Below are 95235 nucleotides of genomic sequence, written 5' to 3'. Positions count from 1 at the left end.
CTCCAGATGCTCCAGATGCTCCAGATGCTCCAGATGCTCCAGATGCTCCAGATGCTCCAGATGCTCCAGATGCTCCAGATGCTCCAGATGCTCCAGATGCAGCCTGCTTTTTCTGATTATTAGCTTTCAACTCTTTTTCAATGGTTTTTGTATCTGTTCTAGATATACCTTCAACTTGATAGGTCCGCCCCTTTAATACCATTGCTCGAGAGCTTAGTCTAAGAATTTTTTTACCTTGAGGCAGTACCTTATGGTGCGCTATAATTTCAAACTTATTTTTTATCGTATATAAACTTATTTGTATTCCTTTCAAAGCATCTTCAATTTGAATATCTTTAACAACTCCTGCCGCGTCACTTGTTACTAAATGGCACTGCCCATCATATTCAAGTAACAATTTAGCCTGAGAAATTGATTCCCATTTTAAATCTTTAACTTCTATTGTTAAAAATGTATCAACATTTTTATTATTATTCTTTTGCAAATAAATTTTTTGTCCAATTTTCAATAAATTTTTCTTTTTACCATATAAGCTATTTATTTCTATTAAATCATTAAGATTAATATGGTATTTGTTTGAAATACCCCAAAGTGTATCTCCTCTTTTAACCACATGTACATTATTCATCTTAGTTTCCTGATTATTTATCATATGGGTTATGATGTTCACCTAAATCTATTTCTTCTTGTAATTCCTCTTCTTCATCGTCGAACCAAGAAACCCAATCATCGAATCCAACCAACGCTTTATATTCAATATTTTTTTCATCATTCTCTAATTTAAAAATTGATTTATCAATTTTGGAATCTACTTTAAAAATATAGTTTTCATTTATCTTTTCATAAATTTGTATCACTGCATTTTCTATTTTTTCGCCTTCCAGTGACACAAAATGAAATGCTTTAGTAAATGGACCACTACTAGATAATTCAGGTACTGAATATTCCACTTTCATTCCACTCTCAAATACATGTTGACCACTTTTAACTTTAAAATAGCCCCCCGTACTAATGAATACACCACTCTTATTTATTTTGAGCTGAGAACCGCCCGCTGTTAGTACAATCTCTTTAGGGCTAGTAATTTCAATCTTATCTTCTGTAGAAATTAACTTAATGACCCTCTTGGCAATCGCTTCAATCGCATCATCCTGCGCCTGCAACTCCAATTTCCCTTTTGCTGCATACGCTCTAAAGCCCTTTTGTGCAGCAAACAAGCTGATCTTGTCCTGCGCATGCCCAATAATACTCTTCTGTGCGCTCAAGTTAATTGAGCCACTTGCACTCTCGGCAATATCCTGAGAGGCCTGCAAAATAATATTTTCAGGCGTGGTTAATGCAATCCCATTCGGTGATGCCAACAACATCAGCGCCTGTCTAAAAATCTTGCCTTGTTCTTGTTGCTTGGCATTCGAACTGCTTTCCAAACCTTGGGTATAACCTTCCATAAACCCCTGTAAGGAGCTCAATGCTTTGGACGGAGTGATGTCTAACTTGCTGCCTTTACTAAAGGTGCCACAGGTACTCATCAGCTCAAAATCTTTAATATCGACATTGGCCAAAACCTTTCCGACTTCTTTAATACTTTCAAAAGGGTTTTGCTGAATTCGATCTTTAATGCTGGCAAGCTTGCCTTTGACAATATCAGCGCCATGCTCTTCAACGTTTTCAATGAACTGTTTCAGATTTTCAACCGCATCTTTGGCATCACTAAAGAACGCATTAAACTCATCTACCGCACCTTTGGCATTGCCGCCAAGGGCACCAATATCCTCAATAAAACCACCACAATCCTTCAAAGCATGGATCGGATCATTACTCATCCCTTCTTTAAATAAATTTAAAGTGCTATCCAGTGCTTGACCTGTGGTTTTAAGTTCCAATGACTGAATAAACTTCGGTAGACGATTAATCACATTTAGCGCATCAGTCTGTTGCTTCGCAGCCACTTCACTGAGCATTTTCATGCTGTCATAACCCTGTGACAGCAAAGATTGTGCCTGGGTAGCTTCCAAATGATCAGCAATCGCCTGTTCTTGCGCATAGGTACTGATCAGCATGCCTTTGCCTGCCCGTACAGCACCCCAAGCATCCGTTCTAAGCTCGAAGCCCTCACCACGACCGTTGCTGCTTTCCTGCACTTTAGGATGACTTAAATTACCTAAATTCAGCTGTGTTGCCGCATGGCTACTTTGTAATTGGGTACTGATTTGCCCTGTCGTATCATCAAAACGTAACTGGTTAAAACCATTGCCATTGACTTCCTGACTGCGGATACCACTGAGTTTTTTAGTGTCTGGAAGCTGCCCTTTGACATCAAACTTGGTCGGAGAACGCTGTGCTTCATGGATTCGTCCTGTCACAAAAGGACGGTCAATATTGCCATCAAAGAAGTCGATGACCACCACCTCACCAATCCGTGGCAAGAAGCGTGCACCATAGCCTTCTCCTGCCCAAGGGGTGAGGACATCGACCCATGCCGAATCGGTGTCATTGTCATTGCTGCCCGCACCGCCATCATGTCCATGATCCTCACTGCGGGTAAACATAAAACGTACTTTAATTCGTCCCCACTCATCCACATAAATAGTTTCCCCTTCGGGCCCCACTACTTTGGCGCGTTGCGGATAGGCAATCGGACGATGTAACTCTGGATCATATTCAGGGGTGATCTTGATCTGACGGCGAATCAAGGTCAGTTCATTACCCTGACGCTCTGCCTCGTCATAGTCGTGTTGATCCCAGCGGCTCTGGCTGAGCAGTTGACTGACCTGTTGCTGTAAATCTTTCGGTAAATTATTTTGATTGTAGAAATGCTTGGAGATAATCAGGAACTCCTGATCGGCCCCTTCATGCTGATCAATTTCGGGATGTTCCCTAAGATTAAACCAATAACCGACTTGGCTATCGCGCACGGTACTATAAGCCTTAAAATATTTGGCTTGACTGGCGTACATGTCATTGAATTGCTGATTCAGTTTTTCTAGCTGACTGCCACCTGAAGCCGTGGCTTGGTCTTCACCTTTTAAGTCCTGCATCCAAGCTGGACTGATATGCCATGCCTGTTCAAGGCTTAAACTGGCAGAATCAAAACTTTCCGAATGGTTATGGCTGGTAACCACTGAACCTGCACCTTCTTCTTGTGCCAAGGCATCAGGCTGCCAACGTTGCAGATGCACCGCAGTCGGCTGCAAGCTACGCACCGCCACAAAACCGGTTATGCTGTCCTGAAATTCTGTGGCACTGCTACGGTGATAACGAATACTCCGTCGAGCCAAAGCTTGATATTGACTATTATCATCAATCAATCTCAGCTTCTGTGCTTTGACAGGGGTACTTGAATGCGGTACAAAAAGCTCAGCTTCATCAATCAGCCAGTTTATGCCTTCACTGCGCCATAAGCGTGTAAGAAAAGAATAGTCGGATTCATTATGGCCCATCACAAATGGGCGTATATCATAATTCTGGCTTAAGCCACTCAGATCCAGACTCAAACTTGCTGCAAATAATGGACTTCTTTGCTGCCACTCTTTGAACAAAACTTCAGTGATTTCCACAATAGTTTTATTCATAAAAACACGGCTATTACGGCGCTTATGCCATAAATGGGTCGCATCGTGTACAGTCAGCTTATACAGCGTTAATGCGCCATCACTTTGTCCATAACAGGCCTCGGTCACAATCCCCGTGGTGCGAAACAGTTGCCCTGAATCGGTAACCTGATCAACTGCAACCTGAACCCCAATAAATTGTTTGAGGGGAATCTGGGCATTGGTCGAAAGACAAATCAGCTCGGCTGACAAGCCCTCATTAAGTTGATGCTGGCCTTGTATACGTTGTAAAAAAACTTGGTTATTCAGTAATTTATTAGAAAATTGTACGTGAATGGCACGTTTCTGTGCATTTAGCCCTATTTTTTCTAATACATTAAATATATTAAAAAGCATTTTTTATAATCAGATCGTACGGGGAATCGGCTGAACTTTACAAAAAACAGACCTATCTGTCCACAAAAAAAGCTTTTAAGCAACAAAATGGCACAACTTGTTTAGTTTTTGAGAAAATAAAACCCGAAATAGACATTCATATTTCGGGTGTTTAAATGATTTAGAACAACGATTCGCTTATTTTTGTGTAACGCTATAGTTTCTAAATAATTGCCATAAGCAAATCAGTAAAATCAAACTAAAATAAACCAGAGACCAAACGGGCAGCGATTGACCGAGGAAAGTCCAATCTATCGCGGCGCATTCCCCTGAACCCGAAAGTACTTCTTGTAATACGGTTTTCATTGGCAAGGCATCCACCAGATAGTTTAAGCCAGGCCCACAACTTGGAACCTGATCAGGTGGTAAACTTTGCAGCCAGACATGACGTGCCGCAACACCAACTGACCAGCCAATTGATAAGGTTGCTAAAAATGCATAAAAGCGTTTGAAACCACTTGAAACTGGATTATGGATAAAGGCGACTAGCGCGATTACGCCCATCCCAATTAAGCCAAGGCGTTGGAAAATACAGAGTGGACAAGGATCCAAGCCCTGCACATGTTCTAAATACAACGCAAATGAGATACCAATAATGCTGGTCAGTACCAGTACTGCACTGACTAAGCGATAATTCCATCGCATGGGAAGTCCTCTAAAATATTAGCGATATTGTGCAAGATATTGTTCAAAACTCATGTCGTTATCTTGTTCAAGTTGCGCCTGTTTTTGCAACGAAGTTTGCGCCAATTGTTCAAAATAGTGTTTGCGTTCTTCACTGAGTGGATGTTGGTCATAATGATCGACATGTTGCTGCGCCATGAAACTACCAAAATTCCATGTGCCACCATGTTGCAAGGTATCTGCAATGACGTGGGCTGAAGGTGTGTTTTCAACATGGTCTAGGCGTTGTTGCATCACTTGAATGGCATCTTGATATAGCTGGGTGCCATCCATTTGGTCTAGTATCTTGGCACAGGCTTGAATCGCATTTAAGTGAGTTTGTGCCCAGTCTTTTAATGAGATCGAACGATCTCCTTCTTCGATCTTGGCATCTGCCGCACGACCACGATTCACCACTTCAGTTTGGTTACGATCAATCTGTTCTTGTTCTTCAGCAAAGAGATCCGGACTGTCTTTGAGCAAGCAATACAAAGCTAAACTTTCAAGGAAGCCTGCCGAAATTTCATCAATTCCAATCGCGCTATACGGATTCACATCCACCGCACGTAATTCGACATAGCCAACGCCACGATTTTTTAAGGCTTGTGAAGGTGTTTCACCTGCTTGCGGCACCTGTTTAGGACGCACCAGACTGTAGTATTCATTTTCAATCTGTAGTACATGATCGTTGATCTGAATCGGCTCGCCCTGTTCATCATTTAAACCGAGCTGGGTAAATTCTGGATAAGGGGTATGCACGGCTTTTTGTAAGCCATCTAAGTAATCGTGCAGATCGTTATAATGAATCCCAAGTTCTTTTTGTGCTGAGTTTTGATAACCCAAACGCCCCATCCGCAATGCAGTCGCTTCAGGCAGATATAAGGTACCTTTAACCAAAGGTTGTAAATGGTGCTGACGACCGGTCAGGAAGCAACGACACACCGATGGGCTCGCACCCAACATATACATCACCAAAGGAATCAAACGAATAAAGTTGCGGATCAAACCGAAATAGCGATGACTACGATAATCTTGCAGACTGAGCTGTTTTAATTGTGGATTGCTTTCATGCTGCTGCAAAAGCGCAAATAATTGTTCTGGAAAAGATAAATTATAATGCACCCCGGAAATGGTCTGCATACGGCGACCATAACGCACGCCTAAACCACGACGATATAAGGTTTTAAAGCGACCAATATTGGAACTGCCATATTGTGCCAGTTTAATATTTTCTTCGTTATCATCCAGCATACAAGGCATCGACAGAGGCCATAAGCGTTCGCCATCTTCCAGTTGCTCATGGACGATACTATGAATATCACTCAGTTCATTGAGTGCCGCCGCAATCGTTGTTTGTGGCGTGGTGATAAACTCCATCAATGCTTCTGAATAATCCGTCGTAATATATGGATGTGTCAGAGCTGAACCGAGCGCTTCTGGATGATTTTTTTGTGATAAAAATCCATTACTTTGCATCCGCAGGCTTTCACGCTCAATGCCACGTAACATCCCCTTTAATAGCGAGGCATCTACCCAAGTTGGTATCACAGAGGAAGTAAGGCTGGGTTGATTCATATTCTATTGCTCGCTTATTCAGGATCAGCCGACCACATGCATGGTAACGACATCGTCGATTCTACAGGCATGATCTGCATGCCAATCCCTTCGACTCAGCCAATTATAACGACAATTACAATCTAGTCATCTGATTTAGTTTGGCAATTTTTATCACAATCTTGTTACATAAGACACGCTGAAATTGTGATTTTATTAAAAAATAAATCTTCCAGTGGATACTCCCCCATGCAAGCGCAAGACATTCTTAATTTTTGGTTTGATCCGGAGCATCGTTCACTTTGGTTTGCTAAAAGTGATGATTTTGATGCAAAAATTCGCGCGTCCTTTGCAGAGATCCATCAACAAGCTGCTCAGGCGGAGCTGTGGTCATGGCGCCAGACACCTGAAGGTCGTTTGGCGGAAATTATTATACTCGACCAATTCTCCCGAAATTTATATCGGGATCAAGCCCAAGCTTTTGCTTATGACAGCCTTGCACTCGCATTGGCACAAGAAGCGATTAGCTTACAGCTGGACGCACAACTCAGCCCAGAGCAACGTTCCTTCCTGTATATGCCGTTTATGCATAGTGAATCCAAACGCATGCATGAATTTGCCCTGAAATTATTTCAACGCTTAGGCAATGAAATAAATCTAAGCTTTGAGAAAAAGCACAAAGCGATCATTGATCGTTTTGGGCGTTATCCGCATCGCAATGCACTATTAGGACGTCACTCAAGCGCTGAAGAATTGGAGTTTTTAACTCAACCGAATAGCAGTTTTTAAGTCGATTGCCCTCGACACTGTACATAGGAATAGCATATGAAAAGCGTATTAATATGCACCCCGCTGCTTGTCGTACTGACATTTGCAGGATGTGCAACGGTTCCGTCCAAACCCAGAACCTTTGACCAACTGGGCCAATTCACCACTTATCCGTTAAATAACAAAACTTACCGTGTCGGTTTCCAAGCAGACAATAACTTGAGTTATGGTACAGCTGAGGAAATTACCTTGCTCAAAGCCGCACAAACCACGGTTAAAAATGGTTTCCGTTATTTTAGTGTGGTGGATGATCCAAGTAATGCCCGCCATAAGACACCGCGCCAAGCCGTGATTTATCCGACGCCATCGTATTACCCTTATGGTTATTATCGTCGTCATCCTGCCTTTTGGCCTGATCCATTCTACGATACCCCACAAGTGGTCAATCTTGATCCAATTCAAGTGTCGTATACTATCGAGTGCTTTAAGACACAGCAGCAATCTCCTGATGCCTTTGATGCTCAAATGATTTTGCAGTCTTTAGGGCCAAAATATGGCTTGAGCCCGACAGGAGACGTGTTGCAGCCCCCTGCACCGCCTCAAAACAAAAAATAAATTAAAAGGATGACTCCATGAGTTCAGTCGAAGAAATCCACGTCCCGAGCTTACAACGAAGTAAATACTTCGCTACCATAGCACTGATCATTGCAGTGGTGTCATGGATTGCTTTCATGGTCGCGGCGCATTTTCTGCCTGAATATAAATGGCTCATCCATATTTTCATGCTTGGCGCGGAAGCAGGTGTGGTCGGTGGCTTGGCGGACTGGTATGCAGTGACTGTGTTATTCCGTAATCCTTTTGGCAGAATGCCGCTCCCCAAACTATTGCGTGACCACACCGAAATTATCCCACGCAATAAGGCCCGTATTGCCGAGTCAATGGGTCGCTTTGTACAGGAAAATTTTCTTTCCCCACAGATCGTGCAACGCAGTCTACAAAATGCTGATATCAGTTTGGCTGTAGGCCAATGGTTAGCCAGTCCCAAAAACAATCAGCAAGTGGTGCAGATGATTCAGCACACCGTGCCGAGAATCTTTGAATTTGTCAGCCAAGAGCAAATTGCACACTTCGTCCAGAACAACAGTGTGCAGTGGGTCAGAAGTACCAAGGTCAATAAACTGGCCAGTGAAATGCTGCGTGCGGTACTGGAAAATGATTTCCACCAAGATGTGTTACAGCGTGGTCTCGATCTGGCACATGAATGGATGGTGTCACATCCGGAAGAAGCACGTGATTTATCACGTAAATTATTCCAAGAATTAGGGGTCTGGAAGCTGGCCAAAGGCGCAAGCTGGATCGGCATTGATGTACAGCAACGCACCATTGATTCTCTGATTGAAAAAGTTGAATCGATGCTGGCCAATCCCGACCATCCATGGCGTCAGGATATTGAAGCCACCACCCATAAGCTGATGCTGGAACTGGCCGAACCCGACAGTGAAGCTAGCCAGCGTTTAAATCGTGGTAAAGATGCACTGCTTGATAGCCCACAGGTCCTGAATTTTATCAGTGGTGCGGTGGCGATTTTATGTGATGCGATTAAAACCGATTTAATGCAGCAAGATTCAGGCATTGCCACTAACCTACAGGCGGCGATCCAGCAACTCGGTGAAAGTCTGATTCAAAATGAAAAAGTACGTCAGGTGCTGAATGAAAAAATGGTCGGCTTGGCCATTAATTTCAGTGAGCAATATAGCGACAAGATCATTCGTTATATCAGTGAACGGATTCATGAGTGGGATTCGCGAGAAATGATTGCCAAAATCGAAAGCGAGGTGGGCGGTGATCTGCATATGATCCGCGTCAATGGTGTGATTGTCGGTGCCTTTATTGGTTTAGCACTTGGTGTGATCCGTGCCATTGTTGAAAATGTTTTGTAATATAGCGTCAATATTGACTACAAAAACCTGTCATCAATAAGATACGCGAGAAAGGTCATTCGCAACCTGCGTGATTTCAATTAAGTGCTGTTTCTGCGATGTAATAAAACCAATGCAAGAAGTGAACAGGTTTTGCGAATGACAATGCTTTTGGTTACTTTGGACGAAACCAAAGTAACTCCAGCTGAAGGCTTATCCTGAAATTAGATAAGCTCTCGGTAAGACACCGTCAAAATACATAATCCATTAAAATTCTATAGGTCATTTCAATCATGTTGCAACTTCAGTCAAAACTCCCAAGCCAAGGCGTTACCATCTTTAGTGTCATGACTGAACTCGCACAACGACTCAATGCCCTGAACTTATCCCAAGGCTTCCCAGATTTCCCTGCGCCACCTGCATTACTCGAAGCCCTCAGCCAAGCGACACTTTCAGGCTATAATCAATACCCTGCGGGTGACGGTGTATTGGCCTTAAGACAACAACTGGCAACACAATTCTTGGCACGCGATCAGTTGCAACTCGACCCAGTCACTGAAATCACCATCACCCCTGGTGCAACCATTGCGATTTTCTGTGCCATTCAAGCCTGTATCCATGCAGGCGATGAAGTAATTATTTTCGATCCAAGCTATGACAGCTATGCCCCTGCGGTTCAGTTGGCAGGTGGAAAATCAGTGCATATCCATTTAGATGCACCAAGTTTTCAGGTGAATTGGCAAAAGGTCAAAGACAGTATCAATGCCCACACCCGCATGATCATTGTCAATACCCCACACAATCCAACAGGGGCAATTTGGTCAGAACAGGATTGGCGTCAGTTAATTGAGCTGATTCAACATAAAAATATCGTGGTGCTCTCCGATGAAGTCTATGAACATCTGATTTTTGATGGGCAGAAACACCATAGTGCACTGCAATTTCCAGAATTGCGTGAACGCAGCTTCGTAATTGGTTCTTTCGGTAAAACCTATCATGTCACAGGCTGGAAAACCGGCTATTGTGTTGCTGCGCCACAACTCATGCGTCTATTCCGCCAGATTTATCAATTTGCCAATTTCTGTGGCACCACTCCATGCCAGATTGCACTGGCCAACTATATGCAACAACACCCTGAACATATTCAGGAATTGCCAAGTTTTTATCAGGCGAAACGTGATCTGTTCAATGCCCAAATTCAAAATTCACGTTTCGACTTCATCCCATCTCAAGGCACCTATTTCCAAAATCTGGATTACAGCAATATTCGCCCTGATCTTAATGATATCGAAATGTGCCAATTTCTTGCGGAGCAACATAAAATTGTGGCCATTCCAATTTCGGTGTTCTATCAACAAGCACCAGCATCATTACGTCTGATTCGTTTCTGTTTTGCCAAAACCGATCAAACACTACAACGCGCAGGTCAAATCCTCGTACAATGTTGATCAACAAAAACAAACTGAACCCTCATCTTCAACACAACTGAGAATGTTATGTTGACAAAAATACAATCGTTTCAGGATGAAGCGTGAAGGAAATTGAATGACACCACGCCAACCCTTGGTCATGCAACCGAATCTCTGGAAAACCTTTTTTGTGTTTCTGGTGCCGTTGATTGCCACCAATATTTTACAAAACCTGTCTGGAACCATTAATACCATCTTCGTCGGTCAAATGATGGGGGTGAATGCAATTGCCGCAGTCTCGGTATTCTTCCCCATCCTGTTCTTTTTACTGGCTTTTGTGATCGGGATTTCCGCAGGCTCCACGGTGCTGATTGGGCAGGCATGGGGTGCACAGAATCTGGAAAAAGTCCGTGCTGTGATTGGTTCCACCATATTTATGACCTTGATCGGCGGCAGTATTATTGCAGTCTTGGGTCTGATCTTCGCCAAACATATTCTGGAGTTACTGGGCACCGATCCCACAGTGATGCACCTGTCCTTACCTTATGTGCAATGGATGCTGGTGGGCAGTCCCTTACTGTTCGTCTATATTATCTATACTTCGATCTTGCGTGGTGTCGGTGATAGTGTGACGCCACTGATTGCACTGAGCCTCACCAGCTTGATTGGTTTGGGTGTAACCCCCGTTTTGCTGAAAGGTTATTTTGGTTTTCCGGCGTTAGGTATTGTTGCTCCTGCAATTGCAACCATTATCGGTTATGCCGCTGTGCTGATTTTCTTAGCAATTTATCTAAACTATAAAAACCATCCACTGAAAATTGATGGTCTATTGCTGCAACATATTCGCCACGATGCTGAACTGAGTAAATTAATTTTAAAACTCGGTATTCCAACAGGGATTCAGATGGTCACCACCTCCTTAGCGGGTTTGGTGATTATTGGCTTGATTAACCATTATGGTGCACATGCCACCGCAGCTTATGGTGCAGTCAATCAAGTACTGAACTACATTCAATTTCCAGCCTTGTCGATTTCGATTGCCGCTTCGATTTTTGCTGCACAAGCGATTGGTGCAGGTAAACCTGATTTATTGGCCAAAGTCACCCGTACCGCTTTGGGTATGAATTTCTTATTTACCGGTAGTTTGATTGCTCTGGCTTATTTGTTCTCAAAATATCTAATGGCACTGTTTATTACCGATCACAGCGTAATTGAGCTGGGTCAACAACTGTTATTTATTGTGCTGTGGTCGATTCTATTCTTTGGTGCCAGTGCAATTTTTGCATCGATTATGCGTGCCAGTGGTGCGGTCAATATCCCAATGCTCATCAATATTTTCACGATTGTTCTGATCGAAGTGCCTTGTGCGTATTGGTTTAGCTCATTGTGGGGCTTAACAGGCATTTGGATTGCCTATGCGCTATCCTTTGTTTGTTTATGTCTGTTCCAAGCTTTTTATTATCAATTCTTTTGGAAGAAGACCAAGATTAAGGTGCTGATCTAAAAACCACCTTCTGACGGATTTAAAAAAGCCATTCACAGAGAATGGCTTTTTTAAATGATAACAACTTACATCATCTTGGTTGCAAGCGCTGCAATACGTTGATAACCCGTTGGGAATAAACGTTGGAACGAATCCACAATACGCGCATCTGTACCAATCAATAAACGGCGTTTATCTTTCAATACCGCATTTAAAATTTGACGTGCAGCTTCTTCTGGTGGGGTGCGTAGGAACTTATCAAACTGCTTGATTGATTTGTTCGGGTCCATGCCCAAACTCTTCAAGCTGTCATTCATTTTCGCTGCTTTGGCGATATTGGTACGAATCCCGCCCGGATGTACACAGAGTGAGCTGACACCGCCCTTCTCAATATCCAATTCCTGACGTAATGATTCGGTAAAACCACGTACGGCAAATTTAGTTGCGTTATATGCAGATTGTGTTGGTTGCGAGGTTAAACCAAAGATACTGGAGATATTGATGATATGACCATCTTTGGTTTGTTTGATGAATGGCAGGAATTCTTTGGTGCCATAAACCACACCCCAGAAATTGATTCCAACAATCCATTCTAAATCTTCATAGCTCGCACCTTCGACGGTTGACCCAAGTGCTACGCCTGCGTTATTGAAGATCAAATTGACTGAGCCATGATCCTGTACAGTCTCTTGTGCCCACTGTTTCACCGCATCACGGTTTGAAACATCAAGCACTTTGGTGGTCACTGTTACAGGATACTGCTTCACTAATTCAACAGTCTGGGTCAGGCCTTTTTCATTGATATCACTCAATGACAAATGACAGCCTTGTTTCGCTAATAAAACTGCCAGTTGTTGTCCAATCCCAGAACCTGCACCGGTGATCGCTGCGACTTTATTTTTAAAATTTTTCATTGCCTATCCTTTGTACTACGAATGATACGCACATATTCGCTCAGACCATGTGCTGTTTAACCTGTAATCAATATAATTTTGACAATACGTGTTGTCAATATAGTACACTCTAGCTTTAAGACAAATGGCAATAACCAACATCCTACATGTCATAATAGGCCTATTTACATTTCATGACTGATGATGTTTAAAAGAGACAAGGCATATTTTCAAAATTTAGTTATGCTAGTCAGCATAACAGGGTTGAAATGCAACTATTAGACACACGATTTAAAGACTTTTTAGGGAACGGTTTTCTCAATGGCAACTCAAGATCAAGCGACACGCAAGAAAAACAATACCGAAGCGAAAGAACGGCAATTCAAAGGTCTGTCTTTAACTGAGCGCAAAGAAGCACGTCGTGAAAAATTGATTGAAGCAGGTATTGCAACCTACGGTACACAAGGCTTTTTCTCGGTCACAGTTAAAGATGTCTGTAATGAGGCCAAGCTGACTGAACGCTATTTTTATGAATCATTTAAGAAAAGCGAAGAGCTGTTTCAAACTGTATTCTTAAAAATGATTGAGAAAATGCAAACTTGTTTAACCCAAGCCGTTTTAATGGCTGCGCCTGAACCCAAGAATATGGTGACCGCAGGTTTGTCGGCTTTATTGGGTGCGATTAAAGATGATCCACGTATGGCACGGATTATTTATATTGATGCGATGTTGGTGCAGGATTTACATAATCAAGCCACCATTCAAGAAACGCTGACCCAGTTCGATCGCATTATTCAGGGCTTCGTGATGATCACTATGCCCAATGCCCCACATAGCACTGAAGAAGTCTCGTTGATGGCAACTGGCTTAAATGGTTATGTTACCCATATTATTATTCGTTGGGTCTCGGAAGGCTTCAAACAGCCTCTGGAAGATGTTCTGTCCGCCTGTTGTGCTGTCTTTTTGTCTTTTATCGAAACCACCTCGCAAAAAAATTAAAATCGTTTTACAGTTTTGTGACACCCAAAGCTGTTAAACTACAGTTAAGTTAAGCAGATGAATTCATTTGCTTTCTTGCGAGGTAAATTGTCATCAATCCGTCATGACTCTGCCCCATGCTTGTCACAATTTATTGCTAAATTCGACTTTATTAATTCTTTTGCAATGATATTGTCATAATTAATCTTTGTAATAAGCCTGTCATAACAACAAAACGGTTAAACCGTTACAGATTTTAAGGGTATTGCGCTGTGAAAGATGACTATATTTTAATTGTCGATGATGAGCTACCGATCCGCGAAATGATCCATACCTCTTTAGACATGGCAGGCTTCCAATGTTTACAAGCTGAGGATGCCAAACAAGCGCATCAGATTATCGTTGATCAGCGTCCTGCGCTTATTTTGCTGGATTGGATGCTACCAGGTGGCGTGAGCGGCGTAGACTTATGTCGCCGGCTCAAACGCGATGAAAACTTGGCCGAAATTCCTGTAATCATGCTGACTGCACGTGGCGAAGAAGACCATAAAGTACAAGGTCTGGACGCAGGTGCCGATGATTACATGACCAAGCCATTTTCAACCCGTGAACTGGTGTCTCGTATCAAAGCGGTGTTACGTCGTGCCAATGCATTGAGCGGTGAAAAAGTCATTGATGCCAATGGCTTATTACTAGATCCTGTCAGCCAGCGCGTCAGTTTTGGCAACAGTATTTTAGATATGGGTCCAACCGAATATCGTTTATTGGCCTTCTTCATGACCCATCCTGAGCGCGCCTACACCCGTGCTCAACTCCTAGATCAAGTCTGGGGTGGTAATGTCTATATCGAAGACCGTACCATTGATGTGCATATCCGTCGTTTACGCAAAGTGTTAGAGCCTTTTGGTGTTGATCGTTTTGTGCAAACTGTTCGTGGCACAGGTTACCGTTTCTCGACACGAGCAGATTTAGCAGTAGGTTAAAAATCCTTTATGTATGAGCCTTACCCCGTCCCTGAACTGGCACGTGAACACCAACGTTTTCGTTACAGCAGTTTATGGACATTTGCAAAACAAGATTTAAGACTGTTACTTTTTTTCTTATTGATTGCAAGCTTAGTCGGATTCGGGGTGGGTTACTTCTGGAGCTGTATTTTTATTGCCTTTGTGCTGTTTTTCATGCTACAGCTCCGCTCGCTTTATCTGGTCAATGAATGGATTTCCAATCGTCCTTATGATGTCCCACCCAATCTAAACGGGATTTGGGGTGCATTACTGTTTAATGTTTATCGTGCACAACGTCAAGAACGCATTGTTCAAGCTGAAATGGTCGGTTTGATTGATCGGGCGCAATCCTCTTTAGTGGCCTTGGCCGAAGCCGTGGTTTTAATTGATGATCAACACCAAATTGAATGGTGGAATCCTGCCGCTGAAAAACTGTTAGGGATTAGTCCTTTAGATCGTGGCCGTAATTTATTGTCGATATTGCGCCAACCCAGTTTTATTGAATATTTTAACCACAGTGATCAATCTCCTGATGGCATCCGCCTGCAAGCGCAGATGGATGAAGATCGTTATGTGCAAGTCAAACTGACCCGCTTCGGTGGCGAAAGTCGTCTATTGGTCGCTTACGACACCACACGAGTACATAATCTGGAGCAGATGCGTAAAGACTTTGTCGATAATATTTCACATGAATTACGTACACCGCTTACCGTACTCAGTGGCTATATCGAAACCTTTATTGATCAAGATGATATTACCCCACGTTGGAAACGTGCTTTTACCCAGATGCAGTCTCAAACCAAACGCATGAATGCGTTGGTCAATGACTTGCTACTATTATCTAACTTAGAAAATAATAAAAAAGTTGCTAAGAATCAGATCATTGATATGGCTAATCTGATGAACCAAATCTTTGATGATGCACGTGCCTACAATCTCGATTACGGTCATACCTTAAATCTGGATATTGATAGTCATTGTGACCTGATTGGTTCCGATATCGAAATTGCCAGCGCCTTTAGCAATTTAATTACCAATGCGATTAAATATACCCCTGCTGGCGGTATTATCACCATTGGTTGGCATGAAGATGGTGATCATGCTTACTTTACCGTACAGGATAATGGGATCGGGATTAACCCAAAACATTTGCCGCGTTTAACTGAACGTTTCTATCGTGTTGATAGCGCACGTAGCCGTCAAACAGGTGGAACTGGACTTGGATTGGCAATTGTGAAACACGTGTTGATGCAACACGGCGCATACTTAGAAATTAGCTCTAAAGAAAATGAAGGTTCGACCTTTACTGCGGTGTTCCCTAAAGAACGCTTATACCGCATGATTTAAACCTGTCAGGGAACTGCCAAGTTCCCTGAAACAGGATGTGATCATTCCACTAAAATAATATAATAAACTGTTGTTTCATTTCATCATTTCTATTTTTCAGATGTATTCCTCATGCTAAATACACCTTTTCTTCGTGCTTGTATTCTCTTACTTGGACTCAATATGCCTTTGGCAATTCATGCTGCACCGACTGACCCACTGATTGGGACGTGGAAAGTAGTGGATGAACGTACGGGTTCGTACCTGTCTGATATCGTGATTCGCAGGCATTCTGCAACCGAACAATACAGTGCCGTGATTGTCAAAATGTATCCTTCAGCCAAGGAAGCAGCACCTACCTTATGTACAGCCTGTACGGGCACCTTAAAGAATCAGCAAATCATCGGCATGGAAGTATTAACAGGGCTGAAAATGCTGAACCAAAATGAAGAATTTGGACAAGGTGTTTGGCTCAATCCTTATGATGGTCAAAAATACAGCCTGAGTGGCCGTTTAAGTAAAACAGGTAAAATGTTGAGTATCAATGCGAAAAACCCAAGCAATAATAGTTTCCGCAATATGACCTGGATTCGACTTTAATGATTTAAATTCAGCCACACTAATGATTTATATTTCACATAAAAAAGGGTGCATTTTATGCACCCTTTTTTATGAATTTAAGCATAAAACTGTCAATTAAGAACTGGTTTTGGCACTCAGCGCTGCTGGGTCAAGCAAATGGCTGGGTAAACCAAAAATATGATCAAAAAAGTAATTATAAACAAAGGTATAACAGGGGATCAGCACCATCAAACTAAAATCGAGCAAGAAGGCTTTAACTAAACTGATCTGCATCCACCAGGCAATCAACGGAATCAAAATCATCACCAAGACAATTTGAAAACCAATGGCATGTGCCACACGTCTGAGTACTGTCCTTTTTTTTGAGATCTGCTTCTTTTCCCACATCTCAAATACAGCGTTATAAACGAAATTCACCGTCACTGCGATCATCGCAATCAAGATCGACAAAGGCCCTGTATGACTGATGGTGGTGCCCGAAAGCACTGCCAATACCATCGCACAGATAAAAAAGCTAAAAACTTCATAGAAAAATACGTAAGTGACTCTTCTCTTGGTTCCTTGCATGACCACACCTTAAAATCAATAATGGGTGGATTTTACGCTTTAAATTTGATAAAAAAAGTCAATCGTCATCAGATTTACTGACAAAGGAATTGCCATGAAACTCAGTCGTGAGCAGCTTGAACTGATTCTGGAAATTATGGATCGTGGTAATTTTTCCGCAGCGGCACGTGCTTTAAATCGAGTGCCGTCCGCAGTTAGCATGGCGATTGCCAATCTCGAAGCAGAGTTGAATTTAAAACTATTTGAACGTAGTAAAAATCATCTTGCCCCCACCGAAGTCGCGCTTTCAATCGAACCGCACGCCCGACTGATTGTGACCAAATTAGGTCAGCTCGACCTGCATCTGACCGAACTTTCAACTGGACTCGAGACCAATCTCTGCATTGGCATCGCCGCAGATGTGAATCAAAAATTTTTATTGGCAGGAATTGAACAGCTGATTCAACACTATCCATTACTCAATATTGAATTGGTTAGTGCACCCCAACAGGAGCTCAAAACACGGCTACACAATAACGAAATTGATCTGTATATCGCCTATAGCTCATCACAACTCGATAACAATGAACGCTTCCGTTTGCTGGGTATGGAACAATTTGTTGCAGCCGTTTCACCCAAAGATGCGCAACAGCTGAAAGCGCATAATAAAAATGAACTGATCATGTTGTCTGAACTCAGACAGATTATTGTGGCGAGCAAGCATTATCCATTACCTGATAGTCGGGTATTGGTCTCAGATTCTTATTGGTATAGCGATAATTTATCTATGGCCATTGATATGGTGGAACAAGGTCTCGGTTGGGGTAATTTCCCCCTTTCCGTAGTGCAAACGCATTTTGCCAAACACAGTCTGGTTCGCTTAGCTTTTCTCGATACCACCAATGGGCTAGATATGCCGATTCATGCGATTTGGCCTGCGTATAAGCCACTGAGCAAATCCATGCAATTGTTGATTGAGCTGTGGCAAAAACAAATCCATCACGCATAAAAAAGCCCGACATCCTAGTCGGGCTTTTCCGTATTCCTTTCACTAGATACAACTCCTGTCATATCTCACATCCTGATGCGCAAACTTATCATTCTTGTTTTATGTTTTGGAACATCCTGTTCCTGATGAGTTCATATTAGGCAATTCAACTGAGTCGGAAAATGGGACATTGCCTCTAATTCGTGTAAGAAAAAGCGTACACTGCTGAGCTTTCTCACCCTTTAAACAGTGAGGGATTATATGGAACTAGGTACGGAAAACTTATCAATCTCCCAATAAATCAATCGGCTGCTCTGTCGTCATCACCCCCATATACTGATCATAGCTGTGTGCCAGTAGACAAATCACTACAGCAGCAATCAAGGTCAAAATCTTATTTCTCATTGTCATCGTCAGCGACCTGAATCAAGGATCTATAAAAAAGGTATAAGATTTCTTCCATCTAATCTAATATAGAAAAAACAAGCACTGATCTAATTTTGAGATATGTGGACATTCAAACAATTTAATTATCTAATCACGATTGTAGAAACTGGGGGCTTTATTGCTGCCTCGGAGAAGTTGTTTATTGCTCAATCTGCCCTGAGCAGACAAATTAAAAATTTAGAAGAAGAAATCGGTTTTGAAATTTTTGATCGATCTGAAAAGAAAATTAGACTCACACCTGCAGGTGAAGCACTGTATAAAAGTTTAAAAAGCAATATTGATCATTTAAAAAGTTCAATTGTCAGCGCCCAAAGTATCAGTCGGGGTGAAGGTCGAATCATTAAAATTGCCCATTCCAGCAGTATTGTGTTGGACCAAAGCAAGCTGGAAATTTTTGAGCAGCTTTGTGATCGTCATAACATTGATATCGAAATGAATACCCTATCCTCTGAATTACAATTGGAATATTTGTTGAATGGCACTATTGATCTGGGCTTTATTCGACCGCCGATTTATCACAATTTAAATGATGTAAATACCATCAGTTTATATACCGCACCTTTATATGTCGCTGCCCATGTCTCAGACCCATTGTTAAGTGAAAAAGAAAGTATCTCGATCCGTGAATTGGCGTCCTTAAATTTTGTCTCTGTCCCGCATAAAGCACGTGGTGGTTTAAGTTATTTGGCAGCCAATTTATGTTTAGTTAACGGCTTTAGTCCAAAAAGAACCCGAATTTATTCAAGAAAAAGGTCTCAATTGGAACTGGTCGCCAATGGCTTTGGCATTTGTATTGTGCCTGAAGAATTTAAAGTAATTTTGCCGAGCGATGTCAGACTGATTCCCCTTCAAGATAAAAACACACTTAGCGAAGTAAAACTCATCTGGAAAAAAGATGAAGACCCGATCATTAATAGCTGTGCAGACGCGATTCATGCCTATTACAGTTCCAAGCAGATGAACTTAAAAACTTACTGAGTTTTAGCTCAAATGAAAAAAGCCCGACATCCTGTCGGGCTTTTTCGTATTCCTTTCACTAGATACAACTCCTGTCATATCTCACATCCTGATGCGCAAACTTATCATTCTTGTTTTATGTTCTGGAACTTCCTGTTCCTGATGAGTTGATCTTAGGCAATTCAGCTTAGGTTGAAAATGGGACATTGCCCTGAATTGCTGTAAGCAAAAACGTACATGGTTTGGATCATGTTGCGCAAAACATGCCCAAATAACTTATACAAAATATGATTTATTTCAAATTAACCCTTTTGACCAATATGAAGATTATTTAAGAAATAAATTAAAAAAATTTATTATGTTAAGTCGAAAGTTGTTGAATGGAAAATCCTTATTTTCTTGTATTCCGGATAGGAGATTTTTTTAGATTGCAAAATGAATGAAGATTTAGACGTTTTTATGTACTATCCCGCACGCTTGTTATCTTTAAACCGTTAATAGGACAGAGCCTAAATTTAAAGAGGGACATAACTTACTTTTCTTTTCTTGACCGAAAATCAAATTGGGTTATGTCCTTTTTGTTTCAATAGCTTAAAAAATTAAGATTCGCATGAGCCTATTGATATAAGCTTTTTATGGCAACTTACAGAAAGTTATATAATGATCAGATGTATAGTATCTTTCTGAAAAATTATTTCCCCCGTCTACCTTCACAACGAGCCTAAATTTATTATATTTATCAAATTGACCTTGTTCAAAATATTTTCCTTCTACGTAACTAAAAGGACTTTTTAATTTTGGAAGTTTACCTTCATTATTTGAGAATACCTGTGTTACGATTTTGTCCTTACCTGTACCACACATATTTGCATTTTTGACACAGACTCTCATACTACGATCAAACTCTCTAACGTAGTCTGGTAGCTTGCCACAATCTGGAATTGCAGCAAAAACAGAGGATGTAAAAAATACTGAAATTATTAATATGGGATAAGATCTTATATTCATTTTCATAATTCATTCCTTATAAAATTAATACAGATAAATCGGCAGCCTTTAAAAGCTTAGCTCCTAAGACAAAGCGCAACAGAGATAAATCTGCGTGCCCCTAGACCGATATATCTATTTTGGTAGTCTAGTGCCTTAAAATGACACTAGACTAGTTTGTTGAATGGAAGCCTAACACTGCTGTCTTTTCATAAACTTTACTGGTTAAAGCATTCCAACCTTTCATTTTTGACCATTTGGATTGTTTGGGTAAATAAGAGATCCCTTTTATGAATGACTGGACTCAATCTGGGTGACTTATCATCCCAACAACGGCAATGGCATAGCTAACCAATGTACAAAGCTGAAGCGCTTAGGAAGCATCCTGAACCGTTACGCCCCAAATTTGGAATAATCCTTTATCCAGTTTGAATGTGGTTACTAATTTACCAAAGCTAGAAAGTTGTACGTCAGTGGTGTGTGTTGCTGAAGCACTCGCAGAGAAAAATGGCCAAATACCAAATGTCGCTGAGGTCTTAATCTGTTGATATTCCTGATCACTATATGTCGCATTGCTGGTAACAGTGAATTCGTAATCGCTGACTAGGACGATTTGACTGACCCGACGGGCAAGACTCCCATCAGGCTGATTGAAAAATGAACCCCAATTTCCGGCATTGCTTTGTGGATCCCAGACACTCATATCATTTTTGGCATTAATGGCGCGTTTGTACTCATTATCTGAGTACCAATTACCACGCGTAACGCTAAGTGTAGCTATCTTGTTAATTTGACCTTGGATGGTAAAACCAGAACTAGCAGCTTTTGCATTGAGCTTATCAAAGTTTGCTGTCGCACCACCATCAAATATATTCCAGAATCCACTTGCGGCTCCGTCAATTTGGGTTTGAGTCAGCGTTTTCTCTGTTTCAGTCGAGTCGAAGTCGATCGTGAACGGACCAGCCCCCGCATTGAGCTGAGTCTTGGCATTGTCTAGGGTTGGGGCATAGATTGGTAACGTTGTAATTTGACCTGATGTGCTGGTGAATTGCTGGTAGTTTGAGGTTTTTCGGACCGCATCCAAGGCTAAATTCAGTGGTGCCTGAGCCTGCTTCTGGAATGCAGAAAGAGCTCCAGGGATACTCTGAGGATCCAAGCGTTGGTTAGCAAACTTCTTGAAGACCGCCTCTTGAGAATCTTCGCTCATCGGGTTCGCGTTAAAGTAGGCATTCCTGTAATTGATCCAATTGATATAATTGTCGCCGAGATAGGTGGCGAGATCTGTACCTTGCTCAGCTAAAAGTGCTTGCAAGAGCATCTTGTAACCACCAGAAAACGTTGCCACGCTGCCTGCATCGTAAAGATCTGTGTTGGGTGGAATAGCATCAGCCATACTAAATAGGCCACTACTGTCGCTGGTTTGAAGACCTAAACTGCCCTGAGCTAGTTTAAACGAACTATCCAGACCGAGGGCTTTCGTTACGACCTCTTTCCATGCAGCATTAAGTTTTTGTACATTTGTTTGAGTATCAGAGTTCATGGTATTACCTCATATAAAGATCCTAATGATCTTTTTTAATAAAATTATTATATTTAAGCTTATTTAATATTTATTTTTAGTGTTTCTAGATTTTCTTCACAAGTAGCTTTTTAATAAAACAATAATATTCAACCATTATAAATATCAAATAGCAACTCATAAAAACTCCCCACACCATATAAAAATATCCCCAGTTCTTAAATATATTTTCCTGGAAATCAAAACTTATAATAGTTCTCTAACAAATAGAATTAAAAAAAAATAGACCTAGACTAGTTCACCGCAATATTGGCATGTATCTAATTGAAAAATAGGTTATTAAGTTAGCACTTTCCTTTATAAAAAGAGTTTTTTAAAATGAGACTAAGTCCTCAAAAATTAAAAATATTGATAAGTATGTTTTGCCAAGATAATACAGCATCTGAAACAGCAGAACTAACAAAAATAAATAGAAATACTGTGAATTATTGGTATAAAAAATTTAGAAATTTGATTTATTTAAAGAGAACAAAAATGAGATCTAATTTGGGATATACAAAAGACAATAAACATTTAAATCTCCATAAATTAGTACTATCTATTTATGAAAAAGAGAAGAATGTTTTTATAGATTTCACCCCTGTCGATGAATACCATAGGTTAATTTTTTTTTAGAAAAAACACCGATAAAAATACTAACCAAAATATGAATTACACTTTTTTAATTTCTTTAGAATATTCAAAGTTCATTTCATTTTCATCTAACAATCGGGAACTTAAATTATTTTGGATTTTTTGTGAATGCCGACTATCTAAATTTAATGGGGTTTCCAAATATTTTGATTTACATTTAAAAGAATGTGAGTGGCGATGGAGGAATGATCATTTAGAGGAAGACTTACTATCTATGGTTAAAGAGGCAAATTTAATAAAATAATACTGATTCATAAATATCATATGAAAATTTTCTAATTCATTTAATACAGTTTATACAAAAGATAAAAGCCCTTTAAACGTTTTAAAGGGCTTTTAAAATGATTTTGTAAGCTTAAATCGAATGACCTAAACGCTCACCCATCACCACTGTCGAATTGGCTTTAAACTGTTCTTCCCAAACCATTTTATCTTGTTCAAATAAAACTACTGCGGTTGAGCCTAGGTAGAAGCGCCCTAACTCGGCACCTTTCTCCAATTTCATTTGGTGATGCTGCAATTCAACTTTGCCCGACGGTTTTACCTTGCCCGTTGCAACCGTTTCAATCCCAGCCACAATCATTGCACCCACTAAAACCACCGCCATACGACCCAGTTCGGTATCAAATAAACACACCATACGTTCATTACGTGCAAACAAACCTGGTACATTTTCAGCCGTGGTTTGGTTGACCGAGAACAACTCACCCGGAATATATAAAGTTTCGGTCAAAGTACCTGCCAATGGCATATGCACACGATGGTAATCTTTTGGCGATAAATACACGGTTGCAAATTGACCATCAATAAATGGTTTCGCCAACTGCGGATCACCAATCAATTTTTCAGCAGAAAAGCTTTGGCCTTTGGCTTGGAAAATATCACCCGCTTCAATTTTACCGAGCTGCGAAATCGCACCATCAGCTGGACAAACAATGCTATCCGCTTGTTCATCGATGCCACGGACACCTTCTTTTAACGCACGGGTGAAAAATTCATTAAATGATTTGTATTGCAGTGCATTGCTTTGCGCTGCAATGCTCATATCAATGCCGTATTTTGCTTTGAATGCCTGAATCACAGCAGTTTTTACCAAGACATTTTCACTTGCGGCAACTTTACCGACCACACGGCTCAGTTGGTGTTGCGGCACAAGATTCTGTGCTTTGATAAAGAGTTGCTTTTTTAAATCTGCTGCAAAACTCAAGACGGTGACTCCCCTGAAATAATAGGACTATCGAGGCGATTGCCCCATTCACTCCACGCACCGTCATAGGCTCTAACTTGCCAGTTGAGCAATCTGGCCAAAATATACGCCAAACCTGAACGATGATGAGACTGACAGTACACCACCACAGGTTGTTGTAAATTAAAGCCTAATTGTTCTAAACGTTGTTGTGTGCGTTCAAGCGGGTGTAATTTTAGATGATTTTCACGGTTTAGGGCAGTACTCCATTCAAAATGCAGTGCATTTGGGATGTGACCGCCGCGTCGCGCAGCCAAGCGCAAGCCTGTATATTCCTCGTTGGTACGGCAATCCCAGAGCTGAATATTGTCCTGTTCGACCTGTTGTAACAATTCGTGATATTCAATGCGATGCTGCTGTACCGTGTCTAAATCGATCTGGAACAGATCTGCAACAGGTTTTACGGGGTCGACTTCAGCCGTAGTCGGCAAACCTGCCCCCAACCAGCCATGAATCCCACCATTAATCAAACTGGTTCGATTAAAACCAAGGCAATGTAAGTTCCAGATTAAACGCCCTGCCCATGCGCCACCTTCATCGTCATAAACCACGACATGATGCTGAGGTGAAATATTCAGCTTCTCGATTAAAGCCTGTAAACCTGCTAAATCAGGCAATACCCCACTGGCTTGTTCTTGTTGTGCAACCAGAAATTTAGGTTGTAAATGCATTGCATGAGGGATATGCAGTTGTTCATACACCGATGCTCGGCTTAAATCGACAATTCGAATCAATTCGCTGCCTAAATAAGGCACCAATTGTTCAGGCTCAATCAGTAAACCCAGTTTAAAATCTACGTCAGTCATTGTTATGCTGTTTTATCATCCGCATTGGGGGTGATTTTAGCATAGCCGACTTTTTATCTTTGTCTGATTTTTTGCATTCGTTTAGCAGAAAAGAAGATATACCGTCTGATGAATATCCATAATGCTTTTCAGATTTAATATAATCTATCACATGAAATTGGATACTCGAAAACGTCATCCACAACCTGAGAGATATCTACAAGGTATTGTTTCTGCGAAATATAAAATAGAAGAAGAAAATGAGCAGGTTTTGTGGATGACAATGGTTTTGCCTACTTTTCCCGAAAGAAAAGTAGGTCGAACCGAAGGTTGAACCTAATATTTAAAAATGCCCAGTAAGATACCGCCATCACCATCCTCTAAACTTGTTTGCTTAGACACTAACTTCGTTCTCTTCAATCTCAAACACCTGACGCAAATACGCCAAGAAAGTATCATTATCGGTCATGGTCTTCCCAGGACTATCCGAAATTTTCGCCACCGACTGACGATTACACTCCACCAGTTTCAACACAATATTCAAAGGCTTCTGCCCCATATCATTGGTCAAATTGGTGCCTATCCCAAAACTTACCTGGAAACGATCTTTAAAATATTGATGCAATAACCATGCTTTTTCCAAATTCAGACCATCACTAAAGGTCAACATCTTGGTCTTGGTATCAATCTTGAGTTTGCGATAATGCGCATACGCCTTATCACCCCATTCATACGGATCACCACTGTCGTGGCGCAGACCATCAAATAACTTGGCAAAATACAAATCAAAATCACGCAGGAAGGCATCCATACCGACCACATCGGTCAGGGCAATGCCCAAATCACCGCGATATTCTTGTACCCATGCTTCCAAAGCAGCTTTTTGGAAATTACGCAAACGCACATCAAGTGCCTGAAAAGCCTGTAGGAATTCATGCGCCATGGTACCAATCGGGCTAATCCCCAATTGCTTGGCCAGTAATACATTACTGGTGCCGCGAAAGACTTTCGGTGCAACAGCCTGAAAGGCTTGGACCACATGTTTCTGCCATGCAAAACTATAACGACGGCGTGTGCCAAAGTCAGACACTAAAAAGGGTGGCTCTTTATCTTGTTGTTCTTGGGCATAATGTTGTAACTGCAACAGTTTTTGTTGCAGACGGCGTTCACCCTCGGCCAAAACCTCATCGCTACGGATACGACGGAAATATAATTCATTGACGATGGCCAAGACAAAGATTTCAAACATCATCGCCTGAACCATAGGGCCTTCAATTCGGATATCCAAGCGTCCAGCCTCATCAATACTGGCCTGAATAAAACGACGTTTTAACTGGAATAATTCGAGGTAATCAACAAAATCACTTTTAATAAAACGCAATGAACGCAGGTATTGTAATTCATCTTCTGCAAAGCGCAGTTCACAGAGCAAATCCAGTTGCTGATTCAAGTCATCTAAAATATCAACTAAGGGATAAACCGTGTCTTCTAAATTGCGGCAACGAAATAAATAAACACTATGTGTTTGCGGAAACTGATGCAACACCACCTGTAACATGGTGAATTTATATAAGTCGGTATCCAGCAAAGATTGAATAATGGGTGTAGACATGACTGACTTAGGATCTATTCTATTTCAAGCATTAAAGCATACTTTTAGCCAGAAATGAGGCTGTCTACGACGATGGTTATTGTTCTTGTCATAATCTTGCCTGGAGTCTTTTTAAATTCAAATAGTTAAGCAATATCCTAGCTCACTCCGAACCAGCAGGCTGGATTTCCTGCAACTGTTTCAGTTGCCCAAACTCAATCGCAAACTGCTCAGCGGTCAGTTGACCTGTTTTCGCAGCATGGGGATCACAATCCACCCGACGCAATTGCTTGGCAATGCTCCACTCAGCTTTGACAATGGCTCCCATCAATGCCGTATGTCCTCGCTTATCCCGAAGACAGCGATTGGCATTTTGATCCAGCAACAGCTGAACCGCCTCTTTCTGTCCATAATAACTCGCCATCATCAATGCGGTGTAACCTGAGTGATCTTGGATATCAATTGGAAAGCCATGCTTTAAAAATTCTTGTAAAACTTCAGTATTGCCCACTTTTGCTGCTGAAAAGAACAGCTCAATCACCTCTTCTGAGCCGTTTACCGTAGTCGATGCTGGGTTCGCATAACTCGAGATGGATAAACTACTGCACACGATACAAATTGCACAGACTGTCGCTCTTAAACCAATCATCACAACATCCTCTGAATTTAAAAAGGAGTGCCTGTAACACTCACCCTAGGTGCAGGAAAGGCGATTGAGGTTACAGGACTTGCTGGGGGTAACAATAACGGCACCTGTTACCACATACTCAACGTATTATTGGTCTTGCAATTGTGCTGCTTTGGCCTGCACATTTTTAAGGTTAACATTGAGCGACTTGGCTAAACGCGTTCCATAGTCGGCGTCTGCCTTATAGAAGTAAGACAGCATGATGGTCTTGGTTTCCATATCTTTGACTTGGCCTAAATCCGCAGTCAGGTTACGAATCAAGTCATTCTTTTCCGTTGCCGAATAACTCCGATATAACTCGCCCGCCTGTTTAAATGGCTGCTGTTTTTGAATCGCATGCTGCATCACTGTTCCTTGTAAAGGTGTAGCAACCGCACGTGCACTCTCAGTTGAAGGCTTTGGTTCAATCGTACTTGGCTCATAATTGACATGCGACTCAGTCTGTCCCATGTTCATCGCCCCTTCCTGATTATTGTTATTCACCGCGACACGAGGGCGATTTACAGGAATTTGCTGATGATTGGCGCCTAGGCGATATAACTGTGTATCCGAGTAAGAGAAGACACGACCTTGCAGTAAACGATCTTCCGATGGCTCAATACCCGGGATCAAATTGCCTGGAGCAAACGCAGATTGCTCAGTTTCCTGAAAGAAGTTCTTTGGCATACGATTCAGGGTTAAGGTTCCGACTTTGACTTCAGGCACCAGATCATTCGGCCAGATTTTGGTTGCATCTAATGGGTTGAAATCAAATTTATCGAGGTCTTTGGGATCAAGTACCTGAATATATAGATCCCATTTTGGATAGTTACCCGCATAAATGGTTTTGTACATATCATTGGTCAAATGACTCCAGTCACGACCTTGTACTTCTTTGACCTGATCTAAGTTTAGCCCTTTCACGCCTTGTTTAGAACGCCAGTTGAACTTCACGTACTTATATTCACCTTTGTCGTTATAGAATTTAAAAGCATGCACGCCAAAGCCATCTAGCGTGCGGTAGCTTTCTGGTGTGCCTAAATTTGAATAGACATAGGTCAACATATTGATTGACCAAGGCTGGCTTTTTAAGAAATCAAAAATACGATTCGGATCTTGGACATTGGTGACTGGATCAGGCTTCATCGCATGAACAAAATCAGGGAACTTGATTGCATCACGGATAAAGAATACAGGTAGATTATTGCCGACCAAATCCCAATTCCCCTGTTGAGTATAGAATTTCACGGCAAAACCATGCGGGTCACGCGCGGTTTCTGGCGAACCTTTAGGATGAATCACGGTCGAGAACCGAACAAATACGGGAGTGGTTGTTCCTGCTTTAAACATAGAAGCAACGGTCAGATCAGAAAGATCTTTGGTCGCCACAAAATCACCATAAACCCCTGTACCACGGGCATGTACCACACGCTCTGGGATACGTTCACGGCCGAAACGTTGCAACTTCTGAATCAGCTGAACATCTTGCAACAAGGTTGCACCATTGGCACCCGCTGTCATTGAGTTTTGATTGTCACCCACAGGTGCACCATTGTCTTTTGTTAAAGGAGCTGCATACGCTGTGCCGAGCATTGCCGCCATTATTGTGAATAAAAATGTTCGCTTAAACATACTGTTAAATCCAAAAATCTAAATACCTTTCCTGCACGGCAACTATACAAAGATTTTAACAATAGATAAAAAAGATAATTTTAATAAAATAAATCGAAAAATAAGATCATGGCAAATCCCCACATTTTTCAAGCTCGATGTAAAGCCGCTGAATCTGCTAGACTGCGACATCTCTACCAGACAAATTTTCACTTTTCTATGCGTGCATTAATTCAACGTGTCCTCGAAGCCAAAGTTGTCGTTGAGGGCCAAACTACAGGTGAGATCCAACACGGCCTCTTGGTGTTTTTAGGCTTAGGTAAAGAAGATAACCTTGAAAAAGGCCAAAAACTGATTGATAAGATTCTGAAATATCGGATTTTTGATGATGAGCAAGGCAAAATGGGCTGGAACCTCAGCCAAGCCAATGGTGGCCTGCTACTGGTCTCACAATTTACCCTAATGGCTCAAACCCAGAAAGGCTTGCGACCAGACTTTGGCCCCGCAATGCCACCTGCCGAGGCGCAAGCCTTATATGAGCAACTGGTTGACTATGCCCGTCAACAGTTCAATCAGGTACAAACAGGTATTTTTGCGGCCGATATGAAAGTTCATTTAATCAATGATGGCCCGGTGACGTTTAATCTGGAAGTTGAATAATCACAAAACATAAAAAAACTCCCGAGAGGGAGTTTTTTGATTACAGCTCTTTTATTATTTGCCAGTTTTTTCTTTAATAAATGCACGTGCTTGACGAATTTTCTCTTTTACCGGTTTTGGCACTTTGGGTGGAATCAATTTTGCCGCTTGGTTAAACCAAACCAATAAGCTAAAGTCGCCTTCCATTTTGATACTGCCATCTTGCATCCCCGTCATAAATGCAGTGGGGTCACCCTTAATGAGAGTCTTGACACCTTGCTCACTTGAAGCAAATTGCAAAATGAAATCTGCTTGTTGAGGGCTGCCTGCAACGGTATCAATTTTGCCATGATTCACAATAATCTGACGTGCAAAACCTAAATCTGTACCAATTTGAATACGAAATTCACGATCATGCACCAATTCAATAAACTTCGGACTCGTACGTGCCAATTGCTTCATCCGTAGCGCCAAACCTGCCACCAACAAATCAAGTGGATCAGTGCTGACATCAACGATAGGTAACTTAACCACAGGTAAAGAAGAAAGCTTCATGACAATTATGCCTACAGTATAATGATGAAAATTAAGACAACAGTATCCTAGCACAATTGTAGAGTTGTCTGTAAAAGCTTTGTTGCAGAAAATTAATACAAAAAAGGCATGCTGAGCATGCCTTTTTTGCTGTTCAAATTATTATGATTTATCGGCTAGAACATTGTTGCTGATCATCCTTATATACAGGTGTATGTTCAATATACTGGCGATTTGCCAATTGCTTTTGTGCTTGTTTATCTTCACGTAAAAGAATAAATGTAACCGTCATCATCGCGAGGCTCAAGGCAGTCAGATAACTATAGGCCACGGACATATCGAATATGGTTTGCGCACCAAAGCGTACCACCTCTAACAGTCCCCAGCACAGCATACCCGCCAACATAAAACCTAACCAACGACGATAAGGAGAAAAGAAAACAGCAATAATTGCGACAGCGATTAAGCCAAATCCAACCAACATGGTGAAATTCGCTGCTTCCATAGAAACCTCCGTCTAAAAAAGGGTGGTCTGCAATTGTGTTCAGACCTCTATTTTGTTCTGTAATCTCAAACAGTACTTGGTGTTGCATTAACGTCTTTATGCATTATGGAGGGTTTTTTTTAGAAAAGAAGAGCCTGAAATTAACCTTACGACATAAGCTGTCGCAATATGCTTTTGTCATTACATTTTTTAAAATTACAAAAGTCCTCAATCTCCATATAGCATCAATTGCGGCGTGTCATTACAAAAAAATATCGTTGTTTTATACCCTAAAAAAACTTTTTTCAGATTTTTTTTATTGTTGTTTTTCTATACATTTAGACATAAATATGACGGAATAGTGACGTCCTGAAAATCAATAAGGCCGCTTTAAAAAGCGGCCTTATTTAATACATGAATCATGGTTTTAAGCGCGATTTAAATCTTTGTCATGCATACCCAACAAATACAAAACACCATCTAAACCCACACTTGAAATCGCTTGATTGGCATTTTGACGAACCAGCGGTTTGGCACGGAACGCAACGCCTAAACCTGCAATTGAGAGCATTGGCAAATCATTGGCACCATCACCGACGGCCATGGCCTGCTCAAGTGAAATGCCCATCTTCTCGGCCAATTGACGCAGGAGTTCAGCCTTACGTGCACCATCTACAATTGCACCTTTGACCTTACCTGTCACCACACCATTTTCGACATCCAGAATGTTGGCATGGACTTCATCAATTCCCAATTTGGCTTGTAAATACTCCGCAAAATACTGGAAACCACCGGACAGGATCGCGGTTTTATAACCCAATGCTTTCAGCGTTGAAATCAGACGCTCCGCCCCTTCAGTCACCGTTAGACGTTCTGCAATTTTAGGTAAAACCGATGCATCTAGACCCTTGAGCAACGCAACACGGGCACGGAAACTTTGCTGAAAATCAAGCTCACCCAACATCGCACGTTCAGTGATTTCAGCGACCTGAGCCCCCACGCCTGCTTCTAATGCCAGCTCATCAATCACTTCTTGCTCAATCAAGGTCGAATCCATATCAAAGCAAACTAAACGACGATTGCGGCGATAGGCATTATCTTCTTGTACCGCCACATCAATATTGAGTTCACCCGATAAACTGAGGCAGGCCGCTCGCATGGCTTGTGCGTCGAACATCTGTCCACTCAGACCAAATTGTACGCAGGCACGGCGTGGGAATGCAGTTTCAACATCAAGCTCTAAACGACCCGATAATCGCGTAACCGTTTCAATATTGAATCCTTGACCTGAAACAATTTGAGTGACGGCTTGCAAATGTGCAGCCGTCAGTTCAGGCGCCAGTGCGGTGACGATATAGCGTGTTCGTCCACCTTCACTCACCCATTGATCATATTCTGCGTTGGAGATTGGTTTAAATCGCACAGTTAAGCCAATATCATGTGCTAAAATCAGAATCTCTTTCATTGCTAATGCAGTTGCAGTCTCATTATCCGAAGCCACAACAATCCCAAGGGTAAGTTGATTATGGATAACAGCCTGACCTACATCGAGTATTTGCAAAGAATGTACGGATAGTACTTGCATTAATCGAGTAAACTGATTCGGTTGATCTGGTCCTAGAAAGGATATAAGAATGATTTCTCGCATGAATTGACTCGTGGTTGAGCGACAACTATTGTAAGAATCATAACATAACCCATGAATCTATTTGCCTTGGAAGTTTAACTTGAATGCGCCTCGCCAAGGGCTATTTGCTAGCCTACTGATCGTAAGTTTTGCATTGCATACCTTTTTATTGGTGATTGCAACGACACATCAACTCAATGAAAATCGCGCCAGCCAAGGCCAGCTGATGACCAGTCAGTTAGTGGCAGATACGCTTTCCGAATTGGAACCAGCCAATACCGTTTCATTGGCATTGGTGGCCAATCGCTATGCAACCAACCCAAGTGTTGCATCCATTCGCATTTTGGATGCCAATAAACAAGTACTGGCAACCAGCGGTATGGCCAAAACCCGCCAAGGTGAAGTGTTTGTGCGCGATGCACTGCAAAATGAAAAAAAAGTAGGTACAGTTGAAATCACCTTAATCCAACCGAGCATCGGTGAAATCCTACGGACTCAATGGCTGGCTATTTTAGTTTCTTTATTTATTCATGGTCTGATTTGGTTGGCTTATCGTGCTATTGCGCGCCCAACCCGCAGTGAATACCTTGCAAAAATCAATCAGGAAAATCATCTCAAACATGAGATTCAACGCCTCACTCAAGCACTCGCACTTGAAAAACAGAATGCAGTGACTTTAGTTGCCCAAGCGCAACAACAGGCAAAAGCCCAAGCCAAACCCCGCATTGAAAAAAATCCAGTTGAGCCAATCACGCTGGACGATCAGGCTTTGGCACTTAATATCCAGTTTTATGACCCTAAGCAGTTGCTCAACAGTGTCAACCAATCTGTTTCTGTGCCTTATTTCAAACTGTGCCAACTGTTCTTGGACAAAAGTATTGATCTATGTGCCAAGCATTATCAAATTGATGCTGCCCAAATTCAGGTGGTACAAGAATTTAATGCCGACGGTGCAAGCTTGGCCACTACTTCGGAAAAAGCCCATGCACTTGAGTGTCTAATGATGGTCGGTGCTGTTTTCCAACTCTTGGCCGATGTACTGTATAAACGTTATCGTGAAGATAAACGTTTTGCCTTGCAAACCCGCGGGGCTGTTGCCAGTGCTGTCGATGCCATGCAATTAGATGCACTTGAAGCCGCAAAACGTTTGGCACAGCATTTACATGCCAAAGAAGCTGCTTTGCATTTAAACCATGAGCAACTGAAAACGATTCAGAACAACTATGAATTGGTGGCAATGCCAAACCCGAGCAATATTATGACCCGTCATGCGTTCATGATTAACGGCATGAATGAAGAATGTGCAACGCTGGCTCAAACTTTACGCACTGAAATTTTAATGGGCAAAAAAACCAGAGCTTCCACAGAGTTTGAATAAGCCTCGGCTTGACTTCTTCTAGCTCCACAGTTGAGTGATTAAAAATACAAGGCTTTGTCTCAATACAAAGCCTTGTATTTTTTCTCAGCACCCAAATATTAATGCTCTACTGGGGTAATCACCATCTGCACAACACGAAATGCCTTTGCAGGCTAAAGTGTTGCTTTGAAATTTGGCGCCCCTGTCTTTTTTATTGCTAAAGAAGCACAGGCGAAATTTTTTAAAATGCGGTAAACTATGCCAGATTTATCGAATACTAGTGCCTGAAAAGGCAACATCAAAGGTGAAAGCGAATGCCGCTGAGTCGTGTTGAAGAGCTTGTCGCAGATATTCGTGCAGGCAAAATGGTCATCCTCATGGATGATGAAGATCGTGAAAATGAAGGTGATTTAGTCATCGCTGCAACGCATGTTCGTCCAGAAGATATTAACTTCATGATCACCCATGCACGTGGACTGGTCTGCCTAACACTGAGTCGTGACCGTTGCAAACAGCTCAACTTGCCATTGATGGTTGATCAAAATGGCGCACAACACGCGACCAACTTTACGCTCTCCATTGAAGCTGCGGAAGGAATCAGCACAGGGATTTCAGCAGCTGAACGTGCGCATACCATTCGCACTGCGGTTGCTGCACATGCCAAACCAAGTGATATCGTGCAACCAGGTCATATCTTTCCTTTGATGGCACAACCTGGCGGTGTATTGCATCGTGCAGGTCATACCGAAGCAGGCTGTGACTTAACCCGCCTAGCGGGTCTAGAACCTGCCTCTGTGATCTGTGAAATTATTAACGATGACGGCACCATGGCGCGTCGTCCTGATTTAGAAGTATTTGCAGAAAAACATGGCTTAAAAATTGGCACTATTGCGGATCTGATTCATTACCGCATGACCAATGAACAAACCGTTGAACGTCTGTCTCAAGAAAGCATTGAAACCGAATACGGCGCATTTGAACTGTATAAATACCGTGAAATCGGTAATCCAGACATTCATGTGGCGTTGGTGAAAGGTGACCCAAAGCAAGGGGTGACCACGGTACGTGTTCATGGTTTCAGCCCAATTCGTGACTTATTAAAACTCAACAAAGCCGATGGTTCATCTGCCTGGAATTTAGATCATGCAATGAAAACCATTGCAGCAAGTGATCGTGGTGTGTTGGTGTGGATTGGTCAGGATCATCTGGAAGATTTAGGGCCTGCACTGAATAGCTTAAATCAGCCAAAACCGCTGAAATCCAATGCAGCATTATCCCATCAATACCAAACGATTGGTGTCGGTGCACAGATTCTACGTGATTTAGGTGTTGAGAAGATGAAGCTGCTCAGCTCGCCGCTTCGCTTCAATGCCTTATCCGGATTTAATTTAGAGGTAGTGGAATACATCACTGCCGATCAAATCACAGCAAAATAATCGAGGTTGCTATGGCAATTCGCCGAATTGAAGGTTTATTACATCTCGCAAGCGAAGGTCGTTATGCGATCTTAGTCGGTCGTTTCAACAGCTTCGTGGTTGAACATTTACTCGAAGGTGCAATCGACACCTTAAAACGTCATGGTGTTGCAGAAGACGCGATTACCGTGATTCATGCACCTGGTGCATGGGAACTGCCAATCGTTGCAAAAAAACTTGCTGCATCAAATAAATTTGATGCCATCATTGCTTTAGGTGCAGTGATTCGTGGTAGCACACCACATTTTGATTTTGTTGCAGGCGAATGTGCAAAAGGTTTAGGTGTGGTTGCACTTGAAAGCACAATGCCGGTGATCAATGGTGTCTTAACCACAGACAGTATTGAACAAGCAATTGAACGTTCTGGTACGAAAGCAGGTAACAAAGGTAGCGAAGCTGCATTGACTGCAATCGAAATGGTTAACTTATTAAAGGCAATTTAAAGCATGTCGCAAACACTTCAGGCCGCTTATGCAGCGAAACGCAAAGCACGTCGTTTTGCTGTACAAGGGATTTATGAATGGCAAATGAGTCATAACCCAGTCCATGAAATTGAAGCACGTACCCGTGTTGAAAATGCCATGCACAAAGTTGACCTTAACTATTACCATGAATTGCTCACTCAAGTGGTTGCTCAACATGAAGCTTTAGATGAGTTACTCATCCCTGTACTTGACCGTGAGTTAAATGCCCTGGATGGCGTAGAACTTGCCACTTTACGATTAGGTGCCTATGAACTCCGAGATCACCTCGAAGTTCCGTACCGCGTTGTACTTGATGAAGCGATTGAGCTAGCTAAACACTTTGGTGGTGCAGATAGTCATAAATACATCAATGGTGTATTAGACCGTCTTTCATCGAAGCTTCGTGAAGCTGAAAAACAACAAGCAAAATAATAGGCTTGTGTTACATGGCTGAGTTTTCAATTATCGAGCGTTACTTTCAGCGAGCATCCAATTCCGATGTGAGCTTGGGTATCGGCGATGACTCAGCCATCGTTACTCCCCCGCCCTTACAACAATTGGTGATCTGTGCAGATACGCTGGTTGCTGGACGACATTTCCCCCTAGATACCGCTGCCCATGCAATTGGCTGGAAAAGTGTGGCTGTCAATTTATCTGACTTGGCGGCAATGGGAGCAAAACCCCACAGTATTTTACTGGCGCTTAGCCTGCCCAGTATTGATCATGACTGGTTGGCTGGCTTTAGTCAGGGTTTATTTGATTGCTGCGATCAATTTACTGTGAGTCTGATTGGCGGAGATACCACTCAAAGCACTCAACTCAGCATTAGTGTGACCGCTTTAGGCTGGATTGAACAAGGTCAGGCCATTACCCGTGCAGGCGCTCAGGTGGGTGACTATATCTGTGTCAGTGGACAAATTGGTGATGCCGCCTTTGGATTGCAGCATTTGGGGCATGCCTTACAACAACGCTTAGATTACCCAACACCACGTTGCCAGCTCGGCCAACAGCTAAAGGGATTGGCATCAAGTATGATTGATGTATCAGATGGACTTGCCCAAGATCTCGGACATATTTTAAAAGCCTCTCATGTCGGTGCCAAACTACAGCTTGATCAACTTCCCCTCGATCCCTCGCTCAAACAACTGGATCTGCAACAGGCTTGGCATTATGCACTCGCAGGTGGTGACGATTACGAATTATGCTTTACAATATCACCGCAAAACTTTAAACAACTGTCGCGACAACAATTAGATGTTCCGCTTACAATAATCGGCGAAATTACCCCAAAAACAGGATTGTTATTTGAGTATATGGGTGAAATTACCCCATTACATGTTCATGGATACCAACACTTTGCATAAGCCTCCCATTCAATTTAGCCAAATGAGCTGGCTAGACCGTTTCATCGTTTTCTGTGGTGTCGGGTTTGGCTCGGGTTTAGCTCCTAAAGCCCCTGGAACCTTTGGTTCAGCCTTTGCATTGCTGTTTATTCCCGTCTGGTTATATCTTGGTTTATCCGCCAGCTTGGTGGTGGTCATTTTAATGTCTGTGATTGGCATTTATATTTGTGGCCATACCGCAAAAGTCATCAATGTGCATGATGACGGACGTATTGTGTGGGATGAATTTGCGGGACAATCAATTACCCTCCTTCCTTTGCTTTACTTAGGGCAGATGAACTGGCCATGGGTCATTGCGGGCTTCGTTTTATTCCGTATATTTGATGTCTGGAAGCCATTTCCAATCAGCTGGGCAGACCAAAAAGTCTCTGGCGGCTTAGGAATTATGCTTGATGACATCATCGCTGGCCTCTGGGCAGCGCTGTGTATTTTTATTCTCCACTCTTACCTTTGACTTAAGCCATTTAGAGTTAGTTATGTCAACAACTGTTATTATTCTTGCAGCAGGGAAAGGAACGCGAATGCGTTCACAACTACCAAAAGTATTACAACCCCTCGCAGGCCGTCCGTTGCTTGGACATGTCATTCAAACAGCAAAAAAACTACATGCCCAAAACATCATTACCATTTATGGACATGGTGGCGATTTGGTCAAGCAAAGCTTTGCAGCGGAACAAATTGAATGGGTTAAACAAGCTGAACAACTTGGCACAGGCCATGCTGTGCAGATGACCTTGCCTGTATTACCGCAGGATGGCATCTCATTGATTCTGTATGGTGATGTCCCCTTGGTTCGTCAAAGCACGCTGGAACAACTGCTCGAGGCATCAAGCCAATCAGGGATTGGTATGATTACCCTGAATGTCGAAAATCCAACAGGTTATGGTCGTATCGTTCGTCAAGCGGGCAAAATCCAAGCCATTGTTGAACATAAAGATGCCAATGAAGAACAACGTCAGATTCAAGAAATTAATACGGGAATCTATTGTGTCAGCAATGCCAAATTGCATCAATGGCTACCCAAACTCTCGAACAATAACGTTCAAGGTGAATATTACCTGACTGATATTGTGGCAATGGCGGTTGCCGATGGCTTGGAAATTGCCTCTATTCAACCAGAGCTTGAATTCGAAGTTGAAGGCGTTAATGATCGTTTACAACTTGCAACCTTAGAGCGTCAATTCCAGCAGCAGCAAGCCAAAGAGTTGATGCAACAAGGTGTCCACTTAATTGATCCAAATCGTTTTGATTTACGTGGCAGCCTGCAATGTGGTCAGGATGTGCAAATCGATGTCAATGTCATTATTGAAGGTGACTGTGAGCTTGGTGATAATGTCCATCTTGGCGCAGGCTGTATTTTAAAGAATACCCGTATTGCTGCGGGTACCAAAGTTCAGGCCTATAGCATTTTTGAAAATGCTATAGTCGGTGAAAACGCCCAGATCGGCCCTTTCGCCCGTCTACGTCCAGGTGCCAACCTTGCCAATGATGTCCATATCGGCAATTTTGTTGAAATCAAAAACTCAACAATTGGTCTAGGATCTAAAGCCAATCACTTCACTTATTTAGGTGATGCCGAGATTGGTGTAGGCTGTAATATTGGTGCAGGTACCATTACCTGTAACTATGATGGTGCCAATAAACACCGTACGATTATTGAAGACAATGTGTTTATCGGAACCAATAACTCACTGGTTGCACCCATCAAGATTGGTCAAGGTGCGACCACAGGTGCGGGGTCAACCTTAACCCGAGATGTGGCTGACCATAGTTTAGCTGTCGAACGATCAAAACAGTTTGAAAAAGCAAATTATCAACGTCCCCAAAAACTGAAAAAATAAGAGGATAAAATTATGTGTGGTATTGTTGGTGGCGTTGCTGAACGTTGTGTAACCGATATTCTCATTGAAGGCCTAAAACGCCTCGAATATCGTGGCTATGACTCTGCAGGATTAGCCTTACTGAATAATCAGAATATTTTACGTGAACGTCGTGTTGGCAAAGTCGCTAATTTGGCTGAAGCGGTATCAGAACAAAATTTAACGGGAAATGTCGGTATTGCACATACCCGTTGGGCGACACATGGTAAACCAACCGAAAATAATGCGCATCCGCATGTTTCTGGCAATGTCGCCGTGGTTCATAACGGGATCATTGAAAACTACCAAGAACTGAAAGATGAATTACAAGCACTGGGCTATGTATTTACATCGCAAACCGATACCGAAGTGGTTGCACATCTTGTTCATCATGCATTGCAGCAAACCGATAGCCTACTCGAAGCGGTGCAAAACATCCCCCCTCGCCTTAGAGGGGCTTATGCGCTTGGTATTATTCATACGGCCCATCCTGATGAGCTGATTACCGTTCGTGAAGGTTCGCCACTCGTCATTGGCGTAGGGATAGGTGAAAACTTTATCAGTTCAGACCAATTGGCCTTATTGCCAGTGACCAATCGCTTTGTGTACTTGGAAGAAGGCGATATTGCACGCTTAACTCGTACTAGCATTGAAGTTTTTGTCAATGGTGAAGCTGTTGAACGTCCAGTGAAAGAATTGGATGCAACGGTGAGCAATGCCTCTAAAGGTGAATATAAGCACTTTATGCTCAAAGAAATTTATGAGCAGCCTGAAGCCATTCAGCAAACAATTTCCCAAGCGCTCAACGGCAATAGCTTACGTGATGATTTTCTCAGTCATGCCAATGCTGATTTTGCAAAAATTCAACAAGTGCAAATCATAGCCTGCGGAACCAGCTACCATGCTGGAATGATTGCCAAATACTGGTTTGAAGCATTGATTGGCGTGCCTTGCCAAGTTGAAATTGCAAGCGAGTTCCGCTACCGCAATCCAGTAATCGTCGCCAATACCCTATATATCTGTATTTCACAATCAGGTGAAACCGCGGATACTTTAGCGGCATTACGTGAAACACAAAAACGTGCGAAAGCCAACAACCTTGATATCAGCACCATGACGATTTGCAACGTTGCAACTTCATCTATGGTTCGTGAAACAAATCATCACTTGCTGACACTGGCAGGGCCGGAAATTGGCGTGGCATCAACCAAAGCCTTTACTACCCAACTTGCCGCATTGATGTTATTGGTACTAAAAGTGGGTCAAGTGAAACAACGTTTGTCTGCGGACAAGCTTACAGAAATTGCAACTGCGTTATGGCACTGCCCGAAAATTATTTTAGATACCTTACAAGGTGATACTGAAATTCTTCGCCTGTCTGCATTATTTGTTGAAAAAAATCATTGCTTGTTCTTGGGCCGTGGTACGAATTTCCCGATTGCACTTGAAGGTGCATTGAAACTAAAAGAAATTTCGTACATTCATGCTGAAGGCTATGCCGCAGGTGAGCTCAAACATGGCCCATTGGCATTAGTCGACAATGACATGCCTGTGGTGATCTTGGCACCTCATGACGATATGCTGGATAAACTTAAATCCAACATGGAAGAAGTACAAGCACGTGGTGGTGAGTTATTTATCTTTGCAGATGAAAACAGCGGCATTCACGGCAAAGATCGCCAACATGTCGTACACGTCCCAGCAGTTAATGAATGGTTAGCACCTATTGTCTACAGTATTCCTGTGCAGTTGCTTTCTTATCATGTTGCTGTATTACGTGGAACAGATGTGGATCAGCCTCGAAACCTTGCCAAGAGTGTGACCGTAGAATAAACCATGAGATAGAAGAAGGGTTTGCCCTTCTTCTATCTTTTTATTTATTAGAATAACAACACAATGGTTTTATGCCACATAGCGCGTGGTTTTATGATTCAGTAGAATAATCGAATTCAAAATGATCACACCCAAAATCGAAATCAAAATCAATTTCCAGTCCACAAATAATAATGACGTGGACAAGATTGCCATATCCAGCCCCAACTGAACTTTACCTGCTGGAATATTAAAACGTTCCTGTAAATACAAGGCCAGCAAATTAATGCCCCCTAAACTTGAACGATGTCTAAATAAAATCAGAAAGCTCACCCCCATCAATACATTGGCAAAAATGGTGGCATAAATTGGATTGACATCTGAAAGATGGAAAAACTGCGGAATAAGCTCACTAAATCCCGCTAGCAATGTCACGGCAATAAAGGTTTTCACCACCAGTGCGATCCCCATCTTTTTATAGGCAAAATAATAGAATGGAATATTGATTAGGAAAAATAGCGTACCAAATTTGATGTCTGTAACGTAATGGAGTAACAAAGATAGACCAGCCGTTCCTCCACTCATAATGCCAGCTTGTTTTAATAAGATCATGGCAAAAGAAAGGATAAATGTCCCTGTCAACATGGCCAATGCATCTTCAATCTTGGAATGTTGGTCGATGACAGACACGACTGGACTTACCAGAGATACATTTTGCTCGGTATTCATAAGGCATAACTCAAAAACAGAACAGCAGAAGGGAGAGACGTCTTCAAGCAAAGACATGCCATATTTGATCATTTTTATTTAAATTTCGCAATTTATTCTTATATTTTTGGCATAAATGCAATTTATATTCAAAATAATCCATTTCGAATAATCTATATGCTTTGACCTGTGTTGCTTTGGCTTGGTACGAGATAATCTGACAACGAGATCCGTTTTTTATTTAATTGCAATCCCGTTTTCTTTCAACTTTTCCAGCACAATCGAAGTATTGAGATTACTGACACCAAAGTTCTTGGAGGATAAAATCCCGATCAGCTTGACCATTTCATCGAGATTTTTAACTGCAACTTTCAATGCAAAATCATAGCTGCCTGTCAGTTTATGAATATCTTTGACTGCCGGCTCATGCATTAAAAATTCAACAAAGCGATCATGGGTTGCATCACTATAATTTTGCAATTTTACCTCAATAATCCCCATAATCGGTGCCGGATCAGCACTCAATGCGATTTGTGCATAATAACCCGTAATAATCTTCTTCTGCTCAAGCTGCACACGGCGGCGTGAACATTGAGAGGTCGATAACCCGACCAATTCAGCGAGTTCCTGATTGGCCAAGCGTCCATTCATCTGTAAATGATGGATAATTTTTTGATCAAAATCATCAAGTTCAACAGTCATAAAACGCTCAATTCAGGTTTAAGGCATAATTTAACAGATGCTGATGCACCCGCTTTCGCAGTTTAGCGCCTTTAGATCAGATAGCTCAAGCTTATGCCAAAATTACAGTCGATTGAATCCGCTGAACCCCTTGCTCTAACATCTGTTGCCACGCCTGTTGCAGTGAACCATTCAAATCAATCGCTTTACAGGCATCTTCAATCACATAGGTTGTGAATCCCATCTGTGCAGCATCCAGTGCCGTCCATGCGACACAAAAATCAGTGGCAATCCCGACAAGGTAGACCGTATCGATTTGATGTTCTTTTAAATAGCCCTGGAGACCCGTCGGAGTTTTGCGGTCCGCTTCCATAAAGGCAGAGTAGCTATCAATCTCCACATGGAAGCCTTTACGGATAATCAGCTGTGCGGTGGGAATATCCAGCTTGGGATGAAATTCAGCATCCTGTGTGCCCTGTACACAATGCTTTGGCCACAAGACCTGAGTCCCGTAAGGCAACTCAATGGTCTCAAAAGCTCGTTTATCTAGATGATTATCAGCAAAGGAGACATGCTGATCAGGATGCCAGTCCTGCGTCAGGATTACCGTATCAAACTGTTGTGCCAGTTGGTTAATCACAGGGATTATCTGATCCGCATCCGTGACTGCCAAGTTTCCACCTGGGGTAAATCCATTTTGCACATCGACCACAATTAAGGCGCTGTGTTTTGAATCAGTTTGCATCTCATTATTCAATCTAGATTACTCCCGAGTACAATACCTTGCCTCATCTCATCTGGCTAGCCAACCCGATATAAACTTTTCTTAAGATGAAAATCATTCAGCTTAAAGATGAAGGAAAGTTTTCAGCTGTTTGACTAAAGCATATTGTTCTTATGCCGCTGATCAGTCATAATTTGCATAATTGTCATTCAATCGAATTCATTATTGAACGGCGAATCAAAATACTGCAACCATCCAATATTTCGTTTCAACTAATTCAATCTCGGATGGGAAAATAGGATAGTTTTTTAAAATGACTCAGCTAGCACAGAATATTCAAGGTTCAATTGTCGCACTCGTCACCCCTATGTTTGAAGATGGTCGCGTAGATTGGAAGAGCCTTGAGAAGCTCGTTGAGTGGCACATCCAACAAGGTACACATAGTATTGTTGCTGTTGGCACAACGGGCGAAGCCTCTACGTTAAACATGGAAGAACACACACAAGTCATCAAAGAAGTGATTCGTGTAGCCAATAAACGCATTCCAATTATCGCGGGTACAGGTGCAAACTCGACTCACGAAGCAATCGAACTCACCAAAGCAGCCAAAGAACTCGGTGCCGATGCCGCATTGCTCGTTACACCATATTATAATAAACCCACACAAGAAGGCTTATATCAACACTATAAAGCGATTGCTGAAGCCGTTGATATTCCACAAATTCTTTATAATGTTCCAGGCCGTACCGGCGTTGACATGCAAAATGAAACCGTGATTCGTCTTGCTGATGTTAAAAACATTGTTGGGATTAAAGATGCAACAGGTGATGTACCTCGTGGTCAAGCGCTCATCGAAGGTTTAAAAGGTAAAATTGCAGTGTACTCAGGCGATGATGAAACTGCTTGGGAACTGATTTTACTGGGTGCGAAAGGAAACATCTCGGTTACGGCCAATGTTGCACCAAAACAAATGAGCGAAGTTTGTGAAGCCGCCTTGGCTGGCGATCAAGCCAAAGCACAGCATTTGAATCAACAAATTGCAAATCTACACAATATTTTGTTTTGCGAATCAAACCCAATTCCTGTGAAATGGGCGTTGCATGAGATGGGATACATTAGTACAGGTTTACGCCTGCCTTTAACCGCTCTCGCAGAACAATATCGTGAACCGCTCCGCACAGATTTAAAAACTGCGGGCATTATTTAATACGAGCAATTTATGATGCAATTACGTCTTGGTGTTGTCCTTGTCATTTCAGCTTTAAGTTTGGCTGGTTGTGGTCGTTTTGCCCTCAATAATCATTCTTTAGATTATAAAAAAGCGCAAGCGCTTGAACCTCTCAAATTCCCTGAGAATGCAACGGTAAGACCATTCACGCCATTGTATCCAGCACCAACGGTTGACCCACTTGCGATTCAACATGCGCCAACATTTGAGAATAAAACTGGCAACCGTTATGCATTACCTCGTCCAGAGTCAATGCAAACCGCAAGCAATAGCACTGAAGCGACAGTAACCCGCTTAGGGCGTCCACAACTGGTGATGGATGGCAATAAAAATCCATTATTGAAGGTGGAAGGCCCAACGGCGACTGCGTGGCAATATGCCTTTGCTACCGTGAGCAGCCTCAACTATAAAGTCATCTCGCAAGCAGATCATGGCTATGAAGCAACGATTAAGGTGAATGATCAGAACTACGTGTTAAAGCTGTCTGCGGTAGGCTCAAACAATACTATTGCCCTCTTCAAACCTGACACCACGTTCGCAGACCCAGCGGTTGCGACTGAAGTGTTAACCCAGATTTACCAAAATTGGCCAGCCTAGTCGTTTACTAGGCATTTTTTTTCAAAAGGTTCCTCCATGTTAAAACAAACCTTGCTCTATACTGGTAAAGCTAAATCTGTATACGAGACAGATAGCGCTGATCACCTGATTTTGGTCTTTCGTGATGATGCTTCAGCATTCAATGGCGAAAAAATTGAGCAACTCGATCGTAAGGGCAAGGTCAACAACCGTTTTAACGCCTTCATCATGGACAAATTGGCTGCAGCCGGTATCGAAACGCATTTTGAAAAACTGCTTTCTCCAACTGAAGTATTGGTGAAAAAGTTGCACATGATCCCGGTTGAATGCGTAATTCGTAACTACGCAGCAGGTTCACTGTGCCGTCGTTTAGGCGTTGAAGAAGGTAAAGAATTAACGCCTCCAACCTTTGAATTGTTCTTTAAAGATGACGCGCTTGGCGATCCAATGGTAAACGAATCTCAAGCGATTGCTTTGGGTTGGGCAACCGCTGAACAACTTGAAAAAATGAAAGAACTCACTTACCAAGTGAATAATGTACTCAAAGCATTATTCGATGCAGGTAATATGATTCTGGTTGATTTCAAACTTGAATTTGGCGTGTTCCATGACCGTATCGTGTTGGGTGATGAGTTCTCTCCAGACGGTTGCCGTTTATGGGATAAAGACACCAAGAAGAAACTTGATAAAGATCGTTTCCGCCAAGGTTTAGGTGGTGTGGTTGAAGCTTATGAAGAAGTCGCTGCCCGTTTAGGCATTAACTTAGACGATATCTAAGTTAGATTAGGCCGTTACTGCTTCTGAAAAACCAGTCCGCTCGGGCTGGTTTTTTATTTTCGTTTCAAAAAACAACTTCATTTTAAATATCAATATTCTATAAATCATTTACTTAAAAAACATCATTTTCAGCTTTGCAAATTTTGTTCTAATCTTATGTTTTTATATTGTTTTTGAAAATATTTTGATGCTCCTACCATGTTCACAAATGTTTACAGAACTTGAGTTAGAACATCAACATGAATACTCCCCAGACCAAAACCTTTCCCTTTCGTCTCAGTACGAGTCTGATTCTACTGGCCCTGTATAGCAATCTACATGCAGCAGAAAACAATCCTATCGAACCCGAACAGGTCAAAACACTCGCGACGATTGTGGTGACAGGAACCCGTGCCAACAATCGCTCACAAACCGAATCCTTACAGCCGATTGATGTGATTAGTGCCAAAGAGCTAACTGAACGCACTGGTTCCAACGAACTGGGCACAGCCTTATCACGGATTATCCCTTCAATTAATTTTCCCCGCCCTACCGTCGTCGATGGCACTGAACTGGTTCGGCCTGCACAACTGAAAGGACTCGCACCTGATCAGGTACTGGTTTTGGTCAATGGTAAACGTCGCCATACAGGGGCTTTTATCAATCTCGGCGGGACCATTGGCCGAGGTTCTGCGCCCACTGATTTAAATGCCATTCCCATCTCGGCGATTAGCCGTGTCGAAGTGTTGCGTGAAGGTGCATCGGCTCGCTATGGTTCTGATGCGATTGCAGGCGTGATTAATATTATTTTGAAATCCAATCCAAAACATGGCGAAGCAGGGATTAAATACGGCATTTATAACAAGGGCGATGGTGAGCAAAAACAATCTTTTGTGTCAGGTGGCACCCAACTGAATCATTATGGCTATGCGATTTTTTCAGGAGAATGGCAGGATAGCCAAGCCACCAACCGTGCAGGACCTGACTTGCGTGATCCGAAATCAAGCACCTATGGGCAACGCACTTTCCGCTTTGGTGATCCAGATTCCGATGAAGTCAAAGCAGCCATCAATCTGGGCTACGATCTCAGTGATAACACGGAACTGTATTCCTTTGCCACCTATAGCCACCGTAATGCCGAGACTGCGGGATTCTATCGTTTAAGCAATGCCTCCAATAATATTCCTGCCCTCTATCCAAATGGCTATCTGCCAATCATACAAGGACAACTGGATGATTTTGGCGCGGTGGCAGGGATCAAAGGTGATTGGTCAGCATGGCATTATGATGCTTCGGTCAATTATGGCTTAAATCGTTATGATGTCGATACCAAAACGATTAATGTCGATCTCTATAAAGACACCGCTGCCACCCCTTTTGGCTTCCAAAATGGTACGCTGAAAAATGCTCAAACCGTGGTGAATTTCGATCTTTCTCGAGCGTTTAATCTCGCAGCACTCGCCAGCCCACTGAATGTTGCCTTTGGAACGCAATATCTGAATCAGAAATATCAGATTCAAGCAGGTGATCCTGCTTCTTATTATAAAAGTGGCTCTTCTGGTTTAGCCGGTTTTCGTGCTGCTGATGCAGGAGAATGGTCACGCGACAGTTATGCGGCTTATCTGGATTTAGAAGCCAATTTAACTGAAAAATTGTCTGCATCTACAGCCTATCGCCATGAATATTACAATGATTTTGGTCACACCGATAATGCATCCCTGTCTTTACGCTATGCCATTCATCCTACGCTTGCAGTCCGTGGCAGTGCCTCTACAGGTTTTCGTGCACCAAGCTTAGCGCAACAATATTTTGCTCAGACCTCCTCCCAACTGGTCAATGGTCAGTTGGTTGAAGCTGGCACTTTTCCAACCAGCTCACAAGTGGCGCTATTACTCGGTGCCGAACAGCTGAAACCAGAAAAATCAAAAAACTATAGTGTGGGTCTGGTACTGACGCCGACAGATCAGTTGTATGTGACCCTGGATGCGTATCAAATCGACATTGATCACCGCATTAGCCTGTCTTCCAATATCAATGCCAGTAGCAATACAGTACGTCAATATCTGAATTCAAATGGCATCAGCAACACCAACTTCAGCACCATCCGTTATTTCAACAATGCCAGCGATACCCGGACCCGCGGTGTTGATTTAGTCGCGACCTATAAGTGGACGGACTTGCCTTATGGGGAACTGAATAGCTCTTTGGCTTATAACTACAATAAAAATAAAGTCACTCATGTAGATGGCAATCCTGCGATCTTAGATGCATTGGGAATCAATCTGACCCGATTGGACCGTCGAGAGCAATATGGTCTACTTGCCGCGAGTACCCCTGAACATAAATTCAGTTTAGCGAATGACTATAAGCTTGGAAATTTCAGTGTGAATACCAATCTCACCCGCTACGGCAGTTTTAAGACCTTTAATAATTCAGGCGCAGCCAAAGACCAAAAATTCTCAGCCAAATGGTTACTGGACTTAGCCCTGTCTTACCAATATCAAAACTGGAACTTTACCGTGGGTGGCGACAATATTACCGATGTTTATCCTGATAAGGATGTATATGACATCAACCAACCGACTGGGGGAAGCTTACCGTATAGCCAGTTCTCGCCTTTTGGCTTTAATGGTGCGTTCTATTACGGCAAGATCAATTACCGTTGGTAGAAATAAAAACCGAGCGTTTTAGCTCGGTTTTTTTATGCTTTTAATGGCTTGAATCCTGATAAATCAGCTTGCCTTCCTTATAGGTGGCCCACACTTTAATGTTTTTAATCTCACGACTCGGTACGGTCAGCGGATTCTGATCCAAGATCACCAAGTCAGCCAACTTGCCTTGAGTTAATGTGCCCTTGGTCTGGTCTTCAAAATATTGATACGCCGCCCAAGCTGTCATCGATTTTAATGCCAGATAAGGACTGATTCTTTCATCTGCGCCCAGTACATAATCCGTACGTGTCACTCGATTTACCGTGGCGTCCAGCATCATCATGCTACTCGGTGGTACCACCGGGGCATCATGGTGCTCGGTAAAGATCAGATGCTTGTTGAATGCCGTTGCCGTTGGCGAAATACGGGCAGCTCTGGTCTCTCCAAGCGTTTGTTGGCGATGCCAATCCCCCCAATAAAAAGTATGTAAAGAGAAAAATGACGGAATAATATCAAGTGCTTTGAGCTGATCCAGCTGATCATCCCGAATGGTTTGCGAATGGATCAGTACACTGCGGCGATCTGCTTTGCCTTGTTTTGCAGTGGCATCTTTTACCGCGCCAATAAACTGATCAATGGCTGCGTCACCATTGGCATGGGCCAGTACTTGCCAGCCTTGCTTAAAGGCTAAATTGATATAGTCCTTGACCTGTTGATCATTACTGATCGCAGGATAGCCTCTATAAGTCTTATCTTTACCTTCAGGTGGAACTAAATAGGGCTGTGTCAGCCAAGCGGTCTTCCCCTGAGGTGAGCCATCTAAGCTAATTTTGACTCCGCCAATACGAAAATGATGATCATACTGATGGCTACTGCCTTGCTTAAGCATATAGTCTTGACTGGTGGTGATATCAGGGTAAGACACCACATCAATCGGCAACCGATTTTGCTGAGCCAAAGCATGCCACATTTCCGTGGTGCCCTGATCAGCCCGCCCTTCCTGAACCGTGGTGAAGCCATTTTTCACATAGGCAGCAATGCCTTTTTCTGCAATCTGAAACATCACTGCAGGGGGTACATCTTTAAAAATTGAGCCGATCGCAGTAAATAAAGCCGATTCTTCCAATACACCATTTGGTACGTTTGAACCTGCTTCACGGCGAATCACTCCACCCGCTGGATTTGGGGTATGTAGATCGATCTTCAGTAATTCCAGTGCTTTATGATTGACCGAAGCCAAATGCCCCGATTGATGCAAGATCATCACTGGCTGATCTTTGGAGACCCGGTCTAGATCGGTTGCCGTCGGATGGCGTTGCTCAGTCAGTTGCGCATCATCATAACCATTACCCAGAATCCAGCCGCCCATGGTTTTAATTACAGCAGGATTCTGAGCTTCCCATTGCGTCAATACATTCACCAGAGAATTGATATTTGAAACCTGCCCATCAGGCATCGGGTAAAGATTGGCGACCATTTGATGGAAACCGACCATATTCACATGACTATGCGCATCAATAAAGCTCGGTAATAAGGTTTTATTTTTTAGATCAATCGACTGAACTTTTCGATCCGCCAAGCGTACTGCCTGCTGCTTAGACCCGACAAAACGAATCTTTCCATCTTTGACCAGGATGGCTTCTGCATATTCAGGTGCATCGCCCGACATAGTGAGAATTGGACCACCATAAAACAGCTGTTCTGTTGCTGTGACGGGTACTGCTGTGCTTGCGCAGCCTGCCATCGCCACCGAAATCGAAGTGAATAGGCTAAAGTGTTTGAGATGAGTACGGTTCATGTATTAAAACCCATATTTTTATTATGTCTTTTTTGATTAAAACTGATTCTGGCGACAATAGAAAGCTTTGCCTGATGATTTTTGTAATGTTTGTTCAATTTTTCAATATGCCGCAAGCCAACGGATAGCGACGGCATAACTTAGCAGTTAAAACATTTTTGCCAGCTTATTCGAGATTTTAATCGCAGCATCATCGACATAACGACTATAGGGTTGTGCCAAAAGAATACTCAGCAACATAATCACTACACTCGCCAGTAATCCCGCATTGAGATAAGACAAGCCGCCTTGTACGTAGAAGAAATTAAACAATGGAATGCCCAAAGCATACAGTACCGCTAAGTGGATCAGATAAATCGAAAATGAAATCTTACCTAAAAACACCCAAACGGTTCGATCAAAACATTGGGCGAGCCATTGACCTTTAAGCACCGCATAGACAATACAAAAACCACCGACAAAGTTGAGGTAGTCGTACGTTTGTTCACCTAAAAAGCGGGTGAAAAACTGATAGCTGGCACTACTGTTATGCGCACCACACAAATATAAGCCCAATATAAACAGCACAACCGAAACGACGGTATTCAGCTCTACGGCATACAGAAACAGTCCCATCCCCAAAATAAAACTCAGGATGCCAAGTAATACCGTTTGTGAAATCAGATAAGCAGTAATCACACTCAAGATCAAAAACAGACCACAGAGAATAGGCAACTTGCCATAAAAATAACAGGCAAGATAAATGACCAGTGACCCAAGTAACTCAATTTGCATGGTCCACAGTACCCAGTTATAGCTGGAATCCCCAAATAAGAATGCACCGATACTGCCTTCATAAAGTGCTGTACTCAGTTGTGGATGTGGATTGGCCAACGCTGCGCCCCATTCTGAAACATGAGACACATCGACAGGGATAAAACACACCAGATAGGCAATCACACAAGACACAAAGGTCGGAATGGCCAAACGTGGATAGCGCTTAATTAAGGATGTTTTCAACTGTGCTGCACTATTTTGCTTCTTAAAACTGGATAAACTCAGTACAAATCCACTTAGCACAAAAAAAACAAAAACCGCCCCTGTACCCGAATAAAAGAATGCCAGAGGAGAATGATGGAGCTGCGCAAAAAACTCATATTGCGGCACCCTACTGGCATCAAAATTATGCAGCTGTGGGAAGAAAGTCAGTGAGATATGTGACAACACAACGGCGAGACATGCCAAGCCTCGGATACTTTCCGCGGCATTAATTTTGTTTGTGGTCATGGTGAAACTTAATCATCCTTGATAAGCGGATGATGATGCGACCTTTTATCGGCAGTGTCTAGAGGGCACTTACAAAAATACAGTGACTGTAGCGACGCATCTCAAATACAGCATCAAGCCACCTAGCCTTTAGTGCTGTGTCCGTGTCGAAATCCAGCATAAAATAGAGCCTAAACAGACCATCAAGGCTCCAAACCAGAATGAAAATGTCAATGGGGTACTCAGTAAAATTGCTGAGCAAAGAGCTGAAAAAACCGGAATAAAATAAGAAGCTCCAGCCAACAAAGTCACATTGCCATGCAGAATCCCAACATTCCATGCGGCATAGCCAAAACCCATCGCAGCCGCAGCAAACAACAAAGAAAGCGAAGATGACCAATCGAAATCAAAGCTTCCGCCCCCCATCAACAGATATTTAATCCAAAGTACGATGGCAACCAGCATAAAAAATAAAGTGATGCCATTTACACCCTTCGCAATTCTCGCTGTGAGCGTACAATACGCTGCCCATAGCAAGGTTCCAATAAAGGCAAGACCATAGCTCAGCGGATTCTGCTGTATGTTTTGCAACATGCCTGCCAAGTCAAAGCCCTGCTCGCCTCCCAACACCCAGCCAATCCCCAGCAAAGAAATGGCAAAACCAGGAATGATCAGAAAATTGGCTTTCTGTTGGTTAAACAAAATCGCAGCGACCATGGTAAAGGTGGGCCATAAATAATTGACCATGCCCACCTCAATAGCTTGCCGATTATTACTGCTATAACCAATCGACAGTGACAGACAAAGCTCATAGGCAACAAATAAAATGCTGCCCCAAATTAAATAAGCTTTGGGAAAGCTTTTCAGGCGGGTCCAACCCACTGAGCACAACAGAAAAATTGAAGCCAATGTATAGACTAAGGCCGCGCCACCGACTGCACCAAAATGACTGCTGACATCCTTGATCAAGGCAACGATCAAGCTCCATAAAAAGATGGCCACCAGTCCAATCAGTGTTGCTTTTCTTGCGTTCATTTTTATACAAATAGACGTTTAAACCAAAGCAAAATTCCGCTTTCACTCAAAAACTTGCTTTGGAAAGTTGTAAATGACCCGTAAGGATTCGAGTTGAATCCTTACTGCTGTTGCTGTTCCTGCTGCCAGCGTCGTTGTTGCAAACGCTCACCTTCAACTTCACGTTTGTTTAAGGCGCGTTCATACAACTTGGTACCACGTAATTCAGGTGGCAAATATTCTTGCAGAACAAAATGCTCTGGATAGTTATGCGGATACAGATAATCGACCCCATAGCCTTGTTGCTTCATCAACTTGGTCGGGGCATTGCGTAAGTGTAATGGCACAGGCAGATTTGCCGTTTTCTCAGCCAGCTCCAGCGCTTTATTAATCGCGAGGTAGGTGCTATTACTTTTCGGACTAGTAGCCAGATATACGGCACATTGACCCAAAATAATCCGTGCCTCAGGCATCCCCACAGCTTGTACTGAACGGAAGCATTCTCCCGCCAGCAATAAGGCATTCGGGTTGGAATTGCCAATATCTTCTGAGGCGGCAATCAACATCCGACGTGCAATAAAGACCGGATCTTCACCACCTTTTAACATGCGTGCCATCCAGTATAGCGTTGCATCTGGATCACTGCCGCGAATCGATTTGATAAAGGCCGAAACCAGATCATAATGCTGCTCACCCGATTTGTCATAGCGTGCAATATTTTGCTGCGCCACTTTGACCACAATCGCATTGGTCACGATATTTTCGACATCAGGCTCAAAAGTACTGGCAATCAGATCAATCAGATTAAGTGCCTTACGTGCATCACCCGCAGCGAATTGCACCAACGCATCGTATTCTTCGATCTGAATAAAACGCTCTTTTAAAAACTTATCGTTTTGAATCGCCTTATTCAGTAGCATTTGAATTGCTTCAGCACTTAGATTGTTTAAGGTATAAACCTGACAGCGCGACAACAGCGCGCTGTTGACTTCAAAGGATGGATTCTCGGTGGTTGCGCCAATCAGCGTAATTTTGCCTTTCTCTACCGCATTCAGCAGCGCATCTTGCTGCGATTTATTGAAGCGATGGATTTCATCAATAAAGACCACGGGGGTTAACAGATCACCACTCTCCGCAATCACCTCTCGCAGCTCTTTTACCCCTGTATTCAACGCAGACAAGCTAATAAAAGGACGATCCACCGCTTGAGCCAATAACAATGCAATCGTGGTCTTGCCTACCCCTGGTGGGCCCCAGAAGATGATTGAAGGCAAATGCCCCTGATCAATCATCTGGCGTAAAGGAGCATGCTCACCCAGCAAATGATCTTGTCCGATAATTTCGGACAAGTCACGTGGACGTAAACGTTCAGGTAAAGGAATATGCGTATCTGACATCATCACTGGCTTTATGATCTTTTACCCTAGTCTATTGTGTCTGACCCAAATCTACAATTTGAATCTGCAATCGCTGCGACATTCTATTGCGCAGTATTGGCTTGAAGCAGCTGTTGTACAACCGTATAACTGGCCTGAATCCGTGCTTCATTCGGAAAGTTGGTATTGGCCAACATCACAATTCCAATTTTTTGTTCTGGAATAAATGCAGCATAGGCGCCAAAACCGTTACTTGAACCTGTTTTATTAAAATAGGTGGCGGCTGGGGCAATCTTTGGCCGTTTAATTGCAATTGCTGGATGGCTTTCTAACGCCATTTTGCTTGAATTACCCTGCAATAACGTCTCTAGCTTAACAGGATAAGCATATTGCTCCCAACCCAAACCTTGCGTCATGGCACCCACTTTAAAATAACCGACATGTGTATTTTCAATCGCTTTGCGTAACGGCTGTTTCAAGTGTTGTGGATTGATTTGTACATCCAGAAATCTCAGCATATCGGCACTGCTACTTTTCACACCATACGCTTCCGCATCCAACATTCCCGGTGAAACACGCAGGGCTTGATCGGCTTTATATCCCCATGCATATTGTGGCATCTGTTGTTCAGGCACCTGTATAAAACTTTGGGTCAAACCGAGCTGCGGAAACAGTGTTTTTTCAAGCAGCTCTGCATAGGGTTTTTTCATTGCCCGCGCCGTGACATACCCCATCAAACCAATACTTGGATTGGAATATTGGCGAGCAGCGCCTATGCCGGTTTTTGGTTTCCAGCTTTGGAAATACTGAATCATATCCTGCTGTTGAACCACCTGATCGGGAAACTGCAATGGAAAACCACCTGCAGTATAGGTCCCAAGATTCAGCAGAGTGGCACGATCCACGGCAGTATTTTTCAGTTCAGGAAAATACTTGGCCGGGTGATCAGACAAGGACAACTGCCCTTGTACTTGGGCATAACTTGCCAAAGTTGCATTAAAGGTCTTACTCACTGAACCCAGTTCAAATAAGGTATTGTTGCTGACAGCTTGCTGGCTTTGTTTAGAGGCCAGCCCATAATTGATGAAATAATGTTGTCCATTCAGGGTCACAGCAACCGCCATACCAGGGATTTTATACTGTGCCAACAAAGGCTTAAATTGCTGATCCACGATGGCTTTTACCTGCGGCTCATTTAACGGTTGCGCCCATAACATTGGGCTAGCACACACCAAGCCCGTCATGAATAACAGCTGTTTCGAAGTCCTAGAGATATTATTCAATTTCATCATTTTCCATTCACTATCCATTCACTTTTATTTTGCACTCAACTTGAGTAGTCTGGCTTCAGGGCCATCCTCAATTACCCAGATCGAACCATCCTGTGCCTGTTGTAATCCTCGAATACGCTGTTGCATCTCAAGTCGTTGTACCTCTTGCACAGGTCGAGATTTTAGATCGACAACCACAATTGCCTTGGAGGAGAGGCCTCCAATGAGTGCCTTATGTTGCCATAAAGGCAACTGCTGACCTGAATAAATGATCAAACTGGAAGGTGAAATCACTGGCGTCCAATCAATTTCAGGGGCTTTAAACTCAGGACGGGTATGATGATCAGGAATCGGTAAACCCGAATAATGATCACCATTCGAAACTTTTGGATAGCCATAATTGGCCCCTTTCAGAATCAGATTCAGCTCGTCACCGCCTTTGGGGCCCATTTCAACCACCCACAGCTGTCCTTGTTCATCAAATGCCATACCCAGTGGATTACGATGACCCAATGACCAGATTTCCGCAGTGACCCCACCTTGCGCAGCAAAAGGATTACCCTCAGCAGCTGTTCCATCCTCATTTAAACGTAGAATTTTGCCCAAATTACTTTTTAAATCTTGGGCGGGATCAAATTTTTGCCGCTCGCCCGAACTGACCCACAGTTTGCCATCAGCACCAAATAACATGCGATGTCCATAATGTCCCTGACCAGAAACCTTCGGTACTTGTTGCCAGATTGCTTTTAAATCCGTAAGTTTCGGTTGTTGAGGATTGGATAAGTCCAATTTTGCAGTTGAGATCATCGCCCCATACCCGCCTTGTCCTTGTGTGGCATAACTCAGATAAAGCCGATGATTGTTGCGAAAATCAGGATGCAGGACCACATCCCCCAAGCCCCCTTGGCCACCGTAGCTAACCTTAGGTACACCTGAAACATTCAGACTGGTTTTGGTTTTTGGATCAAAGAGTTTTAATTGTCCCTTACGCTCTGTAATGAGTAAACGCTGATCGGGCAAAATTGCAATTGCCCAAGGCTCATTCAAGCCAGTGACGGATTCAAGTTGATAGGTCTGCTTGAGTGTCTGGATTGAACTTTGCTGAGCGGTATTATTTTCAGGCGGTTTTGAATTGGTATGGTTTGGACCACAGGCCAACAAAAATAAAAAGCTACTACAGAGCAAAGGTGTCATTAACAGTTTATTCATTGCTTCTCTCCCTCTTTATAAAATTTATCTTAGGGAGTTTAATCAATAAAAATACTGTAAAAGTGTTGTGTTTATGATCAGCACGACTTATCCATTGCCTGCAAAAATCAACGGATCCAGCGGACGATGTAGTCTTCAATCTGCTCCTCATCAACCTCCACTTCTGAAATACAACGCCCAGCTGCAGATTTTTTGGCCTTAATCACACTTTGACGCGAGCCCGTATTGAGATAATGCCATGAAGGTAGATTCTTACCTTCGCTTAAACGGCGATAAGCACAACTCGGCGGTAACCATGAGATGGTTGCAAGACGCGCTGGGGTCAACTGGATACAATCAGGAACCTGTTGCTGGCGATTGGCATAATCCGAGCAACGCGCCGTTTTACAGTCGAGTAACTTGCAAGATACTTTGGTATAAGCCACCTCTGCCGTTTCTTCATCCTCAAGCTTGACCAAACAACATAGACCACAGCCATCGCACAATGCTTCCCATTCAGCATTACTCAGCTGATCAAGGGGATAGTGTTTCCAGAAATTAGGGCGTAGTTCGATGGACATACCAGCTGTTTCAATCTTAAATGACTTTTTGATTATAGCACTCATCGAGGATCTGCTTGACCGAATCTGTTTTAATTGCTTGAACATCTCTTTAAGAATTGAACATTTAAACCACATAAACACCACATTTTGTGCAAAAAACACGCGTTATAGTAAAAAAATAACGAAAAAATAGGAGGACACATCATGTTTCGCTGGGCCATTATTTTTGCTGTAATCGCACTCATTGCCAGCTTATTGGGCTTTGGTGGCGTGGCAGGTTTATCTAAAGATTTTGCCGTTATTTTACTGGTGGTTGCCGTGATTTTAGCAATCGTCGGTTTCTTATCCAGAGGCAAAGTCTAAAGGCTAAATAGCATTGAACAAGAAAAAGAAGAATCTTGGTATTCTTCTTTTTTTATGTCTCAACCCTCTCAATGACAGCCGCATTTTTGTGGTGATGATGTCATCAATTTTTCTTTTTTATGCTTTAATCAATACATTTTTAAAAATACAGATCAGGATTATAGAATGAGCTTCCCGATTAATACACGTGAAATTGAATATACCGCGCCAGATGGTCAACGCCTGATTGGTTATTTCGCTGCACCTGCAATTGATATGCCTGTTGCAGGTGTCATTGTTGCACCGGAATGGTGGGGCCGTAATGCATACACAGAACAACGTGCCCGTGAACTTGCAGAACATGGCTTTGCCGCTTTGGCCATTGATATGTATGGTGATAAGAAAGTTACAACCAATGTTCCACAAGCCTCTGAATGGATGAACCAGACTTTTGAGCATGCAGATACCATCGTTGACCGTGCTCAAGCAGGTTTAAATGCTTTAGCGGCTCAAGCAGAAGTGAATCCCGACAAATTGGCAGCAGTTGGGTTTTGCTACGGCGGTAAAGTAGTACTCGATTTGGCACGTTCAGGCGCAGATATCAAAGCCGTTGCCACCTTCCATGCGATATTAAGTCCGAAAGCGCCTGCTGAGAAAGGCAAAGTCAAAGCCGAGATTTTAGTGCTGCATGGTGAACTCGACAGCATGGTCACCTTGGACAATGTCGCGAGCTTCCGTCAGGAAATGCATGATGCAGCCGTAGATCATGAAGTCATTATTTTTGAAGATGCCAAACATGGTTTTAGCAATCCACTCGCAGATGAACGCGCCAAGGCCAATAATGTTGACTTAGGCTATAACGCCGAAGCAGAGCGTCAAAGTCTTGAAGCGATGTATGAACTGTTAGATAAACATTTAAAGTGATGTGAAAGGTTATCCAAGGGCATCTAAACAAACGTCTAAATTAAATAATTACATCCATTAAGCTCTTGATTACATCTGCTTAGGCAAATCCCAAATTTAGACGCTCGTAAACGTTTGCTGGAGTAGAGGCGACATGGATGTTGCCTGTTTGGTTGCCTTGCGCTGCTTTCAAAGCCTTGCTTTGAAATTGCGCAGAATATGCCGTCAGCCGAACAAAGAGGTTTTGTTACTTTTGCCCTGTCAAAAGTAAGACATCGCCTGCACGTAAATATATAAACTTTCAAAAAATTGGGCAGTGCAAACTTAACGGAGTCTTGCCAAGTTCTCAGCGAATTTCACATTATGTCTTTGACGGCCTGCATCTCGTTGATGTTCCAATAGAATTTTAACGCCTAAAAAAACCTATTTCGGCTATACTATGCCTCTGCTTTTTACTGTTCTGATTCATGCCTGATTTCTCATTTTCTGATGCACTGCTTACCTGGTTCGACCAACATGGTCGTCACGACCTCCCGTGGCAAGTGGCCGATGATCCCTACAAAGTATGGGTCTCAGAAATCATGCTGCAACAGACGCAAGTCAAAACCGTATTACAATATTTTGATCGTTTTATTGAACGCTTCCCAAGCGTCGAAACCTTAGGTCAAGCCAGTTGGGATGATGTCGCACCCTATTGGGCAGGTCTCGGTTACTACGCCCGTGCACGCAATCTGCACAAAGCAGCAGGCATTGTTAGCCAACAAGGTCACTTCCCTGAAACGCTAGAGCAATGGATCGAATTACCGGGCATTGGACGTTCCACGGCTGGGGCGCTCATGTCACTGGGCTTACGTCAGTATGGCGTGATTATGGATGGTAACGTGAAACGTGTATTGGCTCGTTTTTTTGCCATCGAGGATGATCTATCCAAGCCCCAACATGAACGGGCACTCTGGCAAATTGCGGAAGATCTCTGCCCAAAAGAGCGCAATCATGATTATACCCAAGCGATTATGGATTTAGGGGCAACCGTGTGTACCCCGAAAAAACCACTGTGTTTATACTGTCCCATGCAGCAACACTGTCAGGCCTATCAACAAGGCTTAGAAAATGAACTGCCATTTAAAAAAGCCAAGAAACCTGTTCCCGTGAAAACGGCGAATGTCCTCCTGATTCAGTCAGGTGATGAATGGTTGTGGCAGCAACGTGAAGCACATGGACTTTGGGGTGGGCTGTATTGCCTACCCATTATTGAGCAAGCAACCGAATTACAACAGATCGAACAGCACTTTAAACTCCAAGCTCAAGTATCATCTTTGCAGATTAGCCATAGCTTTACTCACTTTACTTGGTTGTTATACGAACAGCTGTTCCACGTGGAACACGATCAAAAAGAACAACTCAGTATCGAATTAAATGGCATATGGCTGAGCCCAGAAACCGCGATTGCCAAAGGCATTCCCACAGCCATGAAAAAATTGATTACAGCAAAACAAAAGGCTGAGTCCTGTTAATGCTGTAGCTCAAAACGCAAGGAGTTTGTGTGCGTCATTCGATTTCCTATACGGTTCTAGGTATGTTGATGATTCTACTATCAGCATGTGCAACTGCGCCAAAGAAACCTACCCCATTACCCGATGCTCAGGTGAATAAACTTAAAACGATGCGTTTAGACAGCCGTTTACCCGTGCCAGTCAAAGGGGTGAGTCGAAACCAATTAAGTGATACTTGGGGTGCCGCACGTAGTCAGGGTCGTAGTCATGAAGGCATTGATATCATGGCAGAGCGAGGCACGAAAGTGTATAGTGCAACCGAGGGCTTAGTTGCTGATTTACGTAATAATAATTTAGGTGGCAAAGTCATCTGGATCATGGGGCCAGCAGGCTCTTGGCACTATTATGCGCATCTGGATGGACACAAACGTGGTCTCAATGTAGGAGATTATGTGCGCAAAGGTGATCTGATCGGCTATGTAGGCAATACTGGAAATGCCCGCTATACCGCTCCGCATTTACACTACGGAATTTATTTGAATGGCAAGGGCCGTGGCGCAGTCAACCCATACCCATATTTACGTTAGGAACACACAATGTCAGAAGCATTGATTAAACGTCTGGTTGAATTTGCAGAGTCTGGAAATCAGCAAAAAATCATCCTGAATGGCGCCAGCTATCAGGGTTGGATCATGGAAATTACTGAAGATGCCTTACTCATCAGTACCGGCTTTGCCGATAAATCAGGTAAAGACTTTTGGCTTAAATTTGCTGATTTAAGCGATGCAGAATTGTATTATTGGGATACTCGCCCAAATGAATGGGTGATATTCAAACTCTAATTCATTCTGTTCTAATAACAACAAGGAGCATCAAATATGACAACTCAACGCTGTGGCTGGTGCTCCGATGATCCTCTCTATATGGCTTACCATGATCAAGAATGGGGCAAGCCACAACATGAGGAAGCACATCTATTCGAAATGCTCTGTCTGGAAGGACAACAAGCGGGTTTATCATGGATCACGGTGTTAAAAAAACGTGAACACTACCGTAAACATTTCTTTCAACATCCGATTGCCGAAGTCGCAGCGCTCAGTGATGATCAACTCGAACTCAAACTCAGCGATGCCGGTTTAATCCGTCATCTCGGTAAACTCAAAGCCATTCGGGATAATGCGATTGCTTGGCTAGAACTTAAGGATGACGTTGAAGATGTGCCTGCTTGGCTATGGAGTTTTGTCGATCATCAAACATCAAATAATGATGTCGTTCATTATCGTGATGCGCCCGCCCAGACCGAGATCAGCCAAAAGCTGTCCAAGTCACTTAAAAAACTCGGTTTTAAATTTGTAGGTCCCACCACATGCTATGCCTTTATGCAAGCGGTCGGCATGGTCAATGACCATGAAAATAATTGTCAGTTTAAATAACCAATCTTCATCGATTTTCCTTGAATGGGAGTTGTCATGAGTCAAAATCAAGTACGAGCTTATGCTGCAATGCAAGCAGGTCAGCCACTGGTGCCCTACCAATTTGATGCGGGTGAGTTAGCAGCCCATCAGGTTGAAATCAAAGTCGAATATTGCGGACTGTGTCATTCTGACCTTTCCGTCATCAACAATGAATGGCAATCCTCGGTTTATCCTGCTGTTGCAGGTCATGAGATCATTGGTACCATTATTGCACTAGGGTCGGAAGCCAAGGGGCTTAAGCTTGGTCAACGCGTCGGTATTGGCTGGACCGCAGAAAGCTGCCAAGCTTGCGATCCGTGTATCGGTGGCAATCAGGTGCTCTGTACGGGCGGAAAGATCTCGACCATTGTGGGTCATGCTGGTGGTTTTGCCGATAAAGTCCGTGCAGGCTGGCAGTGGGTTATTCCTCTACCTGAGGACTTAGATCCTGAAAGTGCAGGTCCACTGCTGTGTGGTGGCATTACAGTCTTTGATCCTTTACTCAAACATAAAATTCAAGCCACGCATCATGTCGGCGTGATTGGTATTGGTGGTCTCGGTCATATTGCGATTAAATTGCTGAAAGCATGGGGCTGTGAAATTACCGCCTTTAGTTCGAGTCCAGACAAAACTGAAGAACTCAAAGCCATGGGCGCTGACCATGTGGTGAATAGTCGTGATGCACAAGCCATCAAGGCACAACGCGGCAAATTTGATTTATTACTTAGCACTGTCAATGTGACCTTGAACTGGCAAGCCTATCTGAATACCCTTGCACCCAAAGGTCGTCTCCATTTCCTCGGCGTGACTTTAGAACCGATCCCTGTTTCCGTGGGTGCAATCATGGGCGGTGCCAAATCAGTCACCTCCTCACCCACAGGTTCTCCTTTGGCACTCCGCCAGTTGTTACAGTTTGCGGCACGAAAAAACATTGCACCACAAATTGAGTTGTTCCCAATGTCACAACTGAATGCAGCCATTGAACGACTCCATTCAGGGCAAGCCCGTTATCGTATCGTGCTCAAAGCCGATTTCGATTAATTCAGCTGATTTCGTTATGGTCCGTCAATGCGCCAATCGCTTGGCGGCTATTAGCCCAATCTTTTATTCAGTTCCGCCCCAGAGATATTCTCTGCAAAACAGTTAAAACGGCCTGTTTCCGCAATCGAGCTGGCTGCCTGAATAAAACTGTTCCATGCCGTCCGCGCCAATGCACTCCCGACACTGATTCGTCGAACGCCTAAGGATGCCAGTGTTTGTACGCTCAGTTCACTGTCCCAAGCGACCAGAACATTGACGGGCTTGGGGGCCACAGCTTGCACCACCGCAACAATCTGTTCAGCTGTTTTGATACCAGGCGCATAAAGACAATCTGCACCCGCAGCAGCATAGGCTTTCAGTCGCGTAAGGGTATCCTCTAGATCAGGAACACCAACAAAGAAGTTTTCAGCACGCCCAATCAGCAGCACATCTTCACCACTTGCATCAATCGCTTGACGTGCGGCAGCTATCCGCGCAACCGCATCTTCAAGCTCTCGTAAGGGTTGTTCCATATTGCCGGTCGAGTCTTCAATCGAAATACCCGCAACACCCGTTGCGATTGCCATACTGACGCTTTCAAACACGCCCTCAATGGTCTCGGCAAAACCACTTTCAAAATCTGCATTTACCGGCAGGTCGGTTGATTGAACCAGAGTGTGCAGATGAGTCAGGACCTCTGCGCGTGACAACTGCCCATCGGTCTTGCCACACGACCAAGCATAACCCGCACTGCTTGTTGCCAAGGCATGATAACCAAGTTGCTGCAACATTCTGGCACTGCCTGCATCCCATGGATTAGGCAACACAAAACAGCCTGTCTGATGCAGGTCACGAAATATTTTTCTTTTCTCAGCAATTGTAGGTTGCATTGTTTTTATCCCTCTTTTCATTCTGATGGTCGACTGGACCTTAATGCTCTAATGAACTCAAACTGGCCCGTGTCCACTGCGCTAACTTTTGAATGGCATGACGGATTTCAGCCGTTAATGCATGCCCTGCATTTAATCGAATAAAATGCTGATAACGACGGTCTTCGCCAAACACCTCGCCAGGTACAATATTGATTCCCTGTGCTTGTGCCAGATAATAGAGCTCCAAACCCGTAATACTTTCTGGTAGTTGCATCCATAAGGCATAACCGCCTTGCGATTGACTCAGCGCAATCGGAATACCGTGGAAGCACTCTAGAATATAGGCTCGATACTGTTCCACCTGCTGCATTAACTTAGGCCTTAAGCGATCAAGATGCTCCCGATAACCACGACTGTAAATAAAATCTGCCAAGCCCAACTGTAGCGGTGTATTCACACCGACATTATTGGCCAACAACTGAGGGCGTAAATGCTGTAACTGTCGCCCTAAACAAAACCATCCTACTCGGTAGGCGGTGGATAAGGATTTAGACACAGAACCACACCAGATGACATAGCCTTCCTGATCCCAATAACGAACGGGCAAAGGGCGTTCTTTTTGGAAGCTACATTCACCATAAATATCATCCTCCAAAATAAAGCATTGATACTTCTGTGCCAGTCGCGCGATCTGCTGTTTCTGTTCATTGTTGAGGCAGTAGCCCAATGGATTCTGGAAATTGGCGGTAAGCAGACACAGCTTGGCACTGCCCTGCTGCATAAAAAACTCTAAACGTTCCAAATCAATACCACGATGATCAGCCGGAATTTCGATAATGTTGCGCTTCAGGCTGGCCAACATTTGCAACTGACCATTAAAGGTCGGAGTTGGAAGCAAAATGCTGTCGCCTTCTTGACTGATCTGTTGAATCAACAGCGATAAAGCGGGCATACAGCCATTGCTAATAAAAATATCTTCTGTCGCCACATAAATCCCATCTTCCCGCCAATGATCGGACAAAGCTTGGCGCAGATGTTGATGTCCCTGTTTATTACAGTATAAAAAATCTTCAGGTTGGCAGTGTTTGAGGGCACGTTGCAGAGAACGACGTAGACCATCCACAGGAATCAAATGAGGAGACAATTGAATTGCCCCCAAAGGGGTTAAATTGTTTTGAATCGATGCGGTTTGAATTTGGTTTTGCAAATCTAAATTTGAAACCCGCCGAGCTTTGGATTCAAACTGCGGGCTATCAGGAACAGCACTTTGATAGTGTCTCGAATTAACGAAATAGCCTGATTTGGCTTTTACATAGATCAGTCCCTTGGCTTCTAGCAGTTCATAGCATTGCTGGGCAGTACTCAAACTAATGCTTTGCTGACGTGCAAATTCCCTTAAAGAACTTAACTTTTGTTGGGGCTGTAACTCATGCTGGTAAATTTTACGCGCCAGCTGTTCTGCTAAACGTTGATATTGGAAAGTCATTTCTGTACTGCTTTTTTATAAATTTCTGTATCTGTATTGGTTTATACAACACCGTTAAGCTATAAAAATCAACAGCCAAAGGATAAGATTATGAAAAATAATATTTTATTTATATTAAGTGCCATTTTATTTACAGGCTGCCATTTCACCGAACAAGCCACCTATCAGCAACAACAAGTGTGTAAATCACTCTCACAGGGCTATCTGCAAATTCAGAACCAACCGACCTATGAATTATGGAAAATGGAACAAGCTACAGCCCCAGCACACGCTCAGATCATCAAACTCACCTATAAAAAGCCCAATGAAAATGGCGTAATGCTCTCAAGCACATTTCTGCCAACGGTCGAACTTGAATGTAAGCTACAGCAGCAACAGATTGTGGTGTCAGTGATCCAAAAAGCAGGACCATCAATTCCGGTGCTGAATGTACAACTGCAAAATGAAGCTATTGGCAAACCGAGAAGCCCTGACTTAGTTGCTCAGTCAAAAACTCAATAAATAAACGGACCCGTTTCGGCAAGTGCTCTTGCTGATAATACACCGCATGGATGCTTTGATAAGAATGTTCAATCTGGTCCTCAAACAATGCCTCAAGGCGCCCTTGTTTAATGTCCTGCCAAATCTCAAATTCAGACAGTCGGGCAATCCCCTGCCCACGTAAACAGAGTTGTCGCACAGTTTCACCACTTGAGGCTCTGACTCTGGGTTGTGCCTGAAAATATTCACCCTCAATTTTAATCGGCCAAGTGTTGATATAGGTCGGACGGGTAAAACCAATCACATCATGTTCAGGCAATGCTTGAGGCTGTAAAGGCCTCCCCTTACGCTTTAGATATTCAGGACTGGCAACGATATAAATCCGGCTTTTACACACCAATTTGGCATGCAGACTGGAATCATGTAATTCACCAAAACGAAACGCCACATCGGTTTTATGTTCCAGCAGATCAATCACCAAATCATTGCTATTCAGCTCGACCTCAATATTGGGATAGCACTGCCGAAACTGGTGTACTAACGGCGTAATCACATGCAGAATAAACGGTGTGGCCGAGTCAATTCGAATTACCCCCGAAGTATCTTGATCTGATTTCTGTAATGCTTCTTCGGCGGCATTCAGATCACTGAGAATTTTACGGGCCTGTTGCAGGAATTGCAGCCCTTCCTGTGTCAGTTTTAATTTGCGTGTGGTGCGCTCCAGCAAGGTCACTTCGAGCTTGGATTCTAAACGACTGAGTGAACGACTCAGCCCCGATGCAGTCTGCCCTAGTCGTTCGGCAGCGGCAATAAATGAACCTGTATCGACGATGGTCATAAAAGCAAGCAGTTCTTCTACCGTAGACTTCATTGCCACCCTCTCAATTATTGATATTTAGTCAACTGTATTTTGCAAATTCCTCTATTTTTTAGCAACAATAATCATCGCAAAATAGCAGCCATCCACAGAAAACGCTCCATTGAGCAATACAAGATTAGGTGAATAAGATGCATATCCCAAAATTCGGTTTAGGTACTTTCCGTCTTAAAGATCAAGTAGTGATTGATTCAGTTAAAACTGCCCTAGAAGTAGGCTATCGTGCCATTGATACTGCTCAAATTTATGCAAACGAAGCTGCGGTTGGCCAAGCCATTGCTGAAAGTGGCGTCGCTCGTCAAGATCTGTTCCTCACCACAAAAATCTGGGTCGATAACTTTGCTGAAGACAAATTCATTCCCAGCTTAAAAGACAGCTTACAAAAACTTCGTACCGATGCTGTTGATCTGACCCTAATCCACTGGCCTGCGCCACAACTCGGTGTGTCCATCCCCAGTGTGATGCAATTGCTGTTAGAAGCGAAACAACAAGGTTTGACCAAACAAATTGGTATCTCGAATTTCAATATTGCTTTGACTCAGCAAGCGATTGACAGCATTGGTGTAGAACACATTGCCACCAACCAAATTGAGTTAAGCCCGTATCTACAAAACCGCACCTTGGTCAATTTTTTAGGTGAACAAAATATTGATGTGACCTCATATATGACACTGGCCTATGGCAAAGTACTACATGATCCAATCTTATCGGAGATTGCAGCACAACATCAGGCAACCACCGCACAAGTGGCATTGGCTTGGGCCTTACAAAACGGTTTTGCTGTGATTCCATCATCCACAAAACGCGAAAACCTGATCAGCAACTTAAAAGCACAAGACTTAATTTTAAGTGCAGAGGAAATGCAGCTGATCGCTCAACTGGAACGTAATGGTCGAGAAGTGAGCCCTGACCCTTTTGCGCCTGAATGGGACCAATAACATGAGCAGCCGCCTCAACCTTCCGTTGCTGGCACTGGCTATTGGTGCATTTGCCATTGGCACTACAGAGTTCTCTCCCATGGGTCTGTTGCCCAATATTGCCAATGATCTTGGGGTCTCGATCCCAAGTGCGGGCATGCTGATTACGGGTTATGCACTGGGTGTGATGCTCGGTGCACCGATCATGACCTTATGGTTTGGTGGCTTTGCCCGTCGGAATGCCCTGATTCTGCTCATGGCAATCTTCACCCTTGGTAACCTGATCGCAGCCTTTGCACCCAACTATATGAGTTTGATGGGCGCTCGCCTGATTACCAGTCTGAATCACGGTGCCTTCTTCGGGATTGGTTCTGTGGTGGCTGCTAGTGTTGTTCCAGCAAATAAACAGGCCAGTGCGGTGGCCAGCATGTTTATGGGACTGACCATCGCCAATATTGGTGGCGTACCACTAGCAACATGGGTGGGACAAAATATTGGCTGGCGCATGTCTTTCCTTGCCATTTCTGTGCTCGGGGTCATTACCATGCTAGCACTCTGGAAAGCCCTACCCGTCGGTGCTGTGGGTCAAAAACCGAATGTGAAAATGGAACTCAAAGTTCTGACTCGCCTGCCTGTCGTTTTGGCATTACTGACCACGGTGTTTGGTGCCTCAGCCATGTTTACCTTGTACACCTATATCGCGCCAAGTCTGGTGGAGTTCATTCATGCTTCACCGACCTTTATCACCCTGATGTTGGTCTTGATCGGGATTGGTTTCTCAATCGGTAACCATTTCGGTGGCAAGTTTGCGGATGTATCCGTGAACAAAACCCTGATTGGCTTCCTGCTGTTGCTAATGAGCTTAATGCTGATCTTCCCAATCCTTGCTCAAACACAATTGGGGGCAGCGTTTGCTTTAGTGATCTGGGGAGCTGCAGCCTTCGCCATCGTTCCGCCATTACAAATGCGGGTGATGTCAGTTGCGCATGAGGCCTCTGGTCTTGCTTCTTCAGTCAATATCGGCGCCTTTAACCTCGGCAATGCCATTGGTGCAGCTGCAGGCGGTGCGGTGTTAAGTCTCGGCTTGAACTACGCAGCAGTCTCGATGATCGGCGCTGTGTTGGCAGGTATCGGTCTGATCTTGGTTCTGATTCAAATCAAACTGGCGGCCAAATCCAGTGCGCAATTACAGCAATGCCCACAAGCTTAATCTCCCCAAATAAAACAAAGCCTGATTAAATCAGGCTTTGTTTTATTTTAATACATCCGGTAATTTCGGTTGCGTATAGATCGGATTATTGACTTCTTTTTTCATCTTCATCAGCATTTGATAGGGCTGCTGCTGCACAAACATATTCACAAAGCTCAATGGAATTGAACCCGCAGGATCGGCATAACCATTGGTGGTGACTTTCACTTTATTATTGGCCAGTTTCTGGAAAGTCCAATCGCCCGCATACTTGGTTAAACGCACCACATCAGGCTGCTCAGGGTAGTTATTCTGAATGGCATTATTTTTAATACTGATGCTGCCATCTGCATTTTTGCTCATTTTTCCTTTAATCACCACATCGCGGTCTTTTAAAGGAAAAGGGAAATCCAGCACCATGTACAAGGTAAACTCACCCTTTTTATCATCTCGAGACAGCATCTGCACTTTACCGACATAAGGTACCCATTGTGGGGTACGCTCAACATCCAAGACCACGGCAACAGCGCGTTCTAAAGGCACATCAAAGGTGGTTTCAGCTTTATATTGAATAATCGGATTATTTTCGGCCTGATACGTCCAGACTTTAATATTATTACGGTTTAAACTCAGTTTGGCAGTGTCTGTCGCAGCACTTGCAGCCCAGCTGGTCACGCTTAGCAGTGTAGCAAGAACAATATGTTTTTTATTCATGTCATGCTCAATTGTTTTAATGAGGGTAAGCGCCTGTCTCACTCTAACTGGAAACCAAGCTCAACAAGCGCTTTTATAGTAGCAAATCGTAGCGTTTTATACTTCAATCTCGTTAAAGCCTAAAACATCTTTCATATCATATTTACCTGCTTCACGGCCAACCACCCACGCCGCGGCACGGACTGCGCCTGAAGCGAAGTTCATACGGTTGGTGGCTTTGTGTGTCACTTCAACCCGCTCGCCTTCACCAATAAACATCACCGTATGTTCACCGACGATATCACCACCACGGATGGTTTCAAAACCAATGGTCTGACGATCACGCGGGCCGGTATAGCCTTCACGGCCATACACTGCCACGTCTTTCAAGTTGCGGCCTAAGGTATCCGCAATCGCCTCACCCATCATAAATGCAGTACCTGATGGTGCATCGACTTTATGACGGTGGTGCGCTTCAATGATTTCAATATCCACCGTATCGCCAAACACTTTTGCAGCCAGTTCCAATAATTTAATCGACACATTGACACCGACTGAATAGTTGGCAGCATACACCACAGGGGTCTGGGTCGCGGTTTCGTCCAAGAATGCCTTTTGTTCATCCGACATGCCCGTGGTTCCAATCACCATAGCCACGCCCGCTTCACGGCATAACTTCAAGTGCTGTTCAGTGGCCACAGGTGCCGTGAAATCAATCACCACATCACAATCTTTTAGAACCTCACTCAAACTTCCCACGATCTTGACACCGATGTTACCGATCCCTGCAAGCTCACCTGCATCCGCACCCACCAAGCTGCTTTCAGGACGCTCAACAGCTGCGGCAAGTTGATAGCCTGCTTGTTGTACCGCTTGAATCAGAATGCGTCCCATGCGTCCGCCTGCACCCAAGATTCCAATGCGTGGAGAAGTTGACATAATTTTTCCCAGTCTTTTATTTAAACAATTGAGCTACTATAGCAAAACTCTTTGGCTGCGCTAAAAATTTCCCATAAAAAAACCTGCCGCAGCAGGTTTTTTTATGAATGCCAATTAATCAAATAGGCGATCAAAGAATGATTTTTTCTTTGGCGATGCAGCATGGCCATCACCATCAAAAGACGCTTGCAGTTCTTTTAACAATTCACGTTGGCGACTGTTTAAGTTCACTGGGGTTTCCACCACGATACGGCAGAGTAAATCCCCAACCATGCTGCTACGTACAGGACGAACACCTTTACCACGTAAGCGGAATAATTTACCGGTTTGCGTTCCTTCTGGAATTTTTAAGCTGACACGACCATCAAGGGTCGGAATTTCAATTTCTTTCCCTAAAGCTGCATCTGCAATGCTGACAGGTACATCCATATACAGATCTGCACCATCACGTTGGAAGACTTCGTGTTCACGAACCACCACTTCAACATATAAGTCACCCGCTTGACCATCACGAATCGCTTCACCTTTGCCAGTTAAGCGTACGCGGTCACCATTGTCTACGCCTGCAGGAATGGTGACTTCAAGGGTTTGCTGACGGTCTGCAACGCCTGAACCATGACAGCTCGTGCATGGGTTCTTGATGATTTTACCTTGACCACGACAGGTGCTACAGGTCTGCTGAACCGAGAAGAAACCTTGTTGCATGCGCACTTGACCCGCACCATGACAGGTACGACAGGTTTCAACATCATTTGGATTTTTAGATCCCTTACCATCACAGGTTTCACATGGTGCTGGTGCAGTAAAGGTAATGGTTTTTTTCACCCCTTTGACCGCTTCTTCAAGCGTCAGTTCCATCACATAACGGAGGTCTGAACCACGGCGTTGACGTTGTTGCTGACGGCCACCGCCACCAAATGCACCACCGAAGATATCGCCAAACTGACTAAAGATGTCTTCTGCGCTAAAACCGCCGAAGCCGCCACCTGCGCCGCCAAAGCCGCCTTCAAAGGCACTATGTCCAGCACGGTCATACATGCTGCGCTTTTCTTCATCAGACAGCACTTCATACGCTTCTGCCGCTTCTTTGAATTTTTCTTCTGCTTCTGCGTTGTCTGGGTTACGGTCTGGATGATACTTCATCGCCAACTTACGATAGGCTTTTTTGATCTCATCATCACTTGCGGTTTTCGAAACGCCTAAAACCTCATAATAATCACGTTTAGCCATGGTTGGCGATGCTCCTCACGGAATTTATTTAAATCTAAAAAACAAATAGGCTCTGCCGACTTAACAAATAAAAAGTCAACAGAGCCTTAATAGGGACTGTACGATAAATTTACAAGGTCTATTGCAATAAAAAAGCAGAAAATTAAAAAACTGCTTTATTTTTAAAGTATTTGGCAATACCTTTTAACCATGCATTCAATAAAAACAACCATGCAATCGAACTAAACACCACACCGGCAACCGTCATTGCGGTAACCCAGAGAATGCTGTTCCATGCGAAAAAGAACAGTGGAATAAACCATAGAGCTGCAAAGAACGCCATCACCAGAAATAACAGCACATTACGCATAATCCAGAGTGCATGCGCATGTATCCATACTTCAGCATTATCCACAATTGCAACTTTTCGTGCTAACAGGTATGCAAACGCTGCAAACACGATTGTAAATAATGCAAGAAACATGAACACGTAAGAAATCGCCACATAGCGGCGATGCTGCTCAATATTGTCTTGCCCCATGCTCTATATCACCTCGATTCACTGCATCTTGCAGAATTTATCATGCAATGAAATTCAATTATTTTTTGGTCTTAAAATATAGATGCTACTATATTGAAATTTTCAATGTTTCGCACCTTTATTCACAAAATAATTACGATAGTTGTGTTGTTTTTTTGACCTTAAACCATGCCGCGTAGAGCGCAGGCAGGAAAAATAAGGTCAATAAGGTGGCAACAATCAATCCGCCCATAATCGCAACGGCCATCGGACCAAAGAAAATACTGCGTGATAACGGGATCATGGCCAATACCGCAGCCAGTGCAGTCAACACAATGGGACGGAAACGACGCATGGTCGCATCAATCACCGCGTCCCACGGCTCATGCCCTGCCTGAATATCCTGCTCGATCTGATCAATCAAGATCAGCGAGTTGCGCATAATCATGCCTGACAGTGCAATCGTGCCTAGCATTGCCACAAAACCAAAGGGCTTATTCAACAATAACAGGAACGCCACCACACCGATCAATCCCAAAGGGGCTGTCAGTAACACAATGGTCGCCCGTGACATACTGCGCAATTGAATCATCAATAAGGTCATCACCACCGCCAAGAATAAGGGCATACCCGCATTGACCGAGTTTTGTCCTTTGGCTGACTCTTCGACCGTGCCCCCCACTTCAAGCAGATAACCGCTTGGTAAATCAGCACGTAAACGCTGCATCTGATCAGCCAGCTGCTGTACCACCGTGGCGGGTTGTAAATGGGTCCGAATATCAGCACGAACAGTAATGGTCGGCAAACGATTGCGGTGCCAGATCAAGCCTTCTTCAAAACGGGGTTCGATTGTGGCAATTTGAGCCAAAGGTACGGTGGTGCCCTTGCTGGTCGGGACGGCCAAACTGGCTAAAGAAGCCACTTCAACCCGTTCTGATTTATCACCACGCAAACGGATTTCAATCAATTCACGCTTTTCACGATATTGATTCATCACCGCACCCGTGACCGAAGCATTGAGAAAATTGGCCAAATCAACACTGGAAACGCCCATTTGACGCGCACGATCCTGATCAATTTCAATGGCAATAATTTTGCTCGGCTCACCCCAATCCAGATGTACATTGGTGGTATTCGGGTCTTGACTCAGCACTTTAGCCACTTTCTGCGCCCATTGACGCACCGTCCCCAAATCTTCACCAGAGACACGATACTGCAATGGATAACCGACTGGGGGGCCATTTTCCAATAAAGACACGCGAGTCCGTACTTGAGGCAACAACTGCTTAATCTGTTGGTCCAGAGAGCGGCGAATTTCATCACGATCGTCCAACGACGAAGCCAATACCACAAACTGGGCAAAACTGGCTTGCGGCAATTGCTGATCTAAAGGCAAATAGAAACGCGGTGACCCAGTACCGACATAGGCCACATAGTTATCAATGCCTTTTTGTTTAGACAGGAACTGTTCCACCTTATGCACGGCCTGTTCTGTAGCAGTCAGTGATGCACCTTCTTCCAGTTTTAAATCCACCAAAATTTCAGCCCGATTCGATGGCGGGAAGAACTGTTGTGGCACCAATTTAAACATCGCGACCGACAGCACAAAGAGCCCGACTGTCACGGCAATCACGGTTTTACGATAGCTAATACAGATTTCCACCACACGGCGGAAAGATTGATAAAATCTGGACTGATACGGGTCATGATGCTGACCATGTGCTTCCACGATAGGTGCAGGTTGCTTGCGCAATCTTGCCCACAAGCGTAAGTACCATGCTGCTTGTTGCTTCTGTTTGCTGAAGTCGGGTAATAATTTTTCACCCAAATACGGTACAAATAACACGGCCGCGATCCATGACACCATCAGCGCAATGGTCACCACTTGGAAAATAGAACGGGTATATTCCCCCGTCCCAGATTGTGCCGTGGCAATCGGCAAAAATCCGGCGGCTGTAATTAATGTCCCCGTTAGCATTGGAAAGGCTGTGGTTTGCCAAGCAAAACCCGCAGCTTTCAGCCGGCTGTAGCCTTGTTCCATTTTAATCGCCATCATTTCCACGGCGATAATCGCATCATCAACCAGCAGCCCCAGTGCCAGAATCAATGCTCCCAGTGAAATCTTATGCAGCCCGACATCAAACAGATTCATGCCTGCAAAGGTCATGGCCAGTACCAGTGGAATAGACAGTGCCACCACCAAACCGGTACGGAAACCGAGTGAGAAGAAACTCACCAATAAAACAATGATTACTGCTTCAGCCAGAACTTTTAAGAACTCGTGAATACTGCGTTGTACTGCGACTGGCTGATCCGAAACTTTTTGCAGCTTCATGCCCAAAGGCAAGCTTTTTTGCAGGCGGTTGAATTCGGTTTCCAGATTTTTACCGAGCGCAATAATGTCTCCCCCTTTGCGCATCGAGACTGCAATTCCGATACCGTTTTCGCCCATAAAACGCATGCGCGGTTGCGCAGGTTCACTAAAACCACGATAAACCTCTGCCACATCCCCCAGCTGAATGGTTTTATCTCCCACCAGCAACGGCATTTTTTTCAGATCATCAATACTGTGTAAATGCCCGCTGACCCGAATTTGAATCCGATCTGTGCCGGTTTCAAAAAAACCTGCACCTGCCATATCATTTTGTTTTTGAATCGCTTCCTGAATGGCGCTAACAGGCACACCTAACTGCACCGCCTTGGTATTTGATAGCTCAACCCAGATTTTCTGATCTTGCAGACCCACCAGATTAACCTTGCTGACATCTTTAACCCGTTGCAATTGCAGCTGCAAACGGTCGGCATATTCTTTCATCACCGCATAGTCAAAGTCGTGCCCTGTCAGCACATAGATGTTACCGAAGGTATCGCCAAACTCATCATTAAAGAACGGCCCTTGTACACCACTCGGCAATTGTGAGCGAATATCATTGACCTTTTTACGCACGTTATACCAGACATCAGGAATAGCGCTCGAAGGCAAACTGTCTTTGGCAACAAAGGTCACCAACGATTCACCTGGCCGCGAATAGGCCATGATGCGGTCATATTGCCCGGTGGTCATTAATTCTTTTTCAATGCGGTCGGTCACCAGCGTCGAGACTTCCTTGGCCGTTGCTCCCGGCCAATAGGTCTGTACCACCATGACTTTAAAGGTAAACGGTGGATCTTCACTTTGTGACAACTTGGAATAGGACATAATGCCCACGATGCCAAGCAACAGCATAAAATAAAGGATGATGCCTTTATTCTTAAGCGCCCATTCTGAAAGGTTAAATTTCATCTTTAACCTCCCGTTTTGACACTAACATCGCGATTATCACGATCAACCGGATGAATCTTTTGTTGCTCACGCAATAAGTGTACTCCGCCAACCACCACCCAATCCGTGGCTTTTAAGCCCGAGAGCACAGGGACACTGTCACGTGCATAGTTGCCCAAGGTCACAGGCACTTTACGAATGGTTTGATTGGCATTGACCACCCAGACATAGGCTTGCTGATCATTGGCGGTAACACTGGATAACGGCACGCTCAAAACATTGTTGTCATGTGCAACAAAAAATACCCGTGCACTTTGACCTAGTTGAATGCTGGACTGCCCTTCAAGCAAAGACACCTTAACGGTGAAAGTTCGTGACTGATCGGCAGCGGGTGATACTTCCCGCACTTTGGCCGCAAAACGGGCGTCGGGTTGCGACCACAAGGTCACCCATACCGGTTGCCCGACTTTGATGGTACTGACGGCTTGTTCAGGTACTCCGAAAACCACCTCACGCTCCCCATCAATCGCCAATTGATAGGCCGCCTGCCCTGCGGCAAGCACTTGTCCAATCTCAATTTGGCGTTGGGTAATCACCCCATTCTTATTCGAAATCAGCTGGTTATAGCCCGTCTGGTTTGAGGACACTTGATAATTCGAACGGGCCTGCTGCAAACTGGCTTGTGCCGATTCATATTGATTCTTGACCGCATCAAATTGTGAGCGACTCACGGCATTGACAGGTAGAAGTTGCTGATAACGCTGATATTCTTCAGCGGCAATTTTGGCCGCTGCTTCGGCGCTCTGTAACTGTGCCTTGGCTGCATTCATTTGCAGTTGTGCATCTTTGACATCCAGCTTGGCCAGCACCTGCCCGACTTTCACCCGATCACCGACATCGACATAACGTTCGGTAATCTGTCCCCCGACACGGAAAGCCAAAGCCGTTTGCTGCCGTGCCTGTACATTCCCCGCATAGCTCTTTTGCTCGATATGATTGCTATTCGGCTGGGTCACCATGACATAAGGGATTTCTTCAGTCTTGGGTGTTTCTTTTTGGCAAGCACTGAGGACTACACTACTGACAACCAGTAAGCCCAATATGATACGATTGATCTGATTCATCTAATGGCGCTCTTATTCAAATTGATTTTTAAGGCGTGATATGAGCATTATCATAGATTGTTTATTTTTTAATTAATATACTCATGGGTACATTAATTAAAAAATAAAGCTAGAATTTTGATTTTTAAAATTGATTAACAGAGAACGATAACGTGCAAATCAGCAGTGGCCGTCCTAAAGATTTAGAGAAAAGAGCCAAAATTTTACAAGCCGCAAAATCTATTTTCTTAAAAATGGGCTATCACGCCACCAATATGAATCAGATTGCCAAAGAAGCGGGCGTCACCAAACTCACGGTGTACAATCACTTTCAGGACAAAAGTAATCTGTTTATGTGTGCGATTGAAGAAAGCTGTGAAGAATCGATTCGTGCCAAACAGTTTGAACTCACTGCGGATTCCGACTTTGAGCAGGCCTTGGTGCTGATGTGCCACCGGGCTTTAAGTATTATTTATCTGCCAGAAGCCTTGAAACTGGACTGCTTGCTGTTTGAATTGGCGGCCGAACAAAGTCCGTTAGCCAAACAATTCTTTGATGCCTCGCATAGCCGCATGTGCCATGTCTGGTGTGATTTTTTCGAGCAAGCCATCGCCTTTAAATTTATTCAAGCCGATGAACCGATAAAACAAACTGAGCTGATCATCTCGCTAATGTTGGGCATCCGTCATCAACAAGTGTTACTGGGTCTAGCCCCTGTGCCAACAGCAACTGAAATTGACCAGATGATTCAGCACGCGATTGAGATTTTTTTGCTTAAATATCAACCGACAAATTAGAGAATATTCACATTTTTTACGTTCTGCTCTTGGAATGTCTCGCAATCGCGCTATAGTCGAGTGAGAACAACAGGAGAATTAGAATGATTCAGCAAATCACTGCTCCACTACGTGAAGATGTCCGTTTACTCGGCAATTTACTTGGAGAGACCTTAAAGCAACATGCTGGGCAAGATTTGTTTAATCAGATTGAGCAAATTCGGGCATTAGCCAAAGGCGCACGTGACGGCCAGATCGAAGCGGAAAAACAGCTCGAACAATTGTTTCTCGGTTTAAAAGATGAAGAGATTTTGCCACTGACTCGCGCATTCTCACATTTTCTTAACTTCGCCAATATTGCTGAACAGTATCATGTGGTACGTAGCCGTCGTCAGGCCGAGTTTGATGAACATGCACCCAGTCCAAATCCGCTCCCGCATCTATTTGAAAAATTCAAAACCCAACAGATCAACGCAAAGCAACTGTTTCAACAGATCTGTGATTTAAAAATTGAACTGGTGCTAACGGCTCATCCAACTGAAGTCAGCCGCCGTACTCTTATTCAAAAATATGATGATATTACCGATTGCCTATCACAACTCGATCAGCAAAAGCTGACACCCAAAGAACGTCAACAGACCATCGCCACCCTGAAACAACTGGTTAGCTCCGCATGGCAAACCGATGAAATCCGCCAGCATCGTCCAACCCCTGTCGATGAAGCCAAATGGGGCTTTGCTACGATAGAACAATCGCTCTGGAATGCCGTACCTAAATTTGTACGCGAACTGAATGAGCTGACCCAGCAACATTGTGCGCAAGCCTTACCCCTGCACATCGCACCGATTCGTTTTGCCTCCTGGATGGGCGGTGACCGTGATGGCAACCCGAATGTCACCCATCAGGTGACCCAAGAAGTATTGTGGTTATCACGTTGGCAAGCAGCCGACCTATACCTGCGTGATATTGAAAATCTACGTTGGGAATTGTCCATTCAGAGCTGTTCTGAAGAACTGACTCAAGCATTGGGCTATGAACACCCTGAGCCCTATCGTGAATATTTACGTGACACCCGTGAGCGTTTAAAAGCCACCCGTTCGTGGTTGGCACACCGCCTTCAAGGCACTGAAGCCGATGACAGCAATATCATCAAAGATAAAGATGAATTGTTGGCACCATTGCTCCTCTGCTACCGCTCTTTGATTGACAGTAATCTGGCTGAGATCGCCAATGGACAATTGCTAGATTTTATTTATCGGGTCAATTGCTTTGGCATTGAACTGCTCAAACTGGATATCCGTCAGGAGTCAGGTCGCCATCGCCAAGCCATTTCAGCCATTACCGAATATCTAGGTCTGGGCAATTTTGAATCATGGACCGAACAGGCCCGTCAAAACTTTCTGATTCAAGAATTACAGAGCAAGCGCCCATTATTACCGAAATTCTTCAATGAACCTGAAGGTAGCCTGATTCAACATCCTGATGTTCTGGAAGTGTTTGCCACCATGCGCACTTTGGCAGAACAGCCGACCGAGAGCTTGGGTGCCTATATTATTTCCATGGCAGAATATCCAAGTGATGTGCTGGCCGTGTTGCTGCTGCAAAAAGAGGCTGGGATTCAACATCCACTGCGTGTGGTGCCTTTATTTGAAACCTTAAAGGATCTGGACGGCGCGGCCAAAACCATGAATATCTTGTTCAATATGCATTGGTACAAACAGCATATTCAAGGCAAACATGAAGTGATGATTGGTTACTCAGATTCAGCCAAAGATGCTGGCTTTATGTCGGCCAACTGGGCGCAATATCGTGCTCAGGAAGAGCTGACCGCCATCGCCAAACAGCATGGTGTGCAATTGACCCTGTTCCATGGTCGTGGTGGTTCTATTAGCCGTGGCGGTGCGCCAACGCAGCAAGCCCTGTTTTCACAGCCACCAGGTTCAATTTCAGGTGCCATCCGTGTGACCGAACAAGGTGAGATGATTCGCTTCAAATTCGGCTTGGAAGGTATCGCGCTACAAAATCTAGAAATTTATACCGCAGCGACTTTAGAGGCGACCTTGTTGCCGCCACCGGAACCGAAACAGGAATGGCGTGAGCTAATGAACCACATGACGGATTTATCGGTCAAAGTGTATCGTCAAACCGTGCGTGAAAATCCTAACTTTGTCAGCTACCTGCGTACCGTCACACCTGAGCTGGAATTACAAATGCTACCACTCGGTTCACGTCCGGCTAAGCGTAAAGTCAGTGGTGGTATTGAATCGCTGCGCGCCATTCCTTGGGTATTTGCATGGACTCAAATCCGCTTGATGCTACCGGCTTGGCTGGGGACAGGTACCGCGATTAATCAGGTGCACGAGCAACATAAAAGCACCTTAAACGAGATGCTGGAACAATGGCCATATTTCCAGACTTTGATTGATATGCTGGAAATGGTGTTGTCAAAATCGGATGCTGATATTGCCCTGTATTATGAATCTCATCTGACCCAAGATCAGGATTTAAAAGTGCTTGGTGTGGAATTACGGCAACGCTTACAAAATGCAGTGGACACCCTGCTCAGCCTGAAAGGGGAATCGAAACTGCTGAGTAATAATGATGTGCTGGATCAGTCCATGCAGGTGCGTAAACCGTATTTATTGCCGTTACATTTACTCCAAGCCGAGTTGATGAAACGTCGTCGCCTGTATCTGGCCGAACACCAGACCGAACACAGCCCTGTCGATCATGCCCTCATGGTCAGTATTGCAGGGATTGCCGCAGGTCTGCGTAACACAGGTTAAGTCGCACCTCAGCCTTGCCATCAATAGAAAGGCCCCTGTTGATGGCAAGGCTGGCAAAATATGCCATTTCAATAAAAAAATGAGAAAAATTCAAAAAATTATTTTGAAAATAAGATATTTAACTTTTCAAATAATCTCGACAAAATCAATAATAAATCCACACGCTTATTTTGAAATAAATTTTACCAAAAGGTAAAAATACAAACACTAAAAGGCTGATCTGGCAATCCCCTCAATGACTTATAGGTGAAAGCGCGTTTTAAGACAGGGTATCATACGCGCTGATATCACATAATGAGTCTAATTTATGTCAAGTTGGTTTCCAAAATGGCAGCCGTATCAGGGACAGGTTGATCATCGCCCTGTTGCAACAAATGAATATTTACCGCCCTTACAAAGTGCGGTGCTCGGGGTCCAACATGCATTTGCAATGTTCGGTTCAACCGTCCTTGCACCTTTATTGATGGGCTTTAGTCCCAATCTGGCCATCTTAATGTCAGGAATCTGTACCATCCTGTTCTTCTTTATGACAGGTGGTCGTGTTCCGAGTTATTTAGGTTCAAGTTTTGCTTTTATCGGGGTGGTTGCGGCAGCAACAGGTCATATTACCGGCTCGGGTGCCAATCCAAACCTGTCAGTCGCTTTGGGCGGGATCGTGGTCTGCGGGATTGTTTATGCCCTCATCGGTTTTGCAGTGATGCTGACTGGTACACGCTGGATTGAGAAACTGATGCCCCCTGTGGTGACAGGTGCGATCGTCATGATTATTGGCCTTAATCTGGCTCCCGTGACCATCAAAGCGGTTGCAGGTCAGCCGTTTGAAATGTGGATGGCGCTGATTACGGTACTCAGCATGGGCATCATCGCTGTCTTTACCAAAGGGCTATTACAACGTCTATTACTGCTAATTGGCCTTTTAATTGCCTATGCGATTTATGCAATCGCCAGTAATGGTTTAGGTTATGGCAAACCGATTGATTTCTCCCAAATCTCGGCCGCGCCTTGGTTCGGTATTCCGAGCTTGTCACACCCAACTTTTGATTTAAATGCGATTCTGATCATTGCACCCGTAGCACTAATTTTGGTGGCAGAAAATCTGGGCCATATCAAAGCCGTTGGCGCAATGACAGGTGAAAACCTCACACCGCAACTGGGTAAAGCTTTTGTTGCCGATGGCGTTGCAACCACCTTATCAGGCGGTGTCGGAGCACCCGGAATGACCACCTATGGCGAGAACATTGGGGTGATGGCTGTCACTCGCGTTTACTCGACGCTGGTCTTTGTGATTGCTGGTGTGTTTGCTATTTTCTTGGGCCTTTCACCTAAATTTGGTGCCGTCATCAGCACCATTCCAAATGCGGTACTCACTGGCGCATCGATTGTGGTGTTTGGTCTGATTACCATTGCAGGTGCGAAAATCTGGATCGAAAACAAAGTCGATTTCTCAAACAATAAAAACCTGATCATCGCTTCTGTTACGATTATCCTCGGCGCAGGTAACTTTGAATTGTTATTTGGTAGCTTCAATTTAGGTGGGATCGGCACTGCAACTTTTGCTGCGATTTTCCTAAACTTGCTATTTAATTTAAAAGACAAAAACTAAAATATTCAAGGCAGCACAAGCTGCCTTTTTTTATGTTGAGAAGGATACATGACTAGATAATGCCTCCATTGGCTCTAATCACCTGTGCATTAATCCAGTTACTCGCATCACTCACAGCAAAATCAAGCACCGCAGCAATATCTTCCACTGTGCCTAAACGCTCTAAAGGGGCTGCTTTGGCCAACTGTTCAATTAATGCCTCACTCTTCCCTTCAAAGAATAGTTCAGTTGCTGTAGGTCCTGGTGCAATCGCATTAACGCTAATGTTTCTGCCTCTTAATTCTTTGGCAAGGATAGCCGTCAAAGCTTCTATGGCTGCTTTAGAGGCACTATAAATACCATACCCTTCCAGCTTCATACCAATCACACTACTAGAGAGATTGATAATTTTCCCACCCTGCTCAAGTCGTTTCGCCGCTTCTCGCATGGTATATAAACTACCTTTTAAATTAATCGCCAGAACCTTCTCAATAGTTTCATCATCTAAAGTTTCAATTTTTTGAAAGCACATAATGCCTGCATTATTAATCAGAATATCCATTCGCCCGTAGTTTTGAATGACATAGTCAAATAGCCGCTCAACCTGATGCGACTGGCTGATATCTGCTTTAAATGCACTTGCTGTACCACCCGCAGCTGTAATTTTTTCAACGACCTGATTTGCTTCTAAATCATTGCGTGCATAATTAATCACGATTTGATGGCCTTGCTGTGCCAATAAGGTTGCGGTAAAAGCACCAATTCCTCGGGATGCTCCTGTAATCAAAATTACTTTCTTATGATTTGATGGCATATTCATGTTTAACCTCACTCAAGTCAACTTATCACGGAATACGATCTATGATACTGTTCAGTGAGAACAAGATAATCCATCAAATTTCGGCTTCTTTATCCGAATAGAGCGAACAAAACAATCAAGCCTATGGACAAGTTAAATGCAATGTCAGCATTTGTGCATGTGGTTGAGCAGCGCAGTTTTACCAAAGCAGCTCACATTCTGAGTCTGCCACGCTCGACCCTGACAGATGCGATTAAACAATTGGAATCGCAGCTAAATACCCGCTTACTGTTTCGGACCACACGACAGGTCAATCTGACTGACGAAGGCCATTTGTACTATCAGCGCTGTAAATATATTCTGACTTATATTAATGAATCAGATCATGATTTTTTACATGCCAAACCGCAAGGCTCGTTAAAGGTGGAAGTTCACGGTCTCTTTGCTGCGCATTTTATTCTGCCCAAACTACATCAGTTTCTCGGTGAATATCCTCAAATACAATTACAGCTGACTGAAAGTGATCGCTATGTTGATCTGATTAAAGAAGGCATAGACTGTGTGATTCGGATTGGTCATTTAAATAATAGTGAACTAGTGGTCAGATCCTTGGGCCAGATCCCGCAAATCACGCTTGCGAGTCCTGAATACCTCAACAAATACGGCACAACGAAGCTACTCAGCGATTTAAAACAGCATTTTATGGTGGGTTTTTACTCCAGCGCACGCCAAAAACAGCTTCCCCTAGAATTCATCATCAATCATCAGCTTGCGTTTTATGACCTCAGTTCCTTAATTCAAGTCAATGGAGCACATACCTATTCGGCTGCAGCAGAACAAGGCTTTGGTATTATTCAGGTGCCACGTTATGCTCATTTACAACAAATCGAAAATGGTCAGCTTTGCCCTGTATTACCCCAATACACAGTTCCCTCTTTACCCGTTTCTTTGCTTTACCCTTCAAAAACATGGGTTTCACCTCGACAACGCGTATTTATAGAATGGATCATACAGTTGTTTAAAGATCATCCTTTGGATCAAAGTTAAAATCGCCTTACCAAAAACAGTTTGTGCCACACTTCAGTCCACTATCTTTCCTGAAGCGATATTTAGTATGATGAATTTTTACATTTCAATACGTTGCCATCATGCGTTTTGATTTTTTTGATTTACAGCTTGTTCTACATATCATCAGTACCGGCAGTCTGACCAAAGGCGCGGAACGCTCTGCAATTTCTTTGCAGGCCGCCAGCGAACGCATAAAAAAACTTGAACTCTATTTCGATACCCCCTTATTTATTCGTCATAGCAATGGCCTTGAACTGACCACTGCGGGTCATGCCTTGGCAGAACATGCCCGCCGTTTAATGAAACAAAAAGCGGTGCTTGAACATGACATGCAACGCTTTCGGCAACAGCAACCTGAAGCTCTGACGCTCTGGTGTAACTCTTCTGCTCAAAGTGAGTATTTACCCCCACTCTTGCCGCAATATCTGATGTTACATCCAACCATTAATCTTGATCTACACGAAGCGGAAAGCTCTGAAATTGTTGAAGCCCTGACCCAAGGCATTGCACGCTTGGGATTGGTATCCAGCTTTTTTGATACCCAGCATTTACACACCCAAGAATTTGCCAGCGACCCGCTGGTGCTGATTTGTCCAGCAGAACATGCCTTAGCCCAACAGGCAGCCCTGAACCTGATCGAGGCCTTAAATTACGGCTTTATTGGCTTGATGCCGCATCATTCATTACAGCAATCGATTGAAACCCAAGCTAAATTACTGGGCTTTAATATCCAATACCGTTTGCGCTTACCCAATTTTGCTGCAATTGCAGAAGTGGTGGCGAAAGGGGTCGGCATTGCCATTATGCCTGCCCGTGCGGCACAGCGCTTACAGGCAGATTACGCTTTCCATACCGTGCAGTTACTGGGTGCATGGGCCAATCGCAAGCTGCTTTTGGCCGCACAGGACTTTTCCCAACTGCCGCTTGGCTATCAACAATTTGCTGAATTTTTACTACAGCATCAACCCACCAACTGATCCATGCTAATGCGCAATCATATACATCCCTAAAGCCATTAACCCAATAAAAAACAGGCGACGAAAGCGTTGCTCATTGAGTTGGTAACGGATCTTTTTACCGAGCCACATCCCAACCAATGCCGCCACTAAAGCTACGGCAGAGAGTCGATAATCCAGGTGCATGCCAGCCATCGGGTTATGCTGTAGAAATACCGCCAGACAAATCGTAGATACGGTAAAGGTCAATCCTAAGGCTTGTACCAGTTCATCTCGTTTTAAATGCAAAGACTGCAAATACGGCACAACGGGAATAATCACCACGCCCGTTGCGACTGTGACTGCACCACCAATATAGCCCACGACAGGAGATAGCCAACGCTCATATTTGGCCAGATGGGGCAGCTTTTTGACACAGAGGCCATAACATCCGTATAAGGCCAGCATGCATCCCAATAAAATTTCGCTGCTATGCCCATGACTCTGGTTTAAGGTCGGTAAAAAGCTCCAGATCGAACCCACAATAATGCCTGCAAGTAAGGTCCAGAAACGCCGGATAAACATCCAGACCCGCCCCTCAGCAAACAGTTGCCAAATATTGGTCACCATGGAAGGAACAATCAACAGGGATGCAGCCTGAAAGGGACTCATGGCAATGGTCAGTAGCCCCATGGATACCGCAGGCAAGCCTAGACCAATCATACCTTTGATCATGCCGGCAAAGGCAAATACCACAATAATGATTGCTAAAAAAGTCATGTGCGCTCTCCGATGTTGCACCGGAGTTATGCTACGAAAAAACGGGGGCTCCCCCTATTCTTATTTTTGGGAGCTGGCCTCAGGCAGAGCTTGAGGCTATTCGGTATTTATCTTCCAACACATTGCTAATAATACTTTCAATCATCCAGACCCGGTATAAGCTATTAAATACATAGCTCTGTCCATCAATGCGCAATTCCAGAACTGGAAAATCAGGCTGATGCTTTTGCTGGCACAGTTCATCATTCTGTTGCAATAGAGCCTCCACATCCTGTTCAGTTATCTGATCGATCTCCAAGCGTCTCTGCATACGCTGAAAATGGGCTTTAAATGACAGGTCTCTACCGCGTGTCCACACGCCTTCTAATATCTGATGAATACAGTCCACTTGCTGTTCTTCAGGCACACTATAAAACAGCCGTGCCATCTCGTAGGTTGCGTCTTTGGTTGGGCGACAGAATGGTGTAAATGCGACTTGTGTCCGCTTGGAGACGCGAGTGGCCAGACTCCAGTCAAACCAGTCTCGCCCATGATAACTCAATGGGTAAACTTTCAACTGAATATTATAATAATCCGCCAGTTCTTCTTTGATATATGCCAATAATAACCAGCTCATTGGATCTTCAAGCGCAATATACAGATCCAACTCAGAATGCATGGCTTGAACTTCGCTCAGCGCTTCACCATCATTAATCAAATGCTCACGCCATTCGATATGGTTGATCAGGAAAATTGGATTTCCTGTCAGCAATTTCTGTTGTTTTAGCCGACGGGTCAAGCGGAGTAAGTCATCAACGGCTTGATATTTACGCTCGCCAAACTCGAAATAACTGGCGGCTACAGGCACATCTTTAAAAATGCGTTCAGGATAATCTTGAGGGCTTTGATGCTGGCTAGCCATGGCATGCAAGGTACGCAATTTGCCATATTGTTGTTGCCACAACATATGAAAGACGTCTTCGAGCAAATGTAAGAAGTTCTGCTCACGCAATGGCGTGTTTCTAAGAATGGTTTCAGCTTGTTGTAAGGCTTCTGCGCTGGGGATTTCTGGGGTGTCATCAAAACCAAAACGATGTTGCTTGGCGAGAATTTTGGCATCATTTAAACAATAAGTTTGCCAGTCTTGCTTCGACATCTCATTGGGAGGTTCAGCGTCTTGCCTCGAAATAATCACCTTTAACGGTTTGAGTTCATCACTCAGGATTTCATTGAGCTGACCAAGTTGTTGCACTGCAAGATAGCTATAAACATCGTCTAGACGCAGGTAAATACTTAAACCCTGTTCCGTGGGTAACTCCGCCTGACGAGAAGGTTTCTGATAGTACCAACTCGATCGTATGGGATCAAACCAACGACGTAACAAAGACATGTCGACAGCCTCTAATGGTCATAAATTGAAATATGGATGGATATACTCAAACTTGTGTCGGAACAAGTGAGCCAATAAATATGTTCAGTATCTTATAAAATAACAAAAAAGTCCCCCTTAATTGAAAGAGGGACTCAAAGGGATTACAAAACTCGTACTGCGCCTTTGGCTGCACTGGTTGAATGCAATGCGTAAATCTTCAATGACTTAGACACTTTGCGTTTACGCTCTTCTGCCGGATGCCAGCCTTTGGCTTCCTGAACCGTACGGCGATGTGCCAGGGTGGCATCGTCAATATCAAGGTGAATGGTACGATTTGGAATATCAATCTGGATCGTATCACCATCCTCAACCAAACCAATTGCACCACCTTCGGCAGCTTCTGGAGATACGTGACCGATCGACAAACCTGACGAACCACCCGAGAAACGACCATCAGTAATCAAGGCACAGTCTTTACCCAAACCTTTCGATTTCAGGTAACTGGTCGGGTACAACATTTCCTGCATCCCGGGTCCACCACGTGGGCCTTCATAACGAATCACCACGATGTCACCCGCCACGATTTTATGATCCAGAATTGCTTCAACTGCCGAATCCTGACTCTCAAACACACGGGCTGTACCAGTGAATTTAAGAATCGACTCATCCACACCTGCGGTTTTGACGATACAGCCATCTAGAGCGATGTTGCCGTAAAGCACAGCCAAACCGCCATCTTTAGAGAAGGCATGTTCAGCATTACGAATCACACCTTTCTCACGGTCACCATCTAAGGTTGAATAATAACGGTTCTGTGAGAACGCGACTTGGGTTGGAATCCCCCCTGGAGATGAACGATAGAATTCATAAACATCTGCATCTTCGGTACGGATAATATCCCACTTGTCCAAAGCATCTTTCAGGGTTTTTTCATGTACGGTTGGGCATGAGGTATTGAGTAAGTTGGCACGATCGAGCTCACCCAAGATCGCCATGATCCCACCCGCACGGTGTACATCTTCCATATGTACGTCTTGTTTTGCAGGTGCAACCTTTGACAAGACTGGAACCTGACGTGACAAACGGTCGATATCATCCATGGTGAAATCAACTTCTGCTTCATGTGCAGCAGCCAGCAAATGTAATACCGTATTGGTCGAACCACCCATGGCGATATCCAAGGTCATGGCATTTTCAAAAGCAGCTTTGGTGGCAATCGAACGCGGCAAGATGCTGTCATCATTCTGCTCATAATAGCGCTTCGCCAGTTCAACCACTAAACGCCCTGCTCTCAAGAACAATTTTTCACGGTTGGCATGCGTCGCCACAATAGAACCATTGCCCGGTAAAGACAAACCAAGAGCCTCGGTTAAACAGTTCATCGAGTTCGCGGTGAACATGCCTGAACAAGAACCACAGGTTGGGCATGCTGAGCGTTCAAACGCAGCGACTTCTTCATCGGTATAGCTTTCGTCGGCTGCAACCACCATCGCATCAACCAAGTCGATTGCTTTTTCATCACCACGGAATTTGACTTTACCCGCTTCCATCGGCCCACCAGACACGAATACCACAGGGATGTTCAAGCGCATTGCTGCCATCAACATTCCCGGTGTGATCTTGTCACAGTTCGAGATACATACCATTGCATCGGCACAATGGGCATTGACCATATATTCTACAGAATCGGCAATCAAATCACGTGATGGCAGTGAATACAGCATCCCGTCATGACCCATGGCAATCCCGTCATCAACGGCAATGGTATTAAATTCTTTTGCCACACCACCAGACGCTTCAATTTCTCGTGCAACAAGTTGACCTAAATCTTTGAGATGCACATGACCTGGCACAAATTGGGTAAATGAGTTGACCACTGCAATAATGGGCTTGCCAAAATCTTCATCTTTCATACCCGTCGCACGCCATAAACCACGTGCGCCAGCCATATTTCTTCCATGTGTCGATGTTTTCGAACGATAATCAGGCATTTTTTATTCCCAACAAGTGTGTGCTCGAGACGAATAGGACATTCGCTCTGGCGAAATGATACTGAGCTCTCTGCATCATACTACAAGTTATCGTTTAACAGATGACCAACAGGCCTATCTTTTTTTGCGCAAAAGCAATTCAGGCAGTGAATTAGGGACTCGTCGCTTTTTCGCTTATAATTTGAGGTAAGTTTTGTTTGGATTCCATTTGTGAAAATCATTTTTGCTGGTACGCCTGAATTTGCGGCAACCGCATTGGCGGCATTATTAAAAACATCCCACCAGATTATTGCGGTTTATACCCAGCCGGATCGTAAATCGGGCCGTGGGCAAAAATTAACACCTTCTCCTGTTAAACAATTGGCACTTGAACATGGTTTGCCCGTTTATCAACCTTTGAATTTTAAAGCGTCGACGGAAGACGGTTTGGCAGCCCGACAACAACTTGCAGCCTTGGGCGCGGATGTGATGGTGGTGGCCGCTTATGGTTTGATCTTGCCGCAAGCCGTGTTAGACACTCCAAAGTACGGCTGTCTGAATATTCACGGTTCATTGCTGCCGCGCTGGCGCGGGGCTGCCCCAATTCAACGTGCCATCGCCACAGGTGATGCAGAAACGGGGATTACCATCATGCAAATGGCGGCAGGTTTAGATACGGGCGATATGATGTATAAAACCTATTGTCCAATTACTGCGGAAGATACCTCTGCCAGCTTGCATGACAAATTGGCTGCTCAAGGTGCAGAAGCGATTTGTACAGTACTCGAATCAGAACAAAGCTTGCAGGATTTCATCGAAAAACGTGAAGTGCAAGATGAGACACTAACGGTCTATGCGCATAAGTTAGTCAAAGCCGAAGCGCGTATTGACTGGAAGCAAAGTGCAGTGCAAATCGACCGTAATATTCGTGCTTTTAATCCTTGGCCAGTGGCGTTTATTCAGTTAGATGAAAACAATGCCTTACGTGTGTGGGGTTCAATGCTTTCTCAACATCAAAAAACTGATGCACAAAGCGGTGAGATCCTTGCGATCGATAAACAAGGCGTGCATGTGGCATGTGGCGACAATGCAGCCGTGTGCCTCACCAGCTTGCAATGGCCCGGCGCGAAAGCCTTAAATCCAGTGCAAATTGCACAAACCCAGAAATTACATATTGGACAAATTCTCCCATGAGCCAATCGAATCAATCATCTGCAAAAAATTTGAATTTGCGTGCGCAAGTGGTCAAAACACTTTTGGCTGTTCAAAATGGGCAATCTTTGTCTTCTGTTTTGAATCAACATCTCAATATGGTTTCTGAACGTGACCGTGGTTTATATCACGAACTTACTTTAGGCTGTTTACGCCAATGGTATTCCTTAAAAGCCATTACCTTACCCTTGCTCACAAAACCATTAGACAATGAAGCACTCGAAAGTTGTTTATATCTTGGTTTATATCAAATTTTATGTACGCGTGTTCCTGTACATGCTGCGATTTCAGAAACCGTAAATGCGGCCAAGCAACTCGGTTTCGAGCCAATGAGTGGTTTGGTCAATGCAATTCTGCGTCGTGTTTCACGTGAAACAGATGAATTTCAAACCGCTTTGAATAATACGCATGGTTTACCAAGCTGGTTATTCAAACGGCTCAAAAAAGATTGGCCTGAGCAAGCAGAGTCGCTATGCCAAGCCTTGAAACAAGTCGCGCCACTGACGCTGCGCGTCAATGAACGCCAAGTCAGTCGTAACGAATATTTAGAGATTTTGGACGAAGAACAGATTGATGCTCGTCCTTGTATGCTTTCAAATGTAGGTATTGTTTTGGAACAAACCGGCAATATTACCCATTTACCCGGTTTTGAAGAAGGCGGTTTTTCTGTTCAGGATGAGCATGCTCAATTATGTGCCACGCTTTTACCCAACTTAGATAACCAAGTGGTGATCGATGCTTGTGCTGCACCAGGAGGTAAAGCCGCGCATATCCTTGAGCGCTTTAATCCGAAAAAATTGATTGCACTTGATCATGATGCAAAACGTTTACTGCGTGTTTCTGAAAATTTAGAACGTCTTGCCCTAGATCAGAAGCTTGTAGAGATTGTGACAGCAGATGCGACCACGTGGCAGGCACCAGAACTTGTCGATTGTATCGTGTTGGATGCACCCTGCTCTGCAACAGGCGTGATCCGTCGTCATCCCGATATTCGTCTGCTGAGACAATCAACCGATATTGCACAAACCGTGGCACTACAACAGCAGATTTTGCAGCAGATGTGGCAACAGCTTAAAGTCGGTGGCACCTTGCTGTATATTACCTGCTCAATACTTAAAGCTGAAAATGAGCAGCAAATGGCAACTTTCTTTGCTGAACATACCGATGCTGAAGAAGTCAAAATCGAAGCTGATTGGGGGATTGAGCAGACGCATGGTCGTCAGTTGCTTCCTTCTGCACACGCTGGTGATGGTTTCTATTATTGCCGGATTAAAAAATTGGCATAATAAAAAAGCAGGCTTGAAGCCTGCTTTTTTTTAAATCTGTTTTAAAGCGTATGTTGATCTTTGACTTCTTCCAGAACCTCATCTAGTTCTTCTGGATGCTTCATCAGGTGCAGGATCGACAAAGCCAATCCCCCCCAAACAAACAACATAGCAATAACCATCATCACGATTGCAGAAGTATTCATATTCTTTCTCCTAGCGATCTTTGAGCTTGCTGAGGACGATTGCAACAACAGCACAGAAAATCACACTGCCCCATCCAAAGATGCCTTGTAAGCTCATGCTATAACTATCGTAACCGTTTTTCACCAAGTTAAATACCGTCATGCTTAAGGTGGTTAACAAGATCAAAGAAGTGATCACCGTTAAGGTAAATGCCCAGCCTTTACCCAGTTGAATCGTGGAAATGCGGTTGATATGATCACGCAGTTCAATCAAAGCCGAACGCTTAAACCATGTAATCCACAGAATAGAAACGAGTGCTCCGCCAACAATACCAATGTTATTGATGAAGTGATCGACGATATCGACCAGTTTAATCGCATTGACACTGGAGAATAAGAACACCGAAACCAAGGCACTACCGCCACCAATAATGGTCACGGCTTTGGTACGCCCCCATTTCAATTTGTCTTGCATTGCAGCAATCGGCACTTCCAAGATACTCACCATTGACGAGATACCCGCAACGAAGAGTGATGAAAAGAACAGCAGACCGAATAAGTCAGCACCTGCACCCAAACTTGAAATGATTTTCGGGAAAGCGATGAATGCCAGACCAATACCACCACTCACTACGTCCTGTACTTCTTTGCCTGCCGTATGCGCCATAAAGCCCAAGGCTGCAAAGATTCCGATGCCTGCCAAAATTTCAGTCGAGGCATTGGCAAAACCAACAATCAGGCCCGAGCCAGTTAAATCGGTTTTAGGTTTGAGATAAGAGGCATAGGTCACCATGATCCCGAAGCCCACAGACAGTGAGAAAAAAGTATGGCCATATGCGGCTAACCACACTTTATAATCCATCATGGCCGACCAGTTCGGGGTAAAGAAAGCATTTAAGCCTTGCACCGCACCTGGTAAACGTAATGACTGAACCACCAGAATGGTGAACAACACGAATAACAATGGCATGAAAATCTTGTTGGATAATTCAACGCCCTTCTTCACCCCACCATATAAAATGATCAAGGTCAGTGCCCAGATTCCGACGATTGGCCAGAACAAATGACCCACGAAATTAAGGTCAAAACCTGCCGCTTTCGAAGTCTGTAAATACGTATTGAAGAAGAAACTTTCCGGGTCAGTCCCCCATGTCTGACCGATCGAGAAGTACACATAACTCCCCGCCCACGTCAGTACACTGGCATAGTACAGGCCAATGATGATACAGACACAAACCTGCCACCAACCCAGCGTCTCTCCGCCTTTAAATAGCGCACGATACGCCTTTGGTGGAGAATTACGCGCACGATGACCCGTTGCATAGTCTAGGAATAAAAGAGGTAAACCAGCGGTAATCAACGCCAGTAAATAAGGGATAAGAAACGCCCCGCCGCCATTTTCATAGGCAACGTAAGGGAAACGCCAAATATTGCCTAAACCGACAGCTGAACCTACAGCTGCAATAATAAAACCAGATCGTGATGTCCAGTTTTCACGAGTATCTGTCATAAAACACCTAAATTGTCCTGCTGGCCTTTCCATACTGTTTGTGGTTTGTTATTGTCCAACAGACATGAAAAGTGCCATAAAAATCTTGTCTTGTTTGTATGAAAATTCAACCTTGTGAGTGTGTTATTTCCATGCACAAACAAACAAAAAACCAAACCATCTTCCTTAAAGATCGGGCGTTGTTTTTCTGCTTTTAATAGCCGAACAATACCTGTTTTTATTTCTTTTTACTGTAAATTCTGCAAGAAAAAATCATCTTTTTTAAACAACTGATTATTTTTCAACAGCCTGTAATTTTGACCTTACAGTCAAGCTATAAAAATCAAGTACATAAAACAATCAAGCGAAGCATTTACTCCGCTTGGGCCACTCTCTTTTTATTGTTTGATGGCTAATAATCTTTCCTCTTGCATATCCCGAATAGCAAACTGAATCCCTTCACGGCCAAGGCCCGAATCCTTCACCCCACCATAAGGCATATTATCGACGCGGAACGTCGGAACATCGTTAATAATCACACCTCCAACATGTAAATGATCCCATGCATATAGCATCTTATTCAGATTTTGCGTATATACGCCTGCCTGCAAGCCAAAACGACTTTGATTGATGGTCACAATCCCCTGCTGAAAGTCCTTAAATTTCTCCAAGATTGCAATTGGACCAAATGCTTCATCCTTATAGATTTCCAGCTTGGCATCTACATTTTCCAGTAAAGTGGGTTCGAACAAAACCCCTTCTAAACGTCCTCCTATCAGTATTTTTGCTCCTTTTTTCTCGGCCTTATCTAGCCATTTTTTTAAACGAATCGCTTCAGCCTCCTTAATCATGGGACCAACCAATGTGGTACTTAAAGTGGGATCATCCACTTTAATTTTTTTCAATTTGGCGATGAGTTTCTTTTTCACTTCGGCATATAAGTCAGCATGAATTAAAATTCGCTGCACACTGATACAGATCTGCCCCGCATGCCCATAGGCTGCACTGATTAAACGATCAATCAAAGCGTCATCAATCACTGTATCCGCATCAATCAGAACCGCAGCATTCCCGCCCAATTCCAAGGTGACTTTCTTACGACCAGCACGGGCTTTCATGTCCCACCCCACCTGATCGGAACCCGTAAAGCTTAACAGCTTGAAGCGATCATCCGTGACAGAATATCTGCGGCCTGACGCTCACAAGGCAATACCGACCACGAACCTTTCGGTAAATCGGTTTCGGCTAATACCTTGGCAATCATTAAGGCACTGATCGGAGTCAAACTGGCAGGTTTCAACACAAAAGGACAACCCGCAGCAATGGCTGGTGCAATCTTATGTGCAACGAGGTTGAGAGGAAAATTAAACGGACTGATTAAGGAAACTGCACCGATGGGTACATATTTGACCATCCCTCTGAACTGGGCAGCCGCGGGTGTCACAGCTAGAGCTAACATTCGCCCATCATCGAGCTGTGTCACGGCATCTGCGGCCAATTGAAAGGTATTGATCAGACGTTCAACTTCGGCACTTGCTGCACCGCGAGGTTTCCCCCCTTCTGCAATCAGAATATCTGTTAACTCTTCACGCAGTTCATTAAAACGCTTCACGCAGTGCAATAGGATTCTTTGTTTCTGAAAGGGTTTTAAGGCCGCCATTTCTGCTTCAGCTTTCACCGCAGCTGCAATCGCTTTTTCAAGCACTTTGGTATCGGCCAAGGCGACACGTGCATACACGGTATTGTGATACTTATCATGAACTTCAAGCCATTGGCCTGTGGTGGCTGCTTTGCCTGCGACATAAAGTGGGTAATCCACCACATTTTTTGTATCTGTCATTATTCTTGATCCCGTTATAAAAATTTAAATTTAGACTACTGCATATTTTCCAAGATCACTATATGATTCGCCCATTCACAGATGAATTCACAACAATTCATTACTGTTTTTGATACTGATTAGGACAATGCAATGAAAATATTAAAAATATCAATGTTTGCGTTAGGGACAGGCATTTGCAGTCTGGCACAAGCGGATATGCTAGGCGTGAAAGCTGATGCGAGTTATTGGTTTTATGATGGTAAGGCAAAAGTTCAACCAAAACCAAATACCTCATCATTATCAAATCAAACAGGTGTAGATGACCTTTTATTAAATCCTTATGCAGGTCTTTCAGCACCTGAAGAAAATTTAGATCGTAAAGGTTCAGCTCAGATATCACTTGCATTTGAACACCCGATTCCATTGATTCCAAATGCCAAAATTCGCTATGTAAATTTGAAATCACAAACTGAAAATACAGTGGCTGGACAACCTGTCTACGATCTGAACATCGATCACACCGATTTCATTCTCTATTATGAAATCTTGGACACCATCGTCAGCGCAGATGTCGGTCTGGGTGCAACCAATTTAAATGGTGATGTCAAAACACTGAATGTCAGTAAAACAGATATCGATAAAACAGTTCCTGTCATCTATGGCTCTGCGGGCATCAAACTTCCATTTACTGGTCTCAGTGCCAAGGGCGAGTTGTTGTATAGCAACTTTAACGATACCAAAATCACAGATGCGCAAGCCGAATTACAATACAACTTTATTGATAATTTATTGGTCGATGTGGGTTTAAAAGCAGGCTATCGTATTCTCGATATCAAATTAGATGACTACAAGAAAAATGACCTTAAGTTTGACTTTAAAGGTCCGTATATTGGCTTAGATATTCATTTCTAAGATCCGAATAAAACAGAAAGGGAATCTCTTGATTATGTTTTTATGGATAATAATTATCCCTATCAATGTACGCAAAAACCTACAACAATCGCAGCAATTGGCGAATATCCCAATACAAACTTTTCACCTATAATACAAATCATAGAGAGACAGGAAGTCTCATTGAGAATAAGAACAGACACAGGACGTGGTCGTTAATAGGATATCAACGACATAAACTGAATATGAAGAAGCCCCGTCAGGATGATGGGGCTTCTTTTTATCTATCATTTTATAGGTGATTTAAAGACTTTTGAGATAAGCAACCACTTCGCTATGCTCTGCCATTTCTGCAAGCTGTAATGCGCTATATTCTCCTTTATACGCCACATTTGCACCCTTACTCACGAGTAGCTTCACCACCGCTAAATTGTCGTTCTCAGCAGCAGCCTGAAGCGCACTATAGCCTTCGTCATCGGTCTGGTTTGGATCTATTCCCTCTGCCAATAGTTGCTCGACTTGTTCCACATCACCAAGGGATGCCCAATACACAAGTTCAGGAAGATGTAGTTCATCATCATCTTCAGGCAGTGGAGTGAAAGAGTTGAGTTTCATAAGAAATACCTATTTTTTTATTTAAGATAAAGTGTTTTATACTGATCGGCTAGCTCCTTAGCCTTCTTCATTTCTTGGATATTAAAAATTTGGGTAAAGTTCTTTAAGTTTTTAATTGCCTGATCATTTTCTGTTTCCGCTGCAACACTAATCCATGCGTAAGCTTTGTAATAATCTTGTTCAACGCCTAAACCCTGAGCAAATAATAAACCATACTCATTTTGAGAAAAAGAATAGCCAGCTTTTGCTGATTTTTCATACCAAAAAGCAGCTTTAGTATAATCTTGTTTAACAAAATTCCCTTTGCGAAAGGCATTACCTAAATAAAATTGAGATTGCAAATCTCCTGCATTCGCAGCCTTTTTAGTATATTCAAAACCCTTCTCAGGATTTTTTTGTACTCCAATACCTTCATTATACATAATCGAAAGATTTGCTAAGGAAGGCACATATCCTTTTTGAGCAGATTGATTAAATAAATTAAACGCCTTTTCTACATTTTTTGGGACACCTAAGCCTTGAAAATATAAACTTGCTAAATAGTGTATTGCTTGAACATTTCCAGTTTTTGCTGATCTTTCAAAACCATCAAAAGCAGCTTTATAATTCTTTTGATAATAAGCTGTTAGGCTTGTATCCAAGTCATTGCTTGCAATAGCCATACTTGAAACGCCTAAAGCAACGACCAATACAAACAGGCTTTTTTTCATATCAACTTCATGTCCCTATACAAATATAGGAGGATATTAGCACAGGCCAATTTATTTATTTCCTCCACGCAATAAAAAACACCCCCAACTGTTATGTTGGGGGTGTTTAGTATTTAAAAGCTGGCGATGACTTACTCTCACATGGCAAGTGCCACACTACCATCAGCGCTAAGAGGTTTCACTTCTGAGTTCGGGAAGGGATCAG

General features: G+C 43.6%; 85 protein-coding genes, 1 rRNA gene and 1 pseudogene. 42 read left to right on the top strand and 45 right to left on the bottom strand.

Translation table 11 applies throughout. The annotated features are described in order from the left end of the window. The 4 genes from F895_RS18260 to gshA all read right to left on the bottom strand — a co-directional run. A partial coding sequence (locus F895_RS18260) for a LysM peptidoglycan-binding domain-containing protein (protein WP_005238065.1) occupies nt 1–628 on the bottom strand: 628 nt, incomplete at its 3' end. A 13-nt stretch (nt 629–641) separates the two neighbouring features. Then, nucleotides 642–3947, bottom strand: coding sequence for a type VI secretion system Vgr family protein (locus tag F895_RS18265; protein ID WP_005238063.1), 3306 nt, complete (start codon nt 3945–3947; stop codon nt 642–644). Between the two features lie 177 nt (nt 3948–4124). Then, entirely contained in the window at nt 4125–4631 is a 507-nt protein-coding gene (locus F895_RS18270) for a disulfide bond formation protein B (protein ID WP_005238062.1), read from the bottom strand. Nucleotides 4632–4649: 18 nt separating this feature from the next. Continuing rightward, on the bottom strand, nt 4650–6224 hold the full coding sequence (gshA, locus tag F895_RS18275; RefSeq protein ID WP_005238061.1) for a glutamate--cysteine ligase: 1575 nt from the start codon (nt 6222–6224) through the stop codon (nt 4650–4652). 228 nt (nt 6225–6452) lie between these two features. Between gshA and F895_RS18280 the strand changes: the two genes are divergently transcribed. The 5 genes from F895_RS18280 (at nt 6453) to F895_RS18300 (ending at nt 11803) form a co-directional block, all read left to right on the top strand. Beyond that, nucleotides 6453–6992 (top strand): DUF924 family protein, encoded by a 540-nt coding sequence (locus tag F895_RS18280; protein ID WP_005238060.1) that lies wholly within the window; start codon nt 6453–6455, stop codon nt 6990–6992. Nucleotides 6993–7028: 36 nt separating this feature from the next. Further along, entirely contained in the window at nt 7029–7586 is a 558-nt protein-coding gene (locus tag F895_RS18285; protein WP_005238059.1) for a CC0125/CC1285 family lipoprotein, read from the top strand. 17 nt (nt 7587–7603) lie between these two features. Then, the gene (locus F895_RS18290; protein ID WP_005238058.1) at nt 7604–8911 is read left to right on the top strand and encodes a DUF445 domain-containing protein; all 1308 of its coding nucleotides are present in this window, start codon (nt 7604–7606) and stop codon (nt 8909–8911) included. A gap of 272 nt (nt 8912–9183) precedes the next feature. Continuing rightward, entirely contained in the window at nt 9184–10338 is a 1155-nt protein-coding gene (locus tag F895_RS18295; RefSeq protein ID WP_005238057.1) for a pyridoxal phosphate-dependent aminotransferase, read from the top strand. Nucleotides 10339–10435: 97 nt separating this feature from the next. Then, nucleotides 10436–11803 carry an MATE family efflux transporter gene (locus F895_RS18300; protein WP_005238056.1) on the top strand — a complete coding sequence of 456 codons (1368 nt, stop codon included), beginning with the start codon at nt 10436–10438 and terminating at the stop codon, nt 11801–11803. Nucleotides 11804–11868: 65 nt separating this feature from the next. Here F895_RS18300 and F895_RS18305 read toward each other — a convergent pair whose 3' ends face one another. Then, nucleotides 11869–12696, bottom strand: coding sequence for an SDR family NAD(P)-dependent oxidoreductase (locus tag F895_RS18305; protein ID WP_004657060.1), 828 nt, complete (start codon nt 12694–12696; stop codon nt 11869–11871). A gap of 300 nt (nt 12697–12996) precedes the next feature. On the opposite strand from F895_RS18305, the gene F895_RS18310 reads away from it, so the two are divergent. The 4 genes from F895_RS18310 (at nt 12997) to F895_RS18325 (ending at nt 16583) form a co-directional block, all read left to right on the top strand. Further along, the gene (locus tag F895_RS18310) at nt 12997–13674 is read left to right on the top strand and encodes a TetR/AcrR family transcriptional regulator (RefSeq protein ID WP_004657058.1); all 678 of its coding nucleotides are present in this window, start codon (nt 12997–12999) and stop codon (nt 13672–13674) included. Nucleotides 13675–13925: 251 nt separating this feature from the next. Further along, complete coding sequence (phoB, locus tag F895_RS18315; RefSeq protein WP_004657056.1) at nt 13926–14636, top strand: phosphate regulon transcriptional regulator PhoB; 711 nt, start codon at nt 13926–13928, stop codon at nt 14634–14636. Nucleotides 14637–14645: 9 nt separating this feature from the next. Further along, nucleotides 14646–16004, top strand: coding sequence for a phosphate regulon sensor histidine kinase PhoR (gene phoR / locus F895_RS18320; RefSeq protein WP_005238054.1), 1359 nt, complete (start codon nt 14646–14648; stop codon nt 16002–16004). A 111-nt stretch (nt 16005–16115) separates the two neighbouring features. Next, nucleotides 16116–16583: a DUF2147 domain-containing protein gene (locus tag F895_RS18325; RefSeq protein WP_005238053.1), complete on the top strand. Its 468-nt coding sequence runs from the start codon at nt 16116–16118 to the stop codon at nt 16581–16583. A gap of 96 nt (nt 16584–16679) precedes the next feature. Here F895_RS18325 and F895_RS18330 read toward each other — a convergent pair whose 3' ends face one another. Further along, entirely contained in the window at nt 16680–17132 is a 453-nt protein-coding gene (locus F895_RS18330) for a PACE efflux transporter (protein ID WP_005238052.1), read from the bottom strand. 94 nt (nt 17133–17226) lie between these two features. Here F895_RS18330 and F895_RS18335 point away from each other — a divergent pair, with 94 nt between their 5' ends. Both F895_RS18335 and F895_RS18340 read left to right on the top strand, forming a co-directional pair. Next, nucleotides 17227–18120: a LysR family transcriptional regulator gene (locus F895_RS18335; RefSeq protein WP_005238051.1), complete on the top strand. Its 894-nt coding sequence runs from the start codon at nt 17227–17229 to the stop codon at nt 18118–18120. Between the two features lie 486 nt (nt 18121–18606). Continuing rightward, entirely contained in the window at nt 18607–19524 is a 918-nt protein-coding gene (locus F895_RS18340; RefSeq protein WP_005238050.1) for a LysR family transcriptional regulator, read from the top strand. A gap of 612 nt (nt 19525–20136) precedes the next feature. On the opposite strand, the gene F895_RS18345 is transcribed toward F895_RS18340, so the two are convergent. From F895_RS18345 to F895_RS18385, 7 genes are all read right to left on the bottom strand, one after another. Further along, nucleotides 20137–20517, bottom strand: coding sequence for a ribonuclease domain-containing protein (locus tag F895_RS18345; RefSeq protein ID WP_005238049.1), 381 nt, complete (start codon nt 20515–20517; stop codon nt 20137–20139). Nucleotides 20518–20863: 346 nt separating this feature from the next. Then, nucleotides 20864–22030 (bottom strand): hypothetical protein, encoded by a 1167-nt coding sequence (locus tag F895_RS18350; RefSeq protein WP_005238048.1) that lies wholly within the window; start codon nt 22028–22030, stop codon nt 20864–20866. Nucleotides 22031–23057: 1027 nt separating this feature from the next. Beyond that, entirely contained in the window at nt 23058–23909 is an 852-nt protein-coding gene (gene asd, locus F895_RS18360) for an archaetidylserine decarboxylase (RefSeq protein WP_005238046.1), read from the bottom strand. Then, complete coding sequence (locus F895_RS18365; RefSeq protein WP_005238045.1) at nt 23906–24754, bottom strand: sulfurtransferase; 849 nt, start codon at nt 24752–24754, stop codon at nt 23906–23908. Before F895_RS18365 ends, asd begins: the two co-directional genes overlap by 4 nt. Before the next feature lie 373 nt (nt 24755–25127). Then, nucleotides 25128–26345 (bottom strand): nicotinate phosphoribosyltransferase, encoded by a 1218-nt coding sequence (pncB, locus tag F895_RS18375; RefSeq protein WP_005238043.1) that lies wholly within the window; start codon nt 26343–26345, stop codon nt 25128–25130. Nucleotides 26346–26487: 142 nt separating this feature from the next. Then, complete coding sequence (locus F895_RS18380; RefSeq protein ID WP_005238042.1) at nt 26488–26973, bottom strand: ankyrin repeat domain-containing protein; 486 nt, start codon at nt 26971–26973, stop codon at nt 26488–26490. A 126-nt stretch (nt 26974–27099) separates the two neighbouring features. Further along, the gene (locus F895_RS18385; RefSeq protein WP_005238040.1) at nt 27100–28623 is read right to left on the bottom strand and encodes a catalase; all 1524 of its coding nucleotides are present in this window, start codon (nt 28621–28623) and stop codon (nt 27100–27102) included. Nucleotides 28624–28821: 198 nt separating this feature from the next. Between F895_RS18385 and dtd the strand changes: the two genes are divergently transcribed. Continuing rightward, entirely contained in the window at nt 28822–29262 is a 441-nt protein-coding gene (gene dtd / locus F895_RS18390; RefSeq protein WP_010589860.1) for a D-aminoacyl-tRNA deacylase, read from the top strand. Between the two features lie 54 nt (nt 29263–29316). Here the strand turns inward: dtd and F895_RS18395 are convergent, their stop codons facing one another. From F895_RS18395 to serB, 3 genes are all read right to left on the bottom strand, one after another. Beyond that, entirely contained in the window at nt 29317–29796 is a 480-nt protein-coding gene (locus tag F895_RS18395) for a hypothetical protein (RefSeq protein ID WP_005238037.1), read from the bottom strand. A 148-nt stretch (nt 29797–29944) separates the two neighbouring features. Further along, the gene (aciT, locus tag F895_RS18400; RefSeq protein WP_005238035.1) at nt 29945–30280 is read right to left on the bottom strand and encodes a ciprofloxacin tolerance protein AciT; all 336 of its coding nucleotides are present in this window, start codon (nt 30278–30280) and stop codon (nt 29945–29947) included. A 406-nt stretch (nt 30281–30686) separates the two neighbouring features. Further along, on the bottom strand, nt 30687–31907 hold the full coding sequence (serB, locus tag F895_RS18405; RefSeq protein ID WP_005238034.1) for a phosphoserine phosphatase SerB: 1221 nt from the start codon (nt 31905–31907) through the stop codon (nt 30687–30689). 61 nt (nt 31908–31968) lie between these two features. On the opposite strand from serB, the gene F895_RS18410 reads away from it, so the two are divergent. From F895_RS18410 to glmS, 8 genes are all read left to right on the top strand, one after another. Next, nucleotides 31969–33264: a hypothetical protein gene (locus tag F895_RS18410; protein WP_171057842.1), complete on the top strand. Its 1296-nt coding sequence runs from the start codon at nt 31969–31971 to the stop codon at nt 33262–33264. A gap of 293 nt (nt 33265–33557) precedes the next feature. After that, entirely contained in the window at nt 33558–34679 is a 1122-nt protein-coding gene (gene ribBA, locus F895_RS18415; protein WP_005238032.1) for a bifunctional 3,4-dihydroxy-2-butanone-4-phosphate synthase/GTP cyclohydrolase II, read from the top strand. Nucleotides 34680–34690: 11 nt separating this feature from the next. Beyond that, nucleotides 34691–35161 (top strand): 6,7-dimethyl-8-ribityllumazine synthase, encoded by a 471-nt coding sequence (ribE, locus tag F895_RS18420; protein WP_004637206.1) that lies wholly within the window; start codon nt 34691–34693, stop codon nt 35159–35161. A gap of 3 nt (nt 35162–35164) precedes the next feature. Then, the gene (gene nusB, locus F895_RS18425; protein WP_004657014.1) at nt 35165–35614 is read left to right on the top strand and encodes a transcription antitermination factor NusB; all 450 of its coding nucleotides are present in this window, start codon (nt 35165–35167) and stop codon (nt 35612–35614) included. 14 nt (nt 35615–35628) lie between these two features. Continuing rightward, the gene (gene thiL, locus F895_RS18430; RefSeq protein ID WP_005238031.1) at nt 35629–36546 is read left to right on the top strand and encodes a thiamine-phosphate kinase; all 918 of its coding nucleotides are present in this window, start codon (nt 35629–35631) and stop codon (nt 36544–36546) included. Further along, nucleotides 36524–37039 (top strand): phosphatidylglycerophosphatase A family protein, encoded by a 516-nt coding sequence (locus tag F895_RS18435; protein ID WP_005238030.1) that lies wholly within the window; start codon nt 36524–36526, stop codon nt 37037–37039. The genes thiL and F895_RS18435 overlap by 23 nt, the downstream gene beginning before the upstream one ends. A gap of 22 nt (nt 37040–37061) precedes the next feature. Beyond that, entirely contained in the window at nt 37062–38426 is a 1365-nt protein-coding gene (glmU, locus tag F895_RS18440; RefSeq protein WP_010589861.1) for a bifunctional UDP-N-acetylglucosamine diphosphorylase/glucosamine-1-phosphate N-acetyltransferase GlmU, read from the top strand. A gap of 12 nt (nt 38427–38438) precedes the next feature. Continuing rightward, nucleotides 38439–40277 (top strand): glutamine--fructose-6-phosphate transaminase (isomerizing), encoded by a 1839-nt coding sequence (gene glmS / locus F895_RS18445; RefSeq protein WP_005238027.1) that lies wholly within the window; start codon nt 38439–38441, stop codon nt 40275–40277. 69 nt (nt 40278–40346) lie between these two features. Here glmS and F895_RS18450 read toward each other — a convergent pair whose 3' ends face one another. From F895_RS18450 to pncA, 3 genes are all read right to left on the bottom strand, one after another. Continuing rightward, entirely contained in the window at nt 40347–40985 is a 639-nt protein-coding gene (locus tag F895_RS18450; RefSeq protein ID WP_005238026.1) for a YitT family protein, read from the bottom strand. A 216-nt stretch (nt 40986–41201) separates the two neighbouring features. Continuing rightward, nucleotides 41202–41666: an Lrp/AsnC family transcriptional regulator gene (locus F895_RS18455; RefSeq protein ID WP_004803451.1), complete on the bottom strand. Its 465-nt coding sequence runs from the start codon at nt 41664–41666 to the stop codon at nt 41202–41204. A gap of 91 nt (nt 41667–41757) precedes the next feature. After that, entirely contained in the window at nt 41758–42390 is a 633-nt protein-coding gene (pncA, locus tag F895_RS18460; protein WP_005238025.1) for a bifunctional nicotinamidase/pyrazinamidase, read from the bottom strand. 292 nt (nt 42391–42682) lie between these two features. On the opposite strand from pncA, the gene dapA reads away from it, so the two are divergent. The 4 genes from dapA to F895_RS18480 all read left to right on the top strand — a co-directional run bounded on the left by dapA (nt 42683) and on the right by F895_RS18480 (nt 47598). Beyond that, entirely contained in the window at nt 42683–43576 is an 894-nt protein-coding gene (dapA, locus tag F895_RS18465) for a 4-hydroxy-tetrahydrodipicolinate synthase (RefSeq protein WP_005238024.1), read from the top strand. Nucleotides 43577–43591: 15 nt separating this feature from the next. Further along, on the top strand, nt 43592–44194 hold the full coding sequence (locus tag F895_RS18470) for a hypothetical protein (protein ID WP_005238022.1): 603 nt from the start codon (nt 43592–43594) through the stop codon (nt 44192–44194). Nucleotides 44195–44230: 36 nt separating this feature from the next. Beyond that, nucleotides 44231–44950 carry a phosphoribosylaminoimidazolesuccinocarboxamide synthase gene (purC, locus tag F895_RS18475; RefSeq protein ID WP_005238020.1) on the top strand — a complete coding sequence of 240 codons (720 nt, stop codon included), beginning with the start codon at nt 44231–44233 and terminating at the stop codon, nt 44948–44950. Nucleotides 44951–45189: 239 nt separating this feature from the next. After that, nucleotides 45190–47598, top strand: a complete 2409-nt coding sequence (locus F895_RS18480; protein ID WP_005238019.1) for a TonB-dependent receptor plug domain-containing protein — start codon at nt 45190–45192, stop codon at nt 47596–47598. A gap of 40 nt (nt 47599–47638) precedes the next feature. Here F895_RS18480 and F895_RS18485 read toward each other — a convergent pair whose 3' ends face one another. From F895_RS18485 to F895_RS18515, 7 genes are all read right to left on the bottom strand, one after another. Continuing rightward, on the bottom strand, nt 47639–49378 hold the full coding sequence (locus tag F895_RS18485; RefSeq protein ID WP_005238018.1) for an amidohydrolase: 1740 nt from the start codon (nt 49376–49378) through the stop codon (nt 47639–47641). A gap of 147 nt (nt 49379–49525) precedes the next feature. Next, on the bottom strand, nt 49526–50644 hold the full coding sequence (locus F895_RS18490; protein WP_005238017.1) for an acyltransferase family protein: 1119 nt from the start codon (nt 50642–50644) through the stop codon (nt 49526–49528). Between the two features lie 129 nt (nt 50645–50773). Beyond that, complete coding sequence (gene yddG, locus F895_RS18495) at nt 50774–51658, bottom strand: aromatic amino acid DMT transporter YddG (RefSeq protein WP_005238016.1); 885 nt, start codon at nt 51656–51658, stop codon at nt 50774–50776. 101 nt (nt 51659–51759) lie between these two features. Further along, a complete protein-coding gene (locus tag F895_RS18500) occupies nt 51760–53034 on the bottom strand; it encodes a replication-associated recombination protein A (protein ID WP_005238015.1) in 1275 nt (424 codons plus the stop codon). An 83-nt stretch (nt 53035–53117) separates the two neighbouring features. Further along, nucleotides 53118–54257, bottom strand: coding sequence for a class C beta-lactamase (ampC, locus tag F895_RS18505; RefSeq protein ID WP_416202035.1), 1140 nt, complete (start codon nt 54255–54257; stop codon nt 53118–53120). 72 nt (nt 54258–54329) lie between these two features. Then, entirely contained in the window at nt 54330–55493 is a 1164-nt protein-coding gene (locus tag F895_RS18510) for a PQQ-dependent sugar dehydrogenase (RefSeq protein ID WP_005238013.1), read from the bottom strand. A gap of 107 nt (nt 55494–55600) precedes the next feature. Next, nucleotides 55601–56053 carry a YcgN family cysteine cluster protein gene (locus F895_RS18515; protein WP_010589866.1) on the bottom strand — a complete coding sequence of 151 codons (453 nt, stop codon included), beginning with the start codon at nt 56051–56053 and terminating at the stop codon, nt 55601–55603. 186 nt (nt 56054–56239) lie between these two features. Here F895_RS18515 and F895_RS19240 point away from each other — a divergent pair, with 186 nt between their 5' ends. The 7 genes from F895_RS19240 to ahr all read left to right on the top strand — a co-directional run bounded on the left by F895_RS19240 (nt 56240) and on the right by ahr (nt 61268). After that, the gene (locus F895_RS19240) at nt 56240–56398 is read left to right on the top strand and encodes a DUF1328 domain-containing protein (protein ID WP_004656956.1); all 159 of its coding nucleotides are present in this window, start codon (nt 56240–56242) and stop codon (nt 56396–56398) included. A 165-nt stretch (nt 56399–56563) separates the two neighbouring features. Further along, nucleotides 56564–57301 (top strand): dienelactone hydrolase family protein, encoded by a 738-nt coding sequence (locus F895_RS18525; RefSeq protein ID WP_005238011.1) that lies wholly within the window; start codon nt 56564–56566, stop codon nt 57299–57301. A gap of 446 nt (nt 57302–57747) precedes the next feature. Continuing rightward, nucleotides 57748–58794 carry an A/G-specific adenine glycosylase gene (gene mutY / locus F895_RS18530; protein ID WP_005238010.1) on the top strand — a complete coding sequence of 349 codons (1047 nt, stop codon included), beginning with the start codon at nt 57748–57750 and terminating at the stop codon, nt 58792–58794. Between the two features lie 62 nt (nt 58795–58856). After that, complete coding sequence (locus F895_RS18535; protein WP_373462998.1) at nt 58857–59360, top strand: M23 family metallopeptidase; 504 nt, start codon at nt 58857–58859, stop codon at nt 59358–59360. Nucleotides 59361–59369: 9 nt separating this feature from the next. Then, nucleotides 59370–59615, top strand: a complete 246-nt coding sequence (locus F895_RS18540; protein WP_005238008.1) for a hypothetical protein — start codon at nt 59370–59372, stop codon at nt 59613–59615. 36 nt (nt 59616–59651) lie between these two features. Further along, the gene (locus F895_RS18545; RefSeq protein WP_005238007.1) at nt 59652–60206 is read left to right on the top strand and encodes a DNA-3-methyladenine glycosylase I; all 555 of its coding nucleotides are present in this window, start codon (nt 59652–59654) and stop codon (nt 60204–60206) included. Between the two features lie 36 nt (nt 60207–60242). Next, on the top strand, nt 60243–61268 hold the full coding sequence (gene ahr / locus F895_RS18550) for an NADPH-dependent aldehyde reductase Ahr (RefSeq protein ID WP_005238006.1): 1026 nt from the start codon (nt 60243–60245) through the stop codon (nt 61266–61268). Nucleotides 61269–61318: 50 nt separating this feature from the next. On the opposite strand, the gene F895_RS18555 is transcribed toward ahr, so the two are convergent. Beyond that, nucleotides 61319–62137 (bottom strand): isocitrate lyase/PEP mutase family protein, encoded by an 819-nt coding sequence (locus tag F895_RS18555; protein WP_005238005.1) that lies wholly within the window; start codon nt 62135–62137, stop codon nt 61319–61321. A gap of 40 nt (nt 62138–62177) precedes the next feature. Then, nucleotides 62178–63605: an aminotransferase-like domain-containing protein gene (locus F895_RS18560; RefSeq protein WP_005238000.1), complete on the bottom strand. Its 1428-nt coding sequence runs from the start codon at nt 63603–63605 to the stop codon at nt 62178–62180. Between the two features lie 90 nt (nt 63606–63695). Between F895_RS18560 and F895_RS18565 the strand changes: the two genes are divergently transcribed. Continuing rightward, nucleotides 63696–64106 carry a hypothetical protein gene (locus tag F895_RS18565; RefSeq protein ID WP_005237999.1) on the top strand — a complete coding sequence of 137 codons (411 nt, stop codon included), beginning with the start codon at nt 63696–63698 and terminating at the stop codon, nt 64104–64106. Here F895_RS18565 and F895_RS18570 read toward each other — a convergent pair. Further along, nucleotides 64054–64956 (bottom strand): LysR family transcriptional regulator, encoded by a 903-nt coding sequence (locus F895_RS18570; RefSeq protein ID WP_005237998.1) that lies wholly within the window; start codon nt 64954–64956, stop codon nt 64054–64056. The genes F895_RS18565 and F895_RS18570 overlap by 53 nt on opposite strands. A gap of 137 nt (nt 64957–65093) precedes the next feature. Between F895_RS18570 and dkgB the strand changes: the two genes are divergently transcribed. Together dkgB and F895_RS18580 are read left to right on the top strand one after the other, a co-directional pair. Next, nucleotides 65094–65900, top strand: coding sequence for a 2,5-didehydrogluconate reductase DkgB (gene dkgB / locus F895_RS18575; protein ID WP_005237997.1), 807 nt, complete (start codon nt 65094–65096; stop codon nt 65898–65900). 1 nt (nt 65901) lies between these two features. Beyond that, on the top strand, nt 65902–67089 hold the full coding sequence (locus F895_RS18580; protein WP_005237996.1) for an MFS transporter: 1188 nt from the start codon (nt 65902–65904) through the stop codon (nt 67087–67089). Between the two features lie 42 nt (nt 67090–67131). Here the strand turns inward: F895_RS18580 and F895_RS18585 are convergent, their stop codons facing one another. The 6 genes from F895_RS18585 to F895_RS18610 form a co-directional block, all read right to left on the bottom strand. Then, the gene (locus F895_RS18585; protein WP_005237995.1) at nt 67132–67782 is read right to left on the bottom strand and encodes an START domain-containing protein; all 651 of its coding nucleotides are present in this window, start codon (nt 67780–67782) and stop codon (nt 67132–67134) included. A gap of 96 nt (nt 67783–67878) precedes the next feature. Beyond that, the gene (gene dapB / locus F895_RS18590) at nt 67879–68700 is read right to left on the bottom strand and encodes a 4-hydroxy-tetrahydrodipicolinate reductase (RefSeq protein WP_005237994.1); all 822 of its coding nucleotides are present in this window, start codon (nt 68698–68700) and stop codon (nt 67879–67881) included. 114 nt (nt 68701–68814) lie between these two features. Continuing rightward, nucleotides 68815–69930 (bottom strand): molecular chaperone DnaJ, encoded by a 1116-nt coding sequence (gene dnaJ / locus F895_RS18595; RefSeq protein WP_005237993.1) that lies wholly within the window; start codon nt 69928–69930, stop codon nt 68815–68817. Between the two features lie 142 nt (nt 69931–70072). Beyond that, nucleotides 70073–70450 carry a hypothetical protein gene (locus F895_RS18600; RefSeq protein ID WP_005237992.1) on the bottom strand — a complete coding sequence of 126 codons (378 nt, stop codon included), beginning with the start codon at nt 70448–70450 and terminating at the stop codon, nt 70073–70075. Between the two features lie 133 nt (nt 70451–70583). Further along, nucleotides 70584–73712, bottom strand: a complete 3129-nt coding sequence (locus tag F895_RS18605; protein ID WP_005237990.1) for an efflux RND transporter permease subunit — start codon at nt 73710–73712, stop codon at nt 70584–70586. 2 nt (nt 73713–73714) lie between these two features. Continuing rightward, nucleotides 73715–74815: an efflux RND transporter periplasmic adaptor subunit gene (locus F895_RS18610; RefSeq protein WP_005237988.1), complete on the bottom strand. Its 1101-nt coding sequence runs from the start codon at nt 74813–74815 to the stop codon at nt 73715–73717. A gap of 152 nt (nt 74816–74967) precedes the next feature. On the opposite strand from F895_RS18610, the gene F895_RS18615 reads away from it, so the two are divergent. From F895_RS18615 to F895_RS18625, 3 genes are all read left to right on the top strand, one after another. Continuing rightward, complete coding sequence (locus F895_RS18615) at nt 74968–75591, top strand: TetR/AcrR family transcriptional regulator (protein WP_005237987.1); 624 nt, start codon at nt 74968–74970, stop codon at nt 75589–75591. Between the two features lie 83 nt (nt 75592–75674). Beyond that, the gene (gene ppc / locus F895_RS18620; RefSeq protein WP_005237986.1) at nt 75675–78356 is read left to right on the top strand and encodes a phosphoenolpyruvate carboxylase; all 2682 of its coding nucleotides are present in this window, start codon (nt 75675–75677) and stop codon (nt 78354–78356) included. A 307-nt stretch (nt 78357–78663) separates the two neighbouring features. Further along, nucleotides 78664–79959, top strand: a complete 1296-nt coding sequence (locus F895_RS18625) for a solute carrier family 23 protein (protein ID WP_005237985.1) — start codon at nt 78664–78666, stop codon at nt 79957–79959. 52 nt (nt 79960–80011) lie between these two features. Here the strand turns inward: F895_RS18625 and F895_RS18630 are convergent, their stop codons facing one another. Further along, nucleotides 80012–80758, bottom strand: coding sequence for an SDR family oxidoreductase (locus F895_RS18630; RefSeq protein WP_005237984.1), 747 nt, complete (start codon nt 80756–80758; stop codon nt 80012–80014). Nucleotides 80759–80881: 123 nt separating this feature from the next. Here F895_RS18630 and F895_RS18635 point away from each other — a divergent pair, with 123 nt between their 5' ends. Continuing rightward, on the top strand, nt 80882–81784 hold the full coding sequence (locus F895_RS18635) for a LysR family transcriptional regulator (RefSeq protein ID WP_005237983.1): 903 nt from the start codon (nt 80882–80884) through the stop codon (nt 81782–81784). A 101-nt stretch (nt 81785–81885) separates the two neighbouring features. Then, on the top strand, nt 81886–82782 hold the full coding sequence (locus F895_RS18640) for a LysR family transcriptional regulator (protein ID WP_005237982.1): 897 nt from the start codon (nt 81886–81888) through the stop codon (nt 82780–82782). 6 nt (nt 82783–82788) lie between these two features. Here the strand turns inward: F895_RS18640 and F895_RS18645 are convergent, their stop codons facing one another. The 3 genes from F895_RS18645 to ilvD all read right to left on the bottom strand — a co-directional run bounded on the left by F895_RS18645 (nt 82789) and on the right by ilvD (nt 86862). After that, nucleotides 82789–83520, bottom strand: a complete 732-nt coding sequence (locus F895_RS18645; RefSeq protein ID WP_005237981.1) for a sulfite exporter TauE/SafE family protein — start codon at nt 83518–83520, stop codon at nt 82789–82791. 79 nt (nt 83521–83599) lie between these two features. Continuing rightward, a complete protein-coding gene (locus F895_RS18650) occupies nt 83600–84889 on the bottom strand; it encodes a hypothetical protein (protein WP_005237980.1) in 1290 nt (429 codons plus the stop codon). A gap of 143 nt (nt 84890–85032) precedes the next feature. Further along, complete coding sequence (gene ilvD / locus F895_RS18655; RefSeq protein WP_010590150.1) at nt 85033–86862, bottom strand: dihydroxy-acid dehydratase; 1830 nt, start codon at nt 86860–86862, stop codon at nt 85033–85035. 210 nt (nt 86863–87072) lie between these two features. On the opposite strand from ilvD, the gene fmt reads away from it, so the two are divergent. Together fmt and rsmB are read left to right on the top strand one after the other, a co-directional pair. Continuing rightward, complete coding sequence (gene fmt, locus F895_RS18660; RefSeq protein WP_005237977.1) at nt 87073–88035, top strand: methionyl-tRNA formyltransferase; 963 nt, start codon at nt 87073–87075, stop codon at nt 88033–88035. Continuing rightward, a complete protein-coding gene (gene rsmB, locus F895_RS18665; RefSeq protein ID WP_005237975.1) occupies nt 88032–89339 on the top strand; it encodes a 16S rRNA (cytosine(967)-C(5))-methyltransferase RsmB in 1308 nt (435 codons plus the stop codon). Before fmt ends, rsmB begins: the two co-directional genes overlap by 4 nt. A gap of 41 nt (nt 89340–89380) precedes the next feature. On the opposite strand, the gene F895_RS19235 is transcribed toward rsmB, so the two are convergent. The 3 genes and pseudogenes from F895_RS19235 to F895_RS0118755 all read right to left on the bottom strand — a co-directional run bounded on the left by F895_RS19235 (nt 89381) and on the right by F895_RS0118755 (nt 92832). Next, nucleotides 89381–89524, bottom strand: coding sequence for a methionine/alanine import family NSS transporter small subunit (locus F895_RS19235; RefSeq protein WP_005237973.1), 144 nt, complete (start codon nt 89522–89524; stop codon nt 89381–89383). A 10-nt stretch (nt 89525–89534) separates the two neighbouring features. Beyond that, entirely contained in the window at nt 89535–91013 is a 1479-nt protein-coding gene (locus tag F895_RS18670) for a sodium-dependent transporter (protein WP_005237972.1), read from the bottom strand. A 377-nt stretch (nt 91014–91390) separates the two neighbouring features. Beyond that, nucleotides 91391–92832, bottom strand: a pseudogene (locus tag F895_RS0118755) (aldehyde dehydrogenase family protein). Nucleotides 92833–92964: 132 nt separating this feature from the next. Between F895_RS0118755 and F895_RS18675 the strand changes: the two are divergent. Continuing rightward, nucleotides 92965–93726: a TIGR04219 family outer membrane beta-barrel protein gene (locus tag F895_RS18675; RefSeq protein ID WP_005237966.1), complete on the top strand. Its 762-nt coding sequence runs from the start codon at nt 92965–92967 to the stop codon at nt 93724–93726. Between the two features lie 282 nt (nt 93727–94008). On the opposite strand, the gene F895_RS18680 is transcribed toward F895_RS18675, so the two are convergent. From F895_RS18680 to rrf, 3 genes are all read right to left on the bottom strand, one after another. Continuing rightward, nucleotides 94009–94320 (bottom strand): ankyrin repeat domain-containing protein, encoded by a 312-nt coding sequence (locus F895_RS18680; protein ID WP_005237965.1) that lies wholly within the window; start codon nt 94318–94320, stop codon nt 94009–94011. A 17-nt stretch (nt 94321–94337) separates the two neighbouring features. Beyond that, nucleotides 94338–95030 carry a tetratricopeptide repeat protein gene (locus F895_RS18685; protein ID WP_005237964.1) on the bottom strand — a complete coding sequence of 231 codons (693 nt, stop codon included), beginning with the start codon at nt 95028–95030 and terminating at the stop codon, nt 94338–94340. Nucleotides 95031–95148: 118 nt separating this feature from the next. Beyond that, nucleotides 95149–95235: ribosomal RNA gene (gene rrf, locus F895_RS19205) — 5S ribosomal RNA — on the bottom strand; the annotation flags it as partial.

The sequence above is a fragment of the Acinetobacter sp. CIP 64.2 genome, assembly GCF_000369645.1.
In the GTDB taxonomy this organism is placed as follows: Bacteria; Pseudomonadota; Gammaproteobacteria; order Pseudomonadales; family Moraxellaceae; genus Acinetobacter.
The sequence above is the reverse complement of the archived record's forward strand: the minus strand, read 5'-3'. Positions and strand labels throughout refer to the sequence as shown.

Coding starts and splice junctions, on each gene's coding strand:
- glmU (WP_010589861.1), top strand. CDS start 37,062: ATGTCAACAACTGTTATTATTCTTGCAGCAGGGAAAGGAACGCGAATG.
- glmS (WP_005238027.1), top strand. CDS start 38,439: ATGTGTGGTATTGTTGGTGGCGTTGCTGAACGTTGTGTAACCGATATT.
- F895_RS18270 (WP_005238062.1), bottom strand. CDS start 4,631: ATGCGATGGAATTATCGCTTAGTCAGTGCAGTACTGGTACTGACCAGC.
- F895_RS18480 (WP_005238019.1), top strand. CDS start 45,190: ATGAATACTCCCCAGACCAAAACCTTTCCCTTTCGTCTCAGTACGAGT.
- F895_RS19235 (WP_005237973.1), bottom strand. CDS start 89,524: ATGAATACTTCTGCAATCGTGATGATGGTTATTGCTATGTTGTTTGTT.
- pncA (WP_005238025.1), bottom strand. CDS start 42,390: ATGCAAACTGATTCAAAACACAGCGCCTTAATTGTGGTCGATGTGCAA.
- F895_RS18570 (WP_005237998.1), bottom strand. CDS start 64,956: ATGAAGTCTACGGTAGAAGAACTGCTTGCTTTTATGACCATCGTCGAT.
- F895_RS18295 (WP_005238057.1), top strand. CDS start 9,184: ATGTTGCAACTTCAGTCAAAACTCCCAAGCCAAGGCGTTACCATCTTT.
- F895_RS18605 (WP_005237990.1), bottom strand. CDS start 73,712: ATGAAATTTAACCTTTCAGAATGGGCGCTTAAGAATAAAGGCATCATC.
- F895_RS18305 (WP_004657060.1), bottom strand. CDS start 12,696: ATGAAAAATTTTAAAAATAAAGTCGCAGCGATCACCGGTGCAGGTTCT.
- F895_RS18525 (WP_005238011.1), top strand. CDS start 56,564: ATGAGCTTCCCGATTAATACACGTGAAATTGAATATACCGCGCCAGAT.
- F895_RS18450 (WP_005238026.1), bottom strand. CDS start 40,985: ATGAATACCGAGCAAAATGTATCTCTGGTAAGTCCAGTCGTGTCTGTC.
- F895_RS18345 (WP_005238049.1), bottom strand. CDS start 20,517: ATGAAAATGAATATAAGATCTTATCCCATATTAATAATTTCAGTATTT.
- F895_RS18675 (WP_005237966.1), top strand. CDS start 92,965: ATGAAAATATTAAAAATATCAATGTTTGCGTTAGGGACAGGCATTTGC.
- F895_RS18650 (WP_005237980.1), bottom strand. CDS start 84,889: ATGTCTTTGTTACGTCGTTGGTTTGATCCCATACGATCGAGTTGGTAC.
- F895_RS18635 (WP_005237983.1), top strand. CDS start 80,882: ATGGACAAGTTAAATGCAATGTCAGCATTTGTGCATGTGGTTGAGCAG.
- F895_RS18470 (WP_005238022.1), top strand. CDS start 43,592: ATGCAATTACGTCTTGGTGTTGTCCTTGTCATTTCAGCTTTAAGTTTG.
- F895_RS18365 (WP_005238045.1), bottom strand. CDS start 24,754: ATGACTGACGTAGATTTTAAACTGGGTTTACTGATTGAGCCTGAACAA.
- F895_RS18545 (WP_005238007.1), top strand. CDS start 59,652: ATGACAACTCAACGCTGTGGCTGGTGCTCCGATGATCCTCTCTATATG.
- F895_RS18645 (WP_005237981.1), bottom strand. CDS start 83,520: ATGACTTTTTTAGCAATCATTATTGTGGTATTTGCCTTTGCCGGCATG.
- F895_RS18380 (WP_005238042.1), bottom strand. CDS start 26,973: ATGATTGGTTTAAGAGCGACAGTCTGTGCAATTTGTATCGTGTGCAGT.
- gshA (WP_005238061.1), bottom strand. CDS start 6,224: ATGAATCAACCCAGCCTTACTTCCTCTGTGATACCAACTTGGGTAGAT.
- nusB (WP_004657014.1), top strand. CDS start 35,165: ATGTCGCAAACACTTCAGGCCGCTTATGCAGCGAAACGCAAAGCACGT.
- F895_RS18600 (WP_005237992.1), bottom strand. CDS start 70,450: ATGGGGCAAGACAATATTGAGCAGCATCGCCGCTATGTGGCGATTTCT.
- thiL (WP_005238031.1), top strand. CDS start 35,629: ATGGCTGAGTTTTCAATTATCGAGCGTTACTTTCAGCGAGCATCCAAT.
- F895_RS18510 (WP_005238013.1), bottom strand. CDS start 55,493: ATGAATAAACTGTTAATGACACCTTTGCTCTGTAGTAGCTTTTTATTT.
- F895_RS18350 (WP_005238048.1), bottom strand. CDS start 22,030: ATGAACTCTGATACTCAAACAAATGTACAAAAACTTAATGCTGCATGG.
- F895_RS18625 (WP_005237985.1), top strand. CDS start 78,664: ATGTCAAGTTGGTTTCCAAAATGGCAGCCGTATCAGGGACAGGTTGAT.
- F895_RS18395 (WP_005238037.1), bottom strand. CDS start 29,796: ATGAAGCTTTCTTCTTTACCTGTGGTTAAGTTACCTATCGTTGATGTC.
- F895_RS19240 (WP_004656956.1), top strand. CDS start 56,240: ATGTTTCGCTGGGCCATTATTTTTGCTGTAATCGCACTCATTGCCAGC.
- F895_RS18485 (WP_005238018.1), bottom strand. CDS start 49,378: ATGAACCGTACTCATCTCAAACACTTTAGCCTATTCACTTCGATTTCG.
- F895_RS18630 (WP_005237984.1), bottom strand. CDS start 80,758: ATGAATATGCCATCAAATCATAAGAAAGTAATTTTGATTACAGGAGCA.
- F895_RS18290 (WP_005238058.1), top strand. CDS start 7,604: ATGAGTTCAGTCGAAGAAATCCACGTCCCGAGCTTACAACGAAGTAAA.
- F895_RS18300 (WP_005238056.1), top strand. CDS start 10,436: ATGACACCACGCCAACCCTTGGTCATGCAACCGAATCTCTGGAAAACC.
- dkgB (WP_005237997.1), top strand. CDS start 65,094: ATGCATATCCCAAAATTCGGTTTAGGTACTTTCCGTCTTAAAGATCAA.
- F895_RS18685 (WP_005237964.1), bottom strand. CDS start 95,030: ATGAAAAAAAGCCTGTTTGTATTGGTCGTTGCTTTAGGCGTTTCAAGT.
- F895_RS18325 (WP_005238053.1), top strand. CDS start 16,116: ATGCTAAATACACCTTTTCTTCGTGCTTGTATTCTCTTACTTGGACTC.
- F895_RS18500 (WP_005238015.1), bottom strand. CDS start 53,034: ATGTCAGATACGCATATTCCTTTACCTGAACGTTTACGTCCACGTGAC.
- ribE (WP_004637206.1), top strand. CDS start 34,691: ATGGCAATTCGCCGAATTGAAGGTTTATTACATCTCGCAAGCGAAGGT.
- F895_RS18340 (WP_005238050.1), top strand. CDS start 18,607: ATGTGGACATTCAAACAATTTAATTATCTAATCACGATTGTAGAAACT.
- F895_RS18265 (WP_005238063.1), bottom strand. CDS start 3,947: ATGCTTTTTAATATATTTAATGTATTAGAAAAAATAGGGCTAAATGCA.
- F895_RS18585 (WP_005237995.1), bottom strand. CDS start 67,782: ATGAATAAAAAACATATTGTTCTTGCTACACTGCTAAGCGTGACCAGC.
- F895_RS18535 (WP_373462998.1), top strand. CDS start 58,857: ATGTTGATGATTCTACTATCAGCATGTGCAACTGCGCCAAAGAAACCT.
- F895_RS18490 (WP_005238017.1), bottom strand. CDS start 50,644: ATGACCACAAACAAAATTAATGCCGCGGAAAGTATCCGAGGCTTGGCA.
- phoR (WP_005238054.1), top strand. CDS start 14,646: ATGTATGAGCCTTACCCCGTCCCTGAACTGGCACGTGAACACCAACGT.
- F895_RS18540 (WP_005238008.1), top strand. CDS start 59,370: ATGTCAGAAGCATTGATTAAACGTCTGGTTGAATTTGCAGAGTCTGGA.
- dapB (WP_005237994.1), bottom strand. CDS start 68,700: ATGTCAACTTCTCCACGCATTGGAATCTTGGGTGCAGGCGGACGCATG.
- F895_RS18285 (WP_005238059.1), top strand. CDS start 7,029: ATGAAAAGCGTATTAATATGCACCCCGCTGCTTGTCGTACTGACATTT.
- ampC (WP_416202035.1), bottom strand. CDS start 54,257: ATGACGGGCTTGGTGTGTGCTAGCCCAATGTTATGGGCGCAACCGTTA.
- F895_RS18330 (WP_005238052.1), bottom strand. CDS start 17,132: ATGCAAGGAACCAAGAGAAGAGTCACTTACGTATTTTTCTATGAAGTT.
- ahr (WP_005238006.1), top strand. CDS start 60,243: ATGAGTCAAAATCAAGTACGAGCTTATGCTGCAATGCAAGCAGGTCAG.
- F895_RS18515 (WP_010589866.1), bottom strand. CDS start 56,053: ATGTCCATCGAACTACGCCCTAATTTCTGGAAACACTATCCCCTTGAT.
- mutY (WP_005238010.1), top strand. CDS start 57,748: ATGCCTGATTTCTCATTTTCTGATGCACTGCTTACCTGGTTCGACCAA.
- serB (WP_005238034.1), bottom strand. CDS start 31,907: ATGCGAGAAATCATTCTTATATCCTTTCTAGGACCAGATCAACCGAAT.
- F895_RS18455 (WP_004803451.1), bottom strand. CDS start 41,666: ATGACTGTTGAACTTGATGATTTTGATCAAAAAATTATCCATCATTTA.
- F895_RS18385 (WP_005238040.1), bottom strand. CDS start 28,623: ATGTTTAAGCGAACATTTTTATTCACAATAATGGCGGCAATGCTCGGC.
- ilvD (WP_010590150.1), bottom strand. CDS start 86,862: ATGCCTGATTATCGTTCGAAAACATCGACACATGGAAGAAATATGGCT.
- F895_RS18555 (WP_005238005.1), bottom strand. CDS start 62,137: ATGCAACCTACAATTGCTGAGAAAAGAAAAATATTTCGTGACCTGCAT.
- F895_RS18640 (WP_005237982.1), top strand. CDS start 81,886: ATGCGTTTTGATTTTTTTGATTTACAGCTTGTTCTACATATCATCAGT.
- dapA (WP_005238024.1), top strand. CDS start 42,683: ATGACTCAGCTAGCACAGAATATTCAAGGTTCAATTGTCGCACTCGTC.
- F895_RS18610 (WP_005237988.1), bottom strand. CDS start 74,815: ATGAATCAGATCAATCGTATCATATTGGGCTTACTGGTTGTCAGTAGT.
- F895_RS18435 (WP_005238030.1), top strand. CDS start 36,524: ATGGATACCAACACTTTGCATAAGCCTCCCATTCAATTTAGCCAAATG.
- F895_RS18670 (WP_005237972.1), bottom strand. CDS start 91,013: ATGACAGATACTCGTGAAAACTGGACATCACGATCTGGTTTTATTATT.
- dtd (WP_010589860.1), top strand. CDS start 28,822: ATGCGTGCATTAATTCAACGTGTCCTCGAAGCCAAAGTTGTCGTTGAG.
- aciT (WP_005238035.1), bottom strand. CDS start 30,280: ATGGAAGCAGCGAATTTCACCATGTTGGTTGGATTTGGCTTAATCGCT.
- F895_RS18335 (WP_005238051.1), top strand. CDS start 17,227: ATGAAACTCAGTCGTGAGCAGCTTGAACTGATTCTGGAAATTATGGAT.
- F895_RS18280 (WP_005238060.1), top strand. CDS start 6,453: ATGCAAGCGCAAGACATTCTTAATTTTTGGTTTGATCCGGAGCATCGT.
- pncB (WP_005238043.1), bottom strand. CDS start 26,345: ATGTCTACACCCATTATTCAATCTTTGCTGGATACCGACTTATATAAA.
- F895_RS18560 (WP_005238000.1), bottom strand. CDS start 63,605: ATGACTTTCCAATATCAACGTTTAGCAGAACAGCTGGCGCGTAAAATT.
- purC (WP_005238020.1), top strand. CDS start 44,231: ATGTTAAAACAAACCTTGCTCTATACTGGTAAAGCTAAATCTGTATAC.
- F895_RS18310 (WP_004657058.1), top strand. CDS start 12,997: ATGGCAACTCAAGATCAAGCGACACGCAAGAAAAACAATACCGAAGCG.
- yddG (WP_005238016.1), bottom strand. CDS start 51,658: ATGAACGCAAGAAAAGCAACACTGATTGGACTGGTGGCCATCTTTTTA.
- ribBA (WP_005238032.1), top strand. CDS start 33,558: ATGCCGCTGAGTCGTGTTGAAGAGCTTGTCGCAGATATTCGTGCAGGC.
- dnaJ (WP_005237993.1), bottom strand. CDS start 69,930: ATGGCTAAACGTGATTATTATGAGGTTTTAGGCGTTTCGAAAACCGCA.
- F895_RS18580 (WP_005237996.1), top strand. CDS start 65,902: ATGAGCAGCCGCCTCAACCTTCCGTTGCTGGCACTGGCTATTGGTGCA.
- ppc (WP_005237986.1), top strand. CDS start 75,675: ATGATTCAGCAAATCACTGCTCCACTACGTGAAGATGTCCGTTTACTC.
- rsmB (WP_005237975.1), top strand. CDS start 88,032: ATGAGCCAATCGAATCAATCATCTGCAAAAAATTTGAATTTGCGTGCG.
- F895_RS18565 (WP_005237999.1), top strand. CDS start 63,696: ATGAAAAATAATATTTTATTTATATTAAGTGCCATTTTATTTACAGGC.
- F895_RS18680 (WP_005237965.1), bottom strand. CDS start 94,320: ATGAAACTCAACTCTTTCACTCCACTGCCTGAAGATGATGATGAACTA.